This window comes from Flavonifractor sp. (assembly GCF_019422385.1).
Taxonomy (GTDB): domain Bacteria; phylum Bacillota; class Clostridia; order Oscillospirales; family Oscillospiraceae; genus Flavonifractor; species Flavonifractor avistercoris.
The window spans coordinates 1-81,003 of record NZ_JAHZDL010000001.1 but is presented as its reverse complement, the minus strand read 5'-3'; the positions used below and the strand labels follow the sequence as shown (position 1 = coordinate 81,003).

Genomic DNA, 81,003 nt, shown 5'->3' with positions numbered 1-81,003 from the left:
GGCGGAGGAGCTGGAGTATGTGCTGCTGGATCTGGACGGGGACGGCGGGGCGGAGTTGGTGGTGCAGATGGCGGCACAGCCCGGCCTGTTCAACGCCGTGTTCCACTATGGGGACGAGGAATTGTCCTGCTGGCAGTATGATATCATGGAGACAAGCTGCCGGGACTACCCCCTGCGGGACGGCGCTATGGTGCGGCAGTATGACACGGGCACCGGGCCCAACCGGTATTCCCACCTCTACACGGTATTCCGCTATCTGTCCGGCGGAGAGACCGAGGAGACCGCCAGCCTGACGATCCACGAGGACACGTCGGACGGCGGCGCCGAGACGCTCACCTATCTGGTGGACAATGAGGAGGTGGATCAGGACACCTTTGAGACCCGGTTCGAGGAACTGGTGGAGAGCCGGCTTCTCTCCCGGGAGGACTGGACCCCGGCCGCGGAGCTGCTGGACTGAACGGATGGAAGCGGAGAATATACGGGAAAAAACAGAGCGCGGCCCATCGGTCTTTGACCGATGGGCCGCGTCAGGTTGTTGAAAAGACTTCTTCGACAGGCTGCGCTTATCGGCAGTCTCGCGTTTTATCCGCCCGATCAGCCGTTGAGGGAGGCCAGGATGCTGTCCTTCAGCCGGCCCAGCTGCTCCAGGGAGTCCCCCTTGAGGGTGGACTTCAGGGAGGCCACGGGCTCCAGCACCTGGAAGCCCTTCAGGCCCTCCAGCTCGGCCCGGATCAGCTTGCCGCTGACCGGCGCCCAGGAGCCGTTCTCCACCAGGCCCACGGTGCGGTTCTGGAGCATCAGGGCCTTCATGTCGTGGAGCAGGTTGGCCATGGCGGGATAGATGCCGTTGTTGTAGGTGGGGGCCGCCAGCACCAGGTGGCTGCACCGGAACACCTCGGAGATGAGATAGGAGATGTGGGTGGAGGACACGTCGTACATGGCGATGTTCCTCACGCCGCCCTCGGCCAGGCCGGCGGCCAGGATGTCGGCCGCGTTCTCCGTGTCGCCGTACATGGAGGCGTAGAAGATGGCCACGGCCTTCTCCTCCGGCTCATACCGGCTCCACTTGTCGTACTTGCCCAGCAGGTAGTCCAGGTTCTCCCGCCACACGGGGCCGTGGAGGGGGCAGATCATGGCGATGTCCAGGGCGGAGAGCTTCTTGAGGGCGGCCTGCACCTGGAGGCCGTACTTGCCCACGATGTTGCCGTAGTAGCGGCGGGCGTCGTCCAGCCAGTCCCGGTCGAAGTTCACCTCGTCGCTGAACAGGCTGCCGTTGACGGCGCCGAAGGTGCCGAAGGCGTCGGCGGAGAAGAGGAGCTTCTCGCTGGACTCGTAGGTGACCATCACCTCGGGCCAGTGCACCATGGGGGCCATGTAGAAGTGGAGGGTGTGGCTGCCCAGAGAGAGGGTATCCCCCTCCTTGACGGTGATCATCCGCTCCTCCAGGGGCAGGTCGTAGAACTGCTTCATAAAGGTGAAGGTCTTGGCATTGCCTACGATCTTCATCCCGGGGAAGCGGAGGGCCAGCGCCTCGATGTTGGCGCAGTGGTCGGGCTCCATGTGGTTGACCACCAGGTAGTCCAGCGGGCGGCCGTCCAGGGTGTGGAGCACGTTCTCCAGAAACTGGCGGGAGATGGCGGCGTCCGCCGTGTCCAGCACGGCGGTCTTTTCATCCATAATCACATAGGAGTTGTAGGATACGCCGTGGGGTACGGGGAATAGATTCTCGAACAGGGCCAGCCGGCGGTCGCTGCCGCCCACCCAGGTCACCTGCTCGGTCAGCTTACGGGTGCAGTACATATGTCATTCTCCTTCTAACAGGGCCTGGAACCGGGCCCTGAGCTCTATATGCATAAGGTTTTTTTCCAACATATTATCATAACAGATGGAAAATCCCCCGTCAAGCAGTACCGGGAAGATCTCCGGCATTTTTTTGCACAAAACGAGCGGGCCGCCCCTCCGGCGGCCCGCTCGTCTGTCCTGTATCAGCTCTGCTCCTCCCGCTCTGTCCGGCCGCCGCGCTGACGCTCCAGCCCCGGCCAGAAGTGGTTGGCGTCCATGATGTCCTTCAGGGCATCCACATACTTCTCCGACTTGTGAACCACAAAGGCATCGGCATCGATGGGAATGTCCAGCTCGTCCATCCGGCGTACGCTCCAGATATAGAGAATGTCCAGGGCGGGAATGAGCTTCTCCCCGCTGGGGGTGAGCACATACTCCACCTTGGGGGGAACGGTGTCATAGGAGATGCGGCGGATCAGCCCTGCCTCCACCAGCTCCCGCAGCTGCTGGCTGAAGACCTTCTCCGAGATGGGCAGGAGCTTGAGGGTCTGATTGAAGCGGATACTCCCGGAGACATAAATCTCGTGGAGAATGGTCATCTTCCACTTCCCGCCAATGCAGTGCAGCACGTAGTGATAGGGGTTCATGGGGGTGTCAAAGCTCTCCGTTCGCAAAACACTCGCCTCGCTTACTGCTATTTAATAGGGATCGGATTGTGATAATTTTATCATACTTTCCACTGTCCCACAAGTAATAACCTCTTAGTATGTACAGAATTCCACAATCTTTTTTTGCTTATTTTAGGCAGAAGGTACAGTTCACTCTCCCAAAGTGTCTTACACCAAATAGTTTGCACAATTCCGGCCGTGCCGGTTTATCGGAAGTACACAATTTTCCGCAGAGTTACCGTTTGGTATGTGCAAACTATTTGGTTATCTACTTACTGAATTGTATGTATTGCACAAATTTCCCTTTTTCGTTACACTACGCATTGGAAACGGGGACTGGGAGCCCCCGATGTGAATGTAAATGTAAGAAGGAGCGGATTACAAATGGTCAAGCGTACTGTTGCAGATCTGAAGCCCTATGATGCGGCCGGCCACTTCAAGATGGTGGCCATGCGGATTCACGGCAAGGAGGAGACCGGCGCCCAGAAGTTCTGGATCGGCGTTTCCACCTTCCTGCCCGGCGGCGGCGCCGAGTGGGCCTACGAGGACAACCCGCTTGAGAAGGTCTACTACGTGCTGGAGGGCGAGATGACCGTCACCGACAAGGACGGCAAGAAGTATGTCATCCACAAGGACGAGTCCATCTCCTTCCCCCCCAACGAGGGCCGCGGCCTGATGAACGAGAGCAACCTGCCCGCCCGCATGCTGGTCATCATCAACTACCCCGAGGCCTGAGCCCGACGGGCCACATCATGTAAGGAGGAAGAATCGTCATGGTTCCTGTGAAAAAGGATTTTGTGGAGAATATGTTCTCCGTCAAGGGCAAGGTGGCCCTGGTCACCGGCGCTACCGGCGCGCTGGGCTCCGTGCTGTCCAAGGCTTACGGCTACGCCGGCGCCAAGGTCTTCATGACCGGCCGCAACGAGAAGAAGCTCCAGGCCCTGGAGGAGGAGTTCAAGGCCGAGGGCATTGACTGCGCCTACGCCGTGGCCGACCCCGCCGACGAGGAGCAGGTGGACAAGATGGTGAAGGCCTGCGTCGCCCAGTACGGCGAGGTCAACATCCTGGCCGTCACCCACGGCTACAACAAGCCCCAGAACATCCTGGAGCAGTCCGTGGCCGACTGGCAGTACATCATGGACGCCGACTGCAAGAGCGTCTATGTGGTGTGCAAGTACGTGGCCCAGCAGATGGTGGATCAGGGCAAGGGCGGCAAGATCGTGGTGTGCACCTCCCAGCGCTCCAAGCGCGGCATGGCTGGCTACACCGGCTACTGCACCTCCAAGGGCGGCGCCGATCTGATGGTGTCCTCCATGGCCTGCGACCTGACCGCCAAGTACGGCATCAACGTCAACTCCATCTGCCCCACCGTGTTCCGCAGCGATCTCACCGAGTGGATGTTCGACCCCGAGTCCGCCGTGTACCAGAACTTCCTGAAGCGCGAGCCCATCGGCCGCCTGGCCGAGCCCGACGACTTCGTGGGCTACACCCTGTTCCTGTCCTCTGACGCCTCCAACTTCATCACCGGCGCCAACTGCGACTGCTCCGGCGGCTACCTGACCTGCTGATTCGGGAAGGAAGTCGAACAGCATGAAGAACATCAAAAACATCCTCATCTGCGGCGCGGGCATGATGGGCAAGAACATCGGCTACGTGTTCGCGTCCAACCCCGACTTCCGGGTGGGCATGTACGACCTGTACCCCACCGATGTGGAGGCCGGCATCCGCACCAACACCAAGCAGCTGCTGGACAAGGGCGTCATCACCGAGGAAGAGCTCAGCGACCGCCTGTCCCGCATCTCCTTCACCACCGACATCGACAGCGATCTCGTCAAGAACGCCGATCTGGTGATCGAGGCCGTGTTCGAGGACATGAAGATCAAGCGGGAGACCTTCGCCAAGCTGGAGGCCCGCTGCCGCCCCGACACCATCTTCTGCACCAACTCCTCGGTCATGAGCCCCAGCGAGATCTCCGCCGAGCTCAAGCATCGGGAGCGGTTCGTAGGCACCCACTTCTGGAACCCCGGCCACCTGATCCCCCTGGTGGAGGTGGTCAAGTCCGACGCCTCCTCCGATGAGACGGCCCAGGCCGTCATGGAGGTGCTCCGCTCCGTGGGCAAGAAGCCCGTGCTGTGCAGGAAGGACGTGCCCGGCTTCATCGCCAACCGCATGCAGCACGCCCTGTGGCGGGAGGCCATCTCCATCGTGGAGCACGGCATCGCCGACGCCGCCACCGTGGACGAGGCGGTACGCTACTCCTTCGGCCTGCGGCTGCCCCAGCTGGGCCCCATGGAGAACGCCGACATGGTGGGCACCGACCTGACCTACAACATCCACGATTACATCCTGAAGGATCTGGAGGACTCCCACGAGCCCTCCCCCCTGCTCAGGCAGCTGCGGGACGAGGGCAAGATCGGCTTCAAGACCGGCGAGGGCTTCCAGAAGTGGACCCCCGACCAGGTGGCCCAGTCCAACGCCGAGCTCAACGAGTACCTCATCCGCATGCTCTACGGCAAGTAATCCATTCATCTGATACGTTCTAAAGGAGGAACTGACGATTATGGGCAAGAAAGTTTATGTCGACCTGACCCACCCCTTCAGCGCGGAGATTCCCCGCTGGCCCTACTTTGACAAGCCCGAGATCACCAACGCCCACACCATGGCCAAGGGCGGCGTGCTGACCTCCAAGATCACCTGCACCATGCACACCGGCACCCACTGCGACGCCCCCCGTCACGTGATGGAGTATGAGTTCGACGGCCGCCGCGCCCGCTACACCCACGAGATGCCCATCGACGCCTACACCGGCGAGGCCGTGGTGCTGAAGCTGGACGTGGAGCCCTGGACTCTGATCACCGACAAGCACCTGGACGAGGCCTGCAAGAAGTGCGGCGTCAACCCCGACGATCTGAAGGGCAAGGTGCTGTGCCTGAACACCGGCATGCACCGCCTGTTCGATGACTCCAAGGCCTACTACCACTACTCCATCGGCACCGGCATCGACGCCGGCAAGTGGTTCGTCAAGCACGGCGTCAAGTGCGTGGCCATGGACTCCCAGGCCCTGGATCACCCCCTGCACACCGCCATGGGCAACAACGGCATGACCCGCATGAACCTGCTGGGCGCCACCGGCAAGCCCATCACCGAGGAGTACAAGGAGCTCTTCGGCGAGGAGGCCTATGCCGAGTTCGACAAGTTCGAGTACATCCGCATCCACGGCCAGGCCGCCTATGACGAAAAGTTCGGCGAGCTGGAGGATCTGGGCGTCTGGGGCACCTGGGAGCCCTGCCACAAGGAGATGCTGGGCCACGGCATCGTGGGCGTTGAGAACCTGGGCGGCGATCTGGACAAGATCAAGCCGGGCAAGGTCTTCAACTTCTTCTGCTTCCCCCTGCGCTGGTACATGGGCGACGGCGCCATGTCCCGCTGCGTGGCCCTGATCGACGAGGACGAGATCGACAAGAGCGTGCCCGACCGCACCTACAAGTACGGCGGCACCGGCTACGCCGACGAGTCCGGCCACGGCGACAGCGGCCTGGAGTACATGCGCAAGCTGTTCAACCGCAACAAGAAGTAATCCGCACCTTCTATACCGCGCAGAGCGGCGGGCGCCATGCTCGCCGCTCTGCGTGGCGTTACATCATCGGAAAGGATCTGAATTCCATGAGCGATTTGAAGAATAAGACCATCATCACCGTGGCCACCACCGGCGCCTGGCCCACCAAGGCCAACAACCCCAACGTGCCCATGACTCCCGAGGAGATCGCCGAGGACGTGTACGCCTGCTGGAAGGCCGGCGCCGCCGTGGCCCACCTGCACATGCGGGACGACGAGGGCAAGGGCACCATGGACAAGGAGAAGTTCCGCAAGACTGTGGAGCTGCTCCGCGCCAACCACCCCGACTGCGACATCATCCTGAACATGACCACCTCCGGCGATCTCAACGCCACCGAGGAGACCCGCCAGATCCACCTGAAGGAGCTGCGCCCCGAGATGGGCTCCTACGACTGCGGCTCCATGAACTGGCTGCACACCTCCCTGTTCCTCAATCCCCCCTCCTTCCTGGAGGAGCTGGGCAAGAACATGCAGGAGTGGGGCGTCAAGCCGGAGATCGAGGCCTTTGACCCCGGCATGATTGCCAACGCCGCCTACTACCTGAAGAAGGGCGTGCTGAAGGCCCCCCTGCACTTCCAGTTCTGCATGGGCTGCGCCAACGGCATCCCCGGCTCCATGAAGAACCTGATTTTCATGAAGGAGACCATGGAGTCCCTGTGCCCCGGCTCCACCTGGAGCTGCTTCGGCGTGGGCCACTCCGCCATGGAGATGCTGTACGGCGCCGTGGCCCTGGGCGGCCACATCCGCGTGGGCATGGAGGACAACGTCATGTACTCCAAGGGCGTGCTGGCCGAGAGCAACGTCCAGTTCGTGGAGCGCGCCCGCCGCGTCATCGAGGAGTACGGCAAGCAGGTCGCCACCCCCGACGAGGCCCGCCAGATCCTCAGCCTGAACAAGTAATCTGCTCCCTCCTGAGCGAACCCCCGGAGTCCGACGGACTCCGGGGGTTTTGCATGCCATCCTGCGGCAGGCATGTTCCGCACCCCGCCGGCATAGACAATAGGACAGGAGGTGGGGGCATGGCGTGGGCGGAACGGCTGGGCAACTTCATCTGGAACCCCTGGCTGCTGGGGCTCTTTCTGCTGTGCGGGCTGTACTTCTCGGTGCGCACCGGCTTCTTCCAGGTTTTCCGGGCTCCCCTGTGGCTGAAAACCACCCTGGGCTCCCTGCTCCGGCGGGAGAAGCGGCGGGAGGGGGAGGGCCTCACCCGGCTCCAGGCCCTGTCCACCGCCCTGGCCGCCACCATCGGCACCGGCTCCATCGCCGGGGTAGCCACCGCCATCTTCTACGGCGGGCCGGGGGCGGTGTTCTGGATGTGGGTGTCCGCCTTTTTGGGCATGATGACCGGCTGCCTGGAGAAAACCCTGACGGTGCGCTACCGGGAAAAAGACCCCGCCGGGGGCTGGCGGGGCGGGCCCATGTGCTACATGGAGAAGGGGCTGGGCAGCCGGGGTCTGGCCTGCCTGTTCGCCCTGTGCTGCGTGTGCGCCAACCTGGGGGGCGGCAACGTGGTGCAGGCCAACTCCATCGCCGCCGCCCTGGAGGCCTCCTTCGGCTGGAACCGGCTGGCGGTGGGTATCGTGACGGCGGCGGTCACCGGGATTGTAATTCTGGGGGGCATCGGCCGCATCGGGAAGGTCAGCGAGAAGCTGGTGCCCTGCATGGCCCTGCTGTTCCTGGGGGGCGGCATTGTGGTGCTCATCGCCCACCGCTCTGCCCTGCCCGCCGCCCTGGAGCGGATCTTCACCGCCGCCCTCACCCCCAAAGCCGCCCTGGGGGGCGGCATGGGCTACGGCATGGCGGCGGCCATGCGCTACGGCGTGGCCCGGGGTGTGTTCACCAACGAGGCGGGCATGGGCACCTCCGCCATCGCCCACGCCGCCTCCAACACTAGAGACCCCGCCGAGCAGGGGATGTGGGGCATTTTCGAGGTGTTCATCGCCACCATCTGCGTCTGCTCCGTCACCGCCCTGGTGATCCTCACCTCCGGGGTCTATCAGGAGGGGGCCGCCCTGGCCGCCATCCAGGCGGGCACGGTGACCCGGGCCATGACCGGGGCCCCCCTGTCCGCCGCCGCCTTCTCCACGGTGTACGGCCCCTTTGGCGGGGCCTTTGTGTCGGTGTGCCTGCTGCTGTTCGCCTTCACCTCCCTGCTGGGCACCAGCTACTACGGGGAGCGGGGGCTCCAGTATCTCACCGGCTCCGACCGCTGGAAGCTCCCCTTCCGGGCGGCCTTCCTGGCCGCCATCGTGATGGGCAGCGTGGGGGACGTGGCGGTGGTGTGGCAGCTGGCCGACATCTTCAACGGCCTGATGGCCCTGCCCAACCTGTGCGCCCTGCTGGCCCTGTCGCCGGAGGCTTTGTCCCTGCTGAAAAGCTGGACGGAGGCTAAAACAGGCGCAGCTGGGAGGCCCGGGCGGAGACGCAATCAGCGTCGATGATCTCGTCCTCCGGGCCGGGACGGCCCACCAGCAGAGGGCTGTCCGGGGCGTGCCTGGCCCAACCGGCGGCGGTGCGGCCTGGGGAGCGGTTGGCGTAGCAGTAGCGACAGCCGGTGGGGCAGGTGTCGTAGGCGCCGATGTCCACGCTTTGGCAGCAGCCGCAGCCCGGCCGCTGGCCCTTGTCCGGCTTCAGCTCCAGGGGACAGCCGCACACCCGCTCCAGCCGTGCCCGATCGATGCAGGCGGCCCGGCCGATACCGTAGCGGGTATAGTCCCCTGCCTCACAGCACATGACGGCGGAGAGGCCGAACGCCCCGGCCGTCTCCCCGAAATACGCCGCCAGCTCCGCCGCCTCCCGGTGATCCGGGGCCCGCAGGCCGTCCATGGGCCGGCCGGGGTAGGAATCCAGAAAGCTGAGGGTCACCTGATCGGTGTACGGCGACAGCCGCTCACAGAGTGCGCGGAACCGTTCCCGGTGCCAGTCCATGTTGATGGCGCCGGTCAGCAGAACCGGGTCATACCGCCACAGCACTCGCTCCCGGCCCAGGCGGCGGCCCAGGGCCTGAAAGGCCGCCAGAATCTCCCCCTTGTCCTCCAGGCCGGGCTCGATGTCGGCGCCGTAGGGGGTGAGGGTGAACTGGAACAGGCTGCGGTAGCCCATCGCCTCGATCTCGTCCAGATGGGGCAGCAGGGGCCGGGGATCCTTGGTCCAGAACACGACGGCATCCACCCCCTCCGGGGTGAGGGCGTACCGGCGCAGCCGGTGGGGGCGGTAGGGCTCCCCCACCAGCACCTCCCCGGCCCGCAGGCGGTTCATCAGCCACGGGGCGTACCAGCGGGGGATATCCGTGCGGCGGGATGCGGATAGAATCATGGCAAATTCCCCTCCCAGGTGAAAAACAGGCGGACAGCGACGCTGTCCGCCTGTGCGGGTTTCCCCTATGCGGCCGCCTCCGGGACGGTCTCCGTGTCGGTCTGGGTGTCTGCGGGTTCGGTCTCCTGGCCGGTGACCGGCGGCGCGGGCTCCACCTCCGTGGGGGCGGACTCCTCCGCCCGCTGGTAGGAGGTGATCGCACCGCCGCCCAGGATGTCGGAGCTACTCCCCTCGTCGGGCACGTCATGCTCGATGGTGACGGAGTCGCCCGCGTCCAGGATCACCGCCGCGGGGCTCTGCGCCGCGGAGACGGAGTAGAACACGTCCTCCCCCTCCAGTCGGAAGAAGTAGTAGGTGTTCCCCTCCAGCACGGCGGAGCGGATCTCGGCGATCACGCCGCTGGCCTCGGTCTGGGGCAGCTCCTCGGTGGTGGTGACGCCGCTCTCAGACAGGAGCTTGATATACTCCTGCTCGCACTGGCTGACGGTGCCGCCGGTGGCCACAATCTGGTACTGGGCCACATTGACCATGGCGTAGCTCTTCACCAGGTTGGTGTTGTCCTTCAGGGGGATGAAGTAGGTGGGCTCCCCGGCGATGTTGAGCAGCAGGGGAAATGTGCCCTCATAGCCCAAATCCTGCACCTCGCCCTCGGCGGAGGCCTTGGCGGCGTACTCCGTGGCGCCGGGGGCGTCGTAGAACTTGGTCTCCTTGGTGCGCTGGTTGGACAGCAGGAAGCCCAGGTTGGACTGGTCGGCGTTGGCGGAGGTGACGCCGGTGTACACATACACGTCGTCGTTGAGGGCAATGTAGTTGTACCCCTGGGTGGTGACGGTCACGTCCCGCTGGCCAAAGATGGAATTGATGAAGCCGTTGACATAGGTGCCGTGGTAGTCGTACTGCTGCATGATCAGCTCCGGGGTGAACACGTTGTCCACCCAGGTGGGGATTTCGGAGAGCTCACAATAGGTGCTCTCACCGGTGATGGCGTCGCACAGCACCGCGCCGGCGATGTCGGTGCCACCGAACAGACCGATGGTCTTGACCACCCGGGGGGCGATCCAGTAGGGATGGCCCTCCTCGTCGATCTCAAACTGGGGGGTGCCGAACATAAAGGTGGGGTACTGGAAGCGCAGATGGCGGACGATGTTGCGGTTGAGGGGCTCGGAGAAGGAGTACTTCATGCCCTCACTGAGGCGCACCACCTGGGCCTCCTGGGTCACCATGTCCACCACCACGTAGGCGGGCAGGCCGCTGCCCCGGTTGGTGAACCACTTGATCAGATCGGCATAGGCGATGGGTGCCACCCGGACGGGCCGGCCCTGGTAGTTGATCTGGGTGGAGTCGTTGGAGTACTCAAACTGGCTGACCATGTCGCTGAGTGTGCCCATCTGGCGGTCGCCCAGGTACTCGGCGGAGGAGCGATCCAGTGTGGGGATCTCATCGAAGGAGATCTGGCTGATATCCTCGGTGAACTTCCCGTTCTCCACGGTGAGGAGATCCCGGTAGGCCGCCGCCCGGAAGATGGGGGCGGACAGGATGGCGCCCACCAGGGCCACGGCGATCAGGGCCAGAAACAGGATGCCCACGGGGAGGCACTGCTGCTTGATGAAGCGCAGGTAGTCCTTCACCCCGCCGCCGCTGGTGGCCACGTTCATGCCGGAGGTGACCAGGGCACACAGGACATACACCACGCAGAGGATACCCACGAAGGTGTAGAAGTCACTGGACTGGAGGTTGATGGGCGGCAGGGCCACATAGAAATAGACCAGGCCCACCACGGCGGTGATGAGCAGGCTGACCAGGATCTTGCCCAGCCGGCTCTTGGGGCCCTTTCCGTGTTTCGTCGGTTTTTGTTCCATAGCTTTGCTTCTCCTTTGCGTCGGTGGGGCGTGTTGAAGGTAGTATACCCTAAATTCCGGAATATGGCAAGGGGCTACCGCCCCACCACGGCCTTGCCCCGCCACCTGCCCCGCAGGTATGCGGCGGCGCTGATAGCCAGACCCACGGCCCAGCCGATGGGATAGGCCCAGTACAGCTCCTCCGGGCCGAGGAAATGGGCCAGCAGATAGGCCGCCGGCACCCGCACCACCCACAGGGAGAGGATGGAGGACACCATGGGCACCGTGGTGGCCCCGGCGCCCCGGAGGACGGCGTTGAAGATGAACATCATGGCCAGGATGAACATCATGGTCAGCACCCGGAGCAGATAGGCCTCTCCGGCGGCCACCACATCCGGCTCGGTGTTGAAGAGCATGAGCAGGGGCCGGCGCAGGGGGATCACCACCGCGGTGATGGCGATGCACACCAGCGTGCCCAGGGCCAGGGCCCGGCGGGCCCCCTTCTGCACCCGATCCAGCCGCTCCGCGCCGATGTTCTGCCCCACATAGGTGGTGGTGGCGGTGGAGAAGGACTGGATGGGCATGAAGGCAAAGGTGTCGATCTTGTTGGCCGCCCCGAAGCCGGCGGCAAAGGAGTTGCCGAAGCCGTTGATCAGGGCCTGCATGATCAGGATGCCCACGGAGAACTGGCACTCCTGGATGGCGGAGGGGATGCCCAGGCGCACCACCTGGCGCAGCAGCCGGTGATCCAGCTTCATCTGGAAGAACCGGATGTGGATGAAGGGGTACTTCCGGTTGATGAAGAAGATGCCGAACACCCAGGAGCTGAACTGGGCGATGATGGTGGCCAGGGCCACGCCGAACACGTCCCAGTGGAAGGCCAGCACGAACAGGAGATCCAGCGCCACGTTGATGCCGCAGGCCACCGCCAGGAAGATCAGGGGGGTCTTGCTGTCCCCCAGGCCCTGGAGGATGCCCGCGTTCAGGTTGTAGCCCAGGGAGCCGATGATGCCGCCCAGCACCACCATGCAGTAGATCCGGGCCTGGTCATAGGCCTCCGCCGGCACCCGGATCAGGGTGAGCAGCGGGCCGCTGACCACCACCCCCAGCACCGTCAGCGGCACAATCACCGCCAGCAGGGCGCTGTAGATGGTATCCACCGTGCGGCCCGCCGTCTCCCGGTCTCCGGCGCCGATGTACTGGGCGATCATGATGGTGGCGCCCATGGAGAAGCCGATGAACAGGGAGGACAGCAGGTAGATGATGGGGAAGCCGGTGCTCACCGCGGTAAGGGCGGAGGAGCCCACAAACTGCCCCACCACCACCGAGTCCACCATGTTGTACAGCTGCTGAAAAATATTCCCCACCAGCAGGGGCAGGGAAAAGAGCAGGATCCGCCGGGTCGGGGAGCCGTGGGTCATGTCCATGGCCCCGCGGCTCTGCCTTTCGATGTCGCTCATACACCCTCCAAACCTTCCGTCTCAGTATGCCGGCCCCCTGTCCGGGACAGGGGCCGCGCCTTACCGGTTTTCCGTACTCCGGGCCCGCTCGTAGATGATGCGCAGGCCGTCCAGCACCAGCTGGGGGTCGATCACGTCGATGAGGTTGGTGTTCTCCGCCACCATGCGGGACAATCCGCCGGTGGCCACCACCTTGACCTCCGGATCCCCCATTTCCTCCCTGGCCTTTCGGATGAGGTACTCAATGGCGCCGATGTAGCCCAGCACCGCCCCGGCCTGGATCTGTCCCACGGCCGTGAGGCCCAGGACGGTGTCCGGCTTCACCAGCTCCACCCGGGGCAGCAGGGCGGTCTTCTGGAACAGGCCGTCGATGGACACCCGCACCCCGGCGGTGATGCAGCCGCCCAGGTAGACCCCCTCCCGGCTCACCGCGTCCAGGGTGGTGGCGGTGCCGAAGTCCAGGACGATGACGGGGGCGCCGTACTTGGCGATGGCGGCGATGTCCGCCGCCGCCCGGTCGGGGCCCAGCCGCTCGTCGCTGTCACACTCCACATAGGGCAGGCCGGGATCCAGATCCTCGTCCAGCACCAGGGGGCGCTTTCCCACATAGGTGCGGATGGCCCGGCTCAGGGTGTGCATCACCTGGGGCGCCACCGAGCCGATCACCACGTCCTCCACCTGCCCCAGCTCCAGCCCGAAGCGCTGGAAATACTGGCACAGCCAGAGGCCCAGCTCGTCGCTGGTGCGGTTGGCGTCGGTCATGAGGCGGAAGCTGCCGATCAGCTCCGCCCCCCGGTAGAGTCCGAACTCCATATTGGTATTGCCCACGTCGATGACTAACAGCACGGCGTTTCTCCCCTTTTCTCAGATGTTTGACAGATAGCACACCGCCCCATCCCCCTCCAGGACGGCCACGGCGTAGGTGGGCCGGGCGATACTCCCGGCGGCGCCGGGGTTGACGATCCACAGCCCGTTTTCAAACTCGCACAGGGCCTCATGGGTGTGGCCGAAGCACAGCAGCCGGGCCCCCGCCTCCCGGGCTGCCCGTACAGCCAGGGAGATGCCGGATTTCACATGGTAGGTGTGTCCGTGGGTCATGAAAATTTTGACCCCCTCCAGGGTGAACACCCGCTCCTCCGGCAGATCGGGCCGGCGGCCGTCGCAGTTGCCCGGCACATAGGTGACGGGCAGGTCGGGGAACCGGCGGGCCAGCTCCTCCGCGTCCCGGGCCAGATCCCCCATGTGAAGCACCCGGTCGGGCCGCTCCAGGCGCACCGCGTCCGCCATGTTTGCCACGTTGCCGTGGGAGTCGGAAAAAAGAAGCAGCTTCACGCTATCACCTTTCCCGGGAACGCACATAGAATGGAGCGAACCCTTCTATCAATCATGGAGATGGAGCTGATGGTATGACAGACATCCCGTCCAATCTGGATGAACTCAAGCGGGATCCCAAGGCGGCCGCCCTGCTGAAAAACCGGGAGCTGCTCCAGAGCCTGCTCTCCTCCCCGGATACCCGGCGGCTCATGGAGCTGCTGGGCCGGAACGGCGGGGCGGAGCTGAAAACCGCCGCCGCCAGGGGGGATACCAAGACCCTGGCCGGCATGGTGCGCCAGGTGATGGACACCCGGGAGGGGGCCGCCCTGGTGGAAAAGCTGGGGCGGGCGGTGCCGCCGGGCGGCAAGAAGTAACGTTCGGGAGAGGGGGCGGAGGCCATGGCCGAATTTGAGGATAAACTCCAGGCGATCCTCGGGGATCCCGAGGCCATGGGGCAGATCGCCTCCCTGGCCCAGGCCCTGTCCGGAGGACAGGGCGGGGAGGCCGCGCCGGCGGACGGCGCGGCGGCGAAGCAGCCGGAGAGCGGGGCGCCCCCCTCCGGAGAGGATGCCGCCCCCGATCTCTCCACCCTGCTGGGGGCCCTGAGCGGCGGGGACAGCCCCCTGGCCGGGCTGGATCCCCAGCTGCTTCAGACCGGGCTGCGGCTGTACGCCGAGTACTCCGCCGGCGACGACCGGAAGGCCGCCCTGCTCTCCGCCCTCAGGCCCTTCGTCAAGCCGGAGCGGTACGCCAGGCTGGATCAGGCAGTCCGGATCGCCAGGCTGGCCCGGGTGATCCGGGTGGCCTTCCGGCTCTTCCGGGACAGTGGAAAGGAGGACGCCGATGTATAACCGCTACATTCCCAACGGGGCCTCCTACACCCGCATTCCGGAGGAGGACGCGCCCCCCGTCCGCACGCCGCCGGAGCCGGAGCGCCCCGCCGAGGCGGAGAAGGTCGCGGAGCACAAAGCCGCCGGCGGCCTGTCCGGGCTGCTCAAGAGGCTCAAACTGGAGGGGCTGGACACCGGCGACGTGCTCCTGCTGCTGATTCTGCTGTTCCTCTTTCTGGAGGGGGACGACATGGAGCTGGTGATCACCCTGGGGCTGCTCCTGCTGCTGGGCCTGGAGTGAGTCACTCCCCCGCGGTGTGGAGCACCGTGCCGTCGGGCAGCGCAAAGGCCGTGCCCGCCGGGGCGGGCCGCTCCATGGTGTAGGCCGTCATGCGGTAGGTCAGCGTGCCGTCCAGGGTGGTCTCGGCACTCACCAGCAGGCCGCTGTCCACCGCCACCCAGTATGTCTCCACATAGCCCAGCGCGTCGGGCGCGGTCTGCGTCCAGACACAGGCCAGGCCCCCCCGCTCCTCATAGCCGGCGGCGGCGATGTCCGCCGTGTCCAGGGAGAGAACGTCCTCATAGGTGGGGATGCGCTGGCCCTCCAGATCCGCCGAGCGCTCATCCGCCGGGCCGGTGACCGGGGTGCGGTCGCCGTCGTACCAGAGCCAGAACTGCCCCTCCCCCACAATGGTGTGGCGGATGGCACCGTCGGCCATGGCGGACTCGGTCATGGTCCAGCCGCCGTCCACCCATACCCGGGCGGTGGTGCTGCTCTGCTCCCCATCACCCCAGAAGTCCTCGATGGTGACCTCCCGGAAGTAGCTCTCCGGCCGGGTGAGGGTCTGCCCGATCACGGTCTGTACCGTCTCCGGTGTCACATCCACCCGCACCAGGCCGCTGCCCGTGCCAGGCTCAAGCCCCGGGGAGGCCGAAGCCGCCGGGGTGGGCAGGACAATCTTGGCCGTGTCCGGCACAAAGAGACGCAGGCCAAAGCTGGCCAGTATGGCCACCACAATGACCGCGGCAATGAGCACCACCATCAGATTGCGCTTTTTCCGCTCCAAGGACGGACACCTCCTCCCGCATCCATGGACGGCGCGTCAGGGATGCCGCGCCCTACGCCTGAAATTCATCGGGCTTCTCCGCCCGCAGGCCGAACTTCCATTCTATCGCGTCGCCCCACGGGATACTTCCATCCCGTGGGAACCCCATTTTATTTTATCTGCGCGGGCAAATGAATTGCCTGCGCATCAAGGTTTTGCCTGCGGCAAAACGCTTGGATCGCCTCCGCCATCGAGCCGGTTTATGCCTGAAACTCGTCGGGCTTATCCGCCCGCAGGCCGAACTTCCACTCTATCGCGTCGGCGATGCGGCGGCAGGCCTGGCCGTCGCCGTAGGGGTTCACCGCATGGGCCATGGCGTGGTAGGCCCTCTCATCGTGCAACAGTTCCGACGCCAGGGAGAAGATCTCCTCCTCCTCCGTGCCCGCCAGGCGCACCGTACCGGCCCTGACAGCCTCGGGCCGCTCGGTCTCCCGCCGGAGGACAAGCACCGGCCGCCCCAGGGCGGGGGCCTCCTCCTGAAGCCCGCCGGAGTCGGTCATCACCAGATAGGCACGGGCCATGAGGTTGTGCATCTCGTCGGCGGACAGGGGGTCGATGAGGTGGATGCGGGGGTGGCCGGACAGGTACTTCCCCGCCGCCTCCCGCACCACCGGGGACAGGTGGACGGGGTAGACCAGCTCCACGTCGGGGAAGGCGTCGGCAATTCGGCGCAGGGCGGTCATGATGTTGGCCATAGGCTGGCCGTAGTTTTCCCGCCGGTGGCAGGTCACCAGGATAATCCGTTTCCCCGTGTAGTCCAGGCCGTTGAGGGCCTGGGTGGAAAACGAATAGTCCGTCCGCACCGTGGTTTTCAGGGCGTCGATGACGGTGTTGCCCGTGACGAACACCCCGTCGGTGATGCCCTCCCGGGCCAGGTTCTCCCGGTTGGCGGGGGTGGGACAGAAATGGAGATCGGCGATGTCTCCCACCAGCTTGCGGTTCATCTCCTCCGGGAAGGGGGAGTATTTGTCCCAGGTGCGCAGTCCGGCCTCCACATGGCCCACCGGGATCTGGCGATAGAAGGCCGCCAGGGCCCCGGCAAAGGTGGTGGAGGTGTCCCCGTGAACCAGCACCAGGTCTGGCTTTGCCTCCTCCAGCGTCCCCTCCATGCCCAGCAGGCACTTGGTGGTGATGGTGGACAGGGTCTGACGGGGCTCCATAATGTTGAGATCGTAGTCAGGCTTCAGGCGGAAAATCTCCAGCACTGCGTCCAGCATCTCCCGGTGCTGGGCGGTGACACAGCAGATGGGCTGGATGCCCTGACGGCTCTGAAGCTCCAGCACCAGGGGAGCCATTTTGATGGCCTCCGGCCGGGTGCCGAAGATGGTCATAACACGGATGGGCTTCACGGCTCCTCCCCCTCCTTCTTTCCGTTCTCCGTGCCGTCCTCCGGCCTGCTCTTTTTATCCCTTCCGTTTCCTCCCATGAAAATCAGGGCAGAGATGGCCCCGGCAAAGCACAGGGCCAGCAGCAGCAGCATGGCCTTCACCGGCCCGCTGGTGGTGAGCACCACGGCGGACAGGCCCAGGATGGCGCTGACCACATAGAGCACCGCCACCGCCTGCTTCTGGTTGAAGCCCATGTCGATGAGGCGGTGGTGCACATGGCTGCGGTCGGCATGCATGGGGCTCTGCCCGTGGGCGATGCGGCGGATGAAGGCGAAGCAGGTGTCGAAGATGGGCAGGCCCAGCATGAGGAAGGGCACTGCAAAGGAGATGATGGTGTAAAACTTGAACAGGCCCTGAATGGACACCACCGCCAGGATGTACCCCAGAAAGGTGGAACCCGTGTCCCCCATGAAGATCTTGGCCGGGTTCATGTTGTAGGGCAGAAAGCCCAGACAGCCGCCGGCCAGGGCGGCCATGAGGATAGCCACATTGGGCTCGCTGGCCACCAGGGCGATGACCAGCAGAGTCATGGAGCTGATGGTGGATACGCCGCAGGCCAGACCGTCCAGGCCGTCAATGAGATTGACGGCGTTGGTGATGGCCACAATCCAGATGATTGTCACGGGAATCTTCAGCCATCCCAGCTCCCAGTAGAGATCGGCGGAAAACACATTGGGGTTGGAGACGGCCTCAATCACATTACCGGAGAGCACCGCCACCAGAGCGGCGACGATCTGTACCACAAACTTGAACATGGCCCGCAGAGAGTAAATATCATCAAAGATGCCCAGCACCACGATGATGACCGCCCCCAGCAGCATGCCCCGCATCTGGGGGTTCAGCTCCAGAAACAGCAGCACACTGAGCAGGAAGCCCAGGAAGATGGCCAGGCCGCCCATGCGGGGGATGGGGTGGTCGTGCATGCGGCGGCCGTCCTTGGGCACGTCCACCGCCTTGACCTTGATAGCCAGATTTTTCACCACTGGGGTAGACACCAGAGCCACCACCAGAGCCACCACCAGAGCGGCGGCCACCATACCGATAAGGGGGAGATCCAGATTTCTTGGCATTGGAATTTGCTCCTTACTCTGTCTTGAACGCGCTGTCCGCGCTCCCGGCTGCGCTCACCGCTCCAGGAAACCGACCTTTTTATAGACCTTGCGCAGGGTCCTGCCGGCGATGGCAGAGGCCTTCTCCGCACCGGCACGGTAGAGCTGCTGCAGCTGTGCTTTGTCGGCCAGCAGTTCCTCAGTCCGTTCCCGGATAGGACGGAACAGCTCCACCACAGCCTCCCCCACGGCAGGCTTGAAGGCACCGTAGCCCTTACCCTCAAATTCCGCCTCGATGGCCTCGTAGCTCTTGCCGGTGACAGCGGCATAGATGTCAATCAGCGTGGCCACGCCGGGCTTGTTGGCCCGGTCATAGCGAACGCACCGCTCGGTGTCGCTGTCGGTAATAGCCCGCTTGAACTTGCGCATGATCTCATCGGGCTTGTCCATCAGGTAGACGCAGCCCTCAGGAATGGACTTGCTCATCTTGGAGTCGGGCTGATTCAGGCTCATCACACGGGCACCTACCTTGGGGATATAGGCGTCAGGCAGGGTGAACACGTCGCCGTAATTGTAGTTGAACCGGGTGGCAATATCCCTGCAGATTTCCACATGCTGCTTCTGATCCTCCCCCACGGGCACCAGGTCAGCCTGGTAGAGCAGAATGTCCCCGGCCATGAGAACCGGATAAGTGAACAGGCCCGCATTCACATTATCGGCATGCTTGGCGGACTTGTCCTTGAACTGGGTCATGCGGGAGAGCTCCCCGAACATGGTGAAGCAGTTGAGCACCCAGGCGATCTCGGCGTGCTGGGTCACATGAGACTGGACAAACAGGGTGGATCGCTCCGGATCGACGCCGCAGGCGAGGAGCTGGGCAAACAGCTCCAGCGTCTTGCGGCGCAGTTCTGCGGGGTCTTGGCGCACGGTGATGGCATGCTCGTCCACCACACAGTAGATGCAGTCATACTCGTCCTGAAGCTGAACCCAGTTCCGCACGGCGCCCAGATAGTTGCCCAGGTGAATTTTGCCGCTGGGCTGAATGCCGCTGAAAATTCTTTTGCGATTCTCTTCCATAGAAAACACCCCTTGGAAATCCGTTAGCCGGCGATTTGGGCATAACATCCCATATTGTGTTATCATATCATATTCAATTGCCCTTGACAATCCTCAAGAGAAAAAATAGAATAGGGAAGAATGAATGGAATCACCAAAAAAAAGGAGTTTTTTCCATGGATCTGAACTGGTTTGAGGAACTGGAGCGCCGCATCCCCAAGGGCGGCGTGCGCACCCGCTTCGCCCCCTCCCCCACCGGCTACATGCACGTGGGCAACCTGCGCACCGCCCTGTACACCTGGCTCATCGCCCGGCACAGCGGCGGCACCTTCATCCTTCGCATCGAGGACACCGATCAGGGCCGCCTGGTGGAGGGTGCCACCGAGGTGATCTACAACACCCTGCGCAAGTGCGGCCTGACCTGGGACGAGGGTCCCGATATCGGCGGCCCGGTGGGCCCCTATGTCCAGACCGAGCGGCGGGGCCTGTACGCCAACTTCGCCAGGCTGCTGGTGGAGAAGGGCCACGCCTACTACTGCTTCTGCGGCAAGAGCGAGAGCGAGGAGGACAGCGGCGAGTTTGACCGCGCCGACGACCCCTGCCGCGCCCTCTCCCCCGAAGAGGCCCAGGCCCGGGTGGACGCCGGGGAGCCCTATGTGATCCGGCAGAAGATCCCCCACGGGGGCCAGACCACCTTCTCCGACGCGGTGTTCGGCGACATCACCGTGGACAACGACACCCTGGACGACCAGGTGCTGCTGAAGTCCGACGGCCTGCCCACCTACAACTTCGCCAACGTGATCGACGACCACCTCATGGGCATCACCCACGTGGTGCGGGGCAGCGAGTACCTGTCCTCCGCCCCCAAGTACAACCTGCTCTATCAGGCCTTCGGCTGGGACGTGCCCACCTATATCCACTGCTCCCCCGTCATGCGGGACCAGCACAACAAGATGTCCAAGCGCAAGGGCGACCCCTCCTACGAGGATCTGCTGGCCATGGGCTACCTGTCCGAGGCGGTGGTGAACTACGTCACCCTGCTGGGCTGGTCCCCCCGGGGCGAGTACGCCGAGCGGGAGTTCTTCACCCTGGCCGAGCTGTCCGAGATCTTCGACATCGGCGGCATCTCCAAGTCCCCCGCCATCTTCGACATCGAGAAGCTGACCTACTTCAACGCCCACTATATCCGGGAGATGAGCCCCCAGGACTTCCACGCCGTTGCCCTGCCCTATATCAAGCAGGCGGTGACTAACCCCGCCTACTCCACGGAGGAGATCGCCGGGCTGCTCCAGGCCCGGTGCGAGAAGCTCACCGACATCCCGGAGAAGCTGGACTTCTTCGACGCCCTGCCCGAGTACGGGGTGGATCTGTTCACCAACAAGAAGTCCAAGACCAACCCGGAGGTGTCCCAGAAGATGCTGGAGGCCGCCATCCCCGCCCTGGAGGGCCTGGCGGACTGGACGACGGACGCTATCCACGACACCCTCATCGGCCTGGCCGAGTCCCTGGAGGTCAAGAACGCCACCCTTATGTGGCCGGTGCGCATCGCCGCGGCGGGCAAGGCAGTCACCCCCGGCGGCGCGGTGGAGATCTGCCACATCCTGGGCCGCAACGAGTGCCTGCGCCGCCTGAACCTGGGCCTGGACAAGCTGAAAGAGCACTAAACCGGCAACTTTTTCCCGCATAAAACGCTCCCTTTTCCGCAAACTTAACGGAAAAGGGGGCGTTTTTGTATGGAGAAGCGGAAAATGCAGGTGCTGGCGGTCAGCTTTACGGCGGCGGCCTTCGCGGTGAGCGTGGGGTTCGGGGTGCAGGGTTACGTCCGGGCGGAGGACTACCGGCGGCAGCTGGACAACGGCTACCGGCAGGCTTTCACCGAGCTGACCGCCGCCGCCGGGGAGCTGGACGCGGCCCTGGAGAAGGTGACCTACGCCACCACCCCCGCCCTGTTTGCCACCCTGTGCGCCCAGGCCTACGCCACGGCCCAGGCGGCCCAGTCCGCCCTGGGGGAGCTGCCCTACGGCAACGTGGAGCTGGAGCAGACCGCCGCCTTCTTCGCCAAGGCGGGGGACTACGCCATGGCCATGGCCCGGGGTACCAACGGAGAGGGCGTGTGTACCGACGAGAACCGGGAGACCCTGCGGGGCCTGGCGGCGGCGGCCGGGGAGCTGTCCGCCACCCTCCAGGCGCTCCAGCTCCAGCTGGACGGCGGGGCCCTCCATCCGGAGGACGTGGCCGCCGTGGAGGCCCGGCTGGCCGCCGCGGCGGAGGACGGGGGGCAGATCACCGGCGGCTCCGCCTTCCAGACGGTGGAGGCCGACTTCCCCCAGGTGCCCACCCTGATCTACGACGGCCCCTTCTCCGAGCACCTGTCCAGCCGCACCCCCCAGATGCTGGAGGGCCTGCCCCAGGTGACGGAGGAGGAGGCCCGCCGGGCGGCGGCCTTCGCAGGGCTGCGGGCAGAGGTGTTCACCCCCACCTCCGACGGGGCGGGGAACCTGCCCGCCTGGGGCTTCTCCGCCCTGGCGGACGGCGGGGAGCTGTACGTGGAGATCACCAAGCAGGGGGGCCAGGTACTCCAGATGCTCTCCTCCCGGCCGGTGGGGGAGGCCGCTCTCTCCCGGAAGGAGGGGGTGGAACAGGCCGCCGCCTTTCTGGACGCCCACGGGTATCAGGACATGGCCCCCAGCTACTTTCTGGAGGGGGACGGCATCCTCACCGTCCACTTCGCCCCCGTCCTGGACGGGGTGTACTGCTACCCGGATCTGGTGAAGGTGGGGGTGGCCCTGGACAACGGGGATGTGGTGAGCTTTGAGGCCCACGGCTACCTGATGAACCACGGGGCCCGGGAGCCGGCCGCCCCCGCCGTGTCGGCGGACGAGGCGGCGGAGCGGGTGGACCCCTCCCTCACCGTCCTCTCCCGCCAGCTGGCCCTGATCCCCACCGGCGGCGAGTACGAGGTGCTCTGCCACGAGTTCAAGTGCCAGAACGCCGACGGCGGCCACGTGCTGGTCTACGTCAACGCCGCCACCGGCCAGCAGGAGCGGATCCTCCTGCTGCTGGAGGACGAAAACGGCACCCTGGTAATCTGAAACAGGCAGTTTGGAACCGGCGGTTTTCTCCAAAGGGATTGACAACGGGATATGACTGTGCCATAATAGGCGCCGATGAATCGTTAAAGTTTTAACGATGTCAAATTCAGCCGATTACGGAGGTTGCAGTCATGTCCCGTTTCACCCTTCCCAGAGATATCTATTACGGCGCCAATGCGCTGGAGAACCTGAAAACCCTGAAGGGCACCCGGGCGGTGCTGGTGCTGGGCGGCGGCTCCATGAAGCGGTTCGGCTTTGTGGACAAGGCCCTGGCCTATCTGAAGGAGGCCGGCATCGAGACCAAGCTCATTGAGAACGTGGAGCCCGACCCCTCGGTGGAGACCGTGCTCAACGGCGCGGCGGTCATGCGGGAGTTCCAGCCCGACTGGATCATCTCCATGGGCGGCGGCTCCCCCATCGACGCGGCCAAGGCCATGTGGGCCTTCTATGAGTACCCCGACACCACCTTCGAGGATCTGATCACCCCCTTCAGCTTCCCCGAGCTGCGCCAGAAGGCCAGGTTCTGCGCCATTCCCTCCACCTCCGGCACCGCCACCGAGGTCACCGCCTTCTCCGTCATCACCGACTACGCCAAGGGCATCAAGTACCCCCTGGCCGACTTCAACATCACCCCCGACGTGGCCATCATCGACCCCGCCCTGGCCGAGACCATGCCCGCCAGCCTCACCGCCCACACCGGCATGGACGCCCTGACCCACGCCATCGAGGCCTATGTGTCCACCCTGCACACCGTGTTCACCGACCCCCTGGCCCTGAAGGCCATCCACATCGTGGAGAAGGATCTGCTCAAGTCCTACCGCGGCGACATGACCTGCCGGGAGGAGATGCACTACGGCCAGTGCCTGGCCGGCATGGCCTTCTCCAACGCCCTGCTGGGCATCGTCCACTCCATGGCCCACAAGACCGGCGCCGCCTTCTCCACCGGCCACATCACCCACGGCCTGGCCAACGCCATGTACCTGCCCTACGTGATTGCCTACAACGCCAAGGCCGACGGCGTGGCCGAGCGGTACGCCGACATCGCCCGCACCATGGGCGTGGTGGGCGACACCACCGCCGAGCTGGTGGAGGGCCTGCGCGCCAAGATCCGCTCCATGAACGACGCCATGGGCATCCCCAACACCCTGAAGGACTTCGGCATCCTCGAGGACGAGTTCAAGGAGAAGCTGGACGCCATCGCCGCCAACGCGGTGGGCGACGCCTGCACCGGATCCAACCCCCGTCCCATCGACCCCCCCACCATGGCCAAGCTGTTCACCTGCATCTACTACGGCCAGGAGGTCGACTTCTAAATCCTGCGATCCATCCATTCTCCATACATACCAGAGGGGCGCGGTTCATAAGAACCGCGCCCCTCTGGTGTTTTTTTCAGTTTTCGGCCCTGTCCCGCCGCCGGAGCAGGGTGACGGCGGCGTAGTGGAGCACGGAAAATTCCTCCGGCGCAATGGCCGCCAGCAGGGCCCGGTGTTCCCGGTCGAAGTGCTCCACCTCCTCCGGCGGCAGGGCTGCGCCCACGCCTCGGCAGGCCCGGATGCGGCCGTTCCAGCTCTCCCGGGTGAAGGGCACCCGGAGATCAAACACCTCCTGGGCCTCCACGGCAAACCAGGGCCCGTAATCCGCCGGGACGGCGATGGGGCGCCGGGTCTCCCCGCACCCCGTCCAGGCCGGGTTATGACGCAGGATCAGCGCCTCACTCTGCCCCGCCACAGGATCCTCTCCCGGCAGCCAGGCCATGTACAGCACCGCGAAAATCCCGCCGGGCTTGAGCATCCGGTGGAGCCGGGGGGCCAGCCGGGCGTGGTCAAAGTAGGTGAAGCACTGGCAGGCGGTGGCCGTGTCGAAGCTGCCGTCGGGGAAGCCGCAGTCCTCGGCGGCGGAACAGCGGAAGTCGATCTCCATCCCGTCCCGGTTCGCCAGGGCCCTGGCCTGCCGGATCTGCTCCGGGGCCGGATCCACCCCGGTGAAGCGGGCGCCCTGCCGGTACAGGGCCCGGGGCAGCACCCCCGTGCCGGTGCCCAGATCCAGCACCTTCCGGCCGGGACCGCACAGGCCCCGCTCCGTCAGGGGGCGGAAGAACTCCGGCGGGTAGATGTCCCGCCAACGGGCGTAGTCCGCCGAGGCGCGGCCCCAGTCAAAGGGCCTGCCGTGGTCGATGTGGGCCAGCTCCATCGTTTACAGCTCCTTGGCGTAAAAGAAGTGGCCGTACTCCCCCACGGCGGGCTCCAGCGCGCCGATACGGCGGTAGCCCCGCTTCTCGTAAAAGCCGGGGGCCTGGAAGGAAAAGGTGTTCAGCTCCACCCGGCGGGCCCCCTGGCGGGCGCCGGCGGCCTCCACCTGATCCAGGATACAGCCGCCCAGGCCGGTGCCCCGGCAGTCCTCCGCCACCCAGAGCACGTCCACAAAGGCCAGCTCCCCCATGCGGAAGGCGTCGCAGCCCCCCACCACACGGCCGTCCGCGTCCTTCACCGCCAGGGACAGATCCCCCGTGTCGGGGACAAATTTCCGGTTGTAGGCCCGCAGGCCGGCGTGGATGGCATCGTTCTCCGCCTCGCCGGCGGGCTGAAACACATATTGCCGCACGATTATCTCCTCCTGACTGGCGGACAGGCTCACAGATCAAAGGGCGGGTTGTCCCGCTCCTGGGGGACGGCGTCCCCCTCAAAGGGCAGCTCGTCGGGCACCGGCTCCGCCGGGGCAACATCCACCATGCCCTGCTTGAACTGCATCTCCTGCCACTGCTCCTTGGTGATGAGCACCTGCCGGGGCTTGGAGCCCTCGAAGGGGCCCACCACGCCCTTCTCCTCCATCTGATCCACCAGCCGGGCGGCCCGGGAGTAGCCCAGCTTGAGCCGCCGCTGGAGCATGGACACGGAGGCCATGCCGGTCTCCACCACCACCTCGATGGCGGAGGGGAGCAGCTCGTCGTACTCCTCCCCCACCTCCTCGGGGGCGGAGCCGCCCACCCCCTTGGCGCCCTTCTCCTTCTCGGCGGCGTGCTGCTCGATGTCGTGGATGATCTCCTGGTCGTACTGGGCGGCGCCGCTGTTCTGCTTGATAAAGCCCACCACGGCGGCCACCTCCTCGTCGGAGATCAGGCAGCCCTGCACCCGCTGGGGCTTGCCGGTGCCCAGGGGGAAGTAGAGCATGTCGCCCCGGCCCACCAGCTTCTCGGCGCCGGTGGTGTCCAGGATGATGCGGGACTCCAGGGAGGAGGCCACCGCGAAGGCGATGCGGCTGGGGATGTTGGCCTTCATCAGGCCGGTGATCACGTCGGCGGAGGGCCGCTGGGTGGCGATGATCAGGTGCATGCCCGCGGCACGGCCCATCTGGGCCACCCGGCAGATGGACTCCTCCACCTCCTTGGCGGCCACCAGCATCAGATCGGCCAGCTCGTCGATGACGATGACGATCTGAGGCATCTTCTCCAGCTCGTCGGAGCGGGCGGCGTGGGCGTTGTAGGACGCCAGATCCCGCACGCCGATCTCGGAGAAGGTGCGGTAGCGCTTCATCATCTCCACCACCGCCCACTGGAGGGCGCCGGCCGCCTTCTTGGGGTCGGTGACCACGGGTATGAGCAGGTGGGGGATGCCGTTGTAGATGCCCAGCTCCACCATCTTGGGATCCACCATGATCAGGCGCACCTCCTCGGGGGTGGCCTTGTAGAGCAGGGAGATGATCAGGGAGTTGGTACACACCGACTTGCCCGAGCCGGTGGTGCCGGCGATGAGCAGATGGGGCAGCTTGGCGATGTTGCCCACCACGTTGCGGTTGCTGATGTCCCGGCCCACGGCGAAGGCCACCTTGGAGGGGTTGTCCCGGAACTCCCTGGAGTCGATCACGTCGTGGATGGGCACTGGGGAGACCAGCTTGTTGGGCACCTCGATGCCCACCATGGAGATCTTGTCCGGGATGGGGGCGATGCGCACCCCCGTGGCCCCCAGGGCCAGGGCGATGTCGTCGGACAGGTTGGTCAGCTTGTTCAGCCGCACGCCCTGATCCAGCTCCACCTCATACCGGGTCACCGACGGGCCCCGGGTGACGCTGACGATCTCCGCGTCGATGCCGAAGGAGTGGATGGTGTCCGCCAGCCGGGCCTGGTTGGCCTGGAGCTCCCCGGCCACCTCACTGCCCGACACCCCCTGCCCCTCGTGGAGCAGGGACACCGGCGGGTACTGGTAGGCGGCGGGGAGGCCCTCCTCCAGGTTGCGGGCGATGTCCTGGGCCACCTCGGCGGCGGCCTGGGCGGCCTCCTCCTTCTTCACCTTGCCCACCGCCGGCTCCCGCTGGATCTCCGGCATGGGGGGCACGGGGGCGGGCTCCGGCACGGGGGCCTCGGCCGCCGGGGCGGGTGCGTCGGGGGCCTCCGGCTCCTCCGCGGCCTCGGCGGGGGGCTCCAGCCCCTCCTCCCCCGCCAGCACCTGGTCGGGGGCAGGCACGGAGGGCTTCCGGTTGAAGAACCGCTCCTTCTTCTCCACCGGGGGCGGCTCCACCTTCTTGCCCACCAGGGGGCCCTCGTCCACCGGGATGTCGATCTGGGGCGTCTGGCGGCGCTGGGCAGCGCTCTGGGCCTCGGCGGCGGGGGCGGATGCCTCCGGCTCCTTCCGGCGGCGCTCCCGGGGGCGGGGCTCGGGGAGCTCCTCCTCCTCGTACTCCGCCCAGGTGCGCGCGCGCAGCTTGTCCACCAGCTCCACCGGCGAGATATGGAAGGCGGCCATCAGCAGGATGAGGGCCACCAGCACGAGGATGATCCCCGCGCCGATGGGGCTGAACACGGCGCTCAGCCCCAGGGCGGCCGCGCCGCTGACCACGCCGCCGCTCTGGAGGGCCTCCCCCTGCGTCCACAGGGTCTTCACCAGCGCCGCGTTCCACTCATAGGGCCCCTTGGCCAGGATCAAGTGGAGCAGGCCGCCGGCCAGCACCGGGGTGAGCAGGGCGCACCACACCCGCAGGCGCACCGGGCGGCCCCGGTGGAACAGGAGGATGCCGCTGGCCACCAGCAGCATGGGGGGCAGCAGCCAGTAGCCGTAGCCGATGAGGCCCTTCACCAGCCCGCAGAAGAAGTCGATGAAGATGGCCTGGATGTGGAAATACCCGAAGGCGGAGAAGATGGCCAGCAGCAGACATACCACCGCCCCCACCTCCCGCCGGATGGGCCGGGGCGCGGGGGCCTTCTTCCGGCTTCCCCCGGAGCGGGAGGCGGTGCCGGAGCGGCCGGAGGACGCCCGACTGCCGCCGGTGGTTTTCTTCTGTGTGGTGGCCATGCGATCAAATCCTTTCCGGGGTGATTGTCAGAGGCAGGGCGAGGACGGGGACACGGCATACGGCGGCCTGCTCCCGCCTCCCCATCGGGGCTGGCGGCGCTGAAACCGCCCTTAAGCCAGGATGCCGAACTTGACGATGCCGGCGATCAGGCTCCCCAGGCCCACCGCCCAGCAGTAGTACGCAAACTTGCCGAACTTGCCCTTGTCGGACAGGCTCTTGACCAAGCGGATGGCGAAGTAGCCCACCACGGCGGACACCGCCACGCCCACTAAGTAGACCGGCAGCTCCTCCATGGGGAAGCCGGCGGCCACCGCGTCCTTGATCTCCAGGATGTTGGCGCCCAGCACGGCGGGCAGGGACATAAGGAAGGAGAAACGGACGGCAAAGGCCCGGTCAAAGCCACGCATCATACCCACGGAGATGGTGGTGCCGGAGCGGGACAGGCCGGGGATCACCGCCAGGGCCTGCCCGCAGCCCACGATGAGGGCGTCCACCACGGTGGCGTTTTTGGCGGTCTTGTGGCCCTTGGCCATGCGGTCAGAGAAGTAGAGGACAAAGCCGGTGGCCATCAGGGCGCAGGACACCAGGATGGGGTTGGCAAACAGGGTGCTGATGGCGTCATTGAGGAAGACCATGACAAACAGGGGCAGGGTGGCCACGATGATCAGCAGCACCAGCCGCCGGGCGGGGGGCGGGGTGACGCCGGTGTCCCTCCTGCCGCACAGGGCGGCAATCCCCAGGAAGAACTCCCGGATCATGTCCAGGATATCCCGCCAGTAGACCACGCACACCGAGATCAGGGTGCCGAAGTGGAGCAGGACGGTGAAGAACATGTGGTTGGCCTCCACGTCCTCCATGCCGAAAAAGGCCTGGAACAGGGCAAGATGGCCGGAGCTGGAGATGGGCAGGAATTCCGCGACTCCCTGGATCAGGCCCATCAGAATGGACATCAGATAACTCAATGCTGTTTCCCTCCGTGTTTCTGTTTGGACGTGCATGTCCGGAAGGCGGCCCGGCCGCTGTGGGGACATACAGATTTATATTATCACAACCGGCGGGATATTTCCATCCTTTTCTGCCGCCGGGCACTCCGGGGCAAAAAAAGCCCCCGCCCTTCGGGCGGGGGTGGAAAACACGGCTGTTACGCGTAGAAGGCGTGGGCGCCGATGGTGGCCACATAGGGCCGGTTCCGGGAGGCCCAGCTTCCGGGCGAGGTCACGGGGTTGACAAAGTACAGGGCGTTGCCCGCGGTGTTGGCACCCTCCAGGCAGAGCTTGGCAGCGACCACGCTCTCGGCGTTTGGGGTGCGGCTCAGGTGGCCGCTGCCCGCCGGGGAGAACTGGTTGGGCTGATAGATCACGTCGGCCACGGTGTTGGGGAACAGCGGGCTGGCCACCCGGTTGAGCACCACGTTGCCCACGGCGATCTTGCCTTCCAGGGGCTGGTTGCCGCTCTCGGCGTAGATGAGCCGGGAGAGGAGATCCAGATCCTCCGCATCATAGTAGCTGTCCCCGGAGACAATGGGGCCGGAGACCGCGGTGATGTTCACCGTGCCGGTGGCACTGTCCCACACCGCCTCGGCCCCCAGGGCCTGGCACAGGGTACGCACCGGCACCAGGATCATGCCATCCTGGCTCCGCAGACCGCCGGGCACATACAGGCAGCGGCCGTTGGCCTCAATATATTTGGCGCCGGGCTTGAGGTACATGGTCAGGCCCTCGGCGGTCACCTCCGCGCGGCCGTTGGCCCACACGGCGGTGGCGTCTGGATAGAGGGCAAACAAAATGGCCCCGTAAGAGACATAGGTGGTGCCGTCCTCCGCATAGCTGCGGACGTCTTCGGCCAGGGGCGTCCCGTTGACCGTGAAGCTGACGCCGCCTTCGGCCGCAGCCGCCTGTCCGGCCAGAGCAAAGCACAGGGCCAGGCAGAGCAGGGCACTCAGGGCTCGTTTCTTCATATTCAAGGTTCCTCCTGTTACAATCTGTTACGGTTTGTTCTCTGTTTTGTAACCGTATTGTAACCGATTCTGTGCCAAAAAGTCAAGAAAAACTTTTGTCGAGTTCCCGCTATCCCTTGTGGCTCTAAGGATATTTCTTCATCTCCATTTTGGTTTACAGAACATTTTCCGCCTCTTTCGACCTTCCGGCGGCAACAAATAATAACAAAAAGAAACACGTCCGCACCCATCTGCGGACGTGTTTCCGGCAGCTATTTGTAAAACCAGTGGCTGCCGATGGTGACCACGTGGGTGCGGTTCTCCATGACCCAGTGGTTGGTAGCCAGGGCCGGGGCCAGGAAGTAGAGGCTCTCCCCCGCCGTGTTCACCCCCGACAGGCACAGGCGGGCCGCCTCCACGCTCCGGGCGGACGGCTCCTGGTAGATGGTGCCGTTGCGCACCGGGGTGAACTGGCCGCCCCAGCGGTCGTCAAAGATCACCCCATAGATGGTGTCGGGGAAGTCGGCGGACGCCACCCGGTTGAGTACCACGTTGCCCACGGCGATCTGCCCCTCCAGGGGCTCCCCCCGGCTCTCGGCGGAGATGATGCGGGAGAGCCAGTAGAGATCGTCTCCCCCCTCTGTCTCTGTGGTGTCGGCGGAGGCTCCGCCCACCACGGAGACCGCGCCGGTGGCGCTGTTCCAGTGTACCGAGGCCCCCATGGCCTCCGCCAGAACCCGTACCGGCACCAGGGTGCGTCCCGCGCTCAGATGCACCCCGTAGGGTACGGCCAGCGTGCGGCCGTTGGAGCGTATGTAGGTATCCCCCGGCCTGGCGGTCACCTCCAGGCCGTCGGCCCGGATGGCCGCCCGGTCGGTCTCCCAGGCCACAACGGCGTCGGGCCGCAGGGCCTCCGCCACCGCCCGCAGGGGCACATAGGTGGTATTCTGATGGACATAGCTGCCGGCGGCCTCCACCGGATCCCCGTTGACGGTCAGGCTCCCCGCCGGGGAGGCTGCCGCCGCCTGGGCGGTCAGCAGGGCGGTCAGGGCCGCCGCAGCCAGGATTTTCTTCATAATTTCCACTTCCTTTCTAGGTTTTGTAACCAGATTGTAACCGGCGGGGGCGCGGCCTGGCAAGGCACAATATTTTCCTTTATTCAAACTTTTTTTACTTTCCCCCTTGACGAATCCGAAAAAACTGCTATAATAATCTACGCTGTCCGCCGCGAGGCGGACGAAAGTAGAGCAATCCGCCATGGAGAGATGGCTGAGTTGGTCGAAGGCGCACGATTGGAAATCGTGTAGGCGTTGATAGCGTCTCGAGGGTTCGAATCCCTCTCTCTCCGCCAAATCCGCAATCCTTTGCTTGCAGAGGATTGCGGATTTTTTGTCCTCGGGGCTGCCCGTGGGACCTTCACACGTGGAGCAGCCCTCCGCTCCGGAGAACCGGAAGGCCTGGACCCAGGCGTAAATCTGCGCATAGGCATCACATAAAAAGAGAGAACGTGATCCCCGATCGCGTTCTCTTCCTTTAACAATATATGCTATATTTTTGATGAATATCAGATGGTCCACTCGCTGTGAATCAGACCGACCAGATGCCAGTCCCCCTCACAGGGCGCCAGCACCACCTTCAGGGAGCACCAGTCAAAGCCCTCCCGGCTCTCGTCCAGGCCGGGGAAATGATACTCCACAAAGTGGTCGTCCGGATAGGCGGTCAGAACGTTCTCCAGGGCATTGCCCTGCATGAGCACCTCGTCCACCCCCTGCTCCGGCGCGGAGGCGTAGTCGGCGTTATAGACATAGCGGTCAAAATACTCCGTCCCGGTGAGGCGGATAGGCTCCCCGATGCCGTCCTCCAGGCCCCAGGTGTATATCTCCTCGTCCGATTCCAGGGAGGACACCTGCTGCGGGAGCAGCACCCGGTCGCAGTCGGAGACCGTGGAATAGGGCGTCAGGGTCACTCCCCGCTCCGGATGAACCAGGCGGGAGAGGGCCTGGAAATCTCTGTCCGACAGGGTTTCCAGCACCCTGGCCGCCCGCTCCAGCAGGCGGTCGGTATCGGGCGCGGGCTGAGTCCCGGGCGTGCTGACGGCGGCAGAGGGGGACGCGGGCACGGACGGCGCAGCGGCCAGGATCGCCTCGGCAGGCGTGGCGCCCCGGGCCATGGCCTGGGCGGCGGAGGACATCCCGCTGCCGAACAGGGCGCCCAGCGCCAGTCCGCCCAGCAGGGCGATGACCACAAACAGCACCGCTCTCTTCAAGCTCCGTCCCTCCTTTCCCACAGGGTATGCGTTTCCGCCTATTTATTTTAGAGAGATCCGGCGAAAAATGCAACAACAAAAGGTTACAAATTGGCCTCCGGTTTGTCTATCTTGCAAACAGAGCGAAAATCGGCTATAATAGACAGGTACTGCAAGCCAATGGCAAGGAGGATATTATGCACGAGCACGAACGGCAGTTTCATATTCAATGTAAGGCGGGCGACGTGGGGCGGTACTGCTTCCTGCCCGGTGATCCCGGCCGCTGTGAGAAGATCGCGGCCTATTTTGACAACCCGGTGAAGATTCAGAGCAACCGGGAGTACACCACCTACACCGGCACCCTGCTGGGGGAGAAGGTGAGCGTCTGCTCCACCGGCATCGGCGGCCCCTCCGCGGTGATCGCCATGGAGGAGCTGCACAACATCGGCGCGGACACCTTCATCCGGGTGGGCACCTGCGGCGGCATCGCCCTCCAGGTCAAGAGCGACGACGTGGTGATCGCCACCGGCGCCGTCCGCCACGAGGGGGCCAGCCGGGAGTACGCCCCCATCGAGTTCCCTGCCGTCTCCGACTACCAGGTGCAGGAGGCCCTGGTGCAGGCCGCCAAGAACCTGGGCAAGCCCTGGCACGCCGGGGTGGTGCAGTGCAAGGACTCCTTCTACGGCCAGCACAGCCCCGCCCGCATGCCCGTGGCCCAGGAGCTGCTCTACAAGTGGGAGGCGTGGAAGCGGCTGGGCGTCCTGGCCTCCGAGATGGAGTCCGCCGCCCTGTTCTGCTGCGCCGCCGCCCTGGGGGTGCGCTGCGGCTCCTGCTTCCACGTGATCTGGAACCAGGAGCGGGAGGCCGCCGGCCTGGATCAGGTCGAGAGCCACGACCTCACCGCCGCCCTGGACGTGGGCATCGAGGCCGTCAAGCTGCTCATCCAGGCCGACCGGGCCAATCAGAACTGACACGACGAAAACGCCGGCACAGCTGTGCCGGCGTTTTTGCGTTCTTCTGTAACTTTCCGGCCGGAGCTGACGGATCAGCATCCAACTCGTCATTCCTGCCGGTGCGCTTTCGCATGTTGGTTTTTCGGGAGGGTCTTGGTAAGAATCAGTGCATAAGCGACGGCAACCGCAATCAGCACGAGCTGCATCGCCATGCCTTTTCCCAACGTAAGTCCCGTTTCGTTTGCAAAGATACTGGTGATGTTGATCACAGCATGTGCAAGGATACAGGGCAGAAGGCTTCCGCCGCGGTCAAACAGGATGACAAACAGAAAGCCGAGTGCCACCGCACCGGCCACTTGGAGCAGGGTCTCCGCAAGACTCGCCCCGCTGCCGTTGACCAGATTCAGCAGGTGTCCCAGGCCAAAGGTAAGGCTGGAAATGACGACAGCCGTGTTCCTGTTATCCTCTGCCATCGCCCGGAACAGAAGCCCTCTGAAAATCACTTCTTCCACAAAGCCGACGCAGAGCATACAGATGATATAGCAGACCGTCTCCGTCAGCGTGGCGTTGAAAGCCGCTCCGTTCCAGAAGTTTCGCGTCATCAGGACAGCCAGGGGGAGGTAATAGAGGAACCGCCGGGCCGGAACGGCGGTTTTGCAGAGTCCATACTGCCGTGACAGGCCATTTCTCCTGATAAAGCGCAAAAGGAAAACCGCCTGGACAGCGCAGAGCGCGGCGCTTGCGGAATATGGAACCCCGATCACCTGGTTGATGGGATTTGCCAGAGATTGCAGGATGCAGTAGATCCCGATACAGGCCAGCGCAAAGGCCAGCCTGCTTTTTTGATACAGCTTTTCCATGCCGTCTCCCCCTGTATGGTCAGGCTCGTCCCCGCAGGCCCCGCTTCAGCTTCCTCTCCTGCCACGGCGCAGGACCGCCGGGAACCCATGCGTTTTATCCATTGTAAGCAGCGGACTGATAGGTTGTCAATCTGGTCTGTAAAATTTCTTGATACTACAACCACGCTAAGACGCGGCAGGGCCCGGAGCTTCGGCTCCGGGCCCTTGATGTCCCAGGTTGGGGGCAAGCCCCCGCCCTACTTTCCGGCTTTCAGCGCCCGCATGGCGTTGAGGATGGCGATCACCGACACACCCACGTCGGCGAACACCGCCGCCCACATGGACACCAGGCCCACAGCGCTGAGGAGCAGCACCAGCAGCTTGACGGCCAGGGCAAAGACGATGTTCTGCCGGACGATGGACAGGGTGCGCCGGGCGATGCGGATGGCGTGGGCGATTTTGGAGGGCTTGTCGTCCATGAGGACGATATCGGCGGCCTCGATGGCGGCGTCGGAGCCCAGGCCGCCCATGGCGATGCCGATGTCCGCCCGGGAGAGGACGGGGGCGTCGTTGATGCCGTCCCCCACGAAGGCCAGGGCTCCCTTGGGGGAGACCTCTTTCAGCAGGGCCTCCACCCGCTCCACCTTATCGGCGGGGAGGAGCTGGGTGTGCACCTCGTCCAGGCCCAGCTGCTTAGCCACGTCCTCCCCCACCGCCTGGGCGTCGCCGGTGAGCATGACGGTCTTGCGCACCCCAGCCGCCTTGAGGGCGGCCACGGCCTCCTTCGCGTCGGGCTTCACCTCGTCGGAGATGACGATGTGGCCCAGGTACACCCCGTCGGAGGCCACGTGGACGGTGGTGCCCACCCGGTGGCAGGGGTGCCAGGACACGCCGATGTCCTCCATCAGCTTGTCGTTGCCGACGCAGATGGTGTGGCCGTCTACCACGGCCTTCACGCCCCGGCCGGCCACCTCCTCCACGCTGGACACCCGGGCGGAATCCATCTCCCGGCCGTAGGCCTCCTTCAGGGAGCGGGAGATGGGGTGGTCAGACCAGCACTCCGCCAGGGCGGCCAGCTCCAGCAGCTGGCCCTGGTCGCAGTGGTCGGGGTGGATGGCGGTGACGTTGAACACGCCCCGGGTCAGAGTGCCGGTCTTGTCGAACACCACAATCTCCGTCCTGGCCAGCACCTCCAGGTAGTTGCCGCCCTTGACCAAAATGCCGTCCTTAGAGGCCCCGCCGATGCCGCCGAAGAAGGACAGAGGCACCGAGATCACCAGGGCACAGGGGCAGGACACCACCAGGAAGTTGAGGGCCCGCTGGATGGAGTCCACCCACTGGATGGAGGTGAGCAGGGGGGGCAGGAAGGCCAGGGCCACGGCGGCAAGCACCACGATGGGGGTGTAGTACCGGGCGAACTTGGTGATGAAGTTCTCCGCCTTGGCCTTCTTGCTGGCGGAGTTCTCCACCAGATCCAGGATCTTGGCCACAGTGGACTCCTCAAAGGCCTTGGTGACCTGCACCTTCAACAGGCCGGACAGGTTGACGCAGCCGGAGATCACGTCGTCCCCGCTCTCCACCCGCCGGGGCAGGGACTCGCCGGTGAGGGCGGCGGTGTCCACGGTGGAGCTCCCCTCCAGCACCACGCCGTCCAGGGGGATGCGCTCCCCGGCCTTGATGATGATGGTGTCCCCCACCGCCACGTCCTCCGGATCCACCTGCTCCAGCTGCCCGTCCGGGCCCTCCATGTTGGCGTAGTCGGGGCGGATGTCCATCAGGGCGGTGATGGACTTGCGGGACTGGTCCACCGCATAGCTCTGGAACAGCTCGCCCACCTGGTAGAACAGCATGACGAACACCGCCTCGGGGTACTCCCCGATGGCCAGGGCCCCCACCGTGGCCAGGGCCATGAGGAAGTTCTCGTCAAAGACCTGGCCGTGGGCGATGTTGCGCACCGCCCGCCACAGCACATCCCAGCCGATCACTCCGTAGGGTGCCAGGAACACCAACAGCCTGACCCAGCCCGTGAGGGGCAGCAGCATACAGACCACAAAGAGCACGGCGCTGACGATCACGCGGATCAGCATCCGCTTTTGCTTCTTGGACATGGCTTCTCTCTCCTTCAAAGGGCCGGAGGGCCGCCGGCTGCGGCCCTCCGGGCGGTTATTTCACCAGAATGGTGCAGTCGGGCTCCACCTTTTTGCAGACCTTTACCGCCTCCTGCAGGATCTCGTCAAACCGGGCGTCGTCGGCGTCCAGGGTCAGCTTTTGGGTCATGAAGCTGACGGTGGCGGAATTGACCCCGGGCAGCTTCCTGATGGCGTCCTCCATCTTGGCGGCGCAGTTGGCGCAGTCCAGATCCTGGAGCTTGAAGTGCTTTTTCATGGTGATCTCTCCTTTACAACTTATAAAACGTATCCGGATAACCGGGCTGTGTTACAGCACATGGAGGGGCAGCAGCTCCGCCACGTGCTCCATGCCCTGGCTGAGGATGGTGTGGACATGGTCGTCGGCCAGGGAGTAGAACACCGTCTTCCCCTCCCGGCGGGCCTTCACCAGCTTGCTCTGCTTGAGGGATCGGAGCTGGTGGGAGATGGCCGACTGGGTCATGCCCAGCAGCCGGGCGATGTCGCACACGCACATCTCCGACTCGTTGAGGACGTACAGGATCTTGATGCGGGTGGAGTCGCCGAAGATCTTGAACAGCTCCGCCAGGTCGTAAAGCACCTCCTCGTCGGGCATGTTCTTCTCAACCTGGGCCACAATATCCTCATGGACGTGCATGAACTCGCACTGCTCCACGTCGCGGGGCTCCGGCATGATACCACTCCTTCCTTCAAACATATGAGCCATTGTTCATTTATTATTATATGCTTATATATTCAAATGTCAAGAGAAAAATAAAATGGATTGACTACCTTTTTCTCAGAGGGTATGATACCAGTAAAGCATCATGAAGGAGTGTGACAGCCATGACCCCCATTGCGGAGGAGAGTCTGAAGTTCCACTATGAAAAAAAAGGCAAGATTGAGGTGGTCTCCACCGTCCAGGTGCGGGACGCCCACGATCTCTCCCTGGCCTATACCCCCGGCGTGGCCCAGCCCTGCCTGGAGATCCAGAAGGACGTGGACAAGAGCTATGAGCTGACCCGGCGGTGGAACCTGTGCCTGGTGGTCACCGACGGCTCGGCGGTGCTGGGCCTGGGGGACATCGGCCCCGAGGCGGGCATGCCGGTGATGGAGGGCAAATGCGTGCTCTTCAAGCAGTTCGGCGGGGTGGACGCCTTCCCCCTGTGTATCAAGAGCCACGACGTGGACGAGATCGTCCGCACCATCCAGCTCATCTCCGGCTCCTTCGGGGGCGTCAACCTGGAGGACATCTCCGCCCCCCGGTGCTTTGAGATCGAGCAGAAGCTGAAGGCGTGCTGCGACATCCCCATCTTCCACGACGACCAGCACGGCACCGCCGTCATCACCCTGGCGGGGCTCACCAACGCCCTGAAGGTGGTGGGCAAGCACAAAGAGGACGTGAAGGTGGTCATCAACGGCGCGGGGGCGGCGGGGCTGTCCGTGTGCCGGCTGCTGCTGGCGGCGGGCTTCCGGCACATCACCCTGTGCGACAAGAGCGGCATCCTCTGCCACGGCGTCACCCAGGGGATGAACCCCTACATGGCCCGGATGGCGGAGGTGACCAACCTGGAGCGGAAGACCGGCCTGCTCGCCGACGCCCTGGTGGGAGCCGACGTGTTCCTGGGCTACTCCGCCCCCAACCTGGTCACCGCCGACATGGTGCGCACCATGAACCGGGACGCCGTCATCTTCGCCTGCGCCAATCCCACCCCCGAGATCTTCCCCGAGGAGGCCAGGGCCGGCGGCGCGGCGGTGGTGTCCACCGGCCGGAGCGACTACCCCAACCAGATCAACAACGTGATGGTGTTCCCCGGCATCTTCCGGGGGGCCTTCGACGTGCGGGCCAGCGACATCAATGAGGAGATGAAGATGGCCGCCGCCCAGGCCCTGGCGGGGCTGGTCTCCGACGAGGAGCTGGGCCCCGACCACATCATCCCGCCCGTCTTTGACCCCCGGGCCGCCGCCGCCGTGGCCGCCGCCGTGGCCCAGGCCGCCCGGGACACCGGCGTGGCCCGCATCTGAGCCGCCGCATGGCGGAGGCCCCCGCCGTCCCTTCTGCAGGGGTCTGCGGGTATCGGCAGGGTCAAATTCGGTCGGAATTTTGTAAATTTTGGCCAAATTTAGGATGAATTTAGTTGCAGAGCATTCTTTTCCATGGTATAATTTTACAAGCTTTATGCCTGGCCGGAAGGGAGTGCATCATGAAGGTTAAACGCTCCAAGATCAACCAGTCCCTCGAAAAGACCATCCAGCTTGTGGAGACCATGGCCAGAGGGCAGGGATCCATGCGCCTCCAGGACATCGCCAACCAGTGCGGCATGCCCCCCAGCACGGCCCTGCGGATGCTCAACACCCTGCTGGTTCACGGATATGTTCTCCAGGATCCGATAACCCAGCAGTATGCCCTGTCCCTGCGCTTTTCCCGGCTGGGCGTCCTGGTGCGGCAGCAGACCGACCTGCTGCAGCTGGCCCGGCCATTCCTGCGTGAGCTGGCCGACCGTTGCCGGGACACGGTGTGCCTGATCGCGCCGGACGGGGACGATGCCCTCTGTGTGGAGACCGCGCCGGGCCCGGATGGCCTTCTCTTGGTTCACCAGCAGGTCGGGGCCAGGGTTCCCCTGCATACCTCGGCGGCGGGCAAGCTGCTGCTGCTCAATTTCAGCAACCAGCAGCTCAACGAATATCTGGACCGCCGCGGGCAGACCGCAGTCACCCCCCGCACCATCACCGGGCGGGAGGCCCTGCTGGAGGAGCTGGAGCGCACCCGCGCCCGGGGCTACGGCCTGGAGTATGAGGAGCGGGAGCTGGGGGCCCGGACGGTGTCCGCCCCGGTGCGGGACTTCACCGGGCAGATCGCGGCGGGGCTGAGCATGTCCGCCCCCACCGCCCGGATGTCCGCCCGCCGGGTGGAGGATCTGGTTCCCCTCCTGCTGGAGACGGCGGGCCGCCTGTCCCGGATCCTGGCCTGCGATACGCCGTAGAGCTGCCACCCCGCACCAACACGAGCTTACAAAACAGCCGCCCCGATTGGGGCGGCTGCAGCCTGTCGAAAAAGCCTTTTCGACAGGCTGCTAAACTTTTTGAAACTTCAAAAAAGTTTCAAAAAGTTGTTTGATCCAACGCGAAAGGGAACCCTGACGGTTCATCTCCGCGCCAAGTGCCGCCGCATAGCGGCGGTTGCGCTCCGAAACGCCCTGCGGGGCAGCCTTTCACACTATCCTTCCCTCCGAATCCTTTGGCTGGAGGGTTTATCGACAGCCTCCAGCCGCCCCGGTCGGGGCGGCTGGAGGCGCGGTTACCCGGCCCAGTGGAGCACCGCGTCCCGGAGGAAGCGGGCGCAGCCGGGCACGTCCTTGTCGTAGTAGGCGGCAAACCGCTCGTCCGCCACGTACAGCTCCGCAATGCCCCGGTGTTTGGCCGGGTCATAGGGGCCACCGCTCATGGACAGCCAGCGGCGGTGCAGCTGGGTGACGGCCTGCCCCTCCGCCCCCGCCGGGTCGGCCCCGGAGCGGACGGCGGCCTCCAGCCTCCCCTGGAGCTCCTCCCCCAGGTTCTTCCACGCCTCGTACTTCTCCGGGGTCAGATCCAGCACCGCGTGCTGGGCGGCGTCCACCATTCTGTCCCCGTACTTCTCCCGGGCCTCCCGGCCGTAGATTCGCTCATGCCAGTCCACGGCCCGTTGCTTGAAGGCCTCAAATTTCTCCGCGTCGTTCATGATCTCGCTCCTTTCCTGTTTCCGGATGGTGGTCTTCACCGACCGGATCAGCCCCTCCAGGCGTTCCCGCTCCCCCTCCAGGGCGGCCAGGTGCCCCCGCAGGGCCGCCAGCCGGTCGAAGGACGGGTCGTCCAGGCTGGCCTTGATCTGCTCCAGCGGCACCCCCAGGGCCCGGTAGTACAGGATGTCCTGGAGCCGGTCTACCTGGGCGGGGCCATAGTAGCGGTATCCGTTCTCCCCCACCCGGCCGGGTTTCAGCAGGCCGATGCGGTCGTACCACCGCAGGGTGCGCGGCGTTACCCCCGACAGCTCCGCCAGGGCTTGTACGGTATATTCCATGGCGCTTTCCCTCCTTCGCCTCCAGCATAGCCCTTGACGCCGCGTCAAAGTCAAGCATCTTTTTGCAGATTATGTTATACTAAATTTCAAAGGCGGGGGCAAGCCCCCGCCCTACAGGAGCGGAATCCCGTGCTCCCAGGAGCGAGAAAGGAGCCATGTTATGGAATTTTCTTACTGCAAGCTGGAGATCTTTGTGCCGGAAAGCCACCTGGAGCAGATCTGTGCGGCCCTGCGCTCGGTGGATGCGGGGCACATCGGGAACTATGACAGCTGCCTGTCCTACCACCCGGTCACCGGCTGCTGGCGGCCCCTGGAGGGCACCCACCCCTGGCTGGGGCAGGCGGGGGAGCTGTGCACCGCGCCGGAGCTGAAGGTGGAGGTCACCTGCCGGGCGGAGCAGGCAGAGGCCGCCATCGCCGCCGTCAAGGCGGTCCACCCCTACGAGGAGCCGGTGATCAACGCCATCCCCCTGTGGCGGACGGGGCTGTAGCCTCTCCCCCCGCCTTCGCCTTGACGGGGCGGCGGCGCGGGGGTATGATAGGGGAAAGGAATGGAAGAGGAGGATCCCGCCATGAAACGTGCGTCCCTGGCCGCCCTGGCCGCCCTGCTCCTGCTGCTCCCCGCCTGCGGCGCCCCGGAGCCGGAGCCAACCCCCACACCCACGCCCACCCCCGTGGCCACACCCACGCCGGAGCCCACGCCCACGCCCTATAACGGCCCGGTGAGCCCCCTCAGCGGCCTGCCCATGGGGGAGGAGTGGGTCAACCGCCGCCCGGTGGCGGTCATGCTCAACAATTTGAAGGAGGCCCTGCCCCAGCTGGGCCAGTCCAGCGCGGACATCATCTACGAGGTGCCCGCCGAGGGGGGCATCACCCGCATGCTGGGGGTGTACCAGTCCCTGGACGGGGTGGGCACCATTGGCTCCATCCGCTCCGCCCGGCCCTATTACCTGGAGCTGGCCCTGGGCCACGACGCCATCTTCCTCCACGCCGGGGGCAGCGTGGACGCCTATGACAAGATCCGCCAGTGGGGGGTGCCCGCCCTGGACGCGGTGAACGGCCCCTATCTGGGCAGCAGCCCGGGCTCCAACCTGATGTGGCGGGATCCGGAGCGCCGCAAGAGCTACAGCCTGGAGCACACGGTGGTCACCACCGGGGAGACCATTATGGAGCTTCTGCCCACCTACAGCCTGCGGCTGGAGCACGAGGAGGGCTACACCTACGACATGGACTTCGCGGCCGACGGCACCCCGGCAGACGGCGCCCCTGCCGGCACCATCACCGTCCCCGTGTCCCACTACAAGACCGGGGTATTTACTTACGACGAGGACAGCGGCCTCTACCTGGTGGAGGAGTACGGCCAGCCCTACCTCGACGGCAACACCGGCGAACAGGTGGGGGTGACCAACGTGGTGGTGCTCAAGACCGTCTGCCGCTATACCGGCGACAGCCTGGGCCACATCACCGTGGATCTGGACGGGGAGGGCACCGGCTATTTCGCCTGCGGCGGCCAGGCCATCGAGATCGCCTGGAGCAAGGACGCCCCCTACGGCCAGCTGCGCTACTACGACCTGGGCGGCTCTCCCCTCTCCTTCGGCGTGGGCCGCACCTATGTGGTGATCGTCCCCCTGGACTGCGACATCTCCTTCTCCTGATTAAAAAAATCCCCCCTGGAGCTCTCCAGGGGGGATTGCTGCCTCAGCCGCAGCAGCTCTTGAGATCCCGGCAGTTGTCCGGGATGGGCGCGGGGCTGTTGGGCGGGAAGAACTCGTTGACGGGGAACTTCACGTGGCGGAAGATCTCGCAGGGATCGTCCTCCCCGACGCCGCAGGTGCATTCCTTCTCCGGCATGCAGTAGTCGTACACCGGCATCAGCAGCTGGGCATCCCGCTCCAGCCGGACGATGGAGAACTGGCCCAGGGTGACGTAGATGCGCTTGCCATCGCTGCCGAAGCAGAGGTCGCAGCCGAAGCAGGCGCACACGCAGGGGGGCAGCTCGGTGAGCTCGCAGTCGCAGGGGCGGCACTCGCACACGTCCACCAGCTTCATGTTGAGCACGATGGGATCCACCGCCTCCACCACCGCGGTGGGCAGGTTGGCGCGGTCGGCGGACTCCTCCTCCCCGCCGTGCCGGGCGTCGGAGGTGAACACCTTGGCGCTGCCCTCGCTGCCGAACAGGATCACCCGCTTGTCAAACACGCACAGGCCGCAGACCTCCACCGGCCGGGCGGCCCCCACGAAGGCGTCCGCCGTCACCTTGTAGTAATAGCGCACGTCCACCGTGTAGAAGCCCCGGTTGAAGCCGATGGGCTCCACGTCGATGTAAACATAGATCAGTTCCGCCTTGCCGGCCTTGATGCTGACGGCACGGTCAATCACCGCCTGGCAGTTCTGGGCGGGATAAAAGCGGAGATCCTCAATGCAGTCTTTATCTTTGCAGGAATCATAGATCTTCTTCGTGTGTATGCACACGGCCTCGCGGATACCGGCGGTATCGGGCACCGGGCCGGGCATGACCTTCTCAGGCATTGCAATACCTCCTAGCAGATTGGGGCCCTTCCTTCCCTCGAACCATCCTATGCGCCGTCCCGCCGTTGGTGCGCGGGCCGGGTGGGCACAGCAAGGGGCCCAGGCCATTCTATGGCCTGGGCCCCTTTTCGGCGCCTGCCGCCTCAGCGCAGCGCCGCGGTGCGGCTCCGCCGGTGGACCAGGAGATCCCACAGGATCAGCCCCGCGCAGCAGGCCAGCAGCACGCCGCCGATGAGCAGGGCGCAGTTGCGGAAGAACACCTCCGGCATGACCAGGATGATCTGGTCGGCGGCGGGATCAAAGATCCAGTTGTCCTTGCCCGGGAAGAAGATGGCGTGGAACACCACAAAGGCCCGGTCGAAGTCCAGGGCCGCCAGTCCGGCCACCACCAGCACCGCCGCCGCAGCCCCCGTCCCCGCCCAGAAGGCCGGCCCCCGGCCGGCGAAGCGGTGGAACCTCAGCCCCTTGGCCTTATATAGCAGAAGGAAGCCCGCCGCAGCGGCGGCGGTCACCCCCAGCACGGCAAAATCCAGGAGAAAGAGCCCCCGCACATCGGCGAAGTGGCTGCGGCCCGACTCCGACCAGGCCAGCTGTCCGGTACCGAAGGGGGCGCCGAAGACGCAGAAGTCCAGCACCTCGTCATAGGCCTCCCGGATCACCTCCGCCGACCACCCCGTCTGCTCCTGCAGATGCAGCGCGTCAATCTGGACATAGTAGAAGGGGCGGAACAGGATGGGCACGGAGATGGAGAAGCTGAGCACCAGCAGGGCCAGCACCAGGGACAGCAGGACGGACGCAGGCTTTGAGGGACGCATGGGTATCACTCCTTTGGGATGGATAGGACGATGAGCACCTGGGAGGGCAGGTAAAACAGCCACATGCCCACCTGGGCAAAGGCGGAAAGGGGGGCAGGCAGGCAGGCCAGATTGTGCAGGCCCACGCACACGTCGCACCCCACGAACAGCAGCAGGCCGAGGCCGAACATCCTCCCCCGCCGCCCCAGGGACAGGGCGGCGGCGGCGTTGCACACCAGCTCCGGGAAGTAGACCAGGGCCAGGGCGTTGAGGGGGGTGAGCAGGCCCAGCAGCGCGGCGGCCAGCAGGGCCGCCGCCGTCAGCCCCAGCCGGAGGGGCAGCCACAGACCCGCGCCCATGGCGCGCAGCCGGGCCAGGTAGAGCCCCTGCACCCCACAGAACAGGGCCACGCCCAGGGCGTACCAGGCGTCCAGCACCAGCAGGAAGAAATCCGCCGACAGGGTGAGGGCCAGAGCGGCACACACCAGCCGCCCCTCCCTGTCCCCGGCCCGGAGAAGGGCGAACAGGAGGCACAGGGCGATGCCGGAATACTTCAGCGCCAGGTTCCATCCGCCCCCCGTGCCGGCCAGATCCAGGGCCAGGAAGCCGGCGTAGAGGGCCGCCTCCGCCCCCAGAAACCAGACGGTGCCCCGCCCCATAGACCTCCCCCCTTTTCATACAGGGCCTATTATACCTCCCGCAGGGCCGCAATGCAAGGCATTGCGGCCCCGGCGGCGGCATGGTAGAATGGGGGCACAGGGAGCCGGAGGGAGGCGCGTGTGATGGAGCTGGTGAATCTGCGGGAGCGGGGCGGCCTGGCCGCCCCGGCGGCGGCGTGGTTCCACGACAGGTGGGGCATCCCGGCCCGCTCTTACCGGGAGAGCATGGACGCCTGCCTGGCGGGGGCGGGCGCCGTTCCCCAGTGGTACCTGGCCCTCCAGGAGGGCCGGATCATCGGCGGCACCGGCGTGATTGAGAACGACTTCCACCTCCGCAGGGATCTGCGCCCCAACCTCTGCGCCCTCTGGGTGGAGGAGGACTTCCGCCGCCGTGGGGTGGCGGGCGCGCTGCTGGCGCACGCCTGCGCGGATATGGCCCGGCTGGGCTGCCCCACCCTCTATCTGGTCACGGAGCACACCTCCTTTTATGAGCGGTACGGCTGGCAGTTCCTGTGCATGGTTCCGGAGGTGGATTCCCCTTGCCTGCTCCGGATGTACTGGCACCGCATATAAGACAGCGCGCCCCCTGTCCCGACGGACAGGGGGCGCTTTGCAGGTTCACTGCCTTCTAAACCGTTTCAGGAGGGCCTCCTCCCAGCGGTCGCCGTACTTCATGCCCACCAGGAACAGGGCCAGGCCCGCCAGGCCCAGCAGTACCATGGCCCAGATGGGGATGTTCAGCACCGAGCCCCCCAGGGCACAGGAGACCAGCAGGCCCCAGGGCCGGGTGAACAGGACGATCACCACAAACCGGCGCAGGGGGATGTCGGTGAGCCCGGCCAGGATGCAGATAACATCATCGGGGAAAAAGGGGAAGAGGAACACCAGGATCAAAAAGATGTCCCGCTTGCGCTGGATCAGCTCCAGGTACTTGTCCGCCACCTTCCGGCTCACCAGCCGCTCCACAAAGGGCTGCCCGATCACACGGGCCAGCCAGAACACCAGCACCGAGCCGGCCACCACCGCCAGCCAGGTCAGCAGGAATGCCTCCCACATGCCGAAGAGCACCGCCCCGGCCAGGGCGGTCACATTGCTGGGGATGGGGGCGGCCACCACGGAGAGGAACTGGATAAAAAAGTAGAACAGCTGGGAGAAGGGGGCAAAGCGGTCGATATAGGCCCGCATCTCCTCCAGGGAGCCCAGGGAGGAGAAAAAGCCGGTCTGCCACAGCAGGAGCACGCCCCCGCCCAGCAGCACCACGGCCAGCAGCAGGGCCGGCAGCCATTTCCGTTGTTTCATATCTCTATGTCGCCTCACGCATCAGACTGCCTATAGGCTACCATGTTTTGCCCCGGAGCGCCAGAGAGAATTTCTTAAATTTCCCTTATAAAAAACAAAAATCCACACCCTTCGGTGTGGCTTCTGTCATCCGGCTCCTTACCGCTCGCTGCAGATCACCCGCTCGTCGTCGCCAAAGATCAGCTCGTCCACATCCTGAATGTCGATGCCGTAGATCTTCACCATAATTCCCACCTCCTTTCTATGTGATAGGTTTAGTATACGCCTCTTCTCCGGTGAATGCAAGTGGTATTATGTAAAGTTTACATAAAGTTCATCTTTACAAAAAGAGCCGCCGGGGCGGATGCCCCGGCGGCTCAGCTGTTACAGGCGGCGCTTGCGCAGCAGGAAGGTGACGGCAAACCAGACCGCCAGATAGAGGGTGATGGAGGCCCCGGCGGAGGAGCCCAGGTAGTAGGAGGTCATCAGGCCCGCCAGCCCGGCGATCAGGGCCGCCAGGACGGAGGAGAGGTGGTACTGCCGCATGTTCTTTGCCACGTTGCGCCCGGCGGCGGCCGGCAGCACCAGCAGGGAGTTGATCACCAGCAGGCCCACCCAGGTCATGGACACGGTGACCACCACGGCGATGGCGATGGAGAACACCGCCTCCTGCCAGAACACCCGTACCCCCCGGCTGTCGGCCAGGGCGGGGTGGATGGCGGAGAGCATGAGCCGGTTGAAGGACACCAGCCACAGCACCGCCACCACCAGCAGGATCACCGCCAGCAGGGCGATTTTGGAGGGCTCCACGCTGAGGATGTCGCCGATGAGCAGGCTGTTGTACTGGGTGAAGCTCCCGCCGCCGAAGGTGGCGATGAAGATGCCCAACGCCACGGCGGTGGAGGAGAACACGCCGATTACCGTGTCGCTGGCCATGTTGGACTTGCGGCGCACGTAGGTGAACAGCAGGGCGAAGGCCGCCGCCAGCAGCACCGCCATCCACAGAGGGTCGGCCAGGCCGCACAGGGTGCCGATGGCGATGCCGGTGAAGGCGGAGTGGCCCAAAGCGTCGGAGAAGAAGGACATGCGGCTGGTGACCACCATGGTGGACAGCAGGCCGAACAGGGGGGAGATCACCAGCACCGCCAGCAGGGCGTTGCGCATGAAGCCCCACTGGAAGGGCTGGAGCAGCTCTGTCAGGAAATCCATCAGCCTCTCCCCCCCTTCCCCAGGTTCAGATGGAATACCTCCTGGAACTCGGGCGAGGAGAGCACCTCGTCCGGCGTGCCCACCTTGAGCACCTCGCTCTTGAGGAGAATCACCTTGTCGGCGAACTGTCCCAGGGTGACGAAGTCGTGGGTGGACAGGAGGATGGACAGGTCGTACCTGGTGCGGATCTCGTCCAGCATGTCCATCATCTGCTTCTCCCCGTCGATGTCCACGCCGGAGAGGGGCTCGTCCAGCACCAGGATGTGGGGCAGGGGCTCCAGCGCCAGGGCCAGCAGCACCCGCTGCAGCTCCCCGCCGGACAGGGCCCCCATCCGCCGATCCAGCAGTCCCTCCCCGTGAACCCGGCTCAGGCACTCCGCCACCCTGGCCCGCAGGCGCCTGGGGGAGGGCAGGAACACCGGGTATTTGGAGATGGCGGCGGAGAAGAAGTCGAACACGCTCACCGGATCCCCCCGGTCAAAGACCGGGGACTGTGGCACATAGCCGATCAGGGGCCGGGTCTTGTCCCCCCCGGCCCGCTGAAACTCGATGGTGCCGGTGTGGGGGATCTGCCCCAAGATGGTGCGGAACAGGGAGCTCTTCCCCGCCCCGTTGGGGCCGATGAGGGCCACGATCTCCCCGCAGTGGAGGTGGAAGGAGACGTTGCGCAGCACCTCCTCGTGGCCGAAGTTCACCCCCAGGTCGGCCACCCTCAGGCAGCAGGTTCCGGCGCAGCCGGGGCCGGTGGTTCCGTGTCTGTGTACGCTCATCCCAACGCCTCCACGATGGTGTCAATGTTCCCCTGCATGGCGTCGATGTAGGGCTGGATGCCCGTGCCGCCGCCGCTCATGATCATATCCAGCTGCTCCACCGCCACGCCGGTCTCCCGGGCGATGGCGTTGGCCGTGGCGTCGGAGCCGTTGACCTCGGTGAAGATGGCGGGGATGTCATATTCCCCGATCAGCCCAGCGATCTCCTGGATCTCGGCGGCGGATGCCTCCGCCCCCTCCTCCTCCTCGATGGCCTTGAGGAGGGTGAGATCAAAGGCCCGGGAGAAGTACTGGAAGCCGTCGTGGAAGGTGATCAGCTCCGCCCCGGCCAGGGGGGCGAGCTGCTCCGCCCACCGCTGCCGTGCCTGCTCCAGCACGTCCTTGGCCACCAGCTGGTTGGTGTGGAACTCCCCGTGAGAGGCCCAGTCGTCCCCGTAGAGCGCCTCCCCCAGCCCCTGGGCGATGACTGCCATCATGTCCTGAGCGCAGGCGGGATCCATCCAGATGTGGGGGTCGTACTCGGTGTCGTGGTCGTGGCCCTCGTGGCCCATGGCGGGCAGCAGCTCGATGCCCTCGGAGCAGTCGATCACCGCCCCCTCGGAGGCGGCCAGGGCGTCGTCCATAAAGTCCTCCAGCCCCGCGCCGTTCATGACGATCACGTCGGCCCCCTCGATGGCCTTCATGTCGGTGACGGTGAGGGTGTAGTCGTGGAGGCAGGACACCGGCTGGTTCACCAGCAGGCTCACCTCCACGTTCTCCACCCCCTCGGTCACCGCCGTGGTGAACAGGTACACCGGGTAGGTGGTGGCCAGGACGTGGAGGGTGCCGTCGTCCTCCGTCTCGGTGGCGGCGGGCGCGCCGCAGGCCGTCAGCAAAAGGCCCAGCATACAGGCCGCCGCAAGCAATTTCTTCATACAGTTCCCCTATCTAAACAGAAATACGATATGCCGGGCAAACCCTACCCGGCATATCGTATTATATCGCATTTTGGGTGCTCTGTAAAACACTTCTTCTCAGCGGGAGAGAAATTCCACCGCCCAGTGGAGGGGGAAATAGCCCAGGGCGTAGCTGGCCACGTTGGCGCAGGCGGCGTAGGCCGCCCGGCGGAGTTTGCTGTGCTCCTTCAGCAGGAACACGTAGGCGGCCAGCTCCACCACCAGGATGGGGACTTCCGCCACGAGGAGCACCAGGTACTGAAAGGCGGAACTGCCGTTGACAACCAGATTTTCCGCCACCCACAGGTGGAGCCCCGCCTGGGTGACCAGGTTGACGATGAGAAACACCAGCCAGTCCCGCTTGGCCCGGAAGCCGAACAGCCACAGCAGGATGCCCTCTATGATCAGGGTGGGCACCAGGGTGGACAGGAACTGAAAGGCGTAGTACCCCGCCGGGGAGGTGGCGGAGGTGATGGTGTTGGTCTCCCAGTCGTAGGTCAGGTGGGTATAGAACACCGTGCGGGTGAAGGGCTCCGCCGTGGCCTGGGCCCCGTCCGGTCCGGACACGGCGATACGAAAGGTGTCCGGCAGACCGTGGTAGCCGAAGTAGTGGGTGCCGTCCTCCCCCGGCGTGAGATCGCCGTGCAGGGGGATGTTCGTTCCCTCCACCAGGGCGGGGTACCAGCCCTCGCCCTCCCAGCTTTTCAGCCCGGCGATCAGCGCCGGGTCGTAGTCCGCCGGGTCGATGTTCTCGTAGTCGCCAGGGCCGGTGATGAGCAGATCCAGGTAGTACTCCCCCGCCGGGGCATTGACCACCGTGATGGTGACGGCGGGCTTGGGCCCCGTATCGGCAGAGGCGGTGCCCGGCAGCACCGCCAGGCAGAGCAGAATACACACGAGGGCCGCAAAGAGACGACGTTTCATACCGATCCTCCTTCTCCCAGACGCATCCTGTAGGGCGCGGCATCCCTGACGCGCCGTTCGTTTGCCGGGGTGTCCACCCCTCGCGGGGCGGGCCTGCCCGGCCGGGGCCCCCATTTCTTCCCAAAGAAATGGGGGGAAAGAAGGGCCGGGGGGCTCCGCCCACCCTGGACCCCCCAGTACGGGGGCTCATGGCGGCGGCGGGCTGTACAGACAGGGCAAAGACCGACCGTGCATTGCCGCCCGTTTCCCGGGTGGTTTTGTTCCAGGCGCTGCCGCGCCTCGGGCGGCACGCATCGGGATTACCCTGCAAGCCCTGAACGTTGCTACGCTGTACCGGCTTGGCCCGCCGGGCCGCCGTCGGTGCCTTGCCGCTGAAATACAGAGGCGGTTGAGGTGGCGTGCAGGCGGCGCGTCAGGGATGCCGCGCCCTACGTGGGGGCGCACCTGTGTGTGCGCCCGCCCCGAACCGAGGGGGCGTTACAACGTAAGCCCCCTCGGTCGGAATGCTGCGACAGGACAGCCCGGGGGGTACATCCAATAGGGGGCCGCAGCCCCCCTGATTGGTCGTTTCAAGGGGTGGGTGCAGGGCGGTTTGGGCGTGAAGAAACGTGCCGGTGGCACGTTTTAGCCCAAAAGCAATCCAGGCACAGCCACCTTAACCCGTGAAATCGAAATCCCCCGCCCTGCTGGTTTTCCCCCCGCTTTTGCCATCAAAAGCGGGGCCGCCGGAGGCCGGCGCCTCCTTTGCGCGGGCGACCACAGGTCGCCCCTACAAACGGCGCGCCGGGTCGTCGCGCCCCACGCAGGGGCGCGCATTGCGCGCCCGCTCTGAGCGGCGGCCCCGTTTTGAAGCCGGAGGCCGGTGCCCCCTTTGGGTGGGCGCACACACAGTTGCGCCCCTATGCGTCCCCCTGGGGATGGAGCAGACGCTTGTAGCAGCCGTCCACCTGGCAGAGTGCGGCGTCTTACTTGGCGTAGTAGTTGATCAGGCAGCCGGCCAGGACGATGTCCCGCTCCTCCCGGGTCATGTCGGGCAGCTTGAGGGTGACGGGCTTCTCGGCGCCGTTCTGGATGAGGACGGCGGCGATCTCCTCCGCGCCGGAGTCCACGGCGGCGCGGATGCCGGGCAGGTAGAGCCTGTCGCCGGGCTGGATGTTCCAGTCCTTCACGTCCTCGGCGATAAAGGGCAGCATGCCCCAGTTGACCACGTTGGAGCGGTAGCGCTTGGTGGCATACTCGGCACACAGGTTTGCCACGCCGCCCAGCACCCGCTGGCAGGAGGCGGCCTGCTCCCGGGCGGAGCCGTCGCCGGGCTTGAGGGCCATGATCATGCTGCCCAGGCCGGTGCTGGCCGGGTCGTGGCCCATCAGGGCCTCCTGTACCTGGGGATCGCCGGGGTTGGTGCGGCGCAGGCGCTCCACCGCCAGCACCTCCTTGGCCCGGGGCACGTACTGGGGATCTTTGCGGCTCAGGGCAAAGTCGGAGAGCTTGATGGGGTTGGAGCGGTAGGAGGAGGTCTCGCCGGAGGGGATGAGCTCGTCGGTGGTGGTCACCGGGTCATAGATGGCGGAGCACACGGTGAGCAGCAGGTTCTCCGGCAGGGCCACCTGCTCCGGCCAGTCGGCGATGTTGGGGCCGAAGACCAGCTCCTGGTCGGGGTCGGGCTTACCCACGCCGAAGTAGACCCGGGCCTGGTAGGGGGTGGGGTCGTAGGCGAAGGGCTCCACGGCGGGATCCACGGGGGGCTCAGGCAGCTCGTCGGCCCCGGTGAGCACGCCGCCGTTGAGGGCGGTGGCGGCGATGGACCGGGCGTCCATCAGGGCCACGTAGGACACCTGGCCGTCGGAGGGCTTGCTCCCCTCCCGGTTGGGGAAGTTGCGGGTGGAGTGGCGGATGGAGAAGCCGCCGTTGGCGGGCACGTCGCCCGCGCCGAAGCAGGGGCCGCAGAAGCAGGAGCGGATGGACGCGCCGGCGGCCATGAGGGAGGCGATATAGCCTCTCCGGGTCAGCTCCAGGTTGACGGGCTGGCTGGTGGGGTAGACGGACAGCCAGAACTCGCCGGAGCCGATGGGGTGGCCGTCCAGGATCTGGGCCGCCCGGACGATGTTCTGGTAGGTGCCGCCGGAGCAGCCGGCGATGACGCCCTGATCCACCCGGAACTGGCCGTTGACAATCTTCTCCCGCAGGGAGGCGGGCTGGTTTTTCAGCTTGAGCTGGCGCATGGTGTCCTCGTCCACCTGGTGGAGCAGGTCGTCCATGTTCTCCTTGAACTCTTGGATGGTGTAGGCGTTGGAGGGGTGGAAGGGCAGGGCGATCATGGGCCGGATCTTGTCCAGCTTCACCTCGATCACCCCGTCGTACCAGGCGCCGTCGGCGGGGGCCTGGGGCTTGAACTCCTCCCCCCGGCCCAGCACGGCCAGATGATCCTTCAGGGTGTCGTCCGCCGGCCAGACGGAGGACAGGCAGGTGGTCTCGGTGGTCATCACGTCGATGCCGGAGCGGTAGTCCATGGACAGATTGGCCACGCCGGGGCCGAAGAACTCCATGACGGCGTTCTTCACCGTGCCGTCCTTAAAGGTGGAGCGGATGAGCTCCAGGGCCACGTCCTGGGGGCCCACGCCGGGGATGGGCGCGCCGGTGAGGTAGATGGCGATCACCTTGGGATAGGAGATGTTGTAGGTTTTCTTCAGCAGCTGACGGGCCAGCTCGGGGCCGCCCTCGCCGATGGCCATGGTGCCGTAGGCGCCGTAGCGGGTGTGGGAGTCGGAGCCCAGGATCATCTTGCCCGGGGCGGCGTACCGCTCCCGCATGTAGGAGTGGATCACGCTCTGGTGGGCGGGGACGAACTCGCCGCCGTACTTCTTGGCCGCCGACAGGCCGAACACGTGGTCGTCCTCGTTGATGGTGCCCCCCACGGCGCACAGGGAGTTGTGGCAGTTGGTGAGCACGTAGGGCAGGGGGAACTCCGTCATGCCGGAGGCCCGGGCGGTCTGGATGATGCCCACGTAGGTGATGTCGTGGGAGGCCATGGCGTCAAACCGGATGGCCAGATTGTCCATGTCCTCCCCGGTGTTGTGAGCCTTGAGGATGGCATAGGCCATGGTGCCCTGTTTCGCCTGCTCCGGCGCGGGCAGGCCCGCCGCCGCGCCGTCCCGGGCCGGGATGAAGGAACCGTTCTTGTAGTACATACCCTGATTGTGAATGGTCAGCATGGGGATCCCCTCCGTTGTCATTGGTTTTCACTATTCTAACAAGTTTTCGCGCCGGGCGCAAGGGATTTCCGGTCAGGCCGGGCCGCTCCCCTCCGCCGCCAGCCAGGTTTTCAGCGCCGTCCGCAGCCGCTCCAGATCCGGATCGCACAGCACGGGCAGCCGCTCGGCCAGCACCTCCGGCGGGAAGTCCCACCAGCGGACGGCCTCCAGCAGGGCGATGAGCTCCTCGTCAAATCGCTTCTTCCGGGGCCGGGCGGGGTTGCCGCCCACCACGGTGTAGGGCTCCACGTCGCGGGTCACCACCGAGTAGGCGGCCACGATGGCCCCGTCGCCGATGCGGACGCCGGGCATGATCACGCACTCCCGGCCCAGCCACACATCATTGCCCACCACCGTGTCCCCCTTCCGGGGCAGCTGGGACAGGTGGCCGGGCACCCGCTCGGCCCACACCCCGCCGAACACGGCGAAGGGATAGGTGCTGGCGCTGCTGATGCGGTGGTTGGCCGTCCCCATGATGAAGGTGGCCCCGCTGGCGATGGAGCAGAATCTGCCGATGATCAGCCTGTCCCCGAACTCCGGGTAGTTGAAGAGCACGTTGTGCTTCTCAAAGCCGGCGGGGTCGCTCTCATGGTCGTAGTAGGTGTAGTCGCCCACCTGGATGTTGGGGGCGGTGATCACGTTTTTCAGGAAGCAGGACGTGCCGTACCGGTTGGGGAACACCACGTCCGGGCTGGGAATACCGTTCATATGGACACACCTCTTTTCTGCGTCAGTGTACCACGGCGGCGGGCCTGTGGCAAGGCGGAATTGCCCCTTGACAGGCAACCGTATTACTGCTATCATACAGTTAGGAACCGTATTATGGTTGTAGTACAGTTTGGAAAGGGGGTGGTCACCCTGGTCACCTTTGAAGGACTCCGGCTGGAGGAGGGCATGCCCATTTACCTGCAGATCATCCGCTACCTGGAGCGGGGCATTGCCGCCGGGACGGTGCGGGACGGGGACGAGCTGCCCTCCCGCCGGGTGCTCTCCGCCCGGCTGGGGGTCAACCCTAACACCATCCAGAAGGCCTTTCGGGCCCTGGAGGAGGCCGGGGTGATCACCTCCCGGGCGGGAGCCAAGAGCGAGGTCTCCCTCACCCCGGAGCGGGCGGCGGCCATCCGCCGCCGCCTGCTGGAGGAGGAGGCCGCCGCCCTGGTGGGCGCCCTGAGGCAGATGGGCCTGGACAGGGAGCAGGCCGCGGCGCTGGTGCTTCAACTATGGGACAGACAGGAGGAATCGCCATGAGACGCTATTGCTCGGTGCTGGGCCTGGCGGCCCGGTGCACCTTTTGGAAGGTGCTGGCCGCCACCCTGCTCTCCTGCGGGGCGGAGGCCGCCCTGTTTCTCACCACCCTGGCCCGCTGGGGCCCGGAGCGCAACCCCATGAGCCTGGAGGGACTTCTCTTCCACAGCCGCGTCTTCCTCTGCTTCGGCCCGGGGCTGGTGCTGGTCTGCGCCCTGCTCGCCCTGTGGGAGGGGACGGGCTCCGGCAGCCAGACGGGCTATACCGTCCGCCGCCTGCGGGTGGGGGAAAGCCGCCTCACCCTGCTGTGGGGCGGGTACGGCGTCCTGTGCCTGGTGCTCTACTGGGCGGCCCACCTGGGCACGGTGCTGGCCCTGTGCGCCGCCGCCATGCCCCACCTGTCGGAGGGGGCCGCCTCCCCCCTGGCCCTGTTCCTGGCCTGCTGGCGCTCCCCCTATCTCCACGCCCTGCTCCCCCTGAAGGACGTGTGGCTGTGGGGGCGCAACCTGCTGCTCTGCGCCGCCCTGGGGCTGGGCACGGCCGCCTTCTCCCACGAGCGGCGGCACGGCCACCGGGCCTGGGGCTGGATCCCCCTGGCCCTGGGCGCCGCCCTCCTCTTCCCCCTGCCCATGGGGGCCTTCCCCTTCCAGGGGCTGGATCCCGCCTTCCTGCCCTACCTGGAGACCGAGGTGGAGGTATATACCGGCAGCGGCTCCCCTGTGCCCGGCCTGATGGCCTTTCTCCTGACGGGGGGCAGCGCGGCGGTGCTGATCAACGCCGCCCTCATGATCTGCGGGAGGGAACCATTCTATGAAAACTGAGTTCTGGTATCCCCCGGGCTTCCCCCGGGCGGAGGAGCGCTTCCTCCAGCGGTGTGCCCTGGCTCTGGTGTCCCTGGCGGGCTTTATCATCTTCCTGTGCCAGTTCTCCGCCACCCTGCGCGGCCTCCAGACCGCCCTCCGCACCGGCGCTGAGGGGCTGACCATGCCGCCCCTCCCCGCCCTGACGGCGGGCTGCTGGATCAGCTTTCTGGTGCTGGCCCTGGGACAGGTGGTGCTGGCGGCGGCCCACTACCTGTGGCACTACCAGGGCGGGCGGAGCATCTACCGGATGCGCACGCTCCCCCAGCGCTTTGAGCTGGCCCGCCGCTGCCTGGCCGCCCCCGCCGCCGCCCTGGGGCGGTGTGTCCTGGCCGCCGTCGCGGTGGCCGTTCTCTGCGCCCTGTACTACCGCGTCTTCACCCCGGCGGGCCTGCTGCCCGCCCACTGGCTGCTGGGAGGTGCCTTATGCTGAGCTGGAACAACGTGTACAAGTCCTACTGGGGGGCCAACCGGGCCCTGGACAGCGTGAGCCTGTCCGTGGGGCCGGGGGAGATCGTGGGCCTGTTCGGGGCCAACGGGGCGGGCAAGACCACCCTGCTCAAGTGCGCCCTGGGCCTGCTGCGGTACACCGGCTCCGTCACCCTGGACGGGGAGCCCATTACCCACAGAAACATCGCCCGCCTCTCCTTCGCCACCTGCGAGCACTCCTTCTTCCCCGCCCTCACCCCGGCGGCTCACCGGGAGTTTTACCGGGAGCACTTCCCCACGTTCCGGGAAAAGCGGTTTGACGCCCTCATGGACTTCTTCGCCCTGCCCCTCCACCGCCGGGCCCGGGGATTTTCCACCGGGCAGAAGAACCAGCTGGAGGTGACCCTGGCTCTGAGCCAGGGGGCGGACTACATCCTCATGGACGAGCCCTTCGCCGGCAACGACGTGTTCAACCGGGAGGACTTCTACAGGCTGCTGCTGGGCCTGCTGGAGCCGGGGGAGACCATCGTTTTGTCCACCCACCTGCTGGAGGAGGTGCAGCACTTCATCAGCCGGGCGGTGCTGCTGGACAGGGGCACCATCGCCGGGGACGTGACCACCGGCGCGCTGGAGGAGCGGGGCGAGAGCCTGATGGACTTTGTAAAGTCGTCCCTGCACTACCGGGGAGACCGGGTGCTGAAAACCCTGGAGGGGCTGGACGACGGGGAGGGGGAGTAGCCATGCGCCGCGCACTTGCCGCATTTCTGGTGTTCGCCGCCCTGTCGGCGGGGCTGCTCCTGGGGGCCTCCGCCGTCCTGTCCCCCCAGGGGGATCAGATAGAGGTGGCGTGCCGCACCCTGGCCGGGGAGGCGTCGGCGGCGGCCGGCCTCACCCTCACCGCCGAGCGCACCTGCGGCGACCACCTGTTCTGGATCGCCACCCTCCCCGCCGACGCACCGGAGCAGGCCCGTATCCTCTTCGACTACGCCGGGGCGTCCCAGCACCTGAATGTCCCCTGGTGGCAGGACGCCCAGCCCCTGGAGGTGGAGCTGAGCACCTTTGACGAGGTGCGGGAGGGGCGTGAGGGGCCGCTGGGCCAGCTGTGGGAGGCCCTGTCCGCCCAGACCGCGCCCCAGCCGGGGGATCAGGACTCCGGCAGCTGGTATGAGCCCCTGGCGGGGGAGGGAACCACCCTGCACCGGGAGATCACCCTGTCGGACTACGTGGATGAACTCCCCCTGTCCGTGGACTACTGGCCCACCACGGAGGCGGGCGCCGGGGGGCTCACCGCCCGCTTTCAGGACTACTTCCCCATCCCCGTACCCGAGGGCATGACGGTGGAGGTGCAGCTGAACCTAGACGCGGAGGGGAACCTGGACAGCTGCCGCCTGTACCGCAGCGAGGATCTGTCCCTCACCTCCGCCTGCGCGCAGGACGACCACGGCGTTCTCTTCACCCTATGCGCCAGCGGGGCGCTGGCCGGGGCCCTGGACGGCAGCGGCATCCCCGGCGGCTGGGGCCTGTACTGGCTGGACGGGGCGGGCCGGACGCTGGAGACCCGCTGGTCTCTGCCCGCCGGCGAGCGGCCCGCCGGCTTCCAGGCCGACGAGGACACCCTCTTCTTCCTCTCCCGGGACGGGGAGACCGCCTGGCTCTACCTGCTGGACGGGGACAGCTTCGAGCTCCGCCAGAGGCTGGAGCTGTTCCCCCTGGACAGCGCGGCGGACAACCCGGTCTGGCACCTGGACGGGGAGGCGGGCTTCGCCGCGGTGCTCTCCCCCGGCGGCGGGCTGGCCGTCCTGGCCCGGGACGACGCCGGGAGCTGGGGCCTGGCCTTCACGGCGGACGCCTCCGCCCTGGAGGGGCTGAACTGCAGCCCCCCGTACCAGGAGCTGCGCTGGGGCGCCAGCGGCCTGGACTGGGCCTTCGACGGGGAGCGGCTGGCCGTCACCGGCCCCTACTACGGGGGCGGCTCCTACGACTGGTACACGGCGGTCTTTGCCGATGGGGAGCTGGCCTGGCTGGGGGCGTACAGTACACCCCTGGGCCGGAGCTACTGTGAGGAGCTCACCTACTGGGGGACGTATCTGGACACCACCTGCTCCACCCCCTACATCGACGCCCCCTACTGCCGGGCGGCGTGGACGGGGTAGGGCTTCCCTTTTCCCTCCTTTTGTGATAGACTGATCAACATTCTGAAACCAAAGAGAGGAGGGGCCTGCTTTGGAACCCCTGGAGGCCCTGCTGGAAGTCCTTACCCCCCTGACCCGTCTGGGCCGCCCCGCCCTGGCCGCCGTGGACGGCCGCTGCGGCAGCGGCAAGAGCACCCTGTCCGAGCTGGCGGCCCGGCGGCTGCACTGTCCCCTGTTCCACATGGACGACTTCTTCCTGCCCCCGGAGCTGCGCACGCCGCAGCGGTACGCCCAGCCCGGCGGCAACGTCCACTATGAGCGGGTGGAGGCCGAGCTGCTCCGCCCCATCCGGGAGACGGGGGCGGCCCGTTTCCGCCCCTTCGACTGCCATTCCCTGGGCTACGGGGCCCCGGTGGAGGTGTCCGTCCCCGGCCTTGCCATCGTGGAGGGCAGCTATTCCCTCCACCCCGCCCTGCGGAGGTACTACGACGTGACGGTATTCCTCACCTGCGAGGCGGAGGAGCAGCGCCGCCGCCTGCTCAACCGGGAGGGGCCGGAGGGCCTGAGCCGCTTCCTGGAGAAGTGGATCCCCCTGGAGGAGCACTACTTCCAGGGGGTGGGCCTGCCCGCCGCCGGAGATCTGGTGCTGGACACCACCCCGCATGGTAGATAACAGAGGCTGCATACGCCAAAAGGGACGCCGGCCAGTGGCCGGCGTCCCTCAAACTGTCGACAAACCTCCCGCGAAGGAGTGCCTCGCAGAGTTCCTGCGGCCGCAGCCGCAGGAATAAAATCAAAATCCGTCATTTCCGGGGACATGTGCCTCGGAAATGACACTTCTCATGGCGGAAGGGGTGACTTTTTCGCAAGAAAACGAACCCCTTCCGCCATGTAGCCTTTCTCGAAAAAGTGGCTTTGCCACTTTTTCGATGATCTCAGGGACGCCGGCCAGTGGCCGGCGTCCCTTTTGGATTTCCGCTCAGAACAGGCTCATCTGCACCCCCTGGGGCCGGGGGGAAGCGGGGCGGGCCTCCTCCTTTTGCAGGGGCAGGCCCTCCAGGAACCGGGAGGGGGTTCCGCCGGTGGTGAGCACCAGCTCGTCCCTGGCCCTCGTCATGCCCACATAGAGCAGGCGGCGCTCCTCGGCCTGGTCGGCCTCGATGCCGTGCCGCTCCAGGGGGATGCGCCCCTCCCCCGCGCCGCACAGGAACACCACCGGCCACTCCAGGCCCTTGGCGGCGTGGAGGGTGGACAGCTTCACCGCCCCGGCGGCGTAGCTCACCCCCGCCCGGCGGAGGATGTCCCCCTCCTGCCCGATGGTGAGATTGCGGAGGAAGGCGGCGGTGTGGTCGAAAAACACCGCCATGTTGCGCAGCCGCTCCACCCCGTCGGAGGGGGTGTGATGGGCCGTCCACTGTTCCAGCAGCGTTGCCGGGGGCGTGTCCTCCTCTTTCCGGGCCTCCAGCCAGGCCAGGGCCTGCCGCACCTCCCCGTCCAGCAAAAAGTCCTCCCGGCCCGCCACCACGCAGGGGATGCCGTCCCGGGCCAGGCACTCCTCCAGCAGGGCCAGCTGCCGCCGGGTACGGCAGAGCACCGCCAGATCGCCAAAGCTCCGCGCACCCCGGGCCGCCCCCAGCTCCTGGGCCTCCACCATGCCCATGCCGCCCACCATCCGGGCGATTTCCTTGGCCACGAAGATGGCCTCCGCCCGATCGCCGGGGGCGGTGACCAGCCGCACCGCCGCCCCCTGGGGCCGGACGGCCTCCAGGGGGCGGGCTCTCCCGTCCACGGCCTCTACCACCGGCAGGGCGGCGGCCAGGATCTCCGGCGTGGAGCGGTAGTTCTGCCGCAGGGTGACGGTGTGGGCCCCCTCCAGGGCGGCAAAGCAGGCGGGATCCGCCCCCCGGAAGCCGTAGATGGACTGGTCCGGGTCGCCGATGGCAAAGAGGGTGCCCCCCTCCCACCGCCAGGCCAGCAACAGCTCCAGCTGGAGCCGGTCCACGTCCTGGAACTCGTCCACCAGCAGGTGGGTGAACCGTTTGTCGGTGTGCCCCGCCCGCCACTGCTCCAAGGTCTGGCGGAGCAGGTCGTCAAAGTCCAGCTTCCCCTCCAGCTTCTCCTGGTAGCGGGCAAAGGCCGGATCCTCCTGTGTGTCCATGCCGGTTTTCCACCGGGAGATGGCCCGCAGGAGGGCGGCGGGGCTCCCCTTCCGCCCCAGTTCCTCCAGGGCGGCGGAGACCGCCGCCCGCTGCTCATAGGGGTCGGCCAGGGGCACGTCCCCCAGCAGCTCCAGGCAGACGGCGTGGAAGGTGCCGATGGTCATGGCCCTGGCCGCCCGCTTGCCCAGGCGTTTTTCCAGCCGTGCCCGCAGCTCCTCCGCCGCCCGGTTGGTGAAGGTGATGGCGGTGAGCTCCGCCGGCTTGGCCTTCTGCTCCTCCACCAGCCAGGCCGCCCGCTCCACCAGGGTGTGGGTCTTGCCCGTGCCCGGCCCGGCGATCACCGCTACGGTGGGCTCGGTGGCGGTGACGGCGGCCTTTTGTTCCCCGTTCAGCTCCCCGGCGGGGGCGGCGGACTTGGCCCGGCTTCCTCTGGCGGACTTGGACACCTGGCCCTTGGCGGATTTCGCCTGCCGGGGGGCCTCCGCCCCGAAGAGGCTCACCTGGCCCCGAAATACCTCCCGCTCGGCGGGGGACAGCAGCTGGATCACCCCATAGGCCCCGTCGTATCCCGGCTTCCGGGCCACCTGGCCGGAGCGCAGGCGGCGGATGCCCTCGGCCACCAGGGGCCCGGCGGCGTGTTGGATGTCCTCCAGGGGCACCTCCCGGAGGATGGTGAACTCCGGCCCCAGCCCCTCCAGCATGGCCTCGTACTTGGCCCCCACCTTCTTCCCGGCGGCGGAGCCCCCCTCGGAGGCGGCGATCACCTCGGGCAGGGGGACCAGGCTCTCGAAGGGCTTGGCGCCCGCCGGCACATAACCCTCCGGCCGGTCGGAAAGCTGCTCCACCCGGTGGAGCACGCCGGTGGTGAGCCGCTTGCCGCACACGGGGCACACGCCCCCGGCCGCCTCCGCCTCCACCGGGGAGAGGCACACGGAGCAGTTCCGGTGGCCGTCGAAGTGGTACTTGCCCTCCTCGGGGAAGAACTCGATGGTGCCGTGGAAGCCCTCCCCGGTCTGGATGGCGCGGGAGAGCTCCGGGTAGGACAGGCCGGTGTCCAGCAGGTTGGCCTCCCGCCCCAGCTTGGAGGGGGAGTGGGCGTCGGAGTTGGACACCAGGGTGTACCCGTCCAGCGCGGAGCAGCGGTGGTTCATGGGCGGGTCGGAGGACAGCCCCGTCTCCAGGGCGCGGATGTGGCCGGTGAGATCCTCGAAGCACTCCTCTATGGTGTCGAAGCCGGAGAAGGCCCCGAACAGGGAGAAGTGGGGCGTCCAGATGTGGGCGGGGATGAACACCGCGTCGGGGCAGGACTCCAGGGTGATCTCCAGCAGATCCCGGCAGTCCAGGCCCAGGATGGGCCGTCCGTCGGAGTGGAGATTGCCGATGGCCTCCAGCCGGCGGGACAGGGTCTCCGCCGCCTCCAGACCGGGCAGGAGGATCAGGGAGTGGACCTTGCGCACCTTGCCGTCCTTCTTGTAGATGGTGCTGATCTCCCCGGTGATCACAAACCGGGGGCCGCCGGTGGCCCCCTTCAGGGTGTAGAGCCCCTCCTCCGCCGGGGAGAGCTTCTCCCTCAGCTCCGCCCGCCAGGCCGGGTGGGTGAAGTCGCCGGTGCCCACCAGGCCGATGCCCTTCTTCCGGGCCCAGAGGTCCAGCTGCTCCGGCTCCAGCTCCTTGCTGGTGGCCCGGGAGTATTTGGAGTGGATGTGCAGATCCGCGATGTACACGGCACATTCCCCCTTTTTCGTGTTTTCCCCATTGTAACCCCTTTTACGCGTGGACGCAAGGCGGGGGATGTGCTACACTGGGGGAAAGGAGGCTTGGTCTTGACGCTGCTGAAACAATTTCAGGCCCTGGGGCTGGACTGCTCCCCCGTCGGCCTGTGCCCCGGCCCCGCCCAGGGGGGCTATTTCTGTACGCCCAAGGGCATGACGGTGCTGGGCTGGGAGGGGTGCGACGGCATCCACTTTGGCCGCATCCGCGGCTATGGAGACATGGTGTTCGCCGTCAACCCCATGCCCGCCGGGGACCAGTACGTCCGCCCACTGGCCCACAGCTTCCGGGACTTTTTGCGGCTGCTTCTGGCCTGCGGCTCCACCACCGCGCTGGAGCAGATGGGAGACTGGACGCGGGAGCAGTACGACGCCTGGCTCCGCGCCCCGGAAAACACCGTCACGGCGGAGGGGCGGGCGGTGCTGGAGCGCATCGCCGCCGCCTTTCACCTCATCCCCATGGAGGACCCCTTTGCCTATGTAAAAGAAATCCAGGCGTCCTTTGACGGCGGCAAACTGCGCTACACCGACGAATACTACGACACGCTGGGGCTGGCCCGCCCCGACGGGAGCGAGCCCCCGCCCCAGGGCTCCGCGTTTGAGGCCGTTGTCTTTGCATTGGAAAAGGAGTGACAGAGGATGAACACTATGAACGCCCTGGTGTGGAAGGGAAACGGGGTGCTGTCCCTGGAGCGGCGGCCCGTCCCGGAGCTGAAAGAGCCCCGGGACGCCATTGTGCGGGTGACCCGCTCCACCATCTGCACCAGTGATCTGCACATACGAAACGGCGCGGTGCCCCGGGCCAAGCCCGGTGTGGTGCTGGGCCACGAATTCGTGGGGGTGGTGGTGGCCGTGGGGAGCGGTATCGCCAACCTCCAGCCCGGCGACCGGGTGGCCGCCTGCTGTGAGACCTTCTGCGGGGACTGCTGGTTCTGCCGCCGGGGGTATGTGAACAACTGCGTCCACGGGGGCTGGGAGCTGGGCTGCCGCATCGACGGCTGTCAGGCGGAGCTTGTGCGGGTGCCCTTTGCCGACACCGGTCTGACCCCCATTCCGGACGGGCTCAGCGACGAGGACGCCCTCTTTGTGGGGGACATCCTGGCCAGCGGGTACTGGGGGGCGGAGCTGTGCCAGTTCCAGCCCGGGGACACGGCGGTGGTGCTGGGTCTGGGGCCGGTGGGGCTGTGCGCGGCCCAGTGCGCCGCCCTGCTGGGGGCCGCCCACGTGATCGGGGTGGAGCCAGACCCCTGGCGGCGGCAGCTGGCCCTGGAGCAGGGCCTGGCGGAGGCCGCCTTCGCCCCGGACGACCCCGCCCTGGCAGAGCGGGTGGCGGCCCTCACCGACGGCCGGGGGGCAGACGGGGTGATCGAGTGCGCCGGCGGGAAAGACACCTTCCAGGCCGCGTGGCGTCTGGCCCGGCCCAACGGCATTGTGGCCCTGGTGGCCATGTACGAGGAGGATCAGGTGCTCCCCCTCCCCGCCATGTACGGCAAGAATCTGACCTTCAAGACCGGCGGGGTGGACGCCGCCCGTGGGCCGGAGCTGGTGGACCTGCTGGCCCGGGGGAAGCTGCACACCGGCTTCCTCATCACCCACCGGGGGCCGCTGTCGGAGATTCTGGAGGGCTACCGGGTGTTCGAGGCCCACGAGGGGCACTGCCTCAAGTGGGTGGTCACGCCGGGCTGAGCCCCGGCGCCCCGCTTGCGCACGGAAACGCCATCATCAGGAGGAGGATTGTCATGGGCTATCAGGAGATAAACGCCGACGTGATCGACGGCTGGTGCCGGGAGGGCTGGGAGTGGGGTCAGCCCATCTCCCACCAGGCCTATCAGGATGCGCTGCATGGCCGGTGGGAGGTCTATCTGACCCCCACGAAGCCGGTGCCCCACGCATGGTTCGGGGAGCTGGCCGGGAAGCGGGTGCTGGGGCTGGCCAGCGGCGGCGGGCAGTTGCAGGCCGGCTTCCGCCTGACCGATCTGTATGAGGACACCAACGGCCAGGGCAATCTGCACCGGCACAATATTCCCTCTTTTATCGCCACGCGGTGCGTCAAATAGCGCCTGCCCCTCAATCAGAAGGCGGGCCGGGGAACACTCCCCGGCCCGCCCAGGCTGTCGAAAAACCTCCCGCGAAGGAGAGCCTCGCAGAGTTTCTGCGGCCACAGCCGCAGGAATCAAATCAAAATCCGTCATTTCCGGCGACACAAGGTGAATTGTCCCGAAGGGGCAAGAGAGGGCCCCCTGGGGGGTGTGCGTCGGAAATGACACTTCTCATGGTGGAAGGGGTGACTTTTTCGCAAGAAAACGAACCTCTTCCACCATGTGGTCTTTCTCGAAAAAGCGGCTTTGCCGCTTTTTCGACACTAGGCAGCTCCCCCACGGTGATGTCCTCCCGGGGCACCTTTCCCCAGTCAAAACAGGGGGCCAGCTCCGCCGCCGCCGCCGGCTCCGGCCGATCCATCTGCCCGGCCCAGAAGGCCAGCAGGCCGACAAGCTGTTCCGGCGTGTACCGCCGGCGCAGGGCCCCCATGTCCAGGTCGTGCTCCCGCTTGGACAGCCGCCGGCCGTCGGGGGCGCACAGCAGGGGCACGTGACAGAACGCCGGCGGCGTCAGGCCCAGGCGCTCATAGAGCCAGAGCTGCCGGGGGGTGGAGTCCAGCAGATCCCGCCCCCGCACCACCTGGGTGACCCCCATGTCCCCGTCGTCGCACACCACCGCCAGCTGATAGGCGTACACCCCGTCGGAGCGGCGGAGGATGAAGTCCCCGCAGTCCCGGAGCAGGTTTTCCCCATAGGGTCCCTGGAGGCCGTCGGTGAAGGACACCTCCCGGTCGGGCACCATGATCCGCCAGGCCGGGCGGCGGGTGCGGGCAAGCTCCGCCCGCTCCTCCCCCGTCAGATAGCGGCACTTCCCGGAGTAGATAACCTGCCCGTCGGCGCGGTGGGGGGCGCTGGCCGCCAGCCGCTCCGCCCGGGTGCAGTAGCAGGGGTAGAGCAGGCCCTGTTCCTCCAGGGCCCGGAAGGCGGCGGCGTACCGCTCCGTCCGCTCACTCTGGAGGTAGGGGCCGTGGGGTCCCCCCTTCTGCCAGCCCTCGTCCCAGTCCAGGCCCAGCCAGCGCAGATCGTCGGCCAGCTGCCGGGCGTACTCGGGGCGGCAGCGGTCGGGATCCAAGTCCTCCATCCGCAGCACCATCACGCCGCCGGCGCGGCGCACCGACAGCCACGCCAGCAGGGCGGAAAACAGATTGCCCAGGTGCATCCGGCCGCTGGGGCTGGGGGCGAAGCGGCCCCGAAGTGTCTGCATGGTTGTTCCCCCTTCTTTCGGTTGATCAGCGGCGGGGGCAAGCCCCCGCCCTACCGGGATCAATGGGGCACGGGAGGGCCCCCGCGAGGCCCCTATACCTTGCCCAGCTCCTGGTTTCTGGCGTAGGCCGCCTGTACCGCCTGGATGGCGGCGGAGCGGAAGCCGTTTTTCTCCAGGGCGGCCACCCCGGCGATGGTGGAGCCGCCGGGGGAGCACACCTCGTCCTTGAGCTGTCCGGGGTGCTTGCCGCTCTCCAGCACCATGGCAGCCGCCCCCAGCACCATCTGGGCGGCGTAGGTCATAGCCTGCCCCCGGGGCAGGCCCACCATGACCCCGCCGTCGGCCAGGGCCTCGATGAAGGGGTAGACGAAGGCGGGGCCGCAGCCGGCCACCGCCGAGAAGGCGTCCATCTGCCCCTCGGCGATGCGCTCCACCAGGCCCGCCGGGGCCAGCATGGCCTCCACCGCCCGGATGCGCGCCTCCGGCGTGCCCGCCTCCGCCGACAGGGCCAGCATGCCCCTGCCGATGGCGGCGGGGGTGTTGGGCATGATCCGCACCAGGGCGGGAGGCTCCTCCGCCCCGGCCAGCCAGCCCCGGATGGTCTCCAGGGTGAGGCCGGCGGCGATGGACACCACCGTCTGGCCCGCCCCCAGGACGGGAGCCAGCTCCTCGGCCACCCCTCGGAGCATCTGGGGCTTGACGCAGAGGAACACCACCTCCGCCTGGGCGGCGGCAGAGCGGTTGTCCTCCGCCACGGCGCAGCCCAGGCGCTCCGCCAGGGCCTCCGCCTTGGCCCTCGTCCGGTTGGTGATTACCACCTGCTCCGCCCCCAGGGCCTTGCACGCCGCCCCCACCAGGGGCGCGCCCATGTTGCCGGTCCCAATAAACGCCGCTTTCTTCATGTTCCTCCGCCTTTCCGCATATGCCGCAATCAAGTTCAGCTTGTCCGGCCGCTTTAGTTTTTTGATGGCGGCCTCCCGCCGGAGGGCCGTGCCCTTGTCGGGGCATTCCTCCCGGTAGACCACCGCAATGGGCCCCCGGCCCCGGGTGTACTTGGCACCCTTCCCGCCGGCGTGGGCCGCCGCCCGGCGGTTCACGTCAACGGCCGTGCCGGTGTAGAGGGTGCCGTCCCCGCACCGGAGCATATAGACCCACCAGCCCATGGCCTCACCACCCCGCCCGGAGATCGGGCAGCAGGGGCAGCTCCCGGAACACCGCCGCCACCGCGCTCTCGTACTCCCCGGTGTCTCTGGCCTTTTTGATGGCCCTGGCGTGTTTGGCGTTGTCCCCGAACAGGTGGATCAGGTAGAACCACACCTCTTTCATCCGCAGCATGGCGTTGCGGCGGCTGCCGAATATGCGGGTGTAGTCCTCGTACACCAGATCGTGGAAGGCCCGCAGCTCGTCCCGGGTGGCCGCCGGGCCGCCCCTGGCCTTCCGGGCCAAGGCGGGATCCCCCGCCAGGCCACGGCCCAGCATGACCCGGCCCGCCGCCGGGAACTCCCTCTGGAACTGTTCCACCTCCCCCAGGGTATAGAGATCCCCGTTGTACCGCACAGGGAAGGGGCTGTCCACCAGGGCGGCGGCAAAGTAATCCCTCCGGGGGGTGTTTTTGTACATGTCCTTCTGCACCCGGGGGTGGACGGTGAGCTCGGCCAGGGGATAGCGCCGGAACAGCGCCAGCAGGGGGCCGAACTCCTCCGGCTCCTTTACACCCAGCCGGGTCTTGATAGAGATGGCGCAGGGCGGCTTTTCAAAGACCGCGTCCAGGAACCGCTCCAGCTCCTCCGGCAGGCCCAGGAAGCCGGAGCCTTTCCCCTTGGCCACCACCGTGCCCGAGGGGCAGCCCAGGTTCAGGTTGACCTCCGGCCAGCCCATGGCGGCCAGCTCCCCCGCCGCCCACAGGAAGTCCTCCGCCTTCCGCACCAGCAGCTGGGGCACGGCGGTGAGGCCCCGGTTGTGCTCGGGCAGGATCTCCCGCAGCTCCCGTTTGGTGAAGCGGTGATCCTGGGTAGGGGTGATAAAGGGGATGAAGTAGCGGTCTGCGCCGACGAACACCCGGCAATGGGCCTGCCGGTACACGGCGCCGGTGAGCCCCTCCATGGGGGCGAAGGCGATGTCCAGGGGCAGGCCGCCCCGCCCGTCCGCCCTCATGCGGCCTCCTCCACGCCGGAGGACGCCGTGGGCTGGGCCGTCTCGCCGGTAGCCTTTTCCGCCGCCTGGGCCTCCGCCAGGCGCAGATAGTCGGCCACGCCCTGGGCCACCCCCTCCATCAGGCTCTGCTGGTAGTCCTCGTCGCACAGGCGCTCCAGCTCCTCCACGTTGGTCATAAATCCGGTCTCCACCAGCACGGCGGCCATATTGGTCTCCCGCAGCACCACGAAGTCGGCGGAGGCAATGCCCCGGTCGATGGCCCCGCTGGCGGCGCAGGCAGCGTCCTGCACCGCCTGGGCGAAGAGCTTGCTCCGGTTGCTGGAGGGGTGGTAGTAGGTGTACAGCCCCTGGAAGGTGGGCACCGTGGGGGCGGAATTGCAGTGGATGCTGACGAACACATCGGCCTCCACCGCGTTGGCCAGCTCGGATCGCTCATACAGGTCACCGGCCGTCTCCCCGTCCCGGGTGAGCACCACGTTGTACCCCTGCGCCAGCAGGATGGCCTCCAGCTTCTTCACCATGGTCAGGGTGAGATCCTTCTCATAGATCTGGGTGCCGGTAGAGTCGGGGTACACCGCCCCCAGGGTGGTGCCGTCGTGGCCCGCGTCCAGCACCACGGTGTATTTGTCCGGGTCGATCTCGGGCAGCTCGTCGATGCTCTGGGAGGGGACGGCGGTGATCCGCACCCCGCAGCCGCCCGCCTCCACGGTCAGGTTGCGGGTGTAGCTGGTGCCGCTTTGGAGATCCAGCACCACCCGCAGGGTGTGAGGCACGCCGTAGCCCAGGTCATCCCCGTGCTGGGAGTAGCGCACGCGGTCGAGCACCTCACTGTCCACGGTCAGGGACACCTCCCCCTCCGCCGGGGTCTGGAGCACCGCCCCAAGCAGATCGATGGCCACCCGGCTCCCCAGATCCACCACCCGGTACTCGGGAGTGTGGTCGGTGGCCAGGGTGAGCACCTGGCTCTCCGCGTCAAAGCTCACCGCCGTCACATAGCCCCGGTCCCCCTCGGCGGGCTCCACCGGCTCAGCGGGGGTGGTCTCCTCCGGCTCCTCCGGCGAGGGCTCCGGTTCCGGCTCCACCGCCGGGGAGGCGACGGCGGCGGTGAAGGTGGCGTTGTCCCAGGTCACTGCGGCCCCCAGGCGCTCGGAGACGAAGCGCAGGGGGACCATGGTGCTCTCCTTCCCCTCCCACTTCACCACCCCGGCGGGGACGCCGTCGGGCAGAAGGATCTCCTGGCCGTTGACCAGGGCGATGGCGGAGCCCAGGGTGAGGACGATGGTGCTCTCCCCCTTCTGGAGAATCACCTGCCGGGTGTCCGGCACCCAGGTGACCGAGGCCCCCAGACTCTCGGCGATGAGCCGGACGGGCACCAGGGTACGACCGTTCTGCCCCGCCGGATACTGCACCAGGGCGGGTACATCCAGGGGGTACAGGGCCGTGCCGTCCAGGGTCAGGTTGACCCGGTCGGTGTCGGTCAGTGCTCCGTAGCAGCCGGCAGACTCATCATAGAAGCGGACGGACAGGGTGCCGGCAGGCCCGGCGGCCCGGGCGGCGGCCAGCCCGGTGAGCAGGCAGAGCAGGAACAGGAAGGACAGGACGCGTCTCATGGCAGAACTCCTCGGCGTAAGATACCTCCATTCTACCGTATTCCCCCGGGGTCGTCAAGAAATGCGGCCAAAAAGGTTGACATAAATTTCGCAGAGGACTTCCCTTTTTCCCCGTATTCCGGTATACTGGTGTCTGATCACTGGAAAGCGAGGAATGACCATGCTGCTTTCGGCGGAACAACTGAGCAAGAGCTACGGCACCCGGGTGCTGCTGGACGGGGCCTCCCTCTATCTGGAGCGGGGGGACAAGGTGGGGGTGGTGGGCCTCAACGGGGCGGGGAAATCCACCCTGCTGCGCCTGCTCTCCGGCGCGGAGGAGCCCGACGGGGGCACGGTGCGGCTGGACCCCAACGTGCGGCTGGAGTACCTGCCCCAGAACCCGGTATTTCCCGGGGAACATACCGTGCTGGAGCAGGTGGTGCTGGGCCTGTCCGGGGACGACCGGGCCCTGGCGGAGTACGAGGGGAAGATGATCCTCAGCCGCCTGGGGGTGAGCCGCTTCGACCAGCCGGTGGGGCAGCTGTCCGGCGGGGAGCGCCGCCGGGTGGCCCTGGCGGCGGTGCTCTCCCGGCCCTGCGACGTGCTGGTGCTGGACGAGCCCACCAACCACCTGGACAGCGACATGGTCCTGTGGCTGGAGGACTATCTGAAAAAGTGGAAGGGGGCTCTGGCCATGGTGACCCACGACCGGTATTTTCTGGAGCGCATCGTCACCCGCATCGCAGAGGTGGAGGACGGCCGTCTCTCCTTCTACGAGGGCAACTACGACAAATACCTCTCCCGCAAGGCGGAGCGGCTGGAGCAGGAGAAGGCCAGCGAGCGCAAGCGGCAGGCCCTGCTGCGGCGGGAGTACCAGTGGGTGATGCAGGGCCCCACCGCCCGGGGCACCAAGAGCCGGGAACGGCTGGAGCGATACGAGGCCCTGAAGGCCCAGACCGGCCCGGCGGAAAAAAGTACCTTGGAACTGTCGGCCCGGTTCAGCCGTCTGGGAAAAAAGACGATCGAACTGCGCCGCGTGACCAAGGCCTTTGACGGCCGCACGGTGCTCCGGGACTTTGACTGCATGCTCCTGCGGGACGACCGCATCGGCATCGTGGGGGCCAACGGCAGCGGCAAGTCCACTCTGCTCAACCTGATCGCCGGGGATCTCATCCCCGACGGCGGGGAGATCGAGGTGGGCGAGACGGTGCGCGTCGGCTACTTCCGCCAGGAGGTGCCGGACATGGACGGGGATACCCGGGTGATCGACTATGTGAAGGCCATCGGCAACCGCATCGAAACGCCGGAGGGGATGCTCACCGCCTCCCAGCTGCTGGAGCAGTTCCTCTTCCCCCCGGAGGCCCAGTGGAGCCCCATCAGCAAGCTCTCCGGCGGGGAGAAGCGGCGGCTCTACCTGCTCTCTGTGCTGGCCGCCGCCCCCAACGTCCTCCTGCTGGACGAGCCCACCAACGACCTGGATCTCCAGACTCTGGCCGCCCTGGAGGACTACCTGGACTCCTTCCCCGGCGCGGTGGTCACCGTCTCCCACGACCGGTACTTCCTGGACCGGGTGGCCCGCCGGGTGTTCGCCGTGGAGGGGGATGGCACGGTGAAGGGCTACCCCGGCGGCTACACCGAGTATCTGGAGGCCCGCCGGGCGGAGGAGGCGGAGAGGGCCCCCAGGCCCGCCGCCCCGGAGAAGAAGGCCGACCGCCCCGCCGGCCCCAAGAAGCTGAAATTCAGCTACAACGAGCAGCGGGAGTACGAGACCATCGACGCCGACATCGCCGCCCTGGAGGCCCAGCTGGCCCAGGTGCAGGCGGATCAGGCCGCCCAGGCCACCGACTATGTGGCCCTCCAGGCCCTCCAGGAGAAGCAGGCCGAGCTGGAGGCCGCCCTGGAGCAGAAGATGGATCGCTGGGTGTACCTCAACGACCTGGCCGAGCGCATCGCCAACCAGTAGGGCGGGGGCTTGCCCCCGCCGCACGTTACCCCCCCCCCCGGGGGGAAGGCGGCCTGCAGGGCCGGATGAGGGGTTCCCCCCATTCCCGCACCGGGGCGCCCCCTCGCGGGGCGCGCCTGCCCGGCGGGCAGGTAACTGCCCCACTCTGTAGGGGCGGATATCATCCGCCCGTTTGCCCCCGCAACCGCTGGCCCCGTGGGGCGCGACGACTCGGCGCGCCGTCCGTAGGAGCGACCTGTGGTCGCCCGCCCATAGAGGTTGCCCCCTCGCGGGGCGCGCCCAATGGGGCCCCCGCGGCGACCCAACGGAGTGGTCGTCGTGGGGAGAGGAGGCCCAGCGGAGGGAATGAGCTTTCGGGCCTGCCCGGAAGCGAACGATCCGCAGCTTGGGCCGACGACGGCGCCCCCATTTCTTCCCGAAGAAATGGGGGAAAAGAAGGGGCGGGGGTTCCACCCCCAGCCCCCCAAAACGGGGGCTCATGGCGGCGGCGCGCTGTACAGACAGGGCAGAAACCGGGCGCGCATCGACGCCCGTTTTCCCGGCGGTTTCGTGACAGGCGCTGCCGCGCCTTGGGCGGCACGCATCGGGATTGCCCCGCAAACCTTGAAAGCCGCCGCGCTGTACCGGTCTGGCCCGCCGGGCCGCCGTCGGTGCCACGCCTCCGAAATACCGAGCCGGTCACGGAAGTTGGGGCCCCCACGGCGACCCAACGAAGTGGTCGTCGTGGGGAGAAGGAGGCCCAGCGGAGGGAATGAGCTTTCGCGTTTACGCGGAAGCGAACGATCCGTAGCTTTGGCCGACGATGTAGGGGCGCACCTGTGTGTGCGCCCGCATGTGCGGGGCCGACAATATGGCCGCCGCCCGCTTTCCGATACCGCATACACACTGACTCACAAAGGAGCGACCTCATGACAAAATTCTGGAAACCCATTCTGGCCGTGCTTCTGGTCTGCACCCTGGCCCTGTCCGGCGGGGCCCTGCTGGCCAAGCCTGCCGCCTCGGCGGCCTCTTACTCCCCCGCCGCCCCCCAGGCGGCCCCCGTCTCCGCCGACGAGGAGTTCCGGGCGGTGTGGGTGGCCACGGTGTACCGGCTGGACTACCCCAGCCAGGCCACCACCGACCCGGCGGTACTGAAGCGGGACGCCGACGCCATCCTTCAGGAGTGCGTGGAGCTGGGCATGAACGCGGTGATCCTCCAGGTGCGGCCCTCCGCCGACGCCCTGTACCCCTCGGATTACTACCCCTGGAGCCGCTATCTCACCGGCACCCAGGGCACCGCCCCCCGGAACGGCTTTGATCCGCTGGAATACTGGGTGGAGCGGGCCCACGCCCTGGGGCTGGAGCTCCACGCCTGGATCAACCCCTTCCGCATCACCAAGGGCGGCCAGACGGAGTTTGATTCCCTCACCGCCGACCACCCGGCCAGGCTCCACCCGGACTGGGTGGTGGAGTACGAGGGGGAGTTCTACTTCAACCCCGGCCTGCCCGAGGTGCGGGCGTACATCATCCAGGGCGCGGAGGAGCTGGCCCGCAGCTACGACATCGACGGCGTCCACCTGGACGACTACTTCTACCCCGGCAGCGGCTTTGACGACGCGGATACTTACGCCCAATACGGCGCCGGGTTCTCCGACCTGGGGGACTGGCGGCGGGACAACGTGAACCAGCTGGTGGAGGAGCTGGGGGAGCGGCTCCACGCCATCGACCCCAACCTGTCCTACGGCATCAGCCCCTCCGGCGTGTGGGCGGACCGGAGCAGCCTGCCCCAGGGCTCCAACACCACCGGCGGGTATGAGAGCTACTACGCCTCCTACGCCGACAGCCGCAAGTGGGTGAAGGAGGGGTGGATCGACTACATCTGCCCCCAGATCTACTGGTACATCGGCCACAGGAGCATGGACTACGCCACGGTGGCCCGCTGGTGGGCGGACACGGTGAAGGGCACCGGGGTACGCCTGTACATCGGCATGGCGGACTACCTGGCGGACAACGCCGACCCCAAGAGCCCCTGGTACGGCACGGACGCCATCCAGGCCCAGCTGGAGCTGAACGACACCCTGCCCCAGGTGGCGGGGGAGGTCCACTTCCGCTATCAGTTCCTGGCGGACAGCCAGGCCCTGGGCGGCCTCTACCGCCAGTGGTACGGCACGGCGGAGCCGGAGGAGCCCGCCGAACCGGCCCATCTCAACACCGCCGATCACGAGGCCTACATCCAGGGCAATAACGGCCTGTTCCGTCCGGAGGCCTCCCTGAGCCGGGCGGAGGCGGTGGCCATGCTGGCCCGCCTGTCCGTGGATGGGGACGGGAACCCCCTCTACACCGGCGCGGCGGGCACCGGCGGCTTCTCCGACGTGAGCCGGGGGGACTGGTACGCCCCCTACGTGGCCTTTGCCCAGAAATACGGCATCGCCAGCGGCTACCTCGACGGCACCTTCCGGCCGGAGCAGCCGGTGAGCCGAGCGGAGCTGGTGAAGCTGATCGCCGCCTATTTTGAGGTGACCGGCGGCACGGCCTCCTTCCCCGACGTGGCGGCGGGCTACTGGGCCTCCGATGTGATCTCCTTCGCCGCCCAGCAGGGCTGGGTGTCCGGCTATCCCGACGGCACCTTCCGCCCCGACGCGCCGGTGGGCCGGGCGGAGGCGGTGAAGATCCTCAACCACGCCCTGGACCGCCGGGCCGGGGAGCGGCCCGCCTCCCTCCCTTTTACCGATGTGCCCAAGGATCACTGGGCCTACGACGAGATCCGGGAGGCGGCGGTGTCCCACACCTACCAAAAGACGGATGACGGCGAGAAGTGGCTGACCTACGACCGGTAACCTCTCAACATGCGGCGGCGCGCACAATACTGTGCGCGCTGCCGCAGCCTGTCGAAAAAGTCTTTTCGACAGGCTGCTGAACTTTTTGAAACTTCAAAAAAGTTTCAAAAAGTTGTTTGATCCAACGCGAAAGGGAACCCTGACGGTTCCCTTTCACACTATCCTTCCCTCCGAATCCTTTGGCTGGAGGGTTTATCGACAGTCTCCGGCGGCGCGCACAATCCTGTGCGCGCCGCCTTCCTGTCACTTCTCACTTCACTTGGGCCGCCGGAGCAGCCGCCGCACCGGGCTGTCCGGGTCGGCCAGCCCCCGGAGGAAAGCCCGGGGATTGGCGCAGAACAGGGCGGCACAGGCCGCCAGCCGCCGGAAAAAGCTCCGCATAACATCGCCCTCCCCGGCCAGTATAGGCCGGGGAGGGCGCGAAAGAGGTCGAACGGTGCCGATTGGGACGCTATGCCCGCCTCCGTGTCAGGAAGAGGCCCAGGAGCGACCCCGTCAGAATGATCGGCGCCGCCCGGACAAATAGCCACTCGAAGGCGTGGAGGGCCACCCCCACCACGGCCCGCTCGGGATCGCTGTAGTCCCAGTCCAGGTAGGGACTGCCCCATCCCAGCAGCCCCGCGAACAGGAGCACGGTGGCCGCGCACAGAGCCAGCAGCAGGCAGCGGATTACCCTGCGCCGCGCGGCCTTCTGCCGGGCAAACCGCAGGTTGATGACCTCCAGTTTTTCAGAGATGGCCTTCAGCTCATCCGTCTCCTGCTCCGGGACGGCCTCACCCAGCAGCGTGCTGACGGGGGCCTCCAGCGCCTCCGACAGGGCGAGCAGCATGTCGGAATCGGGCACCGACAGGCCCTTCTCCCACTTGGAGATGGTCTGCCGCACCACGTGGAGCTTGACGGCAAGCTCCTCCTGGGAGAGCCCCTTTGCCTTCCGGAGCGTTTTGATGTTTTCCTGCAGCACAGGCATCAGCCTCCTTTCCTGCGACCCCCATTGTAAGGGAAAATCCCCGTTGCCGCAAGCAACGAAATGTAACATTCCGGCTCCGGCGGGCTGTATTCCGGCCCTGCGCCGCTTTTCCTTGCCTTTTGCGCACCGCCGGATATAATATACCTGTACGACACAAACGAGACGGGAGATGAGACTCCGCCATGAACATCACCTACGAGCAGGTGCGCCAGTCCGAGGAGATCCGCACCTACATCACCCAGGCCGACCAGTCCCTGGTGGCCCGGGGCTTTACCGAGCACAGCTTCGCCCACGTGACCCGCTGCGCCGAGTACGCCGCCCGCATCCTGGCCAAGCTGGGCTACGGGGAGCACGACCAGGAGCTGGCCCGGATCGCCGGCTTCATGCACGACATCGGCAACGTGGTCAACCGCCACGACCACGCCCAGACCGGGGCGGTCATGGCCTTCCGCATCCTGGACAAGATGGGGATGGAGCCCGCGGACGTGGCCGCCGTCATCACCGCCATCGGCCACCACGACGACCCCACCGCCTTTCCGGTGAACCCCACCGCCGCCGCGCTGATCCTGGCGGACAAGACCGACGTGCGCCGCAGCCGGGTGCGCAACAAGGAGCACCAGAGCTTCGACATCCACGACCGGGTGAACTACGCCGCCGAGCGCTCCGACCTGACCCTGGATCCGGAGCAGCGCACCATCACCCTCTCCCTGTCCATCAACACCGAGTTCTGCGCCGTCATGGACTACTTTGAGATCTTCCTGGAGCGGATGCTCCTCTGCCGCAGGGCCGCCGAGTTCCTGGGCCTCACCTTCAAGCTGGACATCAACGGCCTGGGCCTGCTGTAGAGGCGGGTTTTCCGCCCATTTCTCCCCGACTCAACCAACGGTATGTGTACATTTCACCGGGCTGCTGCTATGGTTGGGGCAGAAAGGAGGTCTCCCCATGGATCAGGAGAAAATCGGCGCCTTTATCACGGAGTGCCGGAAACAGGCCGGCCTTACCCAGGCCGCCCTGGGAGAACAGCTGGGCATCACGGACCGGGCCGTCTCCAAATGGGAGCGGGGCAAAAGCATGCCCGACCCCTCCCTCATGCTGCCCCTGTGCGGGCTGCTGCACATCACCGTCAACGAGCTTCTGACCGGGGAACGCATCAGCATGGAGGACTATCAGACAAAAGCGGAGGAGAAGCTGCTGGAGCTCCAGAAGCAGGAGGCCCTCAACAACAAGCGGCTGCTCTGGCTGGAGGTCGTGATCGGCCTTCTCTCCACGGCGGTCGCCCTGGTGATGATCTTCGCCGCCAGCTTCGCTGTCGTGTACTTCTGGTGGCGGCTGGCCCTGATCGCGGCCGGGCTGGCAATCATTACGGTTGGAATCGCGGTGGCGGTCAAGCTGGAGCACGACGCGGGGTACTACGAGTGCCCCCACTGCCACGCCAGGTATGTCCCCACCATGCGGGCGGTGGTATTCTCCCCCCACATTGGGAGAAGCCGGAAGATGAAATGCCCCCGCTGCGGCCAGCGGGGGTATCACAGGAAAATATTGACCAGGTAACCGCGGCCCGAAAGCCTCGCAGAGTTTTGCCGGCCGCACACGCCCCAAAAGCCTCGCAGAGTTCGCGCCCGCAGGCGCGAAAAAAATAAAATCAGCCATTTCCGTCGACATGCGCGTCGGAAATGGCACATCGCAGGATGAAATGGCCGACTTTTTCGCAAGAAAACGAGGCCGTTTCATCCTGTATCTTCTTTCGGAGAAGTGGCCCTGCCACTTCTCCGAAAATATAGCACAACCCCCCGGCCATCCAACGTGACCGGGGGGCTACTTTTCGACCTGGGGTTCTACCACTATGGTTACCTCTACTTTCTATAGATTCTACAACATCTGGCTGAACAGCACGGTCTTCCTAGGGCTCACTGTCTCCTGCAACACATTGGCACTTGGTTTCCGTCTTGGGCGAACTTCGCTTGAGAGGTTTTCCTGTTGTGCATCTCACTTCATTGAGCTGGTTGGGAACAAGTGCAGGCTGGAATACCACAATTTCTGTCTCACCAAATGCGGTAGTTCGGAAAAGATTGAGCTTCTCAGCCCATTGGGCTCACCTCTTTCTTTTTCTGTCTAGATCATACTACCAACGGCCGGTTTTGTCAAGGGCTTTTTGGTGAAATTATTCAAGTTTTTTCGCCCTCAGCCGGGGAAAAACAGGCAGAGCACCAGGCCGTAGAGGACGGCGGCGCTGATGCCGTAGGCCAGCACCGGCCCGGCGATGGCGAACATCCTGGCCCCCACCCCCATGACCAGGCCCTCGCTCCGGAACTCCAGCGCCGGGGCGACCACGGCGTTGGCAAAGCCGGTGATGGGCACCAGGGTGCCCGCCCCGGCGTGCTTGGCCAGCCTGTCGAACCAGCCCAGGCCGGTGAAGAGGGCGGCCAGAAAGATGATGGTCACCGACACGGCGGTGCCGGCATCCCCCTCGCTGAGGCCGCAGCCCCGGTACAGGTTGAGCAGGGCCTGCCCCCCGGTGCAGATCAGCCCGCCGGTGCAGAAGGCCCAGGTCAGATTCTTCCAGATGGGCGAAGGCTTGGCCTTCTGCTCCACATAGCGGCTATACTCCTGGTTGGTCATATCCATGGCGCGTATCCTTCCTTTCCCTCTCAGCATGCCCCTTGACAGGGGAAAACATTCGTGGTATTCTCTACAGGCCCGCTACTCATTTACTAAATTACTAATTTACTAATTGGAAAGGAGGGATCTCCGTGCAGATCCCCACCACACTCAAGCACAAGCCCGTCCTGGCCGCGGAGGACTACGGCCGCATTGACGGCCGCACCGCCGGCGGCTCCGACGCCCAGGGCCTTTCCCTGGGCCTGGCCCAGTGGAACGACCGGGGCAGGGTAGACATCTCCGCCAAGGTCTGGCGGTACACCGGGGAGAAGTGGTCTCGCCAGTCGGAGGAGCTGCCCCTCCACCGGGTGCTGGATCTGGCCATACTCATCTGCCGGGCCCAGCTCTACTTCCAGGAGGAGGCCTACCGCTTCCCCAGGGGCTACGACCCGGAGCACCCCCAGGTAGACCGCATCGGCCTCCAGGGGGACGCCATGACCGTGGAGGTGTGCACCGGCAACGACCACATCGACGAGGATCTTCAGCTCTTCCGGGACGCCCTGGCCCGGGACGGGGAGCTGCTGGGGGAGCGGATGCGGGTGCTCTCCCGGATCCTGGGGGAGCTTGGCTGCCATGGCTAGGACGGAACACCAGAAGGAGCTGCTGGCCGCCTATCGGGAGCGGCCCATCACCGGCGCCGTGTGTGCCGTCACCGACACCGTCAGCGGCAGAACCCTGCTCCTGGCCTCCCCCAACCCGGCGGGGCAGCGCAACCGCTTCCAGTTCGCCGTCAGCACCGACATGCCCCTCCACCCCGCCATGGCGGCGGACTGGCGGGCCCACGGCGGGGTGGCCTTTACCTTCACCCAGCTGGAGACCCTGGAGAAGAAGCCCGACCAGACCGACCGGCAGTTCCAGGAGGAGCTGGAGCTGCTGCGGGACATCTGGCGGGAGCGGCTGGCGGCGGAGGGCAAAGAATTTTACCGCTGAGCCGCACCAGCAGAAAACCGGAGGGCCGTCCGCATATGCGGGCGGCCCTCCGGTCTTTTTGTTGCTTTTACAGAATGGCGTAGAGCAGCTGGGCCAGCTCGCCCCGGGTGAGGGCGTCGGTGGGCCTCAGCTTGTTATCGGTGGGCGTCACCACGCCCTGGCCTACCAGGCTCTGGACATAGGGCAGGGCCCAGTCGCCCACCTGGCCGGCGTCGTCGGTGGTGAGCTCCGGCTGTGCGTAGCCCCTGGCCTGGGTGCGGCCCAGGATGGTCATGGCCTCGGCCCGGCTGATGGTGGCCGAGGCATTGGCGGCCAGGCCGCCCTCCACCCCGGCGCCCTGGAGGATGCCCAGGCTGTACACGGCCTTCACCGCGTCCAGGGCCCAGTCGGGGATGGAGGCCGCGTCCACAAAGGGCAGCTCCACCCCGGCGTACTGGGTGAGATTCAGATCCATCCACCGGGCCACCATAGTGAAGAACTCCGCCCGGGTGATGCTCTTGTCCGGTTGGTAGAGGAGGGTGTCCTCCCCCACACCCACGGACACGCCGGTGTCATAGAGATAGGTGGCATAGGCCTCTGCCCAGTGACCCGTCATATCGGCAAAGGGGCTGGTACGGGCGGAGACGGGCTGGATGTCGGCCGAGGCCCGACCCAGGTTGCCGCTGGCATCAGAGACCGTCACCGTAGCCCGGTGATAGCCGGTGTCGGCGGCGGGCAGAGCGGCGCTCAGTGTGCCGGTGCTCTCATTCCAGGTGAAGGACAGCGCCGCTCCGTCATAGGTCAGAGACACGCTCTCCTGGGGAATGGTGCGGTCCACATTGTCCGACACCCGGGCCGTGAGCTGGGTGCCGCTGACGGACAGGGACACGGTGGGGGCGGTGGTGTCGCTGACGTTCTCGTTGGCGGTAATAAGCTGATCCAGCCAGAGGGTGCCACTGACAGCGGTGCCTCCATAGACGACATCCAGGCTGTTGAGATAGGCAGTGCCCTCAGGCAGCTCTGCGCTGACATACTTCCAGCCTGTGAAGTTCAGGGCGGTAAGCAGGATTTGGCTGGTCTGAAGCTGGCTGTCGGTGACAGTGGCCATGAGGGTGTTGCCCGAGCCGTCGCCGTACACCCACATGCCCAGCCAGCTCTCACCGGCGGGGATGGCCAGGGCAGTACCCAGGCTGGCGGAGCCGGCAGAGGCGTCGTAGGTCACCTTCAGGCTCTGGCGGCCATTGTGGACGTATTCCAGCCCCGTCTCCACGGCGGGGACAGCGGTGTCCGTGGCTGTGAAGGTGTCCATGCCGCCCTCCAGATCCTCCAGAGTGTTGACATGGCCGGCCACACTGACAGAGATGGTCAGGGCCTTCCCACCGGCAGAGACCGTGAGGGTACCGCTGGCGCTCTTCTCCCCAGCGGTAAACACGCCGTACTCGTCCACGGTGCCCACCGTCGGATCCGCCGTCCAGGTAAAGCAGGTGTCCTGAGCGGGGAGATCCAGGCCGCGGTAAGAGGCCAGAGCCTTCAAATCTACCTGCTCCCCGGGATCCAGGTTCAGGGCAGTCACCGCCGCGCCGGTGGATTCATCGGACAGGGTGATGCTGTCCGGGGTGCTGACGGTAGTGATGGAGACCGTACCCGAGGCATAGCCGTCGTCAGCGGTCACCTGAGAGGTGCCGCTCTCCGTCCCGGCGGTGAACAGGCCATTTTCGTCCACCGTGCCGCCGCCCTCGGTGACCTCCCACTCCACCTCATATCCGCTGGTCGGATAGTAGTGGGTGTCCAGACCGGAGGCGGACAGCTGCACCGCAGCGCCGGAGAGCAGCAGGTTATCGGTGGGGGTCACGTAGTAGGAGTCCAGTTCGCCGGTGGGCTGGAGCTCGGTGGTCAGGAAGATGGCGGTGGAGTTGGCCCGCTGGCTGCCGTCGGAGGGGCTGTTGACCACCTCCATGCTGCTGCCGTCCGGGTAGGTAACGCCGATGGTGGTGGAGCCGCCGCCGTCCATGCAGATGGCCTCCACACACCCCAGCTCAATGAGGCGCTGAGCCACCTGGGTCTGGGTGGCCCCCACGCTGAGGCCCGGCTGCTTGCCGTCCAGGGCGTAGAACACCAGGGTGCCGTCGGCCTTGATGCCGATGGCGGGCCAGGCAGTGCGGGAGGCATCCAGGCCGGAGGCCACCTGCCCGTTGGTCACCAGCTTGGCGATGCCGCCCAGGGCTTGGTCTACCTCACTCCACCGGGCGTCGGTGCTGGTGATGGACAGGGTCACCGTGTCGCCGGGCACCAGGGCCCGCAGCTTGTCCAGAGTGGCCGCGTCGTCCTTGGCGTTGAGGGTAAGCACCGCCTTGCCCTCAGGAATGGCGATGCTGCCGGTGGACTCCAGCACCTGCTCCACCACGTACTGGGTCTGTCGGCCCACGCGGGGCTCGGCGGAGTAGGTGCCGCTCTCATCCTCCACCGGAGCGAGGATCACGTCCACCCCCGCCTCGCTGTTCTTGGTCGTGTCAGCAAAGTCCGAGGTCAGCAGGGTCAGACCGCCGCTGCCGTCACTGCTGGTCATCTTGCGCACCTTGTTGATGCCGCCGCTGAGGTTGAGAGTAGCGCCGCCCAGAGTCACCGACATGGACAGCCCATTCTGGGCAATGAAGGCGGTACCGTCCTCATAAAAGCCGATGGCCCAATTGCTGCTGTAGTAGCCGGCAGCCCGTACTACGCCATCGGTGATGATGATGCCCACCGGCGAGCCGGTGGAGAGGACATACCAGTCCCCGTTAAGGCCAGAGACCACCCGCTTGCCCTGGCTCTCCAGCTGCTGGGCCATGCCGGTAAGGGTTACCCGGTCGGTAACCTTGGCGCCGTAGGCCACAGTTGGGGTCACATCAGCGCTGGGCACATACTCCACATAGTGCTCGGTACGCAGATCGGAGTAGGTGTCGCTCCAGAAATAGTTGGTGGTCAGGGTGGTACCTACCGAGATGGGTGCCGTTCCGGTATGTAGGTCCCAGCCCAGGGCCTGGGATGCCGAGGCTGCGGTGACGGTCATGGCAAGCGCCAGCCCCAGAGCCGTGCCCCGCCGCAGGAATTGCTTCATGAAAGTCCTCCTATGTCTGTGGATAGATGGATCGCTATGGAAGTTATGTTAACACAAATCCCCCCGCTTGTAAACAAGCGGGGGGACAGGAAAATCTTACATTTCTGCAACAGCAGCCTGCTCACCGGGCCGCGTCGCCTGATGGACGTGCAAAATTTACCGGCCTCGCAGAGTTTCCACGCCCGCGGGCGTGGAAATAAAATCAAACCCCGTCATTTCCGGCGACATGCGCGGCGGAAATGGCACCTCTCGCACAGGGCAGGCCGACTATTTCGTCAGAAATCGAGGCCTGCCCTGTGCGCACCCCATTTCGAAAAAGCGGCTTTGACGCTTTTTCGACCTGCCGCGCCACGCGGCGCGGCAGGAGGAGGCCCTCTTCTACCGGGCCGCGTCGGCCTCCGGCCGCCCCTGCTTCAGCCGGGGCAGGGTCTTTTCCAGTGTGGCCTCCTCCTGGATGGCCAGCAGCTCGCCGATGAGCTGGTTGGACACCAGGAAGCCCCTGGGCGTCAGGTTCCAGCGGCGGTCGTGGCGCTCCGCCCAGCCCTGGCGCTCATACTCCTCCAGCTTCTGCTCGATGGGGTCGAAGTTCATGAAGAACTCCCGGCGGTACTCCCACTCCTCGATTCCCCGGGTGGTGCGCAGGCGGAGCATCA

75 protein-coding genes, 1 tRNA gene and 2 pseudogenes are annotated in these 81,003 nt (G+C 66.1%); 35 read left to right on the top strand and 43 right to left on the bottom strand.

What is annotated here, in order from left to right; genetic code table 11:
- Positions 1-457 (top strand): hypothetical protein (locus tag QZ378_RS00390; RefSeq protein ID WP_291256934.1); only part of this gene is annotated, 457 nt, incomplete at its 5' end.
- Between the two features lie 137 nt (positions 458-594).
- Here QZ378_RS00390 and QZ378_RS00385 read toward each other — a convergent pair.
- The gene (locus QZ378_RS00385; protein WP_291256933.1) at positions 595-1,800 is read right to left on the bottom strand and encodes an FprA family A-type flavoprotein; all 1,206 of its coding nucleotides are present in this window, start codon (positions 1,798-1,800) and stop codon (positions 595-597) included.
- Between the two features lie 185 nt (positions 1,801-1,985).
- Positions 1,986-2,456 (bottom strand): helix-turn-helix domain-containing protein, encoded by a 471-nt coding sequence (locus QZ378_RS00380; RefSeq protein WP_291256932.1) that lies wholly within the window; start codon positions 2,454-2,456, stop codon positions 1,986-1,988.
- A 378-nt stretch (positions 2,457-2,834) separates the two neighbouring features.
- On the opposite strand from QZ378_RS00380, the gene QZ378_RS00375 reads away from it, so the two are divergent.
- From QZ378_RS00375 to QZ378_RS00350, 6 genes are all read left to right on the top strand, one after another.
- Complete coding sequence (locus tag QZ378_RS00375; protein WP_291256931.1) at positions 2,835-3,185, top strand: cupin domain-containing protein; 351 nt, start codon at positions 2,835-2,837, stop codon at positions 3,183-3,185.
- A 38-nt stretch (positions 3,186-3,223) separates the two neighbouring features.
- Positions 3,224-4,018: an SDR family oxidoreductase gene (locus QZ378_RS00370; RefSeq protein WP_087239227.1), complete on the top strand. Its 795-nt coding sequence runs from the start codon at positions 3,224-3,226 to the stop codon at positions 4,016-4,018.
- 22 nt (positions 4,019-4,040) lie between these two features.
- Positions 4,041-4,970, top strand: a complete 930-nt coding sequence (locus tag QZ378_RS00365; protein WP_291256930.1) for a 3-hydroxyacyl-CoA dehydrogenase NAD-binding domain-containing protein — start codon at positions 4,041-4,043, stop codon at positions 4,968-4,970.
- Positions 4,971-5,010: 40 nt separating this feature from the next.
- Positions 5,011-6,027, top strand: coding sequence for a cyclase family protein (locus tag QZ378_RS00360; RefSeq protein WP_291256929.1), 1,017 nt, complete (start codon positions 5,011-5,013; stop codon positions 6,025-6,027).
- 86 nt (positions 6,028-6,113) lie between these two features.
- A complete protein-coding gene (locus QZ378_RS00355) occupies positions 6,114-6,965 on the top strand; it encodes a 3-keto-5-aminohexanoate cleavage protein (protein WP_366935105.1) in 852 nt (283 codons plus the stop codon).
- A 119-nt stretch (positions 6,966-7,084) separates the two neighbouring features.
- Positions 7,085-8,506, top strand: a complete 1,422-nt coding sequence (locus tag QZ378_RS00350) for a sodium:alanine symporter family protein (protein WP_291256928.1) — start codon at positions 7,085-7,087, stop codon at positions 8,504-8,506.
- Here QZ378_RS00350 and QZ378_RS00345 read toward each other — a convergent pair.
- From QZ378_RS00345 to QZ378_RS00325, 5 genes are all read right to left on the bottom strand, one after another.
- Positions 8,454-9,380 carry a DUF1848 domain-containing protein gene (locus tag QZ378_RS00345; protein ID WP_291256927.1) on the bottom strand — a complete coding sequence of 309 codons (927 nt, stop codon included), beginning with the start codon at positions 9,378-9,380 and terminating at the stop codon, positions 8,454-8,456. The two genes, QZ378_RS00350 and QZ378_RS00345, sit on opposite strands and share 53 nt — an antisense overlap.
- A gap of 65 nt (positions 9,381-9,445) precedes the next feature.
- A complete protein-coding gene (locus QZ378_RS00340) occupies positions 9,446-11,239 on the bottom strand; it encodes a CvpA family protein (RefSeq protein WP_291256926.1) in 1,794 nt (597 codons plus the stop codon).
- 74 nt (positions 11,240-11,313) lie between these two features.
- Positions 11,314-12,678, bottom strand: coding sequence for an MATE family efflux transporter (locus QZ378_RS00335; protein WP_291256925.1), 1,365 nt, complete (start codon positions 12,676-12,678; stop codon positions 11,314-11,316).
- Between the two features lie 60 nt (positions 12,679-12,738).
- Positions 12,739-13,524, bottom strand: a complete 786-nt coding sequence (locus QZ378_RS00330; protein ID WP_191528214.1) for a type III pantothenate kinase — start codon at positions 13,522-13,524, stop codon at positions 12,739-12,741.
- 18 nt (positions 13,525-13,542) lie between these two features.
- Entirely contained in the window at positions 13,543-14,010 is a 468-nt protein-coding gene (locus tag QZ378_RS00325; RefSeq protein ID WP_191528213.1) for a metallophosphoesterase, read from the bottom strand.
- Positions 14,011-14,084: 74 nt separating this feature from the next.
- Here QZ378_RS00325 and QZ378_RS00320 point away from each other — a divergent pair, with 74 nt between their 5' ends.
- The 3 genes from QZ378_RS00320 to QZ378_RS00310 are packed head-to-tail and all read left to right on the top strand — an operon-like array spanning position 14,085 to position 15,123.
- Complete coding sequence (locus QZ378_RS00320; RefSeq protein WP_191379108.1) at positions 14,085-14,366, top strand: hypothetical protein; 282 nt, start codon at positions 14,085-14,087, stop codon at positions 14,364-14,366.
- A 24-nt stretch (positions 14,367-14,390) separates the two neighbouring features.
- On the top strand, positions 14,391-14,843 hold the full coding sequence (locus QZ378_RS00315) for a hypothetical protein (RefSeq protein WP_291256924.1): 453 nt from the start codon (positions 14,391-14,393) through the stop codon (positions 14,841-14,843).
- Positions 14,836-15,123 (top strand): hypothetical protein, encoded by a 288-nt coding sequence (locus tag QZ378_RS00310; RefSeq protein WP_291256923.1) that lies wholly within the window; start codon positions 14,836-14,838, stop codon positions 15,121-15,123. Before QZ378_RS00315 ends, QZ378_RS00310 begins: the two co-directional genes overlap by 8 nt.
- Before the next feature lies 1 nt (position 15,124).
- Here QZ378_RS00310 and QZ378_RS00305 read toward each other — a convergent pair whose 3' ends face one another.
- From QZ378_RS00305 to trpS, 4 genes are all read right to left on the bottom strand, one after another.
- Positions 15,125-15,889 carry a hypothetical protein gene (locus QZ378_RS00305; protein WP_291256922.1) on the bottom strand — a complete coding sequence of 255 codons (765 nt, stop codon included), beginning with the start codon at positions 15,887-15,889 and terminating at the stop codon, positions 15,125-15,127.
- A 239-nt stretch (positions 15,890-16,128) separates the two neighbouring features.
- The gene (gene wecB, locus QZ378_RS00300; protein WP_291256921.1) at positions 16,129-17,277 is read right to left on the bottom strand and encodes a non-hydrolyzing UDP-N-acetylglucosamine 2-epimerase; all 1,149 of its coding nucleotides are present in this window, start codon (positions 17,275-17,277) and stop codon (positions 16,129-16,131) included.
- Positions 17,274-18,386: an MraY family glycosyltransferase gene (locus QZ378_RS00295; RefSeq protein WP_291256920.1), complete on the bottom strand. Its 1,113-nt coding sequence runs from the start codon at positions 18,384-18,386 to the stop codon at positions 17,274-17,276. The genes wecB and QZ378_RS00295 overlap by 4 nt, the downstream gene beginning before the upstream one ends.
- A 54-nt stretch (positions 18,387-18,440) precedes the next feature.
- Entirely contained in the window at positions 18,441-19,442 is a 1,002-nt protein-coding gene (gene trpS / locus QZ378_RS00290) for a tryptophan--tRNA ligase (protein ID WP_191379103.1), read from the bottom strand.
- 155 nt (positions 19,443-19,597) lie between these two features.
- On the opposite strand from trpS, the gene gltX reads away from it, so the two are divergent.
- The 3 genes from gltX (at position 19,598) to QZ378_RS00275 (ending at position 23,826) form a co-directional block, all read left to right on the top strand.
- Complete coding sequence (gltX, locus tag QZ378_RS00285; protein ID WP_291256919.1) at positions 19,598-21,085, top strand: glutamate--tRNA ligase; 1,488 nt, start codon at positions 19,598-19,600, stop codon at positions 21,083-21,085.
- Between the two features lie 69 nt (positions 21,086-21,154).
- The gene (locus QZ378_RS00280) at positions 21,155-22,513 is read left to right on the top strand and encodes a PepSY1/2 domain-containing protein (protein ID WP_291256918.1); all 1,359 of its coding nucleotides are present in this window, start codon (positions 21,155-21,157) and stop codon (positions 22,511-22,513) included.
- A gap of 131 nt (positions 22,514-22,644) precedes the next feature.
- Complete coding sequence (locus tag QZ378_RS00275; protein ID WP_291256917.1) at positions 22,645-23,826, top strand: iron-containing alcohol dehydrogenase; 1,182 nt, start codon at positions 22,645-22,647, stop codon at positions 23,824-23,826.
- 76 nt (positions 23,827-23,902) lie between these two features.
- Here the strand turns inward: QZ378_RS00275 and QZ378_RS00270 are convergent, their stop codons facing one another.
- The 6 genes from QZ378_RS00270 to QZ378_RS00245 all read right to left on the bottom strand — a co-directional run bounded on the left by QZ378_RS00270 (position 23,903) and on the right by QZ378_RS00245 (position 30,808).
- Positions 23,903-24,703: a class I SAM-dependent methyltransferase gene (locus QZ378_RS00270; protein ID WP_191379099.1), complete on the bottom strand. Its 801-nt coding sequence runs from the start codon at positions 24,701-24,703 to the stop codon at positions 23,903-23,905.
- Between the two features lie 3 nt (positions 24,704-24,706).
- The gene (locus QZ378_RS00265; protein WP_191528208.1) at positions 24,707-25,114 is read right to left on the bottom strand and encodes a GNAT family N-acetyltransferase; all 408 of its coding nucleotides are present in this window, start codon (positions 25,112-25,114) and stop codon (positions 24,707-24,709) included.
- Positions 25,115-25,143: 29 nt separating this feature from the next.
- A complete protein-coding gene (locus QZ378_RS00260; RefSeq protein WP_291256916.1) occupies positions 25,144-27,795 on the bottom strand; it encodes a DNA translocase FtsK in 2,652 nt (883 codons plus the stop codon).
- A gap of 111 nt (positions 27,796-27,906) precedes the next feature.
- Positions 27,907-28,758 (bottom strand): undecaprenyl-diphosphate phosphatase, encoded by an 852-nt coding sequence (locus tag QZ378_RS00255; protein ID WP_291256915.1) that lies wholly within the window; start codon positions 28,756-28,758, stop codon positions 27,907-27,909.
- A 179-nt stretch (positions 28,759-28,937) separates the two neighbouring features.
- A complete protein-coding gene (locus tag QZ378_RS00250) occupies positions 28,938-29,753 on the bottom strand; it encodes a cell wall hydrolase (protein WP_191379096.1) in 816 nt (271 codons plus the stop codon).
- A gap of 251 nt (positions 29,754-30,004) precedes the next feature.
- Positions 30,005-30,808: a cell wall hydrolase gene (locus tag QZ378_RS00245; protein WP_291256914.1), complete on the bottom strand. Its 804-nt coding sequence runs from the start codon at positions 30,806-30,808 to the stop codon at positions 30,005-30,007.
- 183 nt (positions 30,809-30,991) lie between these two features.
- Between QZ378_RS00245 and QZ378_RS00240 the strand changes: the two genes are divergently transcribed.
- Positions 30,992-31,083 (top strand) — tRNA-Ser (locus QZ378_RS00240).
- A gap of 213 nt (positions 31,084-31,296) precedes the next feature.
- On the opposite strand, the gene QZ378_RS00235 is transcribed toward QZ378_RS00240, so the two are convergent.
- Positions 31,297-31,998 carry a hypothetical protein gene (locus tag QZ378_RS00235; RefSeq protein WP_291256913.1) on the bottom strand — a complete coding sequence of 234 codons (702 nt, stop codon included), beginning with the start codon at positions 31,996-31,998 and terminating at the stop codon, positions 31,297-31,299.
- Positions 31,999-32,174: 176 nt separating this feature from the next.
- Between QZ378_RS00235 and udp the strand changes: the two genes are divergently transcribed.
- Positions 32,175-32,948: a uridine phosphorylase gene (gene udp / locus QZ378_RS00230; RefSeq protein WP_191528206.1), complete on the top strand. Its 774-nt coding sequence runs from the start codon at positions 32,175-32,177 to the stop codon at positions 32,946-32,948.
- Between the two features lie 89 nt (positions 32,949-33,037).
- Here udp and QZ378_RS00225 read toward each other — a convergent pair whose 3' ends face one another.
- From QZ378_RS00225 to QZ378_RS00210, 4 genes are all read right to left on the bottom strand, one after another.
- On the bottom strand, positions 33,038-33,790 hold the full coding sequence (locus QZ378_RS00225) for a CPBP family intramembrane glutamic endopeptidase (RefSeq protein WP_291256912.1): 753 nt from the start codon (positions 33,788-33,790) through the stop codon (positions 33,038-33,040).
- A 236-nt stretch (positions 33,791-34,026) separates the two neighbouring features.
- Complete coding sequence (locus QZ378_RS00220; protein ID WP_291256911.1) at positions 34,027-35,877, bottom strand: heavy metal translocating P-type ATPase; 1,851 nt, start codon at positions 35,875-35,877, stop codon at positions 34,027-34,029.
- 55 nt (positions 35,878-35,932) lie between these two features.
- Positions 35,933-36,154, bottom strand: coding sequence for a cation transporter (locus QZ378_RS00215; protein WP_291256910.1), 222 nt, complete (start codon positions 36,152-36,154; stop codon positions 35,933-35,935).
- A gap of 51 nt (positions 36,155-36,205) precedes the next feature.
- On the bottom strand, positions 36,206-36,589 hold the full coding sequence (locus QZ378_RS00210; RefSeq protein ID WP_191379091.1) for a metalloregulator ArsR/SmtB family transcription factor: 384 nt from the start codon (positions 36,587-36,589) through the stop codon (positions 36,206-36,208).
- A gap of 152 nt (positions 36,590-36,741) precedes the next feature.
- Here QZ378_RS00210 and QZ378_RS00205 point away from each other — a divergent pair, with 152 nt between their 5' ends.
- Together QZ378_RS00205 and QZ378_RS00200 are read left to right on the top strand one after the other, a co-directional pair.
- Positions 36,742-37,920 carry a malic enzyme-like NAD(P)-binding protein gene (locus QZ378_RS00205; RefSeq protein WP_291256909.1) on the top strand — a complete coding sequence of 393 codons (1,179 nt, stop codon included), beginning with the start codon at positions 36,742-36,744 and terminating at the stop codon, positions 37,918-37,920.
- Positions 37,921-38,099: 179 nt separating this feature from the next.
- Positions 38,100-38,879, top strand: a complete 780-nt coding sequence (locus QZ378_RS00200; protein ID WP_291256908.1) for an IclR family transcriptional regulator — start codon at positions 38,100-38,102, stop codon at positions 38,877-38,879.
- A gap of 314 nt (positions 38,880-39,193) precedes the next feature.
- Here the strand turns inward: QZ378_RS00200 and QZ378_RS00195 are convergent, their stop codons facing one another.
- A complete protein-coding gene (locus QZ378_RS00195; RefSeq protein WP_291256907.1) occupies positions 39,194-39,952 on the bottom strand; it encodes a MerR family transcriptional regulator in 759 nt (252 codons plus the stop codon).
- A gap of 160 nt (positions 39,953-40,112) precedes the next feature.
- Here QZ378_RS00195 and cutA point away from each other — a divergent pair, with 160 nt between their 5' ends.
- On the top strand, positions 40,113-40,442 hold the full coding sequence (gene cutA / locus QZ378_RS00190; protein ID WP_291256906.1) for a divalent cation tolerance protein CutA: 330 nt from the start codon (positions 40,113-40,115) through the stop codon (positions 40,440-40,442).
- Positions 40,443-40,523: 81 nt separating this feature from the next.
- Positions 40,524-41,606: a DUF3048 domain-containing protein gene (locus QZ378_RS00185; RefSeq protein WP_291256905.1), complete on the top strand. Its 1,083-nt coding sequence runs from the start codon at positions 40,524-40,526 to the stop codon at positions 41,604-41,606.
- Positions 41,607-41,649: 43 nt separating this feature from the next.
- Here the strand turns inward: QZ378_RS00185 and QZ378_RS00180 are convergent, their stop codons facing one another.
- From QZ378_RS00180 to QZ378_RS00170, 3 genes are all read right to left on the bottom strand, one after another.
- Entirely contained in the window at positions 41,650-42,480 is an 831-nt protein-coding gene (locus tag QZ378_RS00180; protein WP_291256904.1) for a hypothetical protein, read from the bottom strand.
- 143 nt (positions 42,481-42,623) lie between these two features.
- On the bottom strand, positions 42,624-43,295 hold the full coding sequence (locus QZ378_RS00175) for a TIGR01906 family membrane protein (protein WP_191379084.1): 672 nt from the start codon (positions 43,293-43,295) through the stop codon (positions 42,624-42,626).
- A gap of 5 nt (positions 43,296-43,300) precedes the next feature.
- Positions 43,301-43,933 carry a lysoplasmalogenase family protein gene (locus tag QZ378_RS00170; RefSeq protein ID WP_291256903.1) on the bottom strand — a complete coding sequence of 211 codons (633 nt, stop codon included), beginning with the start codon at positions 43,931-43,933 and terminating at the stop codon, positions 43,301-43,303.
- A gap of 123 nt (positions 43,934-44,056) precedes the next feature.
- Between QZ378_RS00170 and QZ378_RS00165 the strand changes: the two genes are divergently transcribed.
- Positions 44,057-44,506 carry a GNAT family N-acetyltransferase gene (locus tag QZ378_RS00165; RefSeq protein ID WP_291256902.1) on the top strand — a complete coding sequence of 150 codons (450 nt, stop codon included), beginning with the start codon at positions 44,057-44,059 and terminating at the stop codon, positions 44,504-44,506.
- A 45-nt stretch (positions 44,507-44,551) separates the two neighbouring features.
- Here QZ378_RS00165 and QZ378_RS00160 read toward each other — a convergent pair whose 3' ends face one another.
- From QZ378_RS00160 to QZ378_RS00130, 7 genes are all read right to left on the bottom strand, one after another.
- Positions 44,552-45,232 carry a TVP38/TMEM64 family protein gene (locus QZ378_RS00160; protein WP_291256901.1) on the bottom strand — a complete coding sequence of 227 codons (681 nt, stop codon included), beginning with the start codon at positions 45,230-45,232 and terminating at the stop codon, positions 44,552-44,554.
- Positions 45,233-45,595: 363 nt separating this feature from the next.
- On the bottom strand, positions 45,596-46,420 hold the full coding sequence (locus tag QZ378_RS00155) for a metal ABC transporter permease (protein WP_191379080.1): 825 nt from the start codon (positions 46,418-46,420) through the stop codon (positions 45,596-45,598).
- Positions 46,420-47,190, bottom strand: coding sequence for a metal ABC transporter ATP-binding protein (locus QZ378_RS00150; RefSeq protein WP_291256900.1), 771 nt, complete (start codon positions 47,188-47,190; stop codon positions 46,420-46,422). The genes QZ378_RS00155 and QZ378_RS00150 overlap by 1 nt, the downstream gene beginning before the upstream one ends.
- Entirely contained in the window at positions 47,187-48,104 is a 918-nt protein-coding gene (locus QZ378_RS00145) for a metal ABC transporter substrate-binding protein (RefSeq protein WP_291256899.1), read from the bottom strand. Before QZ378_RS00145 ends, QZ378_RS00150 begins: the two co-directional genes overlap by 4 nt.
- Before the next feature lie 99 nt (positions 48,105-48,203).
- Positions 48,204-49,049 (bottom strand): hypothetical protein, encoded by an 846-nt coding sequence (locus tag QZ378_RS00140; protein WP_291256898.1) that lies wholly within the window; start codon positions 49,047-49,049, stop codon positions 48,204-48,206.
- A 965-nt stretch (positions 49,050-50,014) separates the two neighbouring features.
- The gene (locus tag QZ378_RS00135) at positions 50,015-52,261 is read right to left on the bottom strand and encodes a hydratase (RefSeq protein WP_291256897.1); all 2,247 of its coding nucleotides are present in this window, start codon (positions 52,259-52,261) and stop codon (positions 50,015-50,017) included.
- A gap of 72 nt (positions 52,262-52,333) precedes the next feature.
- Positions 52,334-53,008, bottom strand: a complete 675-nt coding sequence (locus QZ378_RS00130) for a CatB-related O-acetyltransferase (RefSeq protein WP_291256896.1) — start codon at positions 53,006-53,008, stop codon at positions 52,334-52,336.
- A gap of 114 nt (positions 53,009-53,122) precedes the next feature.
- Here QZ378_RS00130 and QZ378_RS00125 point away from each other — a divergent pair, with 114 nt between their 5' ends.
- The 6 genes from QZ378_RS00125 (at position 53,123) to QZ378_RS00100 (ending at position 57,639) form a co-directional block, all read left to right on the top strand.
- On the top strand, positions 53,123-53,548 hold the full coding sequence (locus QZ378_RS00125) for a GntR family transcriptional regulator (RefSeq protein WP_291256895.1): 426 nt from the start codon (positions 53,123-53,125) through the stop codon (positions 53,546-53,548).
- The gene (locus QZ378_RS00120; RefSeq protein WP_291256894.1) at positions 53,545-54,366 is read left to right on the top strand and encodes a hypothetical protein; all 822 of its coding nucleotides are present in this window, start codon (positions 53,545-53,547) and stop codon (positions 54,364-54,366) included. Before QZ378_RS00125 ends, QZ378_RS00120 begins: the two co-directional genes overlap by 4 nt.
- On the top strand, positions 54,356-54,838 hold the full coding sequence (locus QZ378_RS00115; protein WP_291256893.1) for a hypothetical protein: 483 nt from the start codon (positions 54,356-54,358) through the stop codon (positions 54,836-54,838). Before QZ378_RS00120 ends, QZ378_RS00115 begins: the two co-directional genes overlap by 11 nt.
- Positions 54,832-55,572, top strand: coding sequence for an ATP-binding cassette domain-containing protein (locus tag QZ378_RS00110; RefSeq protein WP_291256892.1), 741 nt, complete (start codon positions 54,832-54,834; stop codon positions 55,570-55,572). The genes QZ378_RS00115 and QZ378_RS00110 overlap by 7 nt, the downstream gene beginning before the upstream one ends.
- A 2-nt stretch (positions 55,573-55,574) precedes the next feature.
- Positions 55,575-56,987: a hypothetical protein gene (locus QZ378_RS00105; RefSeq protein WP_291256891.1), complete on the top strand. Its 1,413-nt coding sequence runs from the start codon at positions 55,575-55,577 to the stop codon at positions 56,985-56,987.
- Positions 56,988-57,057: 70 nt separating this feature from the next.
- Positions 57,058-57,639: a uridine kinase gene (locus QZ378_RS00100; RefSeq protein ID WP_291256890.1), complete on the top strand. Its 582-nt coding sequence runs from the start codon at positions 57,058-57,060 to the stop codon at positions 57,637-57,639.
- Positions 57,640-57,945: 306 nt separating this feature from the next.
- Here the strand turns inward: QZ378_RS00100 and QZ378_RS00095 are convergent, their stop codons facing one another.
- A complete protein-coding gene (locus QZ378_RS00095) occupies positions 57,946-60,849 on the bottom strand; it encodes a UvrD-helicase domain-containing protein (RefSeq protein ID WP_291256889.1) in 2,904 nt (967 codons plus the stop codon).
- A 99-nt stretch (positions 60,850-60,948) separates the two neighbouring features.
- Between QZ378_RS00095 and QZ378_RS00090 the strand changes: the two genes are divergently transcribed.
- From QZ378_RS00090 to QZ378_RS00080, 3 genes are read left to right on the top strand one after another with little or no spacing between them, the layout of a single operon-like run.
- A complete protein-coding gene (locus QZ378_RS00090) occupies positions 60,949-61,527 on the top strand; it encodes a hypothetical protein (RefSeq protein WP_291256888.1) in 579 nt (192 codons plus the stop codon).
- A 6-nt stretch (positions 61,528-61,533) separates the two neighbouring features.
- Positions 61,534-62,580 (top strand): alcohol dehydrogenase, encoded by a 1,047-nt coding sequence (locus tag QZ378_RS00085; protein ID WP_291256887.1) that lies wholly within the window; start codon positions 61,534-61,536, stop codon positions 62,578-62,580.
- A 53-nt stretch (positions 62,581-62,633) separates the two neighbouring features.
- Positions 62,634-62,951 (top strand): hypothetical protein, encoded by a 318-nt coding sequence (locus QZ378_RS00080; RefSeq protein WP_191379068.1) that lies wholly within the window; start codon positions 62,634-62,636, stop codon positions 62,949-62,951.
- Between the two features lie 313 nt (positions 62,952-63,264).
- Here QZ378_RS00080 and gluQRS read toward each other — a convergent pair.
- The 4 genes and pseudogenes from gluQRS to QZ378_RS00060 all read right to left on the bottom strand — a co-directional run.
- Positions 63,265-64,197 (bottom strand): annotated as a pseudogene (gluQRS, locus tag QZ378_RS00075) (tRNA glutamyl-Q(34) synthetase GluQRS); the annotation flags it as partial.
- 92 nt (positions 64,198-64,289) lie between these two features.
- A complete protein-coding gene (gene proC, locus QZ378_RS00070) occupies positions 64,290-65,360 on the bottom strand; it encodes a pyrroline-5-carboxylate reductase (RefSeq protein ID WP_291256886.1) in 1,071 nt (356 codons plus the stop codon).
- 4 nt (positions 65,361-65,364) lie between these two features.
- Positions 65,365-66,351, bottom strand: a complete 987-nt coding sequence (locus QZ378_RS00065; RefSeq protein WP_291256885.1) for a tRNA-dihydrouridine synthase family protein — start codon at positions 66,349-66,351, stop codon at positions 65,365-65,367.
- Complete coding sequence (locus QZ378_RS00060) at positions 66,348-67,961, bottom strand: N-acetylmuramoyl-L-alanine amidase (RefSeq protein WP_291256884.1); 1,614 nt, start codon at positions 67,959-67,961, stop codon at positions 66,348-66,350. Before QZ378_RS00060 ends, QZ378_RS00065 begins: the two co-directional genes overlap by 4 nt.
- Before the next feature lie 160 nt (positions 67,962-68,121).
- On the opposite strand from QZ378_RS00060, the gene QZ378_RS00055 reads away from it, so the two are divergent.
- Together QZ378_RS00055 and QZ378_RS00050 are read left to right on the top strand one after the other, a co-directional pair.
- Positions 68,122-69,903 carry an ABC-F family ATP-binding cassette domain-containing protein gene (locus QZ378_RS00055; protein ID WP_291256935.1) on the top strand — a complete coding sequence of 594 codons (1,782 nt, stop codon included), beginning with the start codon at positions 68,122-68,124 and terminating at the stop codon, positions 69,901-69,903.
- Positions 69,904-70,811: 908 nt separating this feature from the next.
- Complete coding sequence (locus tag QZ378_RS00050; RefSeq protein WP_291256883.1) at positions 70,812-72,719, top strand: family 10 glycosylhydrolase; 1,908 nt, start codon at positions 70,812-70,814, stop codon at positions 72,717-72,719.
- Positions 72,720-72,974: 255 nt separating this feature from the next.
- Here QZ378_RS00050 and QZ378_RS00045 read toward each other — a convergent pair whose 3' ends face one another.
- Together QZ378_RS00045 and QZ378_RS00040 are read right to left on the bottom strand one after the other, a co-directional pair.
- On the bottom strand, positions 72,975-73,100 hold the full coding sequence (locus tag QZ378_RS00045) for a hypothetical protein (RefSeq protein WP_255397015.1): 126 nt from the start codon (positions 73,098-73,100) through the stop codon (positions 72,975-72,977).
- Positions 73,101-73,170: 70 nt separating this feature from the next.
- Positions 73,171-73,680 (bottom strand): helix-turn-helix transcriptional regulator, encoded by a 510-nt coding sequence (locus QZ378_RS00040; RefSeq protein WP_291256882.1) that lies wholly within the window; start codon positions 73,678-73,680, stop codon positions 73,171-73,173.
- 188 nt (positions 73,681-73,868) lie between these two features.
- On the opposite strand from QZ378_RS00040, the gene QZ378_RS00035 reads away from it, so the two are divergent.
- Positions 73,869-74,531: an HD domain-containing protein gene (locus tag QZ378_RS00035; protein WP_291256881.1), complete on the top strand. Its 663-nt coding sequence runs from the start codon at positions 73,869-73,871 to the stop codon at positions 74,529-74,531.
- A gap of 97 nt (positions 74,532-74,628) precedes the next feature.
- Entirely contained in the window at positions 74,629-75,237 is a 609-nt protein-coding gene (locus tag QZ378_RS00030; RefSeq protein WP_291256880.1) for a helix-turn-helix domain-containing protein, read from the top strand.
- Between the two features lie 630 nt (positions 75,238-75,867).
- Here QZ378_RS00030 and spoVAC read toward each other — a convergent pair.
- A complete protein-coding gene (gene spoVAC, locus QZ378_RS00025) occupies positions 75,868-76,311 on the bottom strand; it encodes a stage V sporulation protein AC (RefSeq protein WP_087239599.1) in 444 nt (147 codons plus the stop codon).
- A gap of 125 nt (positions 76,312-76,436) precedes the next feature.
- Here spoVAC and QZ378_RS00020 point away from each other — a divergent pair, with 125 nt between their 5' ends.
- Together QZ378_RS00020 and QZ378_RS00015 are read left to right on the top strand one after the other, a co-directional pair.
- The gene (locus tag QZ378_RS00020; protein WP_087239601.1) at positions 76,437-76,925 is read left to right on the top strand and encodes a DUF6530 family protein; all 489 of its coding nucleotides are present in this window, start codon (positions 76,437-76,439) and stop codon (positions 76,923-76,925) included.
- Positions 76,918-77,274: a GIY-YIG nuclease family protein gene (locus QZ378_RS00015; RefSeq protein WP_291256879.1), complete on the top strand. Its 357-nt coding sequence runs from the start codon at positions 76,918-76,920 to the stop codon at positions 77,272-77,274. Before QZ378_RS00020 ends, QZ378_RS00015 begins: the two co-directional genes overlap by 8 nt.
- A 67-nt stretch (positions 77,275-77,341) precedes the next feature.
- Here the strand turns inward: QZ378_RS00015 and QZ378_RS00010 are convergent, their stop codons facing one another.
- Both QZ378_RS00010 and QZ378_RS00005 read right to left on the bottom strand, forming a co-directional pair.
- Positions 77,342-80,350 carry a phosphodiester glycosidase family protein gene (locus tag QZ378_RS00010; RefSeq protein WP_291256878.1) on the bottom strand — a complete coding sequence of 1,003 codons (3,009 nt, stop codon included), beginning with the start codon at positions 80,348-80,350 and terminating at the stop codon, positions 77,342-77,344.
- A 378-nt stretch (positions 80,351-80,728) separates the two neighbouring features.
- Positions 80,729-81,003: pseudogene (locus QZ378_RS00005) on the bottom strand (coproporphyrinogen III oxidase); the annotation flags it as partial.

Coding starts and splice junctions, on each gene's coding strand:
- QZ378_RS00205 (WP_291256909.1), top strand. CDS start 36,742: ATGACCCCCATTGCGGAGGAGAGTCTGAAGTTCCACTATGAAAAAAAA.
- QZ378_RS00145 (WP_291256899.1), bottom strand. CDS start 48,104: ATGAAGAAATTGCTTGCGGCGGCCTGTATGCTGGGCCTTTTGCTGACG.
- QZ378_RS00045 (WP_255397015.1), bottom strand. CDS start 73,100: ATGCGGAGCTTTTTCCGGCGGCTGGCGGCCTGTGCCGCCCTGTTCTGC.
- QZ378_RS00215 (WP_291256910.1), bottom strand. CDS start 36,154: ATGAAAAAGCACTTCAAGCTCCAGGATCTGGACTGCGCCAACTGCGCC.
- QZ378_RS00170 (WP_291256903.1), bottom strand. CDS start 43,933: ATGGGGCGGGGCACCGTCTGGTTTCTGGGGGCGGAGGCGGCCCTCTAC.
- udp (WP_191528206.1), top strand. CDS start 32,175: ATGCACGAGCACGAACGGCAGTTTCATATTCAATGTAAGGCGGGCGAC.
- QZ378_RS00135 (WP_291256897.1), bottom strand. CDS start 52,261: ATGCTGACCATTCACAATCAGGGTATGTACTACAAGAACGGTTCCTTC.
- cutA (WP_291256906.1), top strand. CDS start 40,113: ATGGAATTTTCTTACTGCAAGCTGGAGATCTTTGTGCCGGAAAGCCAC.
- QZ378_RS00105 (WP_291256891.1), top strand. CDS start 55,575: ATGCGCCGCGCACTTGCCGCATTTCTGGTGTTCGCCGCCCTGTCGGCG.
- QZ378_RS00165 (WP_291256902.1), top strand. CDS start 44,057: ATGGAGCTGGTGAATCTGCGGGAGCGGGGCGGCCTGGCCGCCCCGGCG.
- QZ378_RS00385 (WP_291256933.1), bottom strand. CDS start 1,800: ATGTACTGCACCCGTAAGCTGACCGAGCAGGTGACCTGGGTGGGCGGC.
- QZ378_RS00250 (WP_191379096.1), bottom strand. CDS start 29,753: ATGAAGAAACGAGCCCTGAGTGCCCTGCTCTGCCTGGCCCTGTGCTTT.
- QZ378_RS00195 (WP_291256907.1), bottom strand. CDS start 39,952: ATGGAATATACCGTACAAGCCCTGGCGGAGCTGTCGGGGGTAACGCCG.
- QZ378_RS00275 (WP_291256917.1), top strand. CDS start 22,645: ATGTCCCGTTTCACCCTTCCCAGAGATATCTATTACGGCGCCAATGCG.
- QZ378_RS00080 (WP_191379068.1), top strand. CDS start 62,634: ATGGGCTATCAGGAGATAAACGCCGACGTGATCGACGGCTGGTGCCGG.
- QZ378_RS00055 (WP_291256935.1), top strand. CDS start 68,122: ATGCTGCTTTCGGCGGAACAACTGAGCAAGAGCTACGGCACCCGGGTG.
- QZ378_RS00035 (WP_291256881.1), top strand. CDS start 73,869: ATGAACATCACCTACGAGCAGGTGCGCCAGTCCGAGGAGATCCGCACC.
- QZ378_RS00065 (WP_291256885.1), bottom strand. CDS start 66,351: ATGAGGGCGGACGGGCGGGGCGGCCTGCCCCTGGACATCGCCTTCGCC.
- QZ378_RS00350 (WP_291256928.1), top strand. CDS start 7,085: ATGGCGTGGGCGGAACGGCTGGGCAACTTCATCTGGAACCCCTGGCTG.
- QZ378_RS00010 (WP_291256878.1), bottom strand. CDS start 80,350: ATGAAGCAATTCCTGCGGCGGGGCACGGCTCTGGGGCTGGCGCTTGCC.
- QZ378_RS00060 (WP_291256884.1), bottom strand. CDS start 67,961: ATGAGACGCGTCCTGTCCTTCCTGTTCCTGCTCTGCCTGCTCACCGGG.
- QZ378_RS00050 (WP_291256883.1), top strand. CDS start 70,812: ATGACAAAATTCTGGAAACCCATTCTGGCCGTGCTTCTGGTCTGCACC.
- QZ378_RS00280 (WP_291256918.1), top strand. CDS start 21,155: ATGGAGAAGCGGAAAATGCAGGTGCTGGCGGTCAGCTTTACGGCGGCG.
- QZ378_RS00185 (WP_291256905.1), top strand. CDS start 40,524: ATGAAACGTGCGTCCCTGGCCGCCCTGGCCGCCCTGCTCCTGCTGCTC.
- QZ378_RS00245 (WP_291256914.1), bottom strand. CDS start 30,808: ATGAAGAAAATCCTGGCTGCGGCGGCCCTGACCGCCCTGCTGACCGCC.
- QZ378_RS00310 (WP_291256923.1), top strand. CDS start 14,836: ATGTATAACCGCTACATTCCCAACGGGGCCTCCTACACCCGCATTCCG.
- QZ378_RS00120 (WP_291256894.1), top strand. CDS start 53,545: ATGAGACGCTATTGCTCGGTGCTGGGCCTGGCGGCCCGGTGCACCTTT.
- QZ378_RS00210 (WP_191379091.1), bottom strand. CDS start 36,589: ATGCCGGAGCCCCGCGACGTGGAGCAGTGCGAGTTCATGCACGTCCAT.
- QZ378_RS00320 (WP_191379108.1), top strand. CDS start 14,085: ATGACAGACATCCCGTCCAATCTGGATGAACTCAAGCGGGATCCCAAG.
- QZ378_RS00360 (WP_291256929.1), top strand. CDS start 5,011: ATGGGCAAGAAAGTTTATGTCGACCTGACCCACCCCTTCAGCGCGGAG.
- QZ378_RS00220 (WP_291256911.1), bottom strand. CDS start 35,877: ATGTCCAAGAAGCAAAAGCGGATGCTGATCCGCGTGATCGTCAGCGCC.
- QZ378_RS00345 (WP_291256927.1), bottom strand. CDS start 9,380: ATGATTCTATCCGCATCCCGCCGCACGGATATCCCCCGCTGGTACGCC.
- QZ378_RS00125 (WP_291256895.1), top strand. CDS start 53,123: ATGGTTGTAGTACAGTTTGGAAAGGGGGTGGTCACCCTGGTCACCTTT.
- QZ378_RS00115 (WP_291256893.1), top strand. CDS start 54,356: ATGAAAACTGAGTTCTGGTATCCCCCGGGCTTCCCCCGGGCGGAGGAG.
- trpS (WP_191379103.1), bottom strand. CDS start 19,442: ATGGAAGAGAATCGCAAAAGAATTTTCAGCGGCATTCAGCCCAGCGGC.
- QZ378_RS00130 (WP_291256896.1), bottom strand. CDS start 53,008: ATGAACGGTATTCCCAGCCCGGACGTGGTGTTCCCCAACCGGTACGGC.
- QZ378_RS00225 (WP_291256912.1), bottom strand. CDS start 33,790: ATGGAAAAGCTGTATCAAAAAAGCAGGCTGGCCTTTGCGCTGGCCTGT.
- spoVAC (WP_087239599.1), bottom strand. CDS start 76,311: ATGGATATGACCAACCAGGAGTATAGCCGCTATGTGGAGCAGAAGGCC.
- QZ378_RS00200 (WP_291256908.1), top strand. CDS start 38,100: ATGAAGGTTAAACGCTCCAAGATCAACCAGTCCCTCGAAAAGACCATC.
- QZ378_RS00160 (WP_291256901.1), bottom strand. CDS start 45,232: ATGAAACAACGGAAATGGCTGCCGGCCCTGCTGCTGGCCGTGGTGCTG.
- QZ378_RS00015 (WP_291256879.1), top strand. CDS start 76,918: ATGGCTAGGACGGAACACCAGAAGGAGCTGCTGGCCGCCTATCGGGAG.
- QZ378_RS00370 (WP_087239227.1), top strand. CDS start 3,224: ATGGTTCCTGTGAAAAAGGATTTTGTGGAGAATATGTTCTCCGTCAAG.
- gltX (WP_291256919.1), top strand. CDS start 19,598: ATGGATCTGAACTGGTTTGAGGAACTGGAGCGCCGCATCCCCAAGGGC.
- QZ378_RS00260 (WP_291256916.1), bottom strand. CDS start 27,795: ATGGCCACCACACAGAAGAAAACCACCGGCGGCAGTCGGGCGTCCTCC.
- QZ378_RS00110 (WP_291256892.1), top strand. CDS start 54,832: ATGCTGAGCTGGAACAACGTGTACAAGTCCTACTGGGGGGCCAACCGG.
- QZ378_RS00030 (WP_291256880.1), top strand. CDS start 74,629: ATGGATCAGGAGAAAATCGGCGCCTTTATCACGGAGTGCCGGAAACAG.
- QZ378_RS00335 (WP_291256925.1), bottom strand. CDS start 12,678: ATGAGCGACATCGAAAGGCAGAGCCGCGGGGCCATGGACATGACCCAC.
- QZ378_RS00375 (WP_291256931.1), top strand. CDS start 2,835: ATGGTCAAGCGTACTGTTGCAGATCTGAAGCCCTATGATGCGGCCGGC.
- QZ378_RS00270 (WP_191379099.1), bottom strand. CDS start 24,703: ATGGAGCTGGCCCACATCGACCACGGCAGGCCCTTTGACTGGGGCCGC.
- QZ378_RS00140 (WP_291256898.1), bottom strand. CDS start 49,049: ATGAAACGTCGTCTCTTTGCGGCCCTCGTGTGTATTCTGCTCTGCCTG.
- QZ378_RS00355 (WP_366935105.1), top strand. CDS start 6,114: ATGAGCGATTTGAAGAATAAGACCATCATCACCGTGGCCACCACCGGC.
- QZ378_RS00155 (WP_191379080.1), bottom strand. CDS start 46,420: ATGGATTTCCTGACAGAGCTGCTCCAGCCCTTCCAGTGGGGCTTCATG.
- QZ378_RS00150 (WP_291256900.1), bottom strand. CDS start 47,190: ATGAGCGTACACAGACACGGAACCACCGGCCCCGGCTGCGCCGGAACC.
- proC (WP_291256886.1), bottom strand. CDS start 65,360: ATGGGCTGGTGGGTCTATATGCTCCGGTGCGGGGACGGCACCCTCTAC.
- QZ378_RS00340 (WP_291256926.1), bottom strand. CDS start 11,239: ATGGAACAAAAACCGACGAAACACGGAAAGGGCCCCAAGAGCCGGCTG.
- QZ378_RS00295 (WP_291256920.1), bottom strand. CDS start 18,386: ATGCCAAGAAATCTGGATCTCCCCCTTATCGGTATGGTGGCCGCCGCT.
- QZ378_RS00175 (WP_191379084.1), bottom strand. CDS start 43,295: ATGCGTCCCTCAAAGCCTGCGTCCGTCCTGCTGTCCCTGGTGCTGGCC.
- QZ378_RS00315 (WP_291256924.1), top strand. CDS start 14,391: ATGGCCGAATTTGAGGATAAACTCCAGGCGATCCTCGGGGATCCCGAG.
- QZ378_RS00365 (WP_291256930.1), top strand. CDS start 4,041: ATGAAGAACATCAAAAACATCCTCATCTGCGGCGCGGGCATGATGGGC.
- QZ378_RS00180 (WP_291256904.1), bottom strand. CDS start 42,480: ATGCCTGAGAAGGTCATGCCCGGCCCGGTGCCCGATACCGCCGGTATC.
- QZ378_RS00085 (WP_291256887.1), top strand. CDS start 61,534: ATGAACACTATGAACGCCCTGGTGTGGAAGGGAAACGGGGTGCTGTCC.